This window comes from Streptomyces sp. CA-249302 (assembly GCF_050936785.1).
In the GTDB taxonomy this organism is placed as follows: domain Bacteria; phylum Actinomycetota; class Actinomycetes; order Streptomycetales; family Streptomycetaceae; genus Streptomyces.
Genome location: NZ_JBNJMG010000001.1, coordinates 3,585,948 through 3,699,729, shown reverse-complemented (window position 1 = coordinate 3,699,729; position 113,782 = coordinate 3,585,948). Strand labels below are relative to the sequence as shown.

The 113,782-nt window shown below is 70.8% G+C and carries 102 protein-coding genes, 1 tRNA gene and 3 pseudogenes (2 of these 106 only partly in view); 69 read left to right on the top strand and 37 right to left on the bottom strand.

Annotated elements, in window-relative coordinates; all coding sequences use genetic code 11:
- Positions 1-625 carry the 5' portion of a helix-turn-helix transcriptional regulator gene (locus ACQEWB_RS16595; RefSeq protein WP_432831609.1) on the bottom strand. Its footprint begins 218 nt before the window's first position, so only the first 625 of its 843 coding nucleotides appear in the window; its start codon is at positions 623-625; its stop codon lies beyond the left edge, outside the window.
- A gap of 244 nt (positions 626-869) precedes the next feature.
- Between ACQEWB_RS16595 and ACQEWB_RS16590 the strand changes: the two genes are divergently transcribed.
- The 4 genes from ACQEWB_RS16590 (at position 870) to ACQEWB_RS16575 (ending at position 2,974) form a co-directional block, all read left to right on the top strand.
- Positions 870-2,228, top strand: coding sequence for an MFS transporter (locus ACQEWB_RS16590; RefSeq protein ID WP_432843849.1), 1,359 nt, complete (start codon positions 870-872; stop codon positions 2,226-2,228).
- A gap of 70 nt (positions 2,229-2,298) precedes the next feature.
- A complete protein-coding gene (locus ACQEWB_RS16585; RefSeq protein ID WP_242759341.1) occupies positions 2,299-2,472 on the top strand; it encodes a hypothetical protein in 174 nt (57 codons plus the stop codon).
- Positions 2,473-2,475: 3 nt separating this feature from the next.
- Entirely contained in the window at positions 2,476-2,709 is a 234-nt protein-coding gene (locus ACQEWB_RS16580) for a hypothetical protein (protein WP_003976229.1), read from the top strand.
- A gap of 192 nt (positions 2,710-2,901) precedes the next feature.
- Positions 2,902-2,974: transfer RNA gene (locus ACQEWB_RS16575), tRNA-Ala, on the top strand.
- Between the two features lie 110 nt (positions 2,975-3,084).
- On the opposite strand, the gene ACQEWB_RS16570 is transcribed toward ACQEWB_RS16575, so the two are convergent.
- Entirely contained in the window at positions 3,085-4,701 is a 1,617-nt protein-coding gene (locus tag ACQEWB_RS16570) for an NADH-ubiquinone oxidoreductase-F iron-sulfur binding region domain-containing protein (protein WP_432831602.1), read from the bottom strand.
- Positions 4,698-5,978 (bottom strand): cytochrome b/b6 domain-containing protein, encoded by a 1,281-nt coding sequence (locus ACQEWB_RS16565; RefSeq protein WP_432831600.1) that lies wholly within the window; start codon positions 5,976-5,978, stop codon positions 4,698-4,700. Before ACQEWB_RS16565 ends, ACQEWB_RS16570 begins: the two co-directional genes overlap by 4 nt.
- A gap of 413 nt (positions 5,979-6,391) precedes the next feature.
- On the opposite strand from ACQEWB_RS16565, the gene leuS reads away from it, so the two are divergent.
- The 9 genes and pseudogenes from leuS (at position 6,392) to ACQEWB_RS16520 (ending at position 17,859) form a co-directional block, all read left to right on the top strand.
- Positions 6,392-9,268 (top strand): leucine--tRNA ligase, encoded by a 2,877-nt coding sequence (leuS, locus tag ACQEWB_RS16560; protein ID WP_432831598.1) that lies wholly within the window; start codon positions 6,392-6,394, stop codon positions 9,266-9,268.
- Positions 9,269-9,409: 141 nt separating this feature from the next.
- Entirely contained in the window at positions 9,410-10,141 is a 732-nt protein-coding gene (locus tag ACQEWB_RS16555) for a hypothetical protein (RefSeq protein WP_432831596.1), read from the top strand.
- A 72-nt stretch (positions 10,142-10,213) separates the two neighbouring features.
- Complete coding sequence (locus ACQEWB_RS16550) at positions 10,214-11,059, top strand: DegV family protein (RefSeq protein ID WP_432831594.1); 846 nt, start codon at positions 10,214-10,216, stop codon at positions 11,057-11,059.
- A 109-nt stretch (positions 11,060-11,168) separates the two neighbouring features.
- Positions 11,169-12,278 carry a helix-hairpin-helix domain-containing protein gene (locus ACQEWB_RS16545; protein WP_432831592.1) on the top strand — a complete coding sequence of 370 codons (1,110 nt, stop codon included), beginning with the start codon at positions 11,169-11,171 and terminating at the stop codon, positions 12,276-12,278.
- Positions 12,279-12,640: 362 nt separating this feature from the next.
- Complete coding sequence (locus tag ACQEWB_RS16540) at positions 12,641-15,199, top strand: ComEC/Rec2 family competence protein (protein ID WP_432831590.1); 2,559 nt, start codon at positions 12,641-12,643, stop codon at positions 15,197-15,199.
- Positions 15,200-15,203: 4 nt separating this feature from the next.
- A pseudogene (locus ACQEWB_RS16535) lies at positions 15,204-16,006 on the top strand (arylamine N-acetyltransferase family protein).
- Between the two features lie 101 nt (positions 16,007-16,107).
- The gene (locus ACQEWB_RS16530; RefSeq protein WP_432831588.1) at positions 16,108-16,353 is read left to right on the top strand and encodes a hypothetical protein; all 246 of its coding nucleotides are present in this window, start codon (positions 16,108-16,110) and stop codon (positions 16,351-16,353) included.
- A gap of 52 nt (positions 16,354-16,405) precedes the next feature.
- Positions 16,406-17,392, top strand: a complete 987-nt coding sequence (gene holA / locus ACQEWB_RS16525) for a DNA polymerase III subunit delta (RefSeq protein WP_432831586.1) — start codon at positions 16,406-16,408, stop codon at positions 17,390-17,392.
- Positions 17,393-17,460: 68 nt separating this feature from the next.
- On the top strand, positions 17,461-17,859 hold the full coding sequence (locus tag ACQEWB_RS16520) for a nuclear transport factor 2 family protein (protein WP_432831584.1): 399 nt from the start codon (positions 17,461-17,463) through the stop codon (positions 17,857-17,859).
- A gap of 218 nt (positions 17,860-18,077) precedes the next feature.
- Here ACQEWB_RS16520 and rpsT read toward each other — a convergent pair whose 3' ends face one another.
- Entirely contained in the window at positions 18,078-18,344 is a 267-nt protein-coding gene (rpsT, locus tag ACQEWB_RS16515; protein ID WP_432831582.1) for a 30S ribosomal protein S20, read from the bottom strand.
- A 220-nt stretch (positions 18,345-18,564) separates the two neighbouring features.
- On the opposite strand from rpsT, the gene lepA reads away from it, so the two are divergent.
- On the top strand, positions 18,565-20,433 hold the full coding sequence (lepA, locus tag ACQEWB_RS16510) for a translation elongation factor 4 (RefSeq protein WP_432831580.1): 1,869 nt from the start codon (positions 18,565-18,567) through the stop codon (positions 20,431-20,433).
- 249 nt (positions 20,434-20,682) lie between these two features.
- A complete protein-coding gene (locus tag ACQEWB_RS16505) occupies positions 20,683-22,557 on the top strand; it encodes an AMP-dependent synthetase/ligase (protein WP_432831578.1) in 1,875 nt (624 codons plus the stop codon).
- Positions 22,558-22,569: 12 nt separating this feature from the next.
- Here ACQEWB_RS16505 and ACQEWB_RS16500 read toward each other — a convergent pair whose 3' ends face one another.
- Positions 22,570-23,142, bottom strand: coding sequence for a response regulator (locus tag ACQEWB_RS16500; RefSeq protein WP_432831576.1), 573 nt, complete (start codon positions 23,140-23,142; stop codon positions 22,570-22,572).
- A gap of 12 nt (positions 23,143-23,154) precedes the next feature.
- Positions 23,155-27,327: a HAMP domain-containing protein gene (locus tag ACQEWB_RS16495; RefSeq protein WP_432831574.1), complete on the bottom strand. Its 4,173-nt coding sequence runs from the start codon at positions 27,325-27,327 to the stop codon at positions 23,155-23,157.
- Positions 27,328-27,429: 102 nt separating this feature from the next.
- Between ACQEWB_RS16495 and ACQEWB_RS16490 the strand changes: the two genes are divergently transcribed.
- Both ACQEWB_RS16490 and hemW read left to right on the top strand, forming a co-directional pair.
- Positions 27,430-29,415, top strand: coding sequence for a SpoIIE family protein phosphatase (locus tag ACQEWB_RS16490; RefSeq protein WP_432831572.1), 1,986 nt, complete (start codon positions 27,430-27,432; stop codon positions 29,413-29,415).
- A 31-nt stretch (positions 29,416-29,446) separates the two neighbouring features.
- On the top strand, positions 29,447-30,679 hold the full coding sequence (hemW, locus tag ACQEWB_RS16485) for a radical SAM family heme chaperone HemW (protein ID WP_432831570.1): 1,233 nt from the start codon (positions 29,447-29,449) through the stop codon (positions 30,677-30,679).
- Here the strand turns inward: hemW and ACQEWB_RS16480 are convergent, their stop codons facing one another.
- Complete coding sequence (locus ACQEWB_RS16480) at positions 30,680-31,489, bottom strand: DUF3097 domain-containing protein (protein WP_432831568.1); 810 nt, start codon at positions 31,487-31,489, stop codon at positions 30,680-30,682.
- Between the two features lie 31 nt (positions 31,490-31,520).
- Positions 31,521-32,252 carry an MBL fold metallo-hydrolase gene (locus tag ACQEWB_RS16475; protein WP_432831566.1) on the bottom strand — a complete coding sequence of 244 codons (732 nt, stop codon included), beginning with the start codon at positions 32,250-32,252 and terminating at the stop codon, positions 31,521-31,523.
- Between the two features lie 150 nt (positions 32,253-32,402).
- On the opposite strand from ACQEWB_RS16475, the gene hrcA reads away from it, so the two are divergent.
- The 5 genes from hrcA to ACQEWB_RS16450 all read left to right on the top strand — a co-directional run bounded on the left by hrcA (position 32,403) and on the right by ACQEWB_RS16450 (position 36,862).
- Positions 32,403-33,419 carry a heat-inducible transcriptional repressor HrcA gene (gene hrcA, locus ACQEWB_RS16470; protein WP_432831564.1) on the top strand — a complete coding sequence of 339 codons (1,017 nt, stop codon included), beginning with the start codon at positions 32,403-32,405 and terminating at the stop codon, positions 33,417-33,419.
- Positions 33,420-34,556, top strand: coding sequence for a molecular chaperone DnaJ (gene dnaJ, locus ACQEWB_RS16465; protein ID WP_432831562.1), 1,137 nt, complete (start codon positions 33,420-33,422; stop codon positions 34,554-34,556).
- 77 nt (positions 34,557-34,633) lie between these two features.
- The gene (locus ACQEWB_RS16460) at positions 34,634-35,710 is read left to right on the top strand and encodes a nitronate monooxygenase (RefSeq protein WP_432831560.1); all 1,077 of its coding nucleotides are present in this window, start codon (positions 34,634-34,636) and stop codon (positions 35,708-35,710) included.
- On the top strand, positions 35,707-36,453 hold the full coding sequence (locus ACQEWB_RS16455; RefSeq protein WP_432831558.1) for a 16S rRNA (uracil(1498)-N(3))-methyltransferase: 747 nt from the start codon (positions 35,707-35,709) through the stop codon (positions 36,451-36,453). Before ACQEWB_RS16460 ends, ACQEWB_RS16455 begins: the two co-directional genes overlap by 4 nt.
- Before the next feature lie 16 nt (positions 36,454-36,469).
- Complete coding sequence (locus ACQEWB_RS16450; protein ID WP_432831556.1) at positions 36,470-36,862, top strand: VOC family protein; 393 nt, start codon at positions 36,470-36,472, stop codon at positions 36,860-36,862.
- Here the strand turns inward: ACQEWB_RS16450 and ACQEWB_RS16445 are convergent.
- Entirely contained in the window at positions 36,804-38,075 is a 1,272-nt protein-coding gene (locus tag ACQEWB_RS16445) for a hypothetical protein (RefSeq protein ID WP_432831554.1), read from the bottom strand. The genes ACQEWB_RS16450 and ACQEWB_RS16445 overlap by 59 nt on opposite strands.
- 36 nt (positions 38,076-38,111) lie before the next feature.
- On the opposite strand from ACQEWB_RS16445, the gene ACQEWB_RS16440 reads away from it, so the two are divergent.
- The 6 genes and pseudogenes from ACQEWB_RS16440 (at position 38,112) to ACQEWB_RS16415 (ending at position 44,611) form a co-directional block, all read left to right on the top strand.
- Positions 38,112-38,363 carry a hypothetical protein gene (locus ACQEWB_RS16440; RefSeq protein WP_432831553.1) on the top strand — a complete coding sequence of 84 codons (252 nt, stop codon included), beginning with the start codon at positions 38,112-38,114 and terminating at the stop codon, positions 38,361-38,363.
- 105 nt (positions 38,364-38,468) lie between these two features.
- A complete protein-coding gene (locus tag ACQEWB_RS16435; protein ID WP_432831551.1) occupies positions 38,469-39,035 on the top strand; it encodes a hypothetical protein in 567 nt (188 codons plus the stop codon).
- Between the two features lie 45 nt (positions 39,036-39,080).
- Positions 39,081-42,278 (top strand): S41 family peptidase, encoded by a 3,198-nt coding sequence (locus ACQEWB_RS16430; RefSeq protein ID WP_432831549.1) that lies wholly within the window; start codon positions 39,081-39,083, stop codon positions 42,276-42,278.
- Between the two features lie 55 nt (positions 42,279-42,333).
- Positions 42,334-42,681: pseudogene (locus ACQEWB_RS16425) on the top strand (histidine triad nucleotide-binding protein); the annotation flags it as partial.
- 14 nt (positions 42,682-42,695) lie between these two features.
- Positions 42,696-43,601: a ribonuclease Z gene (locus tag ACQEWB_RS16420; RefSeq protein WP_432831547.1), complete on the top strand. Its 906-nt coding sequence runs from the start codon at positions 42,696-42,698 to the stop codon at positions 43,599-43,601.
- 20 nt (positions 43,602-43,621) lie between these two features.
- Positions 43,622-44,611 (top strand): adenosine deaminase, encoded by a 990-nt coding sequence (locus ACQEWB_RS16415; RefSeq protein WP_432831546.1) that lies wholly within the window; start codon positions 43,622-43,624, stop codon positions 44,609-44,611.
- Here ACQEWB_RS16415 and ACQEWB_RS16410 read toward each other — a convergent pair.
- A complete protein-coding gene (locus ACQEWB_RS16410; RefSeq protein ID WP_432831544.1) occupies positions 44,608-45,822 on the bottom strand; it encodes an MFS transporter in 1,215 nt (404 codons plus the stop codon). The genes ACQEWB_RS16415 and ACQEWB_RS16410 overlap by 4 nt on opposite strands.
- Positions 45,823-46,021: 199 nt before the next feature.
- Positions 46,022-46,807, bottom strand: a complete 786-nt coding sequence (locus ACQEWB_RS16405; RefSeq protein ID WP_432831542.1) for an IclR family transcriptional regulator — start codon at positions 46,805-46,807, stop codon at positions 46,022-46,024.
- A gap of 100 nt (positions 46,808-46,907) precedes the next feature.
- Between ACQEWB_RS16405 and ACQEWB_RS16400 the strand changes: the two genes are divergently transcribed.
- The 12 genes from ACQEWB_RS16400 to ACQEWB_RS16345 all read left to right on the top strand — a co-directional run bounded on the left by ACQEWB_RS16400 (position 46,908) and on the right by ACQEWB_RS16345 (position 58,587).
- Positions 46,908-47,849, top strand: a complete 942-nt coding sequence (locus ACQEWB_RS16400; protein ID WP_432831540.1) for a 5-dehydro-4-deoxyglucarate dehydratase — start codon at positions 46,908-46,910, stop codon at positions 47,847-47,849.
- Positions 47,846-49,135: a glucarate dehydratase family protein gene (locus ACQEWB_RS16395; RefSeq protein ID WP_432831538.1), complete on the top strand. Its 1,290-nt coding sequence runs from the start codon at positions 47,846-47,848 to the stop codon at positions 49,133-49,135. Before ACQEWB_RS16400 ends, ACQEWB_RS16395 begins: the two co-directional genes overlap by 4 nt.
- Before the next feature lie 92 nt (positions 49,136-49,227).
- The gene (locus tag ACQEWB_RS16390) at positions 49,228-50,370 is read left to right on the top strand and encodes a carbohydrate kinase family protein (RefSeq protein ID WP_432831536.1); all 1,143 of its coding nucleotides are present in this window, start codon (positions 49,228-49,230) and stop codon (positions 50,368-50,370) included.
- A gap of 168 nt (positions 50,371-50,538) precedes the next feature.
- A complete protein-coding gene (locus tag ACQEWB_RS16385; protein WP_432831534.1) occupies positions 50,539-52,665 on the top strand; it encodes a PhoH family protein in 2,127 nt (708 codons plus the stop codon).
- 13 nt (positions 52,666-52,678) lie between these two features.
- Positions 52,679-53,176, top strand: coding sequence for an rRNA maturation RNase YbeY (gene ybeY / locus ACQEWB_RS16380; protein ID WP_133041065.1), 498 nt, complete (start codon positions 52,679-52,681; stop codon positions 53,174-53,176).
- Between the two features lie 9 nt (positions 53,177-53,185).
- Complete coding sequence (locus ACQEWB_RS16375; RefSeq protein WP_432831531.1) at positions 53,186-54,493, top strand: hemolysin family protein; 1,308 nt, start codon at positions 53,186-53,188, stop codon at positions 54,491-54,493.
- Positions 54,490-54,621: a hypothetical protein gene (locus tag ACQEWB_RS16370; RefSeq protein WP_432831529.1), complete on the top strand. Its 132-nt coding sequence runs from the start codon at positions 54,490-54,492 to the stop codon at positions 54,619-54,621. Before ACQEWB_RS16375 ends, ACQEWB_RS16370 begins: the two co-directional genes overlap by 4 nt.
- Positions 54,618-54,977 (top strand): MmcQ/YjbR family DNA-binding protein, encoded by a 360-nt coding sequence (locus ACQEWB_RS16365; protein WP_432831527.1) that lies wholly within the window; start codon positions 54,618-54,620, stop codon positions 54,975-54,977. The genes ACQEWB_RS16370 and ACQEWB_RS16365 overlap by 4 nt, the downstream gene beginning before the upstream one ends.
- Positions 54,978-54,994: 17 nt before the next feature.
- Entirely contained in the window at positions 54,995-55,348 is a 354-nt protein-coding gene (locus ACQEWB_RS16360; RefSeq protein ID WP_432831525.1) for a cytidine deaminase, read from the top strand.
- A gap of 208 nt (positions 55,349-55,556) precedes the next feature.
- The gene (locus tag ACQEWB_RS16355) at positions 55,557-56,036 is read left to right on the top strand and encodes a hypothetical protein (protein WP_432831523.1); all 480 of its coding nucleotides are present in this window, start codon (positions 55,557-55,559) and stop codon (positions 56,034-56,036) included.
- A 156-nt stretch (positions 56,037-56,192) separates the two neighbouring features.
- A complete protein-coding gene (locus ACQEWB_RS16350; RefSeq protein ID WP_432831521.1) occupies positions 56,193-57,512 on the top strand; it encodes a beta-xylosidase in 1,320 nt (439 codons plus the stop codon).
- A 61-nt stretch (positions 57,513-57,573) separates the two neighbouring features.
- The gene (locus ACQEWB_RS16345) at positions 57,574-58,587 is read left to right on the top strand and encodes a WxL protein peptidoglycan domain-containing protein (protein WP_432831519.1); all 1,014 of its coding nucleotides are present in this window, start codon (positions 57,574-57,576) and stop codon (positions 58,585-58,587) included.
- Here ACQEWB_RS16345 and ACQEWB_RS16340 read toward each other — a convergent pair.
- Complete coding sequence (locus ACQEWB_RS16340; protein ID WP_356349612.1) at positions 58,481-58,819, bottom strand: P-II family nitrogen regulator; 339 nt, start codon at positions 58,817-58,819, stop codon at positions 58,481-58,483. The two genes, ACQEWB_RS16345 and ACQEWB_RS16340, sit on opposite strands and share 107 nt — an antisense overlap.
- Positions 58,816-60,138, bottom strand: a complete 1,323-nt coding sequence (locus ACQEWB_RS16335) for an ammonium transporter (RefSeq protein ID WP_432831517.1) — start codon at positions 60,136-60,138, stop codon at positions 58,816-58,818. Before ACQEWB_RS16335 ends, ACQEWB_RS16340 begins: the two co-directional genes overlap by 4 nt.
- A gap of 151 nt (positions 60,139-60,289) precedes the next feature.
- Here ACQEWB_RS16335 and era point away from each other — a divergent pair, with 151 nt between their 5' ends.
- A complete protein-coding gene (gene era, locus ACQEWB_RS16330) occupies positions 60,290-61,249 on the top strand; it encodes a GTPase Era (RefSeq protein ID WP_432831515.1) in 960 nt (319 codons plus the stop codon).
- Here era and ACQEWB_RS16325 read toward each other — a convergent pair.
- Positions 61,229-62,086 carry a helix-turn-helix transcriptional regulator gene (locus ACQEWB_RS16325; RefSeq protein WP_432831513.1) on the bottom strand — a complete coding sequence of 286 codons (858 nt, stop codon included), beginning with the start codon at positions 62,084-62,086 and terminating at the stop codon, positions 61,229-61,231. The genes era and ACQEWB_RS16325 overlap by 21 nt on opposite strands.
- A gap of 119 nt (positions 62,087-62,205) precedes the next feature.
- Here ACQEWB_RS16325 and ACQEWB_RS16320 point away from each other — a divergent pair, with 119 nt between their 5' ends.
- On the top strand, positions 62,206-63,060 hold the full coding sequence (locus tag ACQEWB_RS16320; RefSeq protein WP_432831511.1) for an NAD-dependent epimerase/dehydratase family protein: 855 nt from the start codon (positions 62,206-62,208) through the stop codon (positions 63,058-63,060).
- Here ACQEWB_RS16320 and ACQEWB_RS16315 read toward each other — a convergent pair.
- From ACQEWB_RS16315 to ACQEWB_RS16300, 4 genes are all read right to left on the bottom strand, one after another.
- The gene (locus tag ACQEWB_RS16315) at positions 63,057-64,307 is read right to left on the bottom strand and encodes an MFS transporter (protein WP_432831509.1); all 1,251 of its coding nucleotides are present in this window, start codon (positions 64,305-64,307) and stop codon (positions 63,057-63,059) included. The genes ACQEWB_RS16320 and ACQEWB_RS16315 overlap by 4 nt on opposite strands.
- Positions 64,304-65,605, bottom strand: coding sequence for a GH1 family beta-glucosidase (locus tag ACQEWB_RS16310; RefSeq protein ID WP_432831507.1), 1,302 nt, complete (start codon positions 65,603-65,605; stop codon positions 64,304-64,306). Before ACQEWB_RS16310 ends, ACQEWB_RS16315 begins: the two co-directional genes overlap by 4 nt.
- 66 nt (positions 65,606-65,671) lie before the next feature.
- Entirely contained in the window at positions 65,672-65,938 is a 267-nt protein-coding gene (locus ACQEWB_RS16305) for a protealysin inhibitor emfourin (protein WP_432831505.1), read from the bottom strand.
- A 21-nt stretch (positions 65,939-65,959) separates the two neighbouring features.
- Positions 65,960-67,033, bottom strand: a complete 1,074-nt coding sequence (locus tag ACQEWB_RS16300) for a M4 family metallopeptidase (protein WP_432831503.1) — start codon at positions 67,031-67,033, stop codon at positions 65,960-65,962.
- A gap of 319 nt (positions 67,034-67,352) precedes the next feature.
- Between ACQEWB_RS16300 and leuA the strand changes: the two genes are divergently transcribed.
- From leuA to ACQEWB_RS16270, 6 genes are all read left to right on the top strand, one after another.
- Entirely contained in the window at positions 67,353-69,074 is a 1,722-nt protein-coding gene (leuA, locus tag ACQEWB_RS16295; RefSeq protein WP_432831501.1) for a 2-isopropylmalate synthase, read from the top strand.
- A gap of 184 nt (positions 69,075-69,258) precedes the next feature.
- Complete coding sequence (locus ACQEWB_RS16290) at positions 69,259-69,957, top strand: TerB family tellurite resistance protein (protein ID WP_432831499.1); 699 nt, start codon at positions 69,259-69,261, stop codon at positions 69,955-69,957.
- A gap of 161 nt (positions 69,958-70,118) precedes the next feature.
- The gene (locus ACQEWB_RS16285; protein WP_432831497.1) at positions 70,119-72,200 is read left to right on the top strand and encodes an MMPL family transporter; all 2,082 of its coding nucleotides are present in this window, start codon (positions 70,119-70,121) and stop codon (positions 72,198-72,200) included.
- A 47-nt stretch (positions 72,201-72,247) separates the two neighbouring features.
- On the top strand, positions 72,248-73,501 hold the full coding sequence (locus ACQEWB_RS16280; protein ID WP_432831495.1) for a sensor histidine kinase: 1,254 nt from the start codon (positions 72,248-72,250) through the stop codon (positions 73,499-73,501).
- A complete protein-coding gene (locus ACQEWB_RS16275) occupies positions 73,498-74,166 on the top strand; it encodes a response regulator (RefSeq protein WP_432831493.1) in 669 nt (222 codons plus the stop codon). The genes ACQEWB_RS16280 and ACQEWB_RS16275 overlap by 4 nt, the downstream gene beginning before the upstream one ends.
- Positions 74,163-75,347: a sialidase family protein gene (locus ACQEWB_RS16270; protein ID WP_432831491.1), complete on the top strand. Its 1,185-nt coding sequence runs from the start codon at positions 74,163-74,165 to the stop codon at positions 75,345-75,347. The genes ACQEWB_RS16275 and ACQEWB_RS16270 overlap by 4 nt, the downstream gene beginning before the upstream one ends.
- Here the strand turns inward: ACQEWB_RS16270 and ACQEWB_RS16265 are convergent.
- The 5 genes from ACQEWB_RS16265 to ACQEWB_RS16245 form a co-directional block, all read right to left on the bottom strand.
- Positions 75,344-76,270, bottom strand: coding sequence for a dihydrodipicolinate synthase family protein (locus tag ACQEWB_RS16265; protein ID WP_432831489.1), 927 nt, complete (start codon positions 76,268-76,270; stop codon positions 75,344-75,346). The two genes, ACQEWB_RS16270 and ACQEWB_RS16265, sit on opposite strands and share 4 nt — an antisense overlap.
- A gap of 117 nt (positions 76,271-76,387) precedes the next feature.
- Entirely contained in the window at positions 76,388-77,389 is a 1,002-nt protein-coding gene (locus ACQEWB_RS16260) for an oligopeptide/dipeptide ABC transporter ATP-binding protein (RefSeq protein ID WP_432831487.1), read from the bottom strand.
- Positions 77,386-79,356, bottom strand: coding sequence for a dipeptide/oligopeptide/nickel ABC transporter permease/ATP-binding protein (locus tag ACQEWB_RS16255; RefSeq protein WP_432831485.1), 1,971 nt, complete (start codon positions 79,354-79,356; stop codon positions 77,386-77,388). The genes ACQEWB_RS16260 and ACQEWB_RS16255 overlap by 4 nt, the downstream gene beginning before the upstream one ends.
- Complete coding sequence (locus tag ACQEWB_RS16250; RefSeq protein ID WP_432831483.1) at positions 79,356-80,315, bottom strand: ABC transporter permease; 960 nt, start codon at positions 80,313-80,315, stop codon at positions 79,356-79,358. Before ACQEWB_RS16250 ends, ACQEWB_RS16255 begins: the two co-directional genes overlap by 1 nt.
- 10 nt (positions 80,316-80,325) lie before the next feature.
- Positions 80,326-81,924, bottom strand: a complete 1,599-nt coding sequence (locus ACQEWB_RS16245) for an ABC transporter substrate-binding protein (protein WP_432831481.1) — start codon at positions 81,922-81,924, stop codon at positions 80,326-80,328.
- Positions 81,925-82,122: 198 nt separating this feature from the next.
- On the opposite strand from ACQEWB_RS16245, the gene ACQEWB_RS16240 reads away from it, so the two are divergent.
- Positions 82,123-82,842 (top strand): FadR/GntR family transcriptional regulator, encoded by a 720-nt coding sequence (locus ACQEWB_RS16240; RefSeq protein WP_432843847.1) that lies wholly within the window; start codon positions 82,123-82,125, stop codon positions 82,840-82,842.
- Positions 82,843-82,931: 89 nt separating this feature from the next.
- Here the strand turns inward: ACQEWB_RS16240 and ACQEWB_RS16235 are convergent, their stop codons facing one another.
- On the bottom strand, positions 82,932-83,357 hold the full coding sequence (locus tag ACQEWB_RS16235) for an ester cyclase (RefSeq protein WP_432831479.1): 426 nt from the start codon (positions 83,355-83,357) through the stop codon (positions 82,932-82,934).
- A gap of 105 nt (positions 83,358-83,462) precedes the next feature.
- On the opposite strand from ACQEWB_RS16235, the gene ACQEWB_RS16230 reads away from it, so the two are divergent.
- Together ACQEWB_RS16230 and ACQEWB_RS16225 are read left to right on the top strand one after the other, a co-directional pair.
- Positions 83,463-84,116: a TetR/AcrR family transcriptional regulator gene (locus ACQEWB_RS16230; RefSeq protein ID WP_432831477.1), complete on the top strand. Its 654-nt coding sequence runs from the start codon at positions 83,463-83,465 to the stop codon at positions 84,114-84,116.
- Between the two features lie 35 nt (positions 84,117-84,151).
- The gene (locus ACQEWB_RS16225) at positions 84,152-84,592 is read left to right on the top strand and encodes a protein-tyrosine phosphatase family protein (protein ID WP_432831475.1); all 441 of its coding nucleotides are present in this window, start codon (positions 84,152-84,154) and stop codon (positions 84,590-84,592) included.
- Here ACQEWB_RS16225 and ACQEWB_RS16220 read toward each other — a convergent pair.
- A complete protein-coding gene (locus tag ACQEWB_RS16220; RefSeq protein WP_432831473.1) occupies positions 84,589-85,068 on the bottom strand; it encodes a GNAT family N-acetyltransferase in 480 nt (159 codons plus the stop codon). The two genes, ACQEWB_RS16225 and ACQEWB_RS16220, sit on opposite strands and share 4 nt — an antisense overlap.
- Before the next feature lie 151 nt (positions 85,069-85,219).
- Between ACQEWB_RS16220 and ACQEWB_RS16215 the strand changes: the two genes are divergently transcribed.
- The 6 genes from ACQEWB_RS16215 (at position 85,220) to ACQEWB_RS16190 (ending at position 91,859) form a co-directional block, all read left to right on the top strand.
- Positions 85,220-86,029 (top strand): SCO2525 family SAM-dependent methyltransferase, encoded by an 810-nt coding sequence (locus tag ACQEWB_RS16215; RefSeq protein WP_432831471.1) that lies wholly within the window; start codon positions 85,220-85,222, stop codon positions 86,027-86,029.
- A 67-nt stretch (positions 86,030-86,096) separates the two neighbouring features.
- Complete coding sequence (locus ACQEWB_RS16210) at positions 86,097-87,950, top strand: SCO2524 family protein (RefSeq protein WP_432831469.1); 1,854 nt, start codon at positions 86,097-86,099, stop codon at positions 87,948-87,950.
- Complete coding sequence (locus ACQEWB_RS16205) at positions 87,947-88,873, top strand: SCO2523 family variant P-loop protein (RefSeq protein ID WP_432831467.1); 927 nt, start codon at positions 87,947-87,949, stop codon at positions 88,871-88,873. Before ACQEWB_RS16210 ends, ACQEWB_RS16205 begins: the two co-directional genes overlap by 4 nt.
- Positions 88,870-89,829 (top strand): SCO2522 family protein, encoded by a 960-nt coding sequence (locus ACQEWB_RS16200; RefSeq protein ID WP_432831465.1) that lies wholly within the window; start codon positions 88,870-88,872, stop codon positions 89,827-89,829. Before ACQEWB_RS16205 ends, ACQEWB_RS16200 begins: the two co-directional genes overlap by 4 nt.
- A 1-nt stretch (position 89,830) precedes the next feature.
- Positions 89,831-90,781, top strand: a complete 951-nt coding sequence (locus ACQEWB_RS16195; protein ID WP_432831463.1) for an SCO2521 family protein — start codon at positions 89,831-89,833, stop codon at positions 90,779-90,781.
- Between the two features lie 13 nt (positions 90,782-90,794).
- The gene (locus tag ACQEWB_RS16190; RefSeq protein WP_432831461.1) at positions 90,795-91,859 is read left to right on the top strand and encodes a hypothetical protein; all 1,065 of its coding nucleotides are present in this window, start codon (positions 90,795-90,797) and stop codon (positions 91,857-91,859) included.
- 89 nt (positions 91,860-91,948) lie between these two features.
- On the opposite strand, the pseudogene ACQEWB_RS16185 reads toward ACQEWB_RS16190, so the two are convergent.
- Positions 91,949-92,430: pseudogene (locus ACQEWB_RS16185) on the bottom strand (serine hydrolase); the annotation flags it as partial.
- A gap of 128 nt (positions 92,431-92,558) precedes the next feature.
- Here ACQEWB_RS16185 and ACQEWB_RS16180 point away from each other — a divergent pair.
- Positions 92,559-93,674 (top strand): abortive phage infection protein, encoded by a 1,116-nt coding sequence (locus tag ACQEWB_RS16180; protein ID WP_432831459.1) that lies wholly within the window; start codon positions 92,559-92,561, stop codon positions 93,672-93,674.
- Here ACQEWB_RS16180 and ACQEWB_RS16175 read toward each other — a convergent pair.
- From ACQEWB_RS16175 to ACQEWB_RS16165, 3 genes are all read right to left on the bottom strand, one after another.
- Complete coding sequence (locus ACQEWB_RS16175; protein ID WP_432831457.1) at positions 93,662-95,137, bottom strand: alpha/beta hydrolase; 1,476 nt, start codon at positions 95,135-95,137, stop codon at positions 93,662-93,664. The genes ACQEWB_RS16180 and ACQEWB_RS16175 overlap by 13 nt on opposite strands.
- Positions 95,138-95,259: 122 nt before the next feature.
- Positions 95,260-96,948 carry an NAD(P)/FAD-dependent oxidoreductase gene (locus ACQEWB_RS16170; RefSeq protein ID WP_432831455.1) on the bottom strand — a complete coding sequence of 563 codons (1,689 nt, stop codon included), beginning with the start codon at positions 96,946-96,948 and terminating at the stop codon, positions 95,260-95,262.
- Positions 96,921-98,570 (bottom strand): NAD(P)/FAD-dependent oxidoreductase, encoded by a 1,650-nt coding sequence (locus tag ACQEWB_RS16165; RefSeq protein ID WP_432831453.1) that lies wholly within the window; start codon positions 98,568-98,570, stop codon positions 96,921-96,923. The genes ACQEWB_RS16170 and ACQEWB_RS16165 overlap by 28 nt, the downstream gene beginning before the upstream one ends.
- A 413-nt stretch (positions 98,571-98,983) precedes the next feature.
- On the opposite strand from ACQEWB_RS16165, the gene ACQEWB_RS16160 reads away from it, so the two are divergent.
- The 7 genes from ACQEWB_RS16160 to ACQEWB_RS16130 all read left to right on the top strand — a co-directional run bounded on the left by ACQEWB_RS16160 (position 98,984) and on the right by ACQEWB_RS16130 (position 103,595).
- Positions 98,984-99,199 carry a hypothetical protein gene (locus tag ACQEWB_RS16160; protein WP_432831451.1) on the top strand — a complete coding sequence of 72 codons (216 nt, stop codon included), beginning with the start codon at positions 98,984-98,986 and terminating at the stop codon, positions 99,197-99,199.
- An 18-nt stretch (positions 99,200-99,217) separates the two neighbouring features.
- Positions 99,218-99,841 (top strand): DUF1266 domain-containing protein, encoded by a 624-nt coding sequence (locus ACQEWB_RS16155; protein WP_432831449.1) that lies wholly within the window; start codon positions 99,218-99,220, stop codon positions 99,839-99,841.
- 26 nt (positions 99,842-99,867) lie between these two features.
- The gene (locus ACQEWB_RS16150) at positions 99,868-99,999 is read left to right on the top strand and encodes a hypothetical protein (RefSeq protein ID WP_432831447.1); all 132 of its coding nucleotides are present in this window, start codon (positions 99,868-99,870) and stop codon (positions 99,997-99,999) included.
- Positions 99,996-100,742, top strand: coding sequence for a DNA repair protein RecO (gene recO / locus ACQEWB_RS16145; protein WP_432831445.1), 747 nt, complete (start codon positions 99,996-99,998; stop codon positions 100,740-100,742). Before ACQEWB_RS16150 ends, recO begins: the two co-directional genes overlap by 4 nt.
- Before the next feature lie 36 nt (positions 100,743-100,778).
- Entirely contained in the window at positions 100,779-101,630 is an 852-nt protein-coding gene (locus ACQEWB_RS16140) for an isoprenyl transferase (protein ID WP_432831443.1), read from the top strand.
- Between the two features lie 63 nt (positions 101,631-101,693).
- The gene (locus tag ACQEWB_RS16135) at positions 101,694-103,034 is read left to right on the top strand and encodes a histidine-type phosphatase (RefSeq protein WP_432831441.1); all 1,341 of its coding nucleotides are present in this window, start codon (positions 101,694-101,696) and stop codon (positions 103,032-103,034) included.
- A gap of 3 nt (positions 103,035-103,037) precedes the next feature.
- Positions 103,038-103,595 (top strand): hypothetical protein, encoded by a 558-nt coding sequence (locus tag ACQEWB_RS16130; RefSeq protein WP_432831439.1) that lies wholly within the window; start codon positions 103,038-103,040, stop codon positions 103,593-103,595.
- A 6-nt stretch (positions 103,596-103,601) separates the two neighbouring features.
- Here the strand turns inward: ACQEWB_RS16130 and ACQEWB_RS16125 are convergent, their stop codons facing one another.
- The 4 genes from ACQEWB_RS16125 to ACQEWB_RS16110 are packed head-to-tail and all read right to left on the bottom strand — an operon-like array spanning position 103,602 to position 106,728.
- The gene (locus tag ACQEWB_RS16125) at positions 103,602-104,018 is read right to left on the bottom strand and encodes a Fur family transcriptional regulator (protein WP_432831437.1); all 417 of its coding nucleotides are present in this window, start codon (positions 104,016-104,018) and stop codon (positions 103,602-103,604) included.
- 58 nt (positions 104,019-104,076) lie between these two features.
- Positions 104,077-104,979: a metal ABC transporter permease gene (locus ACQEWB_RS16120; RefSeq protein ID WP_432831434.1), complete on the bottom strand. Its 903-nt coding sequence runs from the start codon at positions 104,977-104,979 to the stop codon at positions 104,077-104,079.
- Between the two features lie 10 nt (positions 104,980-104,989).
- On the bottom strand, positions 104,990-105,775 hold the full coding sequence (locus ACQEWB_RS16115) for a metal ABC transporter ATP-binding protein (protein WP_432831432.1): 786 nt from the start codon (positions 105,773-105,775) through the stop codon (positions 104,990-104,992).
- The gene (locus ACQEWB_RS16110; protein WP_432831430.1) at positions 105,772-106,728 is read right to left on the bottom strand and encodes a metal ABC transporter substrate-binding protein; all 957 of its coding nucleotides are present in this window, start codon (positions 106,726-106,728) and stop codon (positions 105,772-105,774) included. The genes ACQEWB_RS16115 and ACQEWB_RS16110 overlap by 4 nt, the downstream gene beginning before the upstream one ends.
- A gap of 142 nt (positions 106,729-106,870) precedes the next feature.
- Between ACQEWB_RS16110 and ACQEWB_RS16105 the strand changes: the two genes are divergently transcribed.
- Entirely contained in the window at positions 106,871-108,253 is a 1,383-nt protein-coding gene (locus tag ACQEWB_RS16105) for a glycine--tRNA ligase (protein ID WP_432831427.1), read from the top strand.
- A 51-nt stretch (positions 108,254-108,304) separates the two neighbouring features.
- On the opposite strand, the gene ACQEWB_RS16100 is transcribed toward ACQEWB_RS16105, so the two are convergent.
- Positions 108,305-109,417 (bottom strand): endonuclease/exonuclease/phosphatase family protein, encoded by a 1,113-nt coding sequence (locus tag ACQEWB_RS16100; RefSeq protein WP_432831425.1) that lies wholly within the window; start codon positions 109,415-109,417, stop codon positions 108,305-108,307.
- 190 nt (positions 109,418-109,607) lie between these two features.
- On the opposite strand from ACQEWB_RS16100, the gene ACQEWB_RS16095 reads away from it, so the two are divergent.
- Complete coding sequence (locus tag ACQEWB_RS16095) at positions 109,608-110,219, top strand: LysE family translocator (protein ID WP_432831423.1); 612 nt, start codon at positions 109,608-109,610, stop codon at positions 110,217-110,219.
- Here the strand turns inward: ACQEWB_RS16095 and ACQEWB_RS16090 are convergent.
- On the bottom strand, positions 110,216-111,262 hold the full coding sequence (locus tag ACQEWB_RS16090; protein WP_432831421.1) for a chitinase: 1,047 nt from the start codon (positions 111,260-111,262) through the stop codon (positions 110,216-110,218). The genes ACQEWB_RS16095 and ACQEWB_RS16090 overlap by 4 nt on opposite strands.
- Before the next feature lie 149 nt (positions 111,263-111,411).
- On the opposite strand from ACQEWB_RS16090, the gene ACQEWB_RS16085 reads away from it, so the two are divergent.
- On the top strand, positions 111,412-112,422 hold the full coding sequence (locus tag ACQEWB_RS16085; protein ID WP_432831419.1) for an aldo/keto reductase: 1,011 nt from the start codon (positions 111,412-111,414) through the stop codon (positions 112,420-112,422).
- Between the two features lie 25 nt (positions 112,423-112,447).
- Complete coding sequence (locus tag ACQEWB_RS16080; RefSeq protein ID WP_432831417.1) at positions 112,448-113,038, top strand: TetR family transcriptional regulator; 591 nt, start codon at positions 112,448-112,450, stop codon at positions 113,036-113,038.
- 7 nt (positions 113,039-113,045) lie between these two features.
- Here ACQEWB_RS16080 and ACQEWB_RS16075 read toward each other — a convergent pair whose 3' ends face one another.
- A complete protein-coding gene (locus ACQEWB_RS16075) occupies positions 113,046-113,252 on the bottom strand; it encodes a hypothetical protein (RefSeq protein ID WP_432831415.1) in 207 nt (68 codons plus the stop codon).
- Between the two features lie 117 nt (positions 113,253-113,369).
- A protein-coding gene (locus ACQEWB_RS16070) for an RNA-guided endonuclease InsQ/TnpB family protein (RefSeq protein ID WP_432831413.1) crosses the window boundary here: on the bottom strand, positions 113,370-113,782 show its 3' portion. It continues 820 nt past the right edge of the window; the window shows 413 of its 1,233 coding nt (coding positions 821-1,233); its start codon lies off the right edge, out of view — the gene reads right to left on this strand; the stop codon is at positions 113,370-113,372.

The window sequence follows — 113,782 nt, the reverse complement described above, 5'->3', positions numbered from 1 at the left end:
TGGCCGCCGAGAGCCCGCGTATGAAGTCCTCCCAGGCCGGCTCGCCCACATGTCTGCCGTACCAGGACCGCAGCGTCGCCACCATCAGCGGCAGCTCGCGCTCGCGGTACACCACCGGGCAGTCCTTCTCGCACAGCGTGAACAGCGTCCACAGCACGTTCGGGACCCCGATCCTCAGGGTCTCCCGCACCAGGAACAGGTCGCGGTAGGCGGTGTTGGTGGCGAGCACGTCGTACCGCGAGTTGTAGACCACCGCCAGGAGCGGGTCGAGGGCGTCGATGATGCCCTGCACCTCCGGCGCGACGGTCTGCGTCAGCCGCTCCCGGTCCGGTTCGAAGGGCACCTCCGCGAGCCGGTAGAGATGCTCCCGCTCCGGGGTGTCCAGCCGCAGTGTGCGCGCCACAGCGTCCAGGACCTGCGCGGACGCGTTGATCGGCCGGCCCTGCTCCAGCCACGTGTACCAGGTCACCCCGACCCCGGAGAGCTGGGCGACCTCCTCGCGGCGCAGCCCCGGCGTGCGGCGCCTGAAGCCCGGCGGCATGCCCACGTCGGCCGGGGTCACCCGGGCCCGCCTGCCGCGCAGGAACGCGGCCAGCTCGGGTCGCCTTCGGTGCGTCGTCGTCATCGTCACGTCCCCCACGTCACGTCTCTGTCGTACAACCATCCTCGGTGCCGTACCTGCCCCCTGCCAGGTGCTGTCAGTACCAGCATCGGCGGGCTCTCGGCACCCGTACCGGGGTCTCGCCAGGCTCGATGGCATGACGACGACATCCCGGACGGGGCCGGGCTCCGCCCCCGTGCCCCTTTCAAGCTCTGCCAGAAGTGAAGCACCCGCCACTGACAACCGGCGCCGGGCGCTGCTGGCGCTCGTGCTGGCCGCCCAGTTCATGGCCCTGCTCGACGTGTTCATCGTGAACGTCGCGGCCCCCACCATCGGTACCGAACTCCATGCCTCCGGCGCCGACCTCCAGCTGGTGATCGCCGGCTACGCCATCACGTACTCGGTGCTGCTGATCACCGGCGCCCGGCTCGGCGACCGGCTCGGCCACGGCCGGGTCCATCTCGCCGGGCTCGCGCTGTTCACCGCGGCCTCGCTGGCCTGCGGCCTGGCGCAGGGGTCCACCGAGCTCATCGTGTTCCGGCTGGTGCAGGGCGCCGGATCGGCGGTGATGATCCCGCAGGTCCTCAGTCTGATCCAGCGGAACTTCACCGGAGAGGCCCGGGCGAAGGCGCTCGGCGCGTACGCGGCGGTCATCGCGGTCGGCGCCGCGGCCGGGCAGGTGGTCGGCGGAGTCCTGGTCAGCGCCGACCTGTTCGGCACGAGCTGGCGGCCGGTGTTCCTGGTGAACGTGCCGGTGGGCCTCGTACTGCTGGTCATCGGCAGCCGGGTGCTGCCCGCGCGGGACGCGGCGGCGCGGGAGCGGGGGCGCGGCCTCGACCTTCCCGGTCTGCTGCTGCTCGGCGCGGCCGTGTCGCTGTTCACCGTGCCGCTGGTGCTCGGGCAGGAGCAGGACTGGCCGCTGTGGTCGTGGCTGTCCCTGGTCTCCGCCGCCGTCCTCTTCGCCCTCTTCTGCCTCTACGAGTCCCGGCTGGCCCGGCGCGGCGGCGCCCCGCTGATCGCGCCCCGCGTCCTGCGCCACCCCGGCATGGGTCTCGCGGTCTTCCGGATCCTCGCCGTGATGGCCGTCAACGGCGGCTTCCTGTTCGCGCTGACCCTGCACATCCAGGGCGGCCTCGGCTACAGCGCCCTGCGCGCGGGCCTCAGCTTCGCGCCGACCGCGATCGTGTTCGGCCTGGTCGGTCTGACCTGGCGCAACTGGCCGGCGTCCTGGCAGCGGCTGCTGATCCCGGCCGGTTTCGTGCTGACCGCCCTGTCCGTGCTCGGCGTGGGCCTGAAGGGCGGTGACGAGGGCGGGGTGCCGCTGTACTTCGCGTATGCCGGCGTCGGTGTTGGCATCGCGCTGGGATTCAGCCCGACCCTGACCCGGGCGCTGGCCACGGTCCGACCCGAGGACGCGGCGGACGCCAGCGGACTGCTCGCCACGGTCGCGCAGCTCGGACAGCTGACCGGAGTCGCCGCATTCGGCACACTGTTCTTGAACCGGCTTGAGTCACTTGGGGGCCCGGAGGCGTATACCTCTGCGGAGGCGCTTTTGGCGTGCATGTTCGCGCTGGCCGGGACGGCCGCGGCGGGTGCCGTGTCCGGACTGGTACTGAGGCGTCGCTGACCGTATCGGTCCGGCCGTGGCAGAATCAAACGGCCGGAAGGGGGCGCGGCCCGACGGGAGGGAGCTAGTGATGCCTGCGAGCATCCTCGAGGAGGACGGCCACCTCCTCGAAGCGGCGTCGACGCGGGACACGGTCACCCGCCTGAGCTGCCCTTCCTGCGGTTCCCTCCATGTCGCCCAGGTCCTTGGCGACAACGGTGGAATTTCCTACGTGTGCACGGCCTGCGGCCACAGCTGGAGCTGATCGATGGGTGCACACAGGCGAAAGTGCGACTGGTGCGGCAGCGGTACGCCGATCGTCCGCGACATGGAACCGGTCAATCCGGATTACCAGTACTGGTGCGAGGAATGCGCGCGGGCGCTGATCATAAAAGGCGACCCGATCGAGACGTACCGCGAACTGGAGGGCGAGCCGATCTACGGGCGCCTTCTGGAGGAGCACTGCACCCTCAAGCGGTTCTACTCCTTCGTGACCGCTTGACCTCGGCCGGGCCTCCGCAGTGAGGTCCCGGCCGGCACGAGGAAGAGACAGGCGGGCAGGACGGCCGGTGCCCAGGCACGAAGGGCGACATTAGTGGCCGTAACCGTCCGGAACGGAAACGATTTGGTGCTGGCCGGGGTCCACCGTGTAATGTTGGCGCCGCCGCCAGGGAAACCCGGCGGACCAGAGCACGGGGCTATAGCTCAGTTGGTAGAGCGCCTGCATGGCATGCAGGAGGTCAGGAGTTCAATTCTCCTTAGCTCCACAGCAGATCCCGCCGGATCGAGATGATCCGGCGGGATTTCTCGTTTCCGCAGGGGGAGTTGGGAACGCGGAAGGGCCGCCCGGATCGGGCGGCCCTTCGTGGTGCGGGGATCAGCGGCCGAGCGCGCGCCGGCCGCGGCCCTGGGAGAGGACCGGCAGGTTGCGGGCCGGGGCCCGGTCGCGCGGGGCCTCCTCCTCGATGCGCAGGGCCAGCGCGGGGCAGCGGCGCACCGCGCGCAGGGCCTTGGCCTCCGCGTAGCGCGGCACCTGGGCCTGGGCGACCGTCGGGAAGCCGTCGGCGCCGAGTTCGAAGACCTCCGGGAGGATGTCCGCGCACAGGCCGTGGCCGCGGCACAGCGTCCAGTCGACGTAGATCTTCTGGCGGCTGGCTCCGGTCTCCTGTGGCGCCTCTCCGCCGCCCGGGATGCCCGTGGGCATCTTGCCGTCCTCGAAGAGCGGCAGAACGCCCTCCACGGGCCGTCCGCAGCCGTTTCCGAGGACGTGGGCGGCGAGGTCGTCGGTGAACGCCTTGATGGTCGACTCCAGGAACATCGCGGAGCCGTCCGGGTGTGAGCACGCGCCGCGCCGCTTCACGTTCTTGGCGACCTGCTTGAGCGCCTCCAGGGCGGCCGGACCGCCGCCGTTGAGGATGTCCTCCATGCCGCGCGCGGCGGCCGGCAGACCGAGGTAGCAGGGGCCGCACTGGCCCGCGCTCTCCTCGGCCAGCCACTGCGCCACCCGCAGCGACTCGCCCAGGGGGCAGGTCTCCTGAGTGATCGGCAGGATCGCGCCGGCGCCGAGCGCACCGCCCACCGCGTCCAGGGAGTTGCGGGAGACGATCGCCTCGTTGACGGTCGCCGCGTCGATCCACTTGCCGTGGTAGCCACCGGTCAGCACACCCTGCGGGACCGGCGGGGCGCCGGCCAGCTGGAGGACGTAACGCAGCGGTACGCCCGTGGGGACCTCGATCACCATGGGGCGGGCGACGGCGCCGGAGACCGTCAGCATGACGGTGCCCGGCTCGTCGTACAGACCGGTGTTGCCGTAACGCTCGGGCCCGATGCGGGCGGCGATCGCCAGCTGGGCGAAGGTCTCGGCGTTCGACAGCAGGGTGGGCGCGCCGCCGACGCCGTTCTGGGAGGCGCTGACCTTGCGGCCGGGCGGGATCGCCGGGCCGCCGTCGATCGAGCGGATCAGCGACGCGGCCGCGCCGGTGACCATGCGGATGGGGTTGCGCTGCACGCTCGCGCGCAGCGCCGATCTACGGCTGTTGCTCAGGCCGCGTTCGGCGAGCGCGGCCTCCATGGAGCGCTGCGTCGACTCCCGGGTGACCCCCACCACGAGCGTGCGGGCACCCAGGGCTTCGGCGACCAGCAGCGCGCCGTCCAGGATGAGGTGCGGGGCACGGTTGATGAGCACCGTGTCCTTGCGGCAGGCCGGTTCGTCCTCACTGCCGTTGACGACCACGACGGGCCGTACACCGCGCTTGATCGCCGCTTCGGCCACCGAGCGCAGCTTCTTGTGGAAGGGGAAGCCCGCGCCGCCGCGGCCCTTCAGGTTGATGTTCTCGGCGAGCTTCGCGAGCTGCTCGCCGCCCAGGGGTTCGAGCGGTCCGTGCACCTTCAGGTGCATGGACAGATCGAGTCGTTCGACAAGGTCGAAGCCCGACGTGAGCTGCGGAAGGCCGACCACGCGGACTTCTGGTACGTCGGGCAGGGCCTCGTTCACCTATAGCCTCCGGAAGGCGTGTTCCAAGGTTCGCCCGACCCCGGCGCGTCGAAGGACTCACCGGACTGTGGTGCATTGGCGGGACCGCTGTTGTACGTGTCGTTGGGGTTGTACGTGCCGTACCCGGTGTTCATCTCACCGGTGTCGTACACGTCACTGTTGCGGTAGGCCGCGGTGCCCGTATTGCCATAGGTCGGGATGTTGTATCCGGTGTCCTGCATCGGGTCGTACGCCGACGGGGGCGCCTCGCCGACCGGCGGGGGCGACGGGACCGGCCAGCTGCCCGTGCCGTCCTGGCGCGGGATCGCCTCGGTGGACTGCATGTCGAACGGCAGGTCCATGCGGGCGGTCTGGTCGGCGCCGTACGGCTGTTGCTGCGGTGTCACGGCGCGGTAGGCCGCCGCGAAGCCGCCGGTGGACTCCGGGGACATGGTGCGCGAGGCGGAGGTGTCGTAGAACGCCGCCGCCGGCGTGCTGGTCGTCTCGGCGCGCGAGGGCCTCGGCGCACGCTCGTAGCCCGGCAGTGCGGAGGCGGTCTCGCCCACGCGCGCGCGGCTGGCTTCGAGCTCCTCGGCGCGCAACGAGCCCGGCTCGTTGCCCAGGAGTGCGGCGAGCCGGTCGGCGACCCTGCGCTTGAAGGGGCGCGGGGCCGCACGCAGGGCGAGCATCGCGGCGACGGCGACCAGGCAGAGCTCGTACGAGATCATGAAGAACGGCTTCGCCGCGCGACCCGCGAACAGGCCGTGGATCAGGGCCGAGCACCAGGCCGGGTAGGCCAGGGCGTGCATGGCGCGCCAGCGGGCGGCGACCGGCGCCGGGGAGGCGAACTGGTTGCGCAGGGCGCCGGTGACGCCCACGAAGATCATGAGCAGGCCGGCCAGGGAGCCGAGGCCGATGAGGCCCGCGCTGCCCGAGACGCCGAGGCTGAAGGGGATCAGCGCGGCGATCAGGACGGTGTGGTCCAGCGCCAGCTTGATGGTGATGTGGACCAGCAGGAAGGCGATGGAGCCGACGGCGGTCACCCGGTGGATGCCCTGCGCGACGATGCGCTGGCGCGTGTTGAGGATGAGCCGGTCCTGGGCGACCAGGCCCCAGATCACCGAGCACGTCAGACACACGAGAGACAGCACGCCGGCACCGAAGTTGAGGAAGTCCTGGAGCCAGCCACCTCCGAGGAGCACGACCACGGGTATGAGCAGCAGAACAACAGCGGACGCCACCCCGTAGGCCGACCGGCCTGTCTTGGGAAGCGAGCTGTTACTACGACGAGGGTTCATGGGGGCAACTCCGAGCGGTTCGGGAAAGCGGTCCCGGTGCCGCACTCTAAGCGGCGCCATACCGGTGGGTACGACGTTTGAGTTATTGCGTTGTTATCAAAGGACCACGCGACCGTTGCGATGTCCCGGTAGTAGGTGTTACGCGAAGTAACTTTTGACCTTCGTTCAGTTTTTGTCGGGTGTGATCCGATGCCAAGGACCCATACGGAAGCGCGTCGCAGTCCGCTCAAGCGCTGCGGTACCCTAACGCCATGCGTGCCGTACGCCTTCTGCTTAGCGAGCCGCGCTGATCAGTCCCGACCACCGGTCAAGACGTGGTCGGAATCGGCGCGGCGTCCCCTCCTGTGCGAGGGGATTTTTCGTTTCCGGACGACATAGCCGCTGGCAGAGACGATCGATGGAGCTTAAGGATCATGAGCGAGACGAACCCCGCTGCCGCCGAGGTGGCCGCGCCGCACCGCTACACGGCCGTCATGGCGGCCGAGATCGAGGCACGCTGGCAGGACTTCTGGGACGCCGAGGGCACCTACGCGGCGCCGAACCCCAAGGGCGACCTGGCGGGCGATCCGGAGGTCGTCGCGCGCCCCAAGAAGTTCATCATGGACATGTTCCCGTACCCCTCCGGTGCGGGCCTGCACGTCGGTCACCCCCTGGGCTACATCGCCACCGACGTCTACGCCCGCTTCCAGCGCATGACCGGGCACAACGTCCTGCACACCCTGGGCTTCGACGCCTTCGGCCTGCCCGCCGAGCAGTACGCCGTGCAGACCGGCACGCACCCGCGCGTGTCCACCGAGGCCAACATCGAGAACATGAAGGCCCAGCTGCGCCGGCTGGGCCTGGGCCACGACAAGCGCCGGTCGTTCGCCACGATCGACCCGGACTACTACAAGTGGACCCAGTGGATCTTCCTGCAGATCTTCAACTCCTGGTACGACGACGAGGCCGACAAGGCCCGTCCGATCGCCGAGCTGATCGCCCAGTTCGAGACCGGTGAGCGCGTCGTCCCGGGCCACACGCGCGCGTGGGGCGAGCTGACCGCCGCCGAGCGCGCCGACGTCCTGGGCGAGTTCCGGCTGGCCTACGCCTCCGACGCGCCGGTCAACTGGTGCCCCGGGCTGGGCACCGTGCTGGCCAACGAGGAGGTCACCGCCGACGGCCGTTCCGAGCGCGGCAACTTCCCGGTCTTCAAGGCCAAGCTGCGCCAGTGGAACATGCGGATCACGGCGTACGCCGACCGGCTGCTGGACGACCTGAACGAGCTGGACTGGCCCGAGGCCATCAAGCTGCAGCAGCGCAACTGGATCGGCCGCTCCGAGGGTGCCCGCGTCGACTTCCCGATCGACGGCGAGCGCATCACCGTGTTCACCACGCGCCCGGACACCCTGTTCGGCGCCTCCTACATGGTGCTGGCGCCCGAGCACCCCCTGGTCGAGAAGTTCACGCCGGCCGCCTGGCCGGAGGGCACGCACGACGTCTGGACCGGCGGTCACGCGACCCCGGGCGAGGCCGTCGCCGCCTACCGCGCGCAGGCCGCCTCCAAGTCCGACGTCGAGCGGCAGGCCGAGGCCAAGGACAAGACCGGCGTCTTCATCGGCGCGTACGCGACCAACCCGGTCAACGGCGAGCAGGTCCCGGTCTTCATCGCCGACTACGTCCTGATGGGCTACGGCACCGGCGCGATCATGGCCGTACCCTGCGGCGACCAGCGCGACTTCGAGTTCGCGCGCGCCTTCGAGCTGCCGATCCACTGCATCGTCGAGCCCACCGACGGCCGCGGCACCGACACCGCGACGTGGGAGGACGCCTTCTCCTCGTACGACGCGAAGATCATCAACTCCACGAACGACGACATCTCCCTGGACGGCCTGGGCGTCGCCGAGGCCAAGGCGCGCATCACCGAGTGGCTGGCGCGCAAGGGCATCGGCGAGGGCACCGTCAACTTCCGGCTGCGCGACTGGCTGTTCAGCCGTCAGCGCTACTGGGGCGAGCCCTTCCCGATCGTCTACGACGAGGACGGCATCGCCCACTCGCTGCCCGAGTCGATGCTGCCGCTGGAGCTGCCCGAGGTCGAGGACTACTCGCCGCGCACCTTCGACCCGGACGACGCGGACACCTCCCCGGAGACCCCGCTGTCCCGCAACGAGGACTGGGTCAACGTCACCCTGGACCTGGGCGACGGCCGCGGCCCGCGCGCATACCGCCGCGAGACCAACACCATGCCCAACTGGGCCGGTTCCTGCTGGTACGAGCTGCGCTACCTGGACCCGCACAACGATTCCGTACTGGTCGACCCGGAGATCGAGCAGTACTGGATGGGTCCCCGCGCGGATCAGCCGCACGGCGGTGTCGACCTGTACGTCGGTGGCGCCGAGCACGCCGTGCTGCACCTGCTGTACGCGCGCTTCTGGTCCAAGGTCCTGTTCGACCTGGGCCACGTCTCCTCCGCGGAGCCGTTCCACAAGCTGTTCAACCAGGGCATGATCCAGGCCTACGTCTACCGGGACAGCCGCGGTATCGCGGTGCCGGCCGCCGAGGTGGAGGAGCGCGACGGCGCCTACTTCTACGCGGGCGAGAAGGTCTCCCGGCTGCTGGGCAAGATGGGCAAGTCCCTGAAGAACGCGGTCACTCCGGACGAGATCTGCGCCGAGTACGGGGCGGACACGCTGCGCCTGTACGAGATGGCCATGGGCCCGCTGGACGTCTCCCGGCCGTGGGACACGCGGGCGGTGGTGGGCCAGTTCCGGCTGCTGCAACGGCTGTGGCGCAACATCGTCGACGAGGCGACCGGCGAGGTCACCGTCTCCGACGCCGAGCCCGACGACGAGACACTGCGCGCCCTGCACAAGGCGATCGACGGGGTGCGTCAGGACCTGGAGGGGCTGCGCTTCAACACCGCCATCGCCAAGGTCACGGAGCTGAACAACACCCTGACCAAGGCGGGCGGTGTGCTGCCGCGCTCGGTCGCCGAGCCGCTGGTGCTGCTGGTCGCGCCGCTGGCCCCGCACATCGCCGAGGAACTGTGGCGCAGGCTGGGCCACACCGACTCGGTGGTCCACCAGGACATCCCGGTCGCCGACCCGGCCTACGTCGTCGACGAGTCCGTGACCTGCGTCGTGCAGATCAAGGGCAAGGTCAAGGCGCGGCTGGAGGTCTCGCCGTCCATCTCCGAGGAGGAGCTGGAGAAGGTCGCCCTGGCCGACGAGAAGGTCGTCGCGGCGCTGGACGGCGCGGGCATCCGGAAGGTGATCGTGCGGGCACCGAAGCTGGTGAACATCGTTCCGGCGTAGTCGCCCACCGGCCGGTGTGAACGCCTCGGGGTAGTCCCCTACGGGCAGGTTCGGGGTTCTTCTGGAACTCCGGGCCTGCCTGTTGCGTTTACCGTGGAAGAGCGGCGCGACGCGTGCCGACGGGGTCGGAGGAGGAGCACGGTGGAAGCAGTGATCGCAGTTTTCGCCCTGCTCTTCGTGCTCTTCCTGGTGCTTGGTGCCTACGCCGCGGTGAAGGTGATCGGCGCCGCCAAGCGCGGCGTGGACCGCACCATCGACCAGGCCCGGCGCACGGTCGAGGAGCACACGCTGCGGGCCAAGACGTACGTCCCCGGCCCGGCGAGCGAGGTCGCCCAGCTGCGCCTGAGGCTGCGCACCTCCATGCGCGCCACCCAGGACGCGCTGCACGCGGGCGTGCAGGAGGACGAGTCGCTCAAGGAGTCCCTGGACCTCTTCCGGCGCCTCAGCGCGCACGGACACGAACTGGACGCCGAACTCAAGCGCCTGGAGTCCGACCCCGACCGCGTCACGCTCGCCCAGCGGCTGCCCGAGCTGCGCGCCCGCACCGAGCGCGTCACGGAGTCGGCGGACGCCCTGCGCTGGGCGGCCCGCGACCGGGCCCGCCGCTTCGCCGAGGACGACCTGGACTCGCTCAGCACCCAGATCGGCGTGGAGGCCGACGCCCTGCGGCACTGGACGAAGGCGCAGCCCGCGGAGACGCCGGAACCCTGGCCCGAGGCGCCGGTTCCGGACAGCGGGGCGGCGCAGCAGACCTGGCCGGAGACACCCCGCTCGCGCCCGGCCGAGGAGCCGACGCGGTCCGCCATCACCCCGCCGGGGCAGCGCCCGAGCTACCCCTGGCAGAAGAAACCCCGTCCCGAGAGCACTACTTGATCCGGTCAAGGGCAGACCAGGTGAGAGGGGCCGGGCTGCCGTCCGGGCGCTACGGCAGGTAACCTCCAGCTCATGTCCCGCCATGTCGCGATCGTCACCGATTCAACGGCCTACCTGCCGCCGCGGACGATGGAGCGCCACGGCATCACAGCGGTGCCGCTGACGGTGGTCCTCGGCAACCAGGCGCTGGACGAGGGCACCGAGATCTCCACCCGCTCGCTGGCCCAGGCGCTCCAGAAGCGGCGCCCCGTCACCACCTCCCGCCCCAGCCCGCAGCTTTTCGCCGAGACCTACCGCAAGGTCGCCGAGTCCGGCGCCACCGGCATCGTCTCCCTCCATCTCTCCGCCGAACTCTCGGGCACCTACGACGCGGCGGTCCTCGCGGCGCGCGAGGCGCCGGTGCCGGTGCGGGTGGTGGACACCGGGACGGTCGCCATGGCGCTCGGCTTCTGCGCGCTCGCCGCGGCCGAGGCGGCGGAGGCGGGCGGCACGGTGGACGAGGCGGTCACCGCCGCGGAGAAACGGGCCTCGGGCACCTCCGCCTACTTCTACGTCGACACCCTCGACTATCTCCGCCGCGGCGGCCGGATCGGCGCCGCGCAGGCCCTGCTGGGCTCCGCGCTCGCCGTGAAACCGCTGCTGCAACTGGACGGCGGCCGGATCGAACTCCTGGAGAAGGTCCGCACGGCGTCGAAGGCGATCGCCCGCCTGGAGGAGATCGCGGCCGACCGCGCCGGCAGCGCGCAGGTGGACATCGCCGTGCACCACCTCGCCGCGCCGGACCGGGCGTCGGCGCTCGCGGACCGGTTGCGGGCACGGGTGCCGGGGGTGGCGGACCTGCATGTGAGCGAGGTCGGGGCGGTGATCGGGGCGCATACCGGGCCCGGGTTGCTGGGGGTTGTGGTTTCGCCGCGGTGACGGTGGGGTGTCGCCCGTGAGGGTGGCGGAGTTATCCACAACTGGGCGGTAATCCCCGGGAATTGAGCAAGATCATCGCGGGATCGGTGCGGTGGCCGATCCTCGGCGCATGGCTCTTCGATCACGTTCACGTACAGCGACCGCCACGAGTGGGCCGGGGCGGGCACCTGCCTCCGACGGGCGGGCCGGTCACCGACGACCAGCGGCGGCTCGGAGCCGTGCCCGGCAGCGGCCACGGCAGCGGCATGCGTCGGCGGAGGAACTCCGGCGGCGGGCCGAGGTGTTGTTCCCCGAGCGGGCGGCGGAGCAGCAGGGGTCGAGGGCGGGGCTGCCGGGGCTGCCGGGGCTGCTTGTGGAGGAACGGGACGAGTTCGAGGCTCTCCCTCCTGACGGTGCCGGCGGTCCCGACGCCCTCCCTCACAACGCTCACGATGCTCCTCCAGCGAGTGATGTCGGGGAGAAGCCGGTTGCTCATCCGGCCGGGGATGCCTGGCGGGTGCGGCTGGGGCCGGCCGTGCGGGAGCGGATGCCGTTGTGGCTACAGGCTCGGTGCGGGCTGGAGCGGCGGAGTGTGATGGCGCTCGGGGTGCTGCTCGTCGTGGCCGCCGTCTTCGCGGTGCAGCACTTCTGGACGGGGCGGACGCAGTCCGTGCGGGCGCCGGAGGTGGTGCGGGCGGTGGCTCCGTTCGGGGACGGGGAGAAGGGGGAGACGAGCGGCGCGTCCAGGGCGGGTGGTTCGGCCGGTGTGCCGCAGGCGGCGGGCACGGCCGGGGCCGAGATCGTGGTGGACGTCAGCGGCAAGGTTCGTGAGCCGGGGATCCATCGGCTGCCGGCCGGTTCGCGGGTCGCCGACGCGCTGCGGGCGGCGGGTGGGGCGCGGCCCGGCACGAACCTGGAGAGCCTCAACCGGGCCCGCTTCCTGGTGGACGGGGAGCAGGTGGTCGTCGGCGGTCCTGCGGCGGCGCCTGGTCCGGCCGGTGCGGGCGCGGGAGCCGTTGGCGGCGCGGCGGTCGGTGCGGCTCCTGCGGCTCCCGTCGCCCTCAACACGGCCACGGTGGACCAACTCGACACGCTGCCGGGCGTCGGCCCGGTGCTGGCCCAGCACATCATCGACTACCGCACCCAGCACGGCGGTTTCCGTTCGGTGAACGAGCTGCGGGAGGTCAACGGGATCGGCGACCGCCGGTTCGCCGATCTGCGGAATCTGGTACGGCCATGAGTGGCATCCCGGGCCGCTCCGGGGGCGGCGACTCCGGGTTCTCGGCGGGCGGTAGCCCTGACCTTCCGGCGGTCGGCGTCCTGGGCCCCTCTGGGGGCGGCGACTCCGGGGTTTCGGCGGGCGGCACCCCTGACCTTCCGGCGGGCAGCATCCCGGGCCAGTCGGTAGGCGGCACCCCCGGCCTCTCGGCGGGCAGCGCCTCTGACTTCTCGGTGGGCGGTCCCCCCTGCCCCGCGTCCGGGCGAGCTGCGGTTCACGCTGCCTCCGAGGGACGGCTGGGAGCGGCTCATCCTCGGCAGGAGGGGCCGACGGATCTGCGGCTTGTGCCGCCGGCGCTGGCTGCCTGGGGGACGGCGGCGCTGATGCTGGATGCGACGGCGGGTTGGGTGACCGGGGTTGTCTCGGTGTGCCTGGTCGTGGCGGGGGCTTTGCTGCTGGCACGGAGATCTGGGGGTGGCGTCGGGCGAATGGGCGGGGCGTCGTCCAAGCAGCCGGCGAGCGTGCCGGTGCGGTCTGCGGGCGTTCCCGTGCGGTCGGCCGACAAGGCGGTGCCGGTCCCTGACCGCGATCGACCTACGCGGGCAGCCTGGCCGCGTGTTTCCGTGGCCGGTGTGCTGCTCTGTGTCGCCGCGGCTGCTGTCTCCGCGGGGCTGCACGGAGCCGACGTACGACGTGGTCCCGTGCCGGAGTTGGCGCGGCGGTACGCCACCGTGACCGCCGAGGTCGAGGTCTCCTCCGACCCACGGCTCACCCGGCCCCGGGTGAGAGGTGACCACGCGGCTCCTGCCTCCGTGCTGGTCGAGGGGGAGGTACGGAGGGTCGAGGAGGCGGACGGGACGGCCGTGGTGACGCGGGCGCCGGTGCTGATGATCGTGGACGTGGCCGCGCGCGGGGCGTCGTATCCCTTCTCCAGCGGTGAGAAACCCTCCGTCGAGAGCGCGACCCCTCTCACTGGCGACCGGAAGCACCCCGTCGCCCCTCAACCCCGTTCGTCCTGGCTCGACTTGCTGCCCTCCACGCGCGTGCGGGTCGCGGCGCGGGTCGTGCCTGCTCTGGCAGGGGGCGATCGGATCGCCGGGGTGTTGCGGGTTCGGGGGCAGGGCGTGCCGGAGGTTGTGGGCGGGCCGTCGGGGGCGCAGCGGTTCGCGGGGCGGTTGCGGGCGGGGTTGCGGGAGGCGACCGAGGGGCTGCCCGAGGACGCGCGGGCGCTGCTGCCGGGGTTGGTCGTCGGGGACACCTCGCGGATCACACCGGAGCTGGACGAGGCCTTCAAGGAGACCGACCTCGCGCACACGCTCGCCGTCTCCGGGAGCAACCTCACCATCATCCTGGCCCTGCTCATCGGACCGCCGGGCATGGCGCAGTTGGTGGAGCGGAGAGGACTCGCACCCCGGCTCGGCATCCCGTTGCGGACGACCGCGCTGCTCGGCGGAGCGCTCACCCTCGGTTTCGTGATCGTGTGCCGGCCGGACCCGAGCGTGCTGCGGGCCGCGGCCTGCGGGGCCGTCGTACTGCTGGCCCTGGCGACCGGACGCCGCCGGTCGCTGATCCCGGCGCTGGCGACGGCCGTACTGCTGCTGGTGCTCTACGACCCCTGGCTGGCCCGGAGTTACGGCTTCGTGCTGTCCGTGCTGGCGACCGGTGCCCTGCTGACGCTCGCGCCGCGCTGGAGCGAGGCGTTGCGGCGGCGCCGAGTTCCGCCGCGGCTGGCCGAGGGGCTGGCGGCGGCGGCCGCGGCGCAGGCCGTGTGCGCGCCGGTGGTCGCCGTGCTGTCGGCGCGGGTGAGCCTGGTGGCGGTGCCGTGCAATCTGCTCGCGGAGATCGCCGTCGCGCCGGCCACGGTGCTGGGGTTCGCCGCGCTGGCGACGGCGCCCGTGGTGATGCCGGTGGCCAAGGCGCTGGCGTGGTGCGCGAGTTGGCCGGCGGGGTGGATCGCGGGCATCGCCCGGACGGGGGCCGCGCTGCCCGGCGGGGGAGTGGACTGGCCGGGGAGCCGGCCCGGGGCGCTGCTGCTCGCCGGGGTCACGGTGGCCGTCGTGCTGGTCGGCCGGCGGCTGCTCGGGCATCCGTGGCTGTGCGCTGCCTGCGGGGTGCTGCTGGTGCTCGTCGTCGTGCAACCGGCGCCGTTGACCAGGGTGATCACGGGGTGGCCGCCGCCCGGTTGGCGGTTCGCGATGTGCGACGTGGGGCAGGGGGACGCGACGGTGCTCGCGGCGGGGGACGGCAGTGGTGTGGTCGTGGACGCCGGGCCCGATCCGACGCTCGTCGACCACTGTCTGCGGACCCTCGGCATCACACGGATTCCCCTGGTCGTGCTCACCCACTTCCACGCCGATCATGTGGCGGGTCTGCCCGGGGTGCTGCGGGGGCGTTCGGTGGGGGCGATCGAGACGACAGGGTTCGAAGAGCCGGAGGACCAGGTCGAGTTCGTGCGGAGGGAGGCTGCGGCGCGGCACATTCCGGTCACCCGTGCCGTCGCCGGGGAGCAGCGGCGCACCGGATCGCTGGCCTGGCAGGTGCTCTGGCCGCCGCCGCGTCCGGCGGCGGAGCCGGACGGGCCGAACGACGCCAGCGTGGCCATGCTGGTCCGCTCGGGCGGGCTGCGGCTCCTGCTGCTCGGGGACCTCGAACCCCCGGCCCAGCAGGAGCTGTTGAGATCGCCGCAGGGCGCGCTGCTGGGTGGCGTGGACGTGCTCAAGGTCGCCCATCACGGGTCCGCGTACCAGGATCCGGAGCTGATACGCAGGGTGGCGCCGCGGCTCGCGCTGATCAGTTGCGGGGAGGACAACCCGTACGGGCATCCGGCCCCCAGTACGGTCGCGGCGCTGCGGGCCGCGGGGGCGGTGGTGCTGCGGACGGATCTGGACGGGGCGCTGGCCGTCACGGGGGCGGGCGGAGAGCTGGCGGTGGCGCGAGACTGAGGGCATGGACATCACACAGGTCGACGCCTACCTCCGCCGCCTGGGAATCGAGCCCGGGGACCGGCCCGCCACCCCGACCGCCGACGTACTGCGGGAGCTGCACCTGCGCCAGCTGCACGCCGTGCCCTTCGAGAACCTGTCCGTCCATCTGGGAGAGGAGATCGTGCTGGAGGAGAAGCGGCTGCTGGACAAGGTGGTCGGGGCGCGGCGGGGCGGGTTCTGTTACGAACTCAACGGTGCGTTCGGGATGTTGCTCGGCGCGCTCGGGTTCGAGGTCACACCGCTCGCGGCACGGGTGCACGGCGACGGGGGACGGCTCGGGATTCCGTACGACCATCTCGCGCTGCGGGTGCGGACGGTGGACGGGGGCGAGTGGCTGGCCGACGTCGGGTTCGGGGCGAACAGCCACTATCCGCTGGCGTTCGGGGAGCGGGGGAGCAGGAGGATCCCGTGGGGACGTTCCGGATCGTGGAGGCGGGGCCGGATCTGGACGTTCTGCTGGACGGCAGGCCGCAGTACCGGCTGGAGCTGCGGCCGCGGGTGCTCGGTGACTTCATGGCCGGGGCGTGGTGGCACAGCACCTCGCCCGCCTCGCACTTCACGCAGTCACTGGTGTGCTCCAAGGTGACGCACGACGGAGGGAGGATCACGCTCAGCGGGCGGACGTTCAAGGAGACGGGTGCCGACGGGGCGCGCACGGAGCGGGAGTTGGGGACGGACGAGGAGGTGCTCGGGGTCTATCGGGAGCGGTTCGGGATCGAGCTCGACCGGGTGCCGACCGTGCGCAACCGCACCAGGGGCGACTGATCGGGACCAGCAAGGACGGCCGCCGGCCGGGAAACCGCGGTCGGCCGGTCCGCAAGGGCTGACCTGCGGGAGCCCTCCGGCGGTGGCGGACAATGGCTGCCGTGAGCGATGTGAGACATGTGCTGGTGCTGCCCGACCGCGATGCCGCCCAGGAGGTGGCCGAGGCGCTTCGGGAGCGGTTCGGACTGGCGGAGGAGCCGCGGCTCGTCCGGGACGCGCTGGCCGGCGAGGACGACGCGGAGGACGCGCAGTGGCTGGTCGTCCTGCGGGACGAGGACGAACGGCTGGACCCGGCGGAGCTGGACGAGTTCGCCGGGGAGTGGGACGGCTGGCGCGAGGAGCCGTAGCACCGGAGGCGGGCGGAGCCCGTTGTCAGTGGCCCGTGCCATGCTTTACGCAATGGCCAGGAAGACTGCGAATGACGACCCTCTCGCCCCGGTGACGCTTGCCGTGGGCCAGGAGGACCTGCTGCTCGATCGTGCCGTGCAGGAGGTGGTGGCCGCCGCCAGGGCCGCCGACGCCGACACGGACGTACGTGACCTGAACCCGGACCAGTTGCAGCCCGGCACCCTCGCCGAGCTGACCAGTCCCTCGCTCTTCGCGGAGCGCAAGGTCGTGGTCGTACGCAATGCTCAGGATCTTTCGGCCGACACCGTGAAAGACGTGAAGGCGTATCTGTCGGCGCCCGCCGAGGAGATCACGCTGGTGCTGCTGCACGCGGGCGGAGTGAAGGGCAAGGCGCTGCTCGACGCCGCGCGGAAGGCGGGGGCCCGGGAGGTCGCCTGTCCGAAGATGACCAAGCCGGCGGACCGGCTGGCGTTCGTGCGGGGCGAGTTCAGGGCGACCGGGAGGTCGGCGACGCCCGAGGCCTGTCAGTCGCTGGTCGACGCCATCGGGAGCGATCTGCGGGAGCTGGCCTCGGCCGTGTCCCAGCTGGTCGCCGACGTCGAGGGGACGATCGACGAGGCCGTCGTCGGGCGGTACTACACCGGGCGGGCCGAGGCGTCGAGCTTCGAGGTGGCCGACCGGGCGGTGGAGGGGCGGGCGGCCGAGGCGCTGGAGGCGCTGCGCTGGGCGCTGTCGACCGGCGTCGCGCCCGTGCTGATCACCAGCGCGCTCGCCCAGGGCGTACGGGCGATCGGCAAGCTGTCGTCCGCGCGCGGCGGGCGGCCGGCGGATCTCGCACGGGAGCTCGGGATGCCGCCGTGGAAGATCGACCGGGTCCGGCAGCAGATGAGGGGATGGACGCCGGACGGGGTCTCGGTGGCGCTGCGCGCGGTCGCCGAGGCGGACGCGGGCGTGAAGGGCGGCGGCGACGATCCCGACTACGCGCTGGAGAAGGCGGTCGTGACCATCGCGCGCGCGGCCCGTTCCAGAGGACGTTAGGCGGCCGGGGGAGGAGAATCGGGCGTATCAGCCGCATATCGCCTGACAAGGGAAGGCGGCGATTCACCATGGCCGAACACCCGCACGCAGCGCTCGTCCGCAAGGGCTACGAGGCTTTCCAGCGCGGAGACATGGACACCCTGCGCGGGCTGATGACCGGGGACTGCACCCACCACGTGCCCGGCTCCCACCCGCTCTCGGGGGACTACAAGGGCCTCGACAACATCTTCGAGGGGTACTACGGCAAGCTCTACTCGGAGACCGGCGGGTCCTTCCGCGTCGAGCTGCTCAACCTGTTTGTCGACGGCCGCGGGCACGTCATCTCCGCGCACCGCTTCACCGCCGACCGGGGCGACAAGCACATCGACGAGAACGGCGGAATCTTCTTCCGGATCGTCGGAGACAAGATCACCGACCTCGACGAGTGCGTCGAGGACATGGACAAGGACAACGCGTTCTGGTCGTGACCAGGGGCACACCAGCGGCACACCAGGGGCACAACGGCGGCACGCATGCCGAAGGCCCCGGTGTCCGCCCTTGGGGAAGGGCTGGGCACCGGGGCCTTCGGTTCAAGACGTCGAGCCCGTTCCCGCGTGGCGAACGCAGGCCGCGAACAGGCTCTTGGGGCCGGTCGGGGGCGGATGAGAGAGGGCCCGCCCGGGTCCTTCCGGCGTCAAATCAAGTGTCAGCCCTTGATGGACGCGACCTTGGAAGCAAGCGCCGACTTCTTGTTGGCGGCCTGGTTCTTGTGGATGACGCCCTTCGAGACGGCCTTGTCGAGCAGACGCGCCGCAGCGCGCTCGTGCTCGGTGGCCTTCTCGACGTCACCCGCGGCAGCGGCCTCACGGGCCTTGCGGATCGCGGTCTTGAGGGAGGACTTGACGGCCTTGTTGCGCTGCCGGGCCTTCTCGTTGGTCTTGATCCGCTTGATCTGGGACTTGATGTTCGCCACTGATGAGCCTTTTCAGGTTCTGGCACGGGACCGCGAAGGACCCGTACCGGTGATTTTCTGGAGAGTGCCTCGCGCTGAGAGGGCATGAGACACAGCCACCCAGGGTACCAGCGGCCCGGCCGACGGCCCAAAACGGTTCCCGGTCGCCGCCCGTGGGACCATGGAGCCTACGTATCGATCCGACCCGAGGCACAAGGCGCCTCAAGAGACAGGACCCTGCGTGCCCGCGACCCCTAACAATGTGCCCGAGCCGAGCCGTACCGCCCCGGCTCTGATCCGCAATTTCTGCATCATCGCGCACATCGACCACGGCAAGTCCACTCTCGCCGACCGGATGCTCCAGCTGACCGGCGTCGTCGAGCAGCGGCAGATGCGTGCTCAGTACCTCGACCGGATGGACATCGAGCGAGAGCGCGGCATCACGATCAAGTCCCAGGCGGTGCGTTTGCCGTGGGCTCCGACCCATGACAAGAGCAATACGCACATCCTGAACATGATCGACACCCCCGGGCACGTCGACTTCACGTACGAGGTCTCGCGGTCGCTCGCCGCCTGCGAGGGGACCGTCCTCCTCGTCGACGCCGCCCAGGGCATCGAGGCCCAGACCCTCGCCAACCTGTACCTGGCGATGGAGAACGACCTCACGATCATCCCCGTACTCAACAAGATCGACCTGCCGGCCGCGCAGCCCGAGAAGTTCGCCGAGGAGCTCGCGAACCTCGTCGGCTGTGACCCGGACGACGTGCTGCGGGTGTCCGCCAAGACCGGTCTCGGCGTCGACGCGCTGCTCGACAAGGTGGTCAGGGAGATCCCGGCACCGGTCGGCGTCGCGGACGCCCCCGCCCGCGCGATGATCTTCGACTCGGTCTACGACTCCTACCGCGGCGTCGTGACGTACGTACGGGTCGTCGACGGGCAGCTCAACAAGCGCGAGCGGATCCGGATGATGTCCACCGGCGCCACGCACGAGCTGCTGGAGATCGGCACGAACTCGCCGGAGATGCTCGGCGCCGACGGTCTCGGTGTCGGTGAGGTGGGCTATCTCATCACCGGGGTGAAGGACGTCCGCCAGTCCAAGGTCGGTGACACCATCACCAGCCTGCACAAGGGTGCGACCGAGGCGCTCGGGGGATACAAGGACCCCAAGCCCATGGTCTTCTCCGGGCTGTATCCGCTGGACGGCTCGGACTACCCCGAGCTGCGCGACGCCCTGGACAAGCTCCAGCTCAACGACGCCGCGCTGGTCTACGAGCCGGAGACCTCCGCCGCCCTCGGCTTCGGCTTCCGCGTCGGCTTCCTCGGCCTGCTGCACCTGGACGTGATCCGTGAGCGGCTGGAGCGCGAGTTCGGGCTCGACCTGATCGCGACCGCGCCGAACGTGGTCTACCGCGTACTCATGGAGGACGGGTCCGAGCACACGGTCACCAACCCTAGCGAGTTCCCCGAGGGCAAGATCAACGACGTGTACGAGCCCGTCGTACGCGCCACGATCCTCGCCCCGAGCGAGTTCATCGGCTCGATCATGGAGCTGTGCCAGACCCGGCGCGGCACCCTGCTCGGCATGGACTACCTCTCCGAGGACCGCGTCGAGATCCGCTACACGCTCCCCCTCGCGGAGATCGTCTTCGACTTCTTCGACCAGCTGAAGTCCAAGACGCGCGGTTACGCCTCCCTGGACTACGAGCCCACCGGCGAGCAGACCTCCAGCCTGGTCAAGGTCGACATCCTGCTGCACGGCGACAAGGTCGACGCCTTCTCCGCGATCACGCACAAGGACGCGGCCTACGCCTACGGTGTGCGGCTCGTCGCCAAGCTGCGCGAGCTCATCCCGCGGCAGGCCTTCGAGGTGCCCATCCAGGCCGCCATCGGCTCCCGGGTGATCGCCCGCGAGACCATCCGCGCCATCCGCAAGGACGTCCTCGCCAAGTGCTATGGCGGTGACATCTCCCGTAAGCGGAAGCTGCTGGAGAAGCAGAAGGAGGGCAAGAAGCGGATGAAGATGGTGGGTTCCGTGGAGGTTCCGCAGGAGGCCTTCATCGCGGTGCTCTCCAGCGATGACAGCGCGGGGTCGGCCAAGGGCAAGAAGTAACCGCGGGTTACACCCGGTTGAGGTCCAAACCGGGCAGAACAGGGGTCCGTCGTGCGAAAGCGCGACGGGCCCCTACGCGTGCGTAGCGTCGCTCTCTGTACGAAGTGACAGGCCGAGAGCCCTTACGAACCGGCCGGTCGGGCTCTAGTCTGATCTCTGCTCGATAGTTACTCGCGAGTTAAACAAACGCTACTGCGTGAAGCCAGCCGCAATTGAGCCAGCCGCACTGCCGCGGGCCCGGAGGATGTCGTGAGCGACACACAGACCCTGATCGAGAACCGTCCGCCGAGCGTGGCGAACCTCTTCCTGGAGCGCGTTTCGGCCACGCCGGACGCCGAGGCGTACCGCTACCCGGTGCCGTCGGCCTCCGGTGAGGGCCCGGACGCCTGGAAGTCGCTGAACTGGGGGCAGGCCGCCGAGCGGGTCTTCGCGATCGCGGCCGGTCTCATCGAGCTCGGCGTGCAGCCCGAGCAGCGTGTCGCCCTGGCCGCCTCGACGCGGCTCGAGTGGATCCTCGCCGACCTCGGCATCATGTGCGCCGGTGCGGCGACCACCACGGTCTACCCGCAGACCAACGCCGACGAGTCGGCGTTCATCCTCTCCGACTCCGAGAGCCGGGTGCTGATCGCCGAGGACGCGGCCCAGCTGGCCAAGGCGGTCGAGAAGCGCGGCGAGCTGCCCGCGCTCACCCACGTCGTGGTGATCGACCCGGCCGGCGTCGAGACCAGCGACTGGGTGCTCACCCTCACCGAGCTGGAGGCCCGGGGCGCCGCGCGTCTGGAGAAGGACCCCGAGCTGGTCAGGGAACGGGTCGGCGCGATCACCAAGGACCAGCTCGCGACCCTGATCTACACCTCCGGCACCACGGGCCGGCCCAAGGGTGTCCGGCTCGCGCACGACAGCTGGTCGTACATGGCGAAGTCGATCGCCGCGACCGGCCTGATCAGCGCCGAGGACGTGCAGTACCTGTGGCTGCCGCTCGCGCATGTCTTCGGCAAGGTGCTCACCTCGGGTCAGATCGAGGTCGGGCACGTCACCGCCGTCGACGGCCGCGTCGACAAGATCATCGAGAATCTGCCGGTCGTGCAGCCGACGTACATGGCGGCCGTTCCGCGCATCTTCGAGAAGGTCTACAACGGGGTCGCCGCCAAGGCCCGGGCGGGCGGCGGCGCCAAGTACAAGATCTTCCAGTGGGCCGCGGGGGTCGCGCGCGAGTACGCGAAGGTCTCGCAGGACAACTTCCGCCGGACCGGGACGGCCTCGGTGCCGTTCGCGCTGGGCGCCAAGCACAAGACGGCCGACGCGCTGGTGTACGCCAAGATCCGCGAGGCGTTCGGCGGCAACCTGCGCGCCTGCGTCTCCGGCTCGGCGGCGCTCGCGCCCGAGATCGGCTACTTCTTCTCCGGCGCCGGCATCCACGTCCTGGAGGGTTACGGCCTCACGGAGTCCTCGGCGGCCTCCTTCGTGAACCCCGGCGAGGCGTACCGCACGGGTACGGTCGGCAAGCCGCTGCCCGGCACCGAGGTGCGGATCGCCGACGACGGGGAGATCCTGCTGCGCAGCCCCGGCATCATGCAGGGGTACCACGGGCTGCCGGAGAAGACCGCCGAGGTGCTGGAGGCCGACGGCTGGTTCCACACCGGCGACATCGGCGAGCTCTCGCCCGACGGCTACCTGCGGATCACCGACCGCAAGAAGGACCTCATCAAGACCTCCGGCGGCAAGTACATCGCGCCCGCCGAGGTCGAGGGTCAGTTCAAGGCGGTGTGCCCGTACGTCTCCAACATCCTGGTGCACGGCGCCGACCGGAACTTCTGCACGGCCCTGATCGCGCTGGACGAGCCGTCCATCCTGGAATGGGCCAAGGAGAACGGCCTGGAGGGCAAGTCGTACGCGGAGATCGTCGCCGCGCCCGCCACCGTCTCCATGGTCGAGGCCTACGTCAAGGAACTCAACGCCGGCCTCCAGAAGTGGCAGACCATCAAGAAGTTCCGCCTCCTGCCCCGCGACCTCGACGTCGAACACGGCGAGATCACCCCGAGCCTCAAGCTGAAGCGCCCGGTGGTGGAGCGGGAGTACAAGCACCTCATCGACGAGATGTACGCGGGCGCCCGGGAGGCGTAAGGCGTAGAGCCCTTAGGGGCGGCCCCTGTCGAGGAGTTGGCGTAGTTCCCGGATCCGGTTCCGCAAGGTGTCCAGGTCCGGGGGCTCGTCGCCGTCCAGTTGTTCCTCCAGTTCGGCGAGTCTCGCGTTCACCTCTTCGTAGTCCGACTGCTCCTGGGCCAGCAGGCGTTCCAGCTGCAGGTTCTTGCGGTGCAGGTCCAGGAACACGGTCACCTTCGCTCGTAGTACCCAAGGGTCGAAGGGCTTGGTCAGATAGTCGGCGGCTCCGGTGGCGTAGCCGCGGAAGGCGTAGCCGGAGTCGTCCTCCGCGCCGGTCAGGAAGATGATCGGGACGTCCTTGGTCTGGTCGAGCCGCTTGATGTTGGCGGCGGTCTCGAAGCCGTCCATGCCCGGCATGCGCACGTCCAGGAGGATCAGGGCGAACTGCTGCCGCAGCAGTGCCTTCATCGCCTCCTCGCCCGAACGTGCGCGTACGAGCGGCTCGTTGAGGGACCCCAGGACGGCCTCCAGCGCGATCAGGTTGTCCTCCATGTCGTCGACGAGGAGGATGCTGGCCCGCTCGATGGTCGTTGCCTCAGCGCTCATGGTGACTGTGCCTCATTCAGTTTCGGGCGTCGGCGTCGCCGCCGCCTCCTCGACGTCCGCCTGGTCCTCGTGAACCGCGCTCTCCGGATCGAGCAGCGCGCACACGACGGTCAGCAGCTGGTCGACGTCCACCGGCTTCGGTACGTAGTCGTTGGCACCCCGCGCGATGGATTTCTCCCGGTCGCCGGGCATCGCCTTCGCGGTGAGCGCGACGATCGGCAGGCCGGTCCAGCGGGGGGTGCGGCGGATGGCGGCGATGGTCTCGTAACCGTCCATCTCCGGCATCATGATGTCCATCAGGACCAGTTCCACGTCCGGGTTGCGCTCCAGGGTCTCGATGCCCTCGCGGCCGTTCTCCGCGTAGAGGACCGGCATGCCGACGCGGCCGAGGACATGGGTGAGGGCGAAGACGTTGCGGATGTCGTCGTCGACGATCAACACCCGCCGCCCGGGCAGCACCTGACCGGCCCGCCCGGACTTCCACGCCTCCAGCTTGGTCGGGGCCGGCCAGGAGTCGTCCACGTCGTGCGTGGCGGTGTACGGCTCGCTCGACAACTGCTCCGGCACCGGCAGCGGACGATCCTCGGGCACCGGACCGGTCGCCGAGTGGCCGGGGCTGACGACGGGCACGTACAGCGTGAAGGTGGAGCCCTTGCCGGGCTCGCTCTCCGCGACGATACGGCCGCCGAGCAGGCCGGCGATCTCGCGGCTGATGGAGAGGCCCAGGCCGGTGCCGCCGTACTTGCGGTTGGTGGTGCCGTCGGCCTGCTGGAACGCCTCGAAGATCACCGGGAGTTTCTCGGCCGCGATGCCGATGCCCGTGTCGGTGACGGAGAAGGCGATGACCTCCTCGCTGTCGCGGACGCCCCCACTCTCGACTTCGCTCGAGCGGGGGGACCGCCAGCGGCCCTCGGTGTCGGTGAGCCGGTTGACGCGCAGCTCCACCCGGCCCGACGCGGTGAACTTGATCGCGTTGGACAGCAGGTTGCGCAGGATCTGCTGGAGGCGCTGCTCGTCGGAGTACATCTCGCGCGGCACGTCCTCGCCGACCGACACGTCGAAGGCGAGCCCCCGGTCGAGGGTGAGCGGGCGGAAGGTGGCGTGCACGTAGTCGAGCAGCTTGATCAGCGGCAGCCGCTTCGGGCGTACGTCCATCCGGCCGGCCTCGATCTTCGACAGGTCGAGGATGTCGTTGATCAGTTGCAGGAGGTCGGAGCCGGAGCGGTGGATCGTCGTCGCGAACTGGACTTCCTGGTCGGAGAGATGGCCGTCCGGGTTGTCGGAGAGGAGCCGGGCCAGGATCAGCAGCGAGTTGAGCGGCGTGCGCAGTTCGTGCGACATGTTCGCCAGGAACTCCGACTTGTACTGGGAGCTGGTGGCCAACAGGGCCGCCTTCTCCTCCAGTTCGGCGTTGGAGCGCTGCAACTCCGTCTGCTGCATCTGGAGTTCGTCGGAACGTTCCTGGAGCTGCATGGCCAGGCGCTGGGACTCGCCGAGCAGCGACTCCGTCCGGGAGTTGGCGATGATCGTGTTGATCGCGACGGCGATGGTGTTCACGAACTGGTCGAAGAAGGCCAGGTGGACGTCGGAGAAGCGGGAGAAGGAGGCCAGCTCGATCACGCCGAGGAGCTTGTCCTCGAAGAGGATCGGGATGATCACGACGCTGGTGGGTGCCGCTTCCCCCAGCCCGCTGTTGATCTTGATGTAGTCCGGCGGGGTCTCCTCGACCAGGATCCGCTTCTTCTCGCGGGCCGCCTGGCGGACCAGGCCGTGCACCGGGAGGCCGCCGGTCTCGACGGTCGCGCCCTGGGCCGAGCCGTATCCGGCGATGAACGCGAGGCCCTTCGCAGGAACGGTTGTGCGCAGGGCCGCGCCGTCCTCCTCCGGGTCGGCCAGGAAGAACGCCCCGTACTGGGCGTTCACCAGTGGGGTCAGCTCGCGCAGCAGCAGGTCGGCGACCTCCATCAGGTCGCGGTGGCCCTGCATCAGCGCGGCCAGCCGGGCCAGATTGGACTCCAGCCAGTCCTTGGCGCGGGTGGTCTCGCGGAGGTTGGACACCATCAGGTTGATGTTGTCCTTGAGGTCGGCGACCTCGCCCTGGGTCTCCACCGTGATCGAGCGGGACATGTCGCCCTGGGCCACCGCGGAGGCCACCTCGGCGATCGCGCGGACCTGTGTGGTCAGGTTCGAGGCGAGTTCGTTGACGTTCGTCGTCAGGCGCTTCCAGGTGCCGTAGACGCCCTCGACCCTTGCCTGGCCGCCGAGTTGGCCCTCGGAGCCCACCTCGCGGGCGACGCGCGTCACCTCCGAGGAGAAGGAGGACAGCGTGTCGACCATCGTGTTGATGGCGGTCTTCAGCTCCAGGATCTCGCCGCGCGCGTCCACGTCGATCTTCTTCGACAGGTCGCCGTTGGCGACGGCGGTGGTCACCTGGGCGATGTTCCGCACCTGTGAAGTCAGGTTGTCGGCCATGTAGTTGACGTTGTCGGTGAGGTCCCGCCAGACACCGGAGACGCCCAGCACCTGGGCCCGGCCGCCGAGCCGGCCGTCGGTGCCGACCTCGCGGGCGACGCGGGTCACCTCGTCGGCGAAGGCGCGCAGCTGCTCCACCATCGTGTTGACGGTGTCCTTGAGCTCCAGGATCTCGCCGCGCGCGTCGACGGTGATCTTCTTCGACAGGTCGCCGTTGGCGACGGCGGTGGTCACCTGGGCGATGTTCCGCACCTGCGAAGTCAGGTTCAGCGCCATGAAGTTGACGTTGTCGGTGAGGTCCTTCCAGACGCCCGAGACGCCTCTCACCTGCGCCTGGCCGCCGAGGTTGCCCTCGGTGCCGACCTCGCGGGCGACGCGGGTGACCTCGTCGGCGAAGGCGGAGAGCTGGTCCACCATCGTGTTGATCGTGGACTTCAGCTCCAGGATCTCGCCCTTCGCCTCGACCGTGATCTTCTTGCCGAGGTCGCCCTGGGCGACGGCCGTGGAGACGAGGGCGATGTTGCGGACCTGCGAAGTCAGGTTGTCCGCCATGAAGTTGACGTTGTCGGTGAGGTCCTTCCAGACACCGGACACGCCCCGCACCTGGGCCCGGCCGCCGAGGTTGCCCTCGGTGCCGACCTCGCGGGCGACGCGGGTGACCTCGTCGGCGAAGGCGGACAGCTGGTCCACCATCGTGTTGATGGTCGACTTCAGCTCCAGGATCTCGCCCTGGGCGTCGACGGTGATCTTCTGACTCAGGTCCCCGTTCGCCACCGCCGTCGTCACCTGGGCGATGTTCCGCACCTGTGAAGTCAGGTTCGAGGCCATGAAGTTGACGTTGTCGGTCAGGTCCTTCCAGACACCGGACACGCCCCGCACCTGGGCCCGCCCGCCCAGCTGCCCCTCGGTGCCGACCTCACGGGCCACCCGTGTGACCTCGTCGGCGAAGGCGGACAGCTGGTCCACCATCGTGTTCACGGTGAGCTTCAGTTCGAGCAGCTCACCGGTCGCCTCGACCGTCACCGTCCGGGTCAGGTCGCCGCGCGCCACCGCCGTCGTCACCAGCGCGATGTCCCGCACCTGGGCGGTCAGCCGGGACGCCATGGTGTTGACCGCCTCGGTCACATCCCGCCAACTCCCGGACAGCCCGGTCACCTTGGCCCGTCCGCCGAGCCGCCCCTCGGTACCCACCTCGCGCGCGACCCGGGTCACCTCGCCGGTGAACAGCGACAGCTGGTCGACCATCTTGTTCACGGCCCGGCCGAGCCGCCGCAGATCACCGCGCAGCTGCCGGTTGCCGTCGTGCAGGTCGACCCGCTGGGTGAGATCGCCGCCGGCCACCGCGTCCAGCACCCGCGTCGCGTTCGCCGCCGGGGCCACCAGGGCGTCGAGCAGCTGGTTCACGTCGTTCACCCGCGCGGTCCAGGCGCCCTGCCCCGGGCTCGCCGAGACCCGCTCGTCGAGCCGTCCGTGCCGCACCAGCTCCCGTTTCACGCGCTGCACTTCGCCGTCGAAGTGGGAGTTGCGGTCCATGATCTGGTTGAAGACGGCCGTCAGCTCGGCCACCATCCCATGGCCGGTTTCCGGCACCTTCGAGAAGTCGCCGTCCCGTGCGGCGGTCATCGCGGCGAGCAGCGGGCGCAGCTCCGATGCTCGGACTTGTTCCGGTTTCTGTCCGTCTTCGAGCACACGCGTAGCACTGTTCTCACTCATGGTGGCCCACTTCGGTAACTCGGCGCTTATGGGCGTGGCCAGTCTGTCACTCTGTCGGCATCACTTGAGGCGTATTCGTCCGAACCGTTCGGGGAGCTGTCGATGGGGGCCATTCCGACGCAACGGGAGACCGCACCGTGCGCCTCCGATGCGCCTGCGCACCTGCACGCGCTCCCTTACGGCTCCACGCACCCGCGTGCGCGGGCGCACGCGACCCTGCCCGGCAGCCCCGTCGCGCCCGGATCCGCCCGCGCACTGCTGCGCACCGAACTCACCGACTGGACCCGCCTCGGCCTGCCCGGCGCCGAACACCTCACCGAGGACCTCACCGAGAACGCCCTGCTAATCGTCAGCGAACTCGTCACCAACGCCGTCGTGCACGCGGGCACCGACGTCGAGGTGGCGTGCCGTCTGGAGGAGCCGACCGGCGCACTCGTCCTGGAGGTCTGCGACCGCCATCCCTCCCGCGCGCCCCGCGGCTCGGACACCGAATCGCCGTCCGAGACACCGGAGTACGGCCGCGGACTGCGCCTGGTCTCCACGCTCGCCGACTCCTGGGGCGTCACCTACCGCAAGGGCGCCAAGACGGTGTGGGCGCGGCTGTCCCCGGAGCGGGACGCCGGGGACGAGGAGGAGGGGGAGCGCACCGGCGGCGGGACAACCGGGTACGACGACCGGCAGGCACTCGAACGCGGCCTCGGCGTCGCCGAGTTCCTCGCCCCGGAACCCCGGCGCCCCGAGCGGGACCGTGACTGGCTCAACCGGGGCGCCCTCTCCTTCCTCGCCGAGGCCTCCGACCTGCTGGCCGGACAGCTCGACGAGAACCTGGTCGCCGCGCTCGCCGGCCAGCTGATCGTGCCCCGGCTCGCCGACTGGTGCGCGGTCTGGCTGGAGGACGAGGTCATGGGCCGCTGGGGCTCGGGCGGCAGCGACAGCGCGGGCGGCTGGGCGGCCGACGGTACGGGTGGTACGGGCGGTACGGGGCCGCGCTTGGCCCGCGTCTGGCACGGCAGCGAGAACCGCATCGAGCAGCTGCGCCGCACCCTGGAGAAGGACCCGCCCAACCCGCCCGGCGACTTACGGAGCGGACCGGTCGCGTACCCCTGGCCGGGGCAGGCGCTCGACCTGCGCGACGCGCACGGCACGGCGCTCGCCTACCGCCTGATCGCGGGCGGGCGTCCGCTCGGCACCCTCGTCATCGGCCGCTCCGGCGTGCTGCGCTTCCCCGACGAGATCACCGGCCTGGTCGAGGACCTCAGCCGCCGGGTGGCCCTCGCGATCGGCGCGGCCCGCCAGTACGCCCGCCAGGCCACCATCAGCCGGGTCCTGCAACGCGGACTGCTGCCCACCGCCGTCGCCGAGATCCCCGGGGTGCACAGCGCGCTCGTCTACGAACCCTGCGACAAGGGCGGCCCCAGCGGCGACTTCTACGACCTCTTCCCGGCCGGCGACGGCCGCTGGTGCTTCGCCGTCGGCGACGTCCAGGGCAAGGGCCCCGAGGCCGCCGTCGTCATCGGCCTCGCCCGCCCCTGGCTGCGGCTGCTGGCCCGCGAGGGCTACCGCGTCGCCGACGTCCTCGACCGCCTCAACCGGCTCCTCCTCGACGACGCGACGGAGGCCGCGGACGCGGCGGCCCGGGCCCTGGTCCAGCCGCCCGGCCCCGGTGACGGCCCGCAGACCCGCTTCCTCTCCCTCCTCTACGGCGAGCTGGCCCCCTTCGAGGGCGGCGTCCGCGTCACCCTCGCCTCGGCCGGCCACCCGCTCCCGCTGCTCCTCGGCCCCGAGGGCGACGTCCGCACCGCCGCCCGCCCGCAGACCCTCCTGGGCGTCATCGAGGACGAGACCTACACCAGCGAGACCTTCGAACTGCTCCCCGGCGAGACCCTCCTCTGCGTCACCGACGGAGTGACCGAGCGCCGCTCCGGCTCCCGCCAGTTCGACGACTCGGACGGCCTCGCGACCGCCCTCGCGGGCTGCGCCGGCCTGAGCGCCCAGCTGATCGCGGAGCGCATCAAGAGACTGGTGCACGAGTTCGGCGGCAAGCCCCCGGAGGACGACCTGGCGCTGCTGGTGCTCCAGGCGGAGTGAGCAGTCGCGAGGGTGCTGGACAATGGAAGGCATGCCTTCCGCACTCCCCGACGGCGAGCCGGTCCCCGCCGACGGCGCACTGCCCGCGTCCGCGCTCACCGGGTCGGCCACCCGCCCCCTCGGCTTCTATCTGCACGTCCCGTACTGCGCGACCCGCTGCGGCTACTGCGACTTCAACACCTACACCGCCACCGAGCTGCGCGGCACGGGCGGTGTCCTGGCCTCCCGCGACAACTACGCGGACACCCTGATCGACGAGATCCGCCTGGCCCGCAAGGTCCTGGGCGACGACCCGCGTGAGGTGCGGACCGTGTTCGTCGGGGGCGGTACGCCGACGCTGCTGGCCGCCGGTGATCTCGTACGGATGCTGGGCGCGATCCGCGACGAGTTCGGCCTCGCGCCGGACGCCGAGGTCACGACGGAGGCGAACCCGGAGTCGGTGGATCCGGCCTACCTGTCCGTACTGCGGCAGGGCGGCTTCAACCGGATCTCCTTCGGCATGCAGAGCGCGAAACAGCACGTACTGAAGGTCCTGGACCGCACCCACACCCCCGGCCGCCCGGAGGCCTGCGTCTCGGAGGCCCGTGCGGCCGGCTTCGAACACGTCAACCTCGACCTGATCTACGGCACCCCGGGCGAATCGGACGACGACTGGCGGGCGTCCCTGGAGGCGGCGATCGGCGCGGGCCCGGACCACGTCTCGGCGTACGCCCTGATCGTCGAGGAGGGCACCCAGCTGGCCCGGCGGATCCGCCGGGGCGAGGTCCCGATGACGGATGACGACGTCCACGCCGACCGCTATCTGATCGCGGAGGAAGTGTTGTCGGGGGCGGGCTACGACTGGTACGAGGTGTCCAACTGGGCCACCTCCGAGGCGGGCCGCTGCCTCCACAACGAGCTGTACTGGCGGGGCGCCGACTGGTGGGGCGCGGGCCCCGGGGCGCACTCGCACGTCGGCGGGGTGCGCTGGTGGAACGTCAAGCATCCGGGCGCGTACGCGGCCGCGCTGGCGGCCGGGAAGTCACCGGGAGCGGGCCGGGAACTCCTCTCCGACGAGGACCGGCGGGTGGAGCGGATCCTGCTGGAGCTGCGGCTGCGGGAGGGCGTACCCCTGGACCTCCTGAAACCGGCGGGCCTCACCGCCGCCCGCCGGGCACTGGCCGACGGACTGCTGCAGCAGAGCCCGTACGACGAAGGCCGGGCGGTGCTGACGCTGCGGGGGCGGCTGCTGGCGGACGCGGTGGTCAGGGACCTGGTGGACTGATCACTCCTGCGCGGTGACGAAGTCGATCAGCTCCTCCACCCGCCCCAGCAGCTCCGGCTCCAGGTCCTTGTAAGACCCCACCCGCTTCAGGATCGCCTGCCACACCGCGCCCGTGTTGTCCGACGGCCAGCCCAGCGCCCGGCAGACGCCCGTCTTCCAGTCCTGCCCGTGCGGGACGCGCGGCCACGCCTCGATGCCCAGGGACGACGGCTTCACTGCCTCCCAGATGTCGATGTACGGGTGGCCGACGACCAGGGCGTGTTCGCTGATCACCGACTCGGCGATGCGCCATTCCTTGGTGCCGGGGATCAGGTGGTCCACCAGGACGCCGAGGCGGGCGTCGGGACCCGGCGCGAACTCCTCGACGATCGACGGGAGGTCGTCCACGCCCTCCAGGTACTCCACCACCACGCCCTCGATGCGCAGGTCGTCGCCCCAGACCTTCTCGACCAGCTCGGCGTCGTGCCGGCCCTCGACGTAGATGCGCCCGGCGCGGGCCACGCGCGCGCGTGCGCCGGGGACGGCCACCGAACCGGACGCGGTACGGGACGGTCGTACCGGAGCCGACGAAGACGGGCGGACCAGCGTCACCACCCGGCCCTCCAGGAGGAAACCCCGCGGCTCCAGCGGGAACACGCGGTGCTTGCCGAAGCGGTCCTCCAGGGTCACCGTGCCCGCCTCGCAGCGGATCACCGCCCCGCAGAAACCGGTGCCGGGCTCCTCCACCACCAGGCCGGGCTCCGCCTCGACCTCGGGGACGGGCTTGGGCTTCTTCCAGGGAGGGGTCAGGTCGGCGGAGTACTGGCGCATTCGGATGACGATAGGAGAAGCGCGCGGGTGATCAGGGCGACACGCCGAAGCGCGCGGCGAGCGCGTCGCGCTGGACCCGCACGAACGCCGCGTCCACCACCGCTCCGTGACCGGGCACGTACAGCGCGTCCTCGCCGCCCAGGTCAAGGAGCCGGTCGAGGGCGGCAGGCCACTGGGACGGTACGGCGTCCGGGCCCGCCTGCGGTTCGCCGGACTCCTCGACCAGGTCGCCGCAGAAGACCACCTCGGGGGAGCCGGGGACCAGCACGGCGAGGTCGTGGGCGGTGTGACCCGGGCCCACGTTCGCGAGCAGCACCTGCCGGCCGCCGCCCAGGTCGAGCGTCCACTCGCCGGAGACATGATGCCGGGGTGGGACCAGGGCGGCCGTCGCCTCGTCCGCCGCGTGCGCGTCCAGCCCCTGGGACACCGCGTCCGCCCGCAGCTCCTCGCGCGCCTGCCGGGTGCCGAGGACCGTCTCGATGCCCACCGCGCCGTACACCTCCGCGCCCTCGAACGCGGCCGTCCCGAGGACATGGTCGAAGTGGGGGTGGGTGAGCGCGAGATGGGTCACAGCGTGACCGGCGAGCGCCGACGCCTGGGAGCGCAGCAGCGCGCCCTCCGTCAGGCTCGAACCCGAGTCGATCACCAGCGCGGTGCCGTCCCCGACGACCAGCCCCGTCGTGCAGTCCCAGCCGGGCAGTCGGCACCGGCCGACCCCGGCCGCCACCCGCTCCCACCCAAACTCTTCCCAAGTCACCGTCATACGGCGACGCTAGCGGTACGAGCCGTTCAACAGGGGTCGACCTTGCCCCGGGTGTACCCCACCGCCGTACACTGGCCGGTAACGGCTGGCACTCGGACGGACAGAGTGCCAGGCGAAACGCCCAGGGGACGACATCTGGAGGTGTGCGCGATGCTGAGTGAACGACGGCTCCAGGTGCTGCGCGCCATCGTCCAGGACTATGTCGGCACCGAGGAGCCGGTCGGGTCCAAGGCCCTGACCGAGCGGCACAGCCTCGGCGTCTCCCCGGCGACGGTGCGCAACGACATGGCCGCCCTGGAGGACGAGGGGTACATCGCCCAGCCGCACACCAGTGCCGGGCGCATCCCCACCGACAAGGGCTACCGGCTGTTCGTCGACAAGCTCGCCGGCGTCAAGCCGATGACCGCGCCCGAGCGGCGCGCGATCCAGAACTTCCTCGAGGGCGCCGTCGACCTCGACGACGTGGTGGCCCGCACCGTGCGGCTGCTCGCGCAGCTCACGCGTCAGGTCGCCGTCGTGCAGTACCCCTCGCTCACCCGCTCGACCGTGCGGCACGTGGAACTGCTCTCGCTCGCCCCCGCGCGCGTGATGCTCGTGCTGATCACGGACACCGGGCGGGTCGAGCAGCGCATGGTCGACTGCCCGGCGCCGTTCGGGGAGGGCTCGCTCGCGGATCTGCGGGCGCGGCTGAACAGCAGGGTCGCGGGACGCCGTTTCACGGACGTGCCGCGACTGGTCGAGGACCTCCCGGAGGGTTTCGACGTCGAGGACCGGGGCACGGTCTCGACGGTGCTCTCCACACTCCTGGAGACCCTCGTCGAGGAGAACGAGGAGCGGCTGATGATCGGCGGCACCGCCAATCTGACCCGCTTCCCGCATGACTTTCCCCTCACGATCCGACCCGTCCTGGAGGCACTGGAGGAGCAGGTCGTGCTCCTCAAGTTGCTTGGTGAGGCCGGTGATTCGGGCATGACCGTACGTATTGGTCATGAGAACGCGTATGAGGGACTCAACTCCACTTCCGTGGTGTCGGTCGGCTACGGTTCGGGCGGCGAGGCAGTCGCCAAGCTCGGCGTGGTCGGACCGACCCGCATGGATTACCCGGGAACGATGGGAGCGGTACGCGCAGTGGCACGGTACGTCGGACAGATCCTGGCGGAGTCGTAAGTGGCCACGGACTATTACGCCGTTCTCGGCGTGCGCCGCGACGCGTCGCAGGAAGAGATCAAGAAGGCCTTCCGTCGGCTCGCACGCGAGCTGCACCCGGACGTCAACCCGGATCCGAAGACCCAGGAGCGGTTCAAGGAGATCAACGCCGCTTACGAGGTGCTCTCGGACCCGCAGAAGAAGCAGGTCTACGACCTCGGCGGCGACCCCCTCTCGCAGGCGGGCGGCGGAGGCGCGGGCGGCTTCGGCGCCGGTGGCTTCGGGAACTTCTCGGACATCATGGACGCCTTCTTCGGTACGGCGTCGCAGCGGGGCCCGCGATCGCGTACGCGGCGCGGCCAGGACGCGATGATCCGGCTGGAGATCGAGCTCGACGAGGCGGCCTTCGGCACGACCAAGGACATCCAGGTCGACACCGCCATCGTCTGCAACACCTGCAACGGTGAAGGGGCGGCGCCGGGGACCTCCGCGCAGACCTGTGACATGTGCCGCGGCCGCGGTGAGGTGTCGCAGGTGACGCGGTCCTTCCTGGGCCAGGTCATGACCTCGCGGCCGTGCCCGCAGTGCCAGGGCTTCGGCACGGTGGTTCCGACGCCGTGTCCCGAGTGCGCCGGTGACGGGCGGATCCGCTCGCGTCGCACGCTGACGGTGAAGATCCCGGCGGGTGTGGACAACGGCACGCGGATCCAGCTGGCCGGTGAGGGCGAGGTCGGGCCCGGTGGCGGTCCCGCGGGTGACCTGTACGTGGAGATCCACGAGCTGCCGCACTCGACCTTCCAGCGGCGGGGCGACGACCTGCACTGCACGGTGACGATCCCGATGACGGCGGCCTCGCTCGGGACGAAGGTGCCGCTGGAGACGCTGGACGGGATGGAGGAGGTCGACATCCGGCCCGGTACCCAGTCCGGCCAGTCGATCCCGCTGCACGGCCGGGGCGTCACGCATCTGCGGGGCGGCGGCCGTGGTGACCTCATCGTGCACGTCGAGGTCCAGACCCCGAACAAGCTGGACCCGGACCAGGAGAGGCTCCTGCGGGAACTGGCGAAGCTGCGCGGCGAGGAGCGGCCGCAGGGGCAGTTCCAGCCGGGGCAGCAGGGCTTGTTCTCACGGCTGAAGGACGCGTTCAACGGTCGCTGAATCGCACTCGTCCCTGTGGTTCCGGCCACAGGGACACCCGATTCGGACTTGTTCGGAGGACGTGACAACATGCGGTCATGTCCTCCGCGCTGACCGATCTCTTTCCGCATCCGATCGTGCAGGCCCCGATGGCCGGCGGCGTCTCCGTGCCGCATCTCGCCGCCGCCGTGTCCGAGGCCGGCGGGCTGGGGTTCCTGGCCGCCGGGTACAAGACCGCCGACGGCATGTACCAGGAGATCAAGCAGCTCCGGGGGATCACCAGCAGGCCCTTCGGCGTGAACCTCTTCATGCCGCAGCCGGAGTATGCGGACCAGGGTGCGATCGAGATCTACACGCACCAGCTGGCCGGCGAGGCCGCCTGGTACGAGACCGAGCTCGGCGACCCGGACAGCGGCCGCGACGACGGTTACGACGCCAAGCTCGCCGTACTCCTCGACAACCCGGTGCCGATCGTCTCCTTCCACTTCGGCGTCCCGACCGGCGAGGTGCTGGAGTCCCTGCGCCGCGTCGGCACCTTCACCCTGGTCTCCGCGACCACCCCCGAGGAGGCCCTCGCCGTGCAGCGGGCCGGCGCCGACGCGGTGATCGCGCAGGGCGTGGAGGCCGGCGGTCACCAGGGCACCCACCGGGACGTCCCGGAGCACGACGGCTCCGGCATCGGGCTCCTTTCACTCATCGCGCAGGTCCGCGAGACCGTCGAGCTGCCGATCGTCGCCGCCGGCGGCATCATGCGCGGCTCGCAGATCGCCGCCGCCCTCGCCGCCGGCGCCACCGCGGCCCAGCTGGGCACCGCGTTCCTCGCGACGCCCGAGTCCGGCGCCAACGCGGTCCACAAGCAGGCGCTGACCAACCCCCTGTTCACGCGTACGGAGTTGACCCGAGCCTTCTCCGGCCGCCCGGCCCGCGGCCTGGTCAACCGCTTCATGCGCGAGCACGGCCCGTACGCCCCCGCCGCCTACCCCGAGGTCCACCACATCACCTCGCCGCTGCGCAAGAAGGCCGCCGCGGCGGGCGACGCGCAGGGCATGGCGCTGTGGGCCGGGCAGGGACACCGCATGGCCCGCGAGCTGCCCGCCGGCGAACTGGTCGAGGTCCTTGCCGCCGAACTCGAGGCCGCCAGGACAGCGTTGTCCGGCAAGGGGGACCTGCGATGACCGCGCCGGTGTTCGTCGTCGACCAACTGGGCGGCACCGGCGGGGAGTTCGTGCTCGACGGGCCCGAGGGGCGGCACGCGGTCTCCGTGAAGCGGCTCCAGCCGGGGGAGACGGTCGTGCTCACGGACGGTGCCGGGCGCTGGGCGGAATGCGCGGTGGTCGCGGCCGAGGGCAAGGACCGGCTGGTCGTCCGGCCGGGTGCGGTGACCGAGGAGCCGGAGCCCGCGCCCCGGATCACCGTCGTGCAGGCGCTGCCCAAGGGCGACCGCGGCGAACTCGCCGTGGAGACCATGACCGAGGTCGGCGTCGACGGCATCGTGCCCTGGCAGGCGGCCCGTTGCATCACCCAGTGGAAGGGCGAGCGGGGACTGAAGGCGCTCGGCAAGTGGCGGGCCACCGCGCGCGAGGCCGGCAAGCAGTCCCGCCGGGTGCGCTTCCCGGAGATCGCGGACGCGGCGACGACCAAGCAGGTTGCCGCACTTCTCGCCAAAGCCGACTTCGCCGCCGTACTCCACTCGGACTTCGAACACGCCGGCGCGCCCCTCGCCACCGCCGAACTCCCCTCCCGGGGCGAGATCGTGCTGGTCGTGGGGCCCGAAGGGGGCGTCGCCAAGGACGAGTTGGCGCTCTTCGAGGAGGCGGGGGCGAAGGCGTACTTCATGGGGCCTACCGTGATGCGTACATCGACCGCCGGGACAGCGGCCGCGGCCCTGCTCCTGGGCCGTACCGGCCGCTGGTCCTGACGACAGGGGGAACACCGTGGAACTCGCCCAGGTCCGGCTCCTCGTCGGCGACTTCGCCGCCTGCTACCGCTTCTACGCCGAGGTCCTCGGCCTCAAGCCGCAGTCGGGCGCGACCGAGGGCCCGTACGAGAAGTTCAGCCCGACCACCGGCTCGGCGGGCATCGCCCTCCAGGACCGCTCAATGATGGCGGCGGTGCTCGGAGAACTGGGCGACGCGGCCACCGGCCACCGCTCGCTGGTGGTGCTGCGGGTCGACGACCTGGACACCTACTGCGAGCAGATCACCGACCGCGGCGCGGTCCTGCTACAGGGACCCGCACCTATGACGGACCGCATGCGGGTGGCCCATCTCAAGGATCCTGAGGGCAACTTGGTGGAGTTGCAGGAGTGGTTGCTGCTCCGAGGGTGAGCTTCGGGGCCAGGATCCGGACATCCTCACGTCGGACGGCGAAGCCGCGGTAGCCGTTCGGGTCCCAGAGGTGGATCCAGTCCGCGGAGGAACCGAAGGACAGCACGGGCGTGGTCGGGACGGGGCCGTTGTCCACGGGGATCTCCTTGCCGGGGTCGACGAGGAGGACACAGACGAGAGTGCCCTGAAGCCCGTGGAACTCGGCGGGCGTACGGCTGTGCAGAGCGACGGCCTGCTGGGCGTCCACGGCGGCCGACCCGGCGTCGTCCAGGCCCGTGAGGACGGTGTACGTGACCGCGAGCGCCGATGCCACGCAAATGATCGACAGGATCGCGGCGCGGGTGGCCCGGTACACCAGATGCAGGTGGCGCGCCCAGCCGAGCAGGCCGAGGACCACCAGGAGATCGACGGCCACCTTCCACAGAATGGGCAGGGCGGCGCCGTACGTGGACAGGGCGGACACGGGCACTTCCTCTGCGGGAATGCCGAACTGGCGAAGATAGGCCTCGTGGGCCTGGCCGCCGAGCCAGGCCGCGACGGGCCACAGGGCCGGGACGGCCAGGGGAACGATCCACGCCGCGTGCCGGGTGAGCACGGTGTCGCGCACGGCGAGCCAGACGCCGAACACCGCGCTCACGGTGACCAGGAGCCATGCGATGGGTGCGAGGACGAGTGCGCTTCCCACGCCCACCACGGTCAGACCGGCGGTGAGGATCACACCCACGATCTTGAATTCCAGCGGTGTGTGGCGTTCGCCGGTGCACAGGGTGCGTCCCATTCGTGTCGTGAACCGGGAGCGGAAGACGAAAGGCGTGGTGCACATGAGCACGAGCACCAGCCAGAAGAGCCCGGATCCGGGAAACAGCCAGGTCGCCGCCCGTGCCGCTGGACCCGGGCAGAGAGCCAGCGCACATCCGTAGAGCAGCAGGCGGGTCTCCTCGACCGAGCTCGCGGGCGGTGGTTGCTCCTCTGACGACCAGTCGACCCGCAGGGTGTGGTGGGCCGCGTCGAAGTGGTGGCCGGCGAAGTCGGCCTGCGAGAGCTCCTGCCGTACCGTCGCGTGGTCCGTGCCGACGGGGACGCTGATGAGTCGGTGATCGGCAGTCCGGCCGGTCATCGTGCGTAACGCCGCCGAGATCGGGCCGTCCCCGCCCTCGTGCGATTCGGAGCGGTACACGTGGTAGATCACGCGCGTCGGCAACTCCGGGTCCACGAGCGCGGCTTCCCGTACCCACGCTCCCAACCCCGCATGCCGCGTCAGGAAGTCGGCATCCCGGACGGCATGCCCCACCGCCCCTCGGCGGGCACCCTGGACCCGTGCCTCGACGAGCAGATCCCCGGCAGGTTCGCGCTCGACGGACCAGTTCTGTCCCTCCAACAGCGCGACGACCGCATCGACTTCACCCGGACCACCGGCAACAGCGACCCGCATGAGCACGCGACGATCGCGCGGACGTACGACCGATACCCCCGATTGGGACAAGATCCCTCCCCCCGATGACAGTTGACGGAGTGCGCAGGTGAGCGCACCCCGTCGGACGCACCGCGCACATCCTGACCGCTTGTGGTCTACCGCGCCACGCCCTCAAGTGGGAGGCTGCCCTCCATGGGGGCATCGGGGTCTATTTGGGTTCGCCCACGTGGAGCGCGAGTGGCAGCTGTGGCGGCGCTCGCGGTCGTCGCCGTGGGCGGGGTCGTCGCGTGTGATCCCGGGGCGTTGAGCTCCGCGTCCATCGCGTACACGACCGACCAGACCGCGACCAAGGAGCTGGAGAACCAGCACGTCGACGTCGAGTGGCTGAGCTGCACCGCCAACTACGGGAACAACAACAAGGCCTACACGCCGGGCAAGTCGACGCCCTCGGCCAGTGAGACCACCGTCGCCAACGTGGACTGCCAGGGGCAGACCAAGGACGGGAAGGACATCACGGTCACCGGGAAGGTGACGCGAGCTGTCGACGGGGCGTGTGTGCGGGGGGATCTCACCGCCAAGGTCGGCGGGAAGACCTGGTTCCACGTGACCGGGCTCGGCAACTGCAACGCGACCCCCTCGCCGATCGTCAACCCCAGCAACGGCAACGGACAGCAGCCCGGGCCCACCGTCACGGTGACCGTCACCAAGACCATCTGGTGCAAGGGCGACCCCAAGTGCTGGCCCGTCGAGGGCAAGTGATCAAAACCCCCGACCTGCGACGCCACCGCTGCATAGGGTGATCGCGTGACGCAGCCCCCCGCCCCGGCGTATCTCCGGTTCCCGCATGTGCACGGCGAGTTGGTGGCCTTCACCGCCGAGGACGACGTGTGGCTCGCCCCGCTCGACGGCGGCTGGGCCCGGCGCGTCAGCGCGGACCACGTACCGGTGAACCAGCCCCGCATCTCGCCCGACGGCACCACCGTCGCCTGGAGCTCCACCCGCGACGGCGCCGCCGAGGTGCACGTGGCGCCGGTGGACGGCGGACCGAGCAGACGGCTGACGTACTGGGGCGGCTGGGGCGCCCGGGTGCGCGGCTGGACCCCCGACGGACAGGTTCTCGTGACCAGCGCGCACGGCAGGGCCAGCTCCCGCCGGACCTGGGCGTACGCCGTCCCCCTCGACGGCGGACCCGCCACCACCCTCCCGTACGGCCCCGTCGGCGGCATCGCCCACGGCCCGCACACCGTCCTCGCCACCGCGCCCATGCAGTCCGAGGCCGCCTGGTGGAAGCGCTACAAGGGCGGTACGGCGGGCAAGTTGTGGATCGACCGGGAGGGGGACGGGGAGTTCGTACGCCTGCATGAGGAGTTGGACGGGAACATCGAGCACCCTGTGTGGGCGGGGGACCGGATCGCGTTCCTGTCCGACCACGAGGGCACCGGCGCGCTCTACTCCTCCCTCGCGGACGCGTCGGATCTACGCCGGCACACGCCCCTCGACGGCTTCTACGCCCGCCAGGCCGCAGGCGACGGCACGCGGGTCGTGTACTCGGCCGCCGGTGAGCTGTGGCTCCTGGACGACCTCGACGGCGCCGAGCCGCACAGGCTGGACATCCGGCTCGGCGGGCCGCGCGCGGGCCTCCAGCCCTTCCCGGTGAACGGCGTCCGCCGGCTCGAGTCGGCCGTGCCCGACCGCACCGCGCGCGGCAGCGCGATCGAGGTGCGCGGTGCCGTCCACTGGATCACCCACCGCTCGGGACCGGCCCGCGCGCTCGCCGCCGAGCCCGGCGTACGGGCCCGCCTCCCGCGCACCTTCCGCGTCGAGGGCGAGGAGTGGGTGGTGTGGGTGACGGACGCCGAGGGCGACGACGCCCTGGAGTTCGCCCCCGCCACCGGGCTCGCGCCGGGATCCCGGCCGCGCCGGATCGCCGCCGGCCGGCTCGGCCGCGTGCTGGAGCTCCAGACGGCCCCCGACGGCAGCCGTACCGCCGTCGCCTCGCACGACGGACGGCTGCTGCTCGTCGAGCGCGAGTCCGGCGAGGTCCGGGAGGTCGACCGCAGCGAGGACGGCGAGGTGTCCGGCCTCGCCTTCTCGCCCGACTCGGCCTGGCTCGCCTGGTCCCACCCTGGCCCGCGCCCCCTCTGCCAGCTCCGTCTCGCCAACACCACCGACCTCTCGGTCACCGAGGCCACCCCGCTCCGCTTCCGGGACTACGACCCCGCCTTCACCCTCGACGGCAAGCACCTCGCCTTCCTCTCCAGCCGCTCCTTCGACCCGGTCTACGACGAGCACGTCTTCGACCTGGCCTTCGTGACCGGCGACCGACCGCACCTCATCACCCTCGCGGCGACCACCCCGTCACCCTTCGGACCGCAGCGGCACGGACGCCCCTTCGACGCCCCCGACAAGGACGAGACGCCCGACAGCGAGGGCACCCCCGCCACCCGTATCGACCTCGAAGGACTCGCCGACCGGATCGTGCCCTTCCCGGTCGAGGCCGCCCGCTACACCGGCCTGCGCGCCGCCAAGGACGGCGTGCTGTGGCTGCGCCACCCGGTGCACGGCGTCCTCGGCTCCTCCCGGGCCACCCCGGACGCCCCCGAGCCCAAGACCGAGCTGGAGCGTTACGACCTCGTCCAGCAGCGCGTCGAGTACCTCGCCTCGGACGCCGACGACTTCGAGGTCAGCGGCGACGGCAAGCGGGTGCTGCTGAGCACCGACGGCCGGCTCAAGGTCGTGCCCAGCGACCGGCGCGCCTCCGGTGACGACGACAGCGACACCAACATCACCGTCGACCTCACCCGGGTCCGCCAGACCGTCGAACCGGCCGCCGAGTGGCGGCAGATGTACGAGGAGACGGGCCGCATCATGCGGGACCACTTCTGGCGTACGGACATGGGCGGCGTCGACTGGGACGGTGTCCTGGAGCGCTACCGCCCCGTCCTCGACCGCATCGCCACCCACGGCGACCTAGTCGACCTGCTCTGGGAGGTCCAGGGCGAGCTCGGCACCTCGCACGCGTACGTCGTCGCGCACGGCGGCCACGGCAACGGCGCCCGGCAGGGCCTGCTCGGCGCGGACATCTCCCGCCACGAGGACGGCAGTTGGCAGGTCGACCGCATCCTCCCCGCCGAGACCTCCGACCCGGACGCCCGCTCCCCGCTCGCCGCGCCCGGCGTCGCGGTCCGCCCCGGCGACGCGATCGTCGCGGTGGCCGGCCACCCGGTCGACCCGGTCACCGGCCCCGGCCCGCTCCTCGTCGGCACGGCGGGCAAGCCGGTCGAGCTGACCATCTCCCCCTCCGGCGGCGGCGACGTTCGCCACGCAGTCGTGGTCCCGCTCGCCGACGAAACCCCCCTCCGCTACCACGCCTGGGTCGCCGACCGCCGCGCCTACGTCCACGAACGCTCCGGCGGCCGCCTCGGCTACCTCCACGTCCCCGACATGCAGGCCCCCGGCTGGGCCCAGATCCACCGCGACCTGCGCGTCGAGGTGACCCGCGAGGGCCTGGTCGTCGACGTCCGCGAGAACGCGGGCGGCCACACCAGCCAACTGGTCGTGGAGAAACTGGCCCGCCGCATCGTCGGCTGGGGCGTCCCCCGAGGCATGCGCCCGTACAGCTACCCCGAGGACGCCCCACGCGGCCCCGTGGTCGCCGTCGCCGACGAGTGGTCGGGCTCGGACGGCGACATCGTCAACGCGGCGATCAAGGCGCTGGGCATCGGCCCGGTGGTCGGCACCCGCACCTGGGGCGGCGTGATCGGCATCGACAGCCGCTATCACCTGGTCGACGGCACGCTGATCACCCAGCCCAAGTACGCGATCTGGCTGGAGGGTTACGGGTGGGGTGTGGAGAACCGGGGGGTGGAGCCGGACGTGGAGGTGGTGCAGACTCCGCAGGACTACGCGGCGGGGCGGGACGTACAGCTGGACGAGGCGGTACGGATCGCGCTGGAGGCGTTGGAGGAAACCCCTGCCAAGGCACCGCCGGGCCTTGACTGAGGTCCCTCGATACGATGTGCCCCCATACGTCGATCAACCGGCTTGAGGAGAGCGAATGTCAGGGGAGCCGCAGGACGACTGCCTGTTCTGCAAGATCGTCGAGGGCCACGTCCCGGCGACCATCGTCCGCGAGACCGAGACCACCGTCGCCTTCCGGGACATCAACCCGCAGGCCCCCACCCACGTCCTGGTGATCCCCAAGGTCCACTACCCGAACGCCGTCACCCTCGCCACCGCCGAACCGGCGATCGCCGCCGATGTCCTCCGTGAAGCGGAGTTCGTCGCCGAGGAGGACAAGCTCGACAGCTACCGCATCGTCTTCAACACCGGCGCCGGCGCAGGCCAGACCGTCTTCCACGCCCACGCCCACATCATCGGAGGCCGCGGCCTCCAGTGGCCCCCGGTTAGCAACCTGCCATGTCCGTACGCGAGTTGGTGGTCCTGGGCACAGCCAGCCAGGTCCCCACCCGGCACCGCAACCACAACGGCTACCTCCTGCGCTGGGACGGCGAGGGCATCCTCTTCGACCCCGGCGAGGGCACCCAGCGCCAGATGCTCCGCGCCGGTGTCGCCGCGCACGACCTGAACCGGATCTGCGTCACCCACTTCCACGGCGACCACTCCCTCGGCCTCGCCGGCGTGATCCAGCGCATCAACCTCGACCGGGTCCCGCACGAGGTCACCGCCCACTACCCGAAGTCCGGGCAGCGCTTCTTCGACCGCCTGCGCCACGCGACGGCGTACCGCGAGACGGTCGCCCTCACCGAGGCCCCCGTCGACGAGGACGGCGAGCTCGCGGTCACCCCCGCCTACACCCTCGACGCCCACCGCCTCTCGCACCCCGTCGAGTCGTACGGCTACCGCGTCACCGAACCCGACGGCCGCCGCATGCTCCCCGACCGCCTCGCCGCGCACGGCATCAAGGGCCCGGACGTCGGCCGCCTCCAGCGCGAGGGCGTGCTGAACGGCGTAACCCTCGACGACGTCAGCGAGATCCGGCGAGGCCAACGGTTCGCGTTCGTCATGGACACCCGGCTGTGCGACGGCGTGTACGCCCTCGCCGACGGCTGCGACATGCTCGTCATCGAGTCGACCTTCCTCGACGAGGACACCGACCTCGCGGTGGAGCACGGCCACCTCACCGCCGGGCAGGCGGCGACGGTCGCGCGCGAGGCGGGCGTAAGGCATCTGGTGCTCACGCACTTCAGCCAGCGGTACACCGAACCCGACGACTTCGAACGGCAGGCGAGGGCCGCCGGCTTCGAGGGCGAGCTGACGGTCGCGCACGATCTTCTCCGGGTGCCGGTTCCGAAACGGCGATAAAACACCCGTACGATGCTGCGATGCCCCTCCCCAAAGCAGAACTGCACCTCCACATCGAAGGCACCCTGGAGCCCGAGCTCGCCTTCGAGCTCGCCGCCCGCAACGGCGTCGAGCTGCCGTACGCCGACACGGACGAGCTCCGCAAGGCGTACGACTTCCAGGACCTCCAGTCCTTCCTGAACCTGTACTACGAGCTCATGGCCGTCCTGCGCACCGAGCGGGACTTCGAGGACCTCGCGAACGCCTACCTCGCCCGCGCCGCCGCGCAGGGCGTCCGGCACGCGGAGATCTTCTTCGACCCGCAGGCACACCTCGCCCGGGGCGTCGGGATGGGCACGGTGGTGGAGGGGCTGTGGCGCGCGCTGGGGAGCAGCGAGACGAACCACGGCGTGTCGACCCGGCTGATCATGTGCTTCCTGCGCGACGAGTCCGCCGAGTCGGCCCTTGCCACCCTGGAGGCCGCGAAGCCGTACCTCGACCGGATCACCGGCATCGGCCTCGACTCCGCCGAGGTCGGGCACCCGCCGGTGAAGTTCCGCGAGGTGTACGAGGCCGCGGCGGCCCTGGGTCTACGACGGGTCGCGCACGCCGGTGAGGAGGGGCCGCCGGAGTACATCACCGAGGCGCTGGACATCCTCGGCGTGGAGCGGGTCGACCACGGGCTGCGGTGCATGGAGGACGCGGAGTTGGTACGACGGCTCGTCCGCGACCGCGTCCCGCTGACCCTGTGCCCGCTGTCCAACGTCCGCCTGCGGACCGTGGACACCCTCGCCGACCACCCGCTCCCGGCGATGCTCGACGCGGGCCTGATGTGCACGGTCAACTCCGACGACCCGGCGTACTTCGGCGGTTACGCGGGCGAGAACTTCGACGCGGTGCGCTCGGCGCTGGGCCTGACCGAGGACCGCCTCCGGGAACTGGCCCGCAACTCCTTCCTCGCGTCCTTCCTGGAGGACGACGAGGAGCGGCGGGCGAGGTATCTGGCCGAGGTGGAGGCTTACGAGTTCTAGGCGGCCTTGGCAACGTCCGGTGCGGTCTCGCGCCCCGACAGGGGCGCGGGGCCGTGTTCATATGCGGCTCCGCCGCGAGGCGCGACAAGCTCCCACCGACCCGCACCCAGTGCAACAACCGTCATCGGCACGGCGATCACGACCAACCCCACCGCCAAAACGACTCCCATCACCGGGAACCCGGTCCGCGCGGCCAGCAGACTCCCCGTCACCGGCCCCGCCGCCGTCCCCAGCGACGACGCCGAACCCACCAGCACCGCCCAACGCCCGCGCGGGTCGAGGGACGCGGCCAGGCCGATGACGTACGACAGGACTACCGGGTAGAGCAGGTTCCAGGCGACCTCGCCGGCCGCGAAAGTGGTGAGGCTGGTCGCCGACGCGCTCAGCACGATGCACGCGGCGATGACCGCCGTCCCCGCCCCCACCGGCACCGCCCGCCCGAACCGCGGCCCCACCGCGCCCGCGACCGTCACGCCCAGCAGCCCCGCGCCGAGCGCCACCGCGAAGACCACGCCGACCGTCGCCTCCGTCAGATGCGCCTGGTCGAGGCCGATACGGCCGCTGACGCCCCAGAGGGAGTTCTGGGCGAGGGACCAGCAGAGCATCGCGGCGGCGAGGGTCAGGCCGGAGCGGAGGTGGGGGAGGCGGGTGCCGTCGAGAGGTGTGTGTGCGACCGCCGTGCGGAGGGGGAGCCGGCCGGTGAGCGGCCAGACGGCGAGCGCGGTGAGGGCGATCGCGGCGAGCGGCCGGCCGTGTCCCGCGCCCAGGTGGGGGACCGTCAGATAGACCGCGCCGGCGAGTGCGGAGACGCCGAGCAGGCCGAGGGTCGTCGTGCGGTGCGGGTCGGGCTGGGCGGCGATTCCGGTGGCGGCGACCGTCGTCGCCGTACCGGATCCGAATCCGCCGACGAGGGTGCCCATGACGACGGCCGGGACGCTGTCGGTGAGGGCGGCGGTGCCGTAGCCGAGGACGGCCAGGGCGAGGCCGATGCGGGCGAGGGTGCGGGGGCCGATCCGGTCGACGCGGGAGGCCAGGGCGAACCCGGCGGCCGCCGAACTCAGCAGCAGCGCACTGCCGATGGCGCCGGCCTGGGTGGCGGAGAGCGGAAGTCCCGAGTCCAAGCGGCCGACGGTGGTCGGGAGGAGGTACGGGGCGAGGTACCCGGCCGTGAAAAGGGCGACGAGGGGCCAGGGGGTGGTGCGGGCGAACACGGGCGTTCCCAGGGCATGCGAAAGAGACGGTTCAGGAAAGGGGGTTGGGCGACGACCGTCGACGGACAGGAACGCGCGAGCAAGTTGTATCAAGCAGGCGGTTGTGGAGAAAGGGGAGGGGGTGTGATGTGGCGCACGTTGTGTTTGGGGTGGGGGAGGTCGGGTAGACGAGGGTGCCGGTTCGGGGATTTCGGGTCGGCTAGCGCCAGTGAACGGCGCCGCCGGCACCCCGTGCCGTCGCCTCGATCTTCGTCCGGATCTCCCGCATGACCGCCACGATCCGCTCCTCGTGTTCCGGAGTCAGCCGGGCCAGCGGTACCGAGCAGCTGATCGCGTCCTGGGCCGGGGTCTCGTAGCGGAGCGCGAAGCCGAAGCCGACGATGCCGAGGACGCCCTCCTCGCGGTCGATCGAGTAGCCGCGGGTGCGGGTCGTCGCGAGGTCGGCGGTCAGGGCGGCGCGGGTCGTGCGGGTGTTGGGGGTGAGGGACTCGTACGGGTCCTCGGGGAGGTCGGTGTCGGGGCGTTCGGCCAGCAGGGCCTTGCCCAGCGCGCCCACGTGGGCCGGCAGACGGCGGCCGACGCGGCTGATCGTGCGCAGGTACTCGTGCGATTCGCGGGTCGCCAGGTACGCGACGTTCCGTCCGTCGAGGCGGCCCAGGTGGATCGTCTCGCCGAGCGCCTCCGAGGCCTCGTCGAGGTAGGGGCGTACGGCCCGGACCCGCGGGTCGGAGTCCAGATAGCTGGTGCCGGTCAGCAGGGCGTGGATGCCGATGCCGTAGAGGGAGCCGGTGATGTCCGTGCGCACCCAGCCCCGGCCGATCAGCGTCTGCAGCAGCGCGTACATCGAGCTGCGCGGCACGCCCAGCGCGTCCGCCAGCTCCTGAAGCCGGGCCGGCCGGTCGCCGCGCTCGGCGAGCAGTTCCAGCAGTTCGACCGTCCGCGCCGCCGACTTCACCTCGCGGACCCCGCCGCCTGTCTCCGACATGGGGCGATGGTAGTCGGCCGGTGCCGGGCTGTTGACTGCCCCCGTTCGCATATCTAGGCTTTGTCTCCATACGTAGATGTCATCTATATGGGGAGACCTCATGGCTGGGGAAGCCGGGACGACTGTGCGGAGGCTGCGGGACGGGATGGGGAACGGCGTGCTCTCCTTCCCGCTGACCTCCTTCCACGAGGACGGCTCCCTGGACCCCGACGGCTTCCGCGCCCATGTCGCGGCACAACTCGCCACCGGACCCGGCGCGGTCTTCCCGGCCTGCGGCACCGGCGAGTTCTTCTCGCTGGACGAGGACGAGTACCGGCAGGTCGTGAGCATCTCGGTGCGGGAGGCGGGCGGACGCGTGCCCGTCGTCGCCGGGATCGGGTACGGCTGGGCGCAGGCCGTCCGTTTCGCGCGCATCGCCGAGGAGTCCGGCGCCGACGCGCTGCTCGTGCTGCCGCACTACCTGGTCGCCGCCCCGCAGGACGGCCTGGTCGCCCAGCTGGAGCAGATCGCCGCCCGCACCCGGCTCCCGCTCATCGCCTACCAGCGCGGCCAAGTCGCCTTCACCCCGGCCTCGTTGAGGCGGATCGCGGACATCCCGAACGTCATCGGCCTCAAGGACGGCCACAGCGACCTCGACCGCCTCCAGCGCCTCACCCTGGCCGCCCCCGAGGGCTTCCTCTTCTTCAACGGCGCCGCCACCGCCGAGATCCAGGCCCGCGCCTACGCCACCGTCGGCGTCCCCGCCTACTCCTCCGCCGTGCACGCCTTCGCACCCGAGATCGCCGACGCGTTCTTCGCCGCGCTGCGGGGCGGTGACGACAAGACCGTGGACCGGTTCCTGCGCGAGTTCTACGTCCCCCTCGTCGAACTCCGCGACCGGGTACCGGGATACGCCGTGTCGCTGGTCAAGGCGGCGGCCCGGCTCCGCGGCCGCCCCGTCGGCCCGGTCCGCGCCCCGCTCACCGACCCCTCCCCCGCCGACCTGGCCGAGCTCAGGACCCTGCTCGCCACCGGCCTCGACCTCGTAGGAGCCTCGCTGTGAACCTCACGATCACCGACGTGCGGCTGACCCCGATCCTGGTCGCCGACCCGCCGCTGCTCAACACGCAGGGCGTGCACCAGCCGTACACGCCCCGGCTGATCGTGGAGGTCGTGACGGCCGACGGGATCACCGGGGTCGGGGAGACGTACGGGGACACCAAGTACCTGGAGCTGGCCCGGCCCTTTGCGAAGAAGCTGAAGGGTCGTCAAGTCAGTGACCTCAACGGTCTGTTCACGGTCGCCGACGAGGTCGCCGTCGACGACGCACGGGTCTCCGGACAGGTCGACGTCGGCGGACTGCGCGGTGTCCAGACCGCCGACAAGCTGCGCCTGTCCGTCGTCTCCGGCTTCGAGGTCGCCTGTCTCGACGCCCTCGGCAAGGCGCTCGGGCTGCCCGTGCACGCGCTGCTCGGCGGCAAGGTGCGGGACGCGGTCGAGTACAGCGCGTACCTGTTCTACAAGTGGGCCGGCCATCCCGAGGGCGTGGCCTGCGAGAAGGACGACTGGGGGGCGGCGCTGGATCCGGCCGGGGTCGTCGAGCAGGCGCGGCTGTTCAAGCAGCGGTACGGGTTCACGTCCTTCAAGCTCAAGGGCGGAGTGTTCCCGCCGGACGAGGAGATCGCGGCGGTGCGGGCGCTGGCCGAGGCCTTCCCCGGGCATCCGCTGCGGCTCGACCCCAACGGGGCCTGGTCCGTGGCGACTTCGCTGAAGGTGGCGGCGGAGGTCGGGGACGTCCTGGAGTACCTGGAGGATCCGGCGCTGGGCACCCCGGCGATGGCCGAGGTCGCCGCGGCGACGGGAGTGCCGCTCGCCACCAACATGTGCGTGACGACCTTCGCCGAGATCAAGGAGGCGTTCGTCAAGGACGCCGTGCAGGTGGTGCTCTCCGACCACCACTACTGGGGCGGGCTGCGGAACACGCAGCAACTCGCCGCGATCTGCCGGACGTTCGGCGTCGGGGTGTCCATGCACTCCAACACCCACCTGGGGATCAGCCTGGCGGCGATGACCCACGTGGCGTCGACCGTCCCCAACCTCCACCACGCCTGCGACTCGCATTACCCCTGGCAGTCGGAGGACGTCCTCACGCAGCGGCTGACCTTCGAGAACGGCAAGGTGGCCGTGTCGGACCTGCCCGGCCTGGGCGTCGAACTCGATCACGACAAGCTCGCGTTCCTGCATCAGCGGTGGCTCGACGACGACGGGTCGCTGCGCGAGCGGGACGACGCGGCGGCGATGCGGATCGCCGACGCCGGGTGGGTGACGCCGACGGTGCCTCGCTGGTAGGCGTCTCCTGCGCTGCTGCGGCGTGAGCGGCGGCTGGTTGTCAGTGGTGTGGTGCACACTGGCCTGAACCGCACCATTTCAGGGAGTGCACCGTGATCCCGTCCAGCGCGTCCAACGGGAAGGGACCGTCGTCCGTCGCGAAGGCAGCGGCCTGTCTGCCCCAGGTCGACCCGCTCGTCGCCCTGCGTACACCGGACGATCCGCCCTGGGACGTGTATCTGACCGGCACGGTCTTCCTGGACATCATCTTCACCGGGCTCGACTCCGCCCCGGTGCGCGGGACCGAGTCCTGGGCGCGCGGGATGGGGTCCAGCCCCGGCGGTGTCGCCAACATGGCCACGGCCCTGGCCCGGCTGGGGCTGCGGACCTCCCTCGCGGCGGCCTTCGGCGACGACCACTACGGCGAGTACTGCTGGGACGCCCTGGAGACCGGCGAGGGCATCGATCTGGCCACCTCGCGCACCGTGCCCGGCTGGCACTCCCCGGTCACCGTCTCGATGGCGTACGAGGGGGAGCGCACGATGGTCTCCCACGGCCACGAGCCGCCCCCGGAAGAGCCCGCGCCCGACTGCCCGCCCCGCGCGCGTGCCGCCATCGCCTCGCTCACGCCCGGCAAGCGCGCCCCCTGGATCGCCCAGGCCGCGAGCAAGGGCGCCCGCGTCTTCGCCGACGTCGGCTGGGACGACACGGGCGCCTGGGACCTGGCGGGGCTGGCCGACCTGGAGCACTGCGAGGCGTTCCTGCCGAACGCGGAGGAAGCCATGCGGTACACGGGCGCCACCTGCCCGCGCGCCGCGGCCCACGCCCTCACCGAGCACGTACCGCTCGCCGTCGTCACCCTCGGTGCCGAGGGCGCGTACGCCGTGGACCGGCGGACCGGGGAGAGCGCCGAGGTGCCCGCGATCGCGGTGGAGGCCCTCGACCCGACCGGCGCCGGCGACGTCTTCGTGGCGGGCTTCGTCACCGGCACGCTGGCCGACTGGCCGCTCGCCGACCGGCTGGCCTTCGCGGGGCTGACGGCGGCGCTGTCGGTGCAGGAGTTCGGCGGCTCACTGTCGGCGCCCGGCTGGTCGGAGATCGGGGCCTGGTGGCGGAAGGTGCAGTCGGTGGAGGGGCAGGAGCCGGCGGCACTGCGGCGGTACTCGTTCCTGGATGAGCTGGTCCCGGAGGAGACGGCGGCGAGACCGTGGCCGTTGCGGCGGGCGGTGCCGACGATCGGCTTCAAGTCGGCGTAGGCCGGAAGATCGGCGTGGGCCGGAAAGTCCGCGTGGGCCGGAGTTCCCGGGGCTCCGAAAAGCCCTACGGCGTTGTCAGTCCCCCGGCGTACCCTTGAAACCGCCAGGCGGCCCACCGGGGCAGCGTGCCGTTTTCAGGAGGACGAGCAAGGCCTACAGAGCCGGCCCATGACTCAGACACCCACAGCTCACACCCCCGCGCAGGGGCAGGCGAGAGCACAGTTCACGGTCCCCGCCCAGCACCCGATGGTCAGCCTGCTGGGTTCCGGCGACTCCCTCCTGCGCGTGATCGAGAAGGCCTTCCCGGCGGCCGACATCCACGTCCGGGGCAATGAGATCAGCGCGGTCGGCGACGCCGCTGAAGTCGCCCTCATCCAGCGCCTGTTCGACGAGATGATGCTGGTGCTCCGCACCGGACAGCCGATGACGGAGGACGCAGTGGAACGCTCGATCGCGATGCTCAGAGCGAGTGAGAACGGCGACGGCCCGGAGGAGACCCCCGCCGAGGTCCTCACCCAGAACATCCTCTCCTCGCGCGGCCGCACCATCCGCCCCAAGACCCTCAACCAGAAGCGGTACGTCGACGCGATCGACAAGCACACGATCGTCTTCGGCATCGGCCCCGCCGGCACCGGCAAGACCTACCTCGCCATGGCCAAGGCGGTGCAGGCCCTCCAGTCCAAGCAGGTCAACCGCATCATCCTGACCCGCCCGGCGGTCGAGGCGGGGGAGCGGCTGGGCTTCCTGCCGGGCACGCTGTACGAGAAGATCGACCCGTATCTGCGGCCGCTGTACGACGCGCTGCACGACATGCTGGACCCGGACTCGATTCCTCGGCTGATGGCGGCGGGGACTATTGAGGTGGCGCCGCTGGCGTATATGCGGGGACGCTCGCAGCCGCTTTTTACGAACGTCCTCACACCGGATGGCTGGCGCCCCATCGGTGACCTCCAGGTCGGTGACCTGGTCATTGGTTCGAACGGCGAACCGACTCCGGTCCTTGGCGTCTATCCGCAGGGTGAGAGGGACATCTACCGTGTCACGGCCCAGGACGGCTCCTGGACCCTGTGCTGCGGCGAGCACCTGTGGACTGTCCGCACGGCCTCGGACAAACGTCGGGACAAGCCGTGGCGGGTCCTGGAGACCCAGGAGATGATCGGCAACCTGCGCGCGGCCCAAGCTCGCCGCTACGAGCTGCCGATGCTCACGGCGCCGGTCAGCTTCCCCGAGCGCGAGGTCCCCATGGACCCGTACGCGCTGGGACTGCTGCTGGGTGATGGCTGCCTCACGGGCTCCACCACTCCGTCCTTCTCCACGGAGGACCGTGAGCTGGCGGAGGCACTGGAGGCCGCGCTGCCCGGTGTCGCGGTGCGGCACAAGAGCGGACCCGACTATGTTCTCAACCGGGTCAAGTCCCCCGGCGACGTGGTCACCCTGGAGAATCCCGTTACGCGAGTCATGCGTGAACTGGACCTGTTGCGAACGCGCTCGCACACCAAGTTCGTCCCGGACGACTACCTGCAGAACTCCGCAGAGGTGCGACTGGCAGTTCTCCAAGGTCTGCTCGATTCCGACGGTGGCCCGGTCGTGCAGAAGGACCGCACCTGCCGGATCCAGTTCTCGACGGCGTCGATCCTGCTGCGTGACGACGTCATCTCCTTGGTCCAGTCACTCGGTGGCGTCGCGTACACACGCCGTCGCCTCGCCGAAGACCGTAAGCAGGGCACAGCACTCGCGGCGCACCGCCACGACACTCTCGTCGTCGACATCCGCCTCCCCGAAGGCATCGAACCCTTCCGTCTCGCCCGCAAGCGCGACAAGTACCACGCGGCCGGAGGCGGCGGACGTCCGATGCGGTTCATCGACAGCATCGAACCGGCGGGCCGCGAGGAGACCGTCTGCATCCAGGTGGCCGCCGAGGACTCCCTCTACATCACCACGGACTACCTGCTGACCCACAACACCCTGAATGACGCCTTCATCATCCTCGACGAGGCCCAGAACACCTCGCCCGAGCAGATGAAGATGTTCCTCACCCGGCTCGGCTTCGAGTCGAAGATCGTGATCACCGGTGACGTGACGCAGGTCGACCTGCCGAACGGCACGAAGTCGGGGCTGCGGCAGGTGCAGGACATCCTGGAGGGCGTCGAGGACGTCCACTTCTCCCGCCTGTCGTCCCAGGACGTCGTACGACACAAGCTCGTCGGCCGTATCGTCGACGCGTACGAGAAGTACGACAGCCACCACGGTACGGAGAACGGCACCCACAAGGGCGGCCGGAACAAGCGGAAGTAGACAAGCCAGCACCATGTCGATCGACGTCAACAACGAGTCCGGAACCGAGGTCGACGAGCAGGCGATCCTCGACATCGCCCGCTACGCGCTCGCACGGATGCGCATCCACCCGCTCTCCGAACTCTCGGTGATCGTCGTGGACGCCGACGCCATGGAGCAGCTGCACATCCAGTGGATGGACCTGCCGGGGCCGACGGACGTCATGTCCTTCCCGATGGACGAGCTCCGGCCGCCCAGCAAGGACGACGACGAGCCCCCGCAGGGCCTCCTGGGCGACATCGTGCTGTGCCCGGAGGTCGCCAAGAAGCAGGGCGAGGAGGCGGAGACGCAGCACTCCATGGACGAGGAGCTCCAACTGCTCACCGTCCACGGCGTGCTGCACCTGCTCGGGTACGACCACGAGGAGCCCGACGAGAAGGCCGAGATGTTCGGTCTGCAGGCGGCCATCGTGGACGGCTGGCGGGCCGAGAAGGGCCTGACCGGCCCGTCCCCGGCTCCCACCGTCTCGTAGAGCCGCCCCATGAGTCCTCAGATCGTCGCGGGCGCCATCGCGCTGGTCGTCGTGGCCTGGCTCGCCGCCTGTGCGGAGGCGGGTCTCGCGCGCATCTCCAGCTTCCGCGCGGAGGAGGCGGTCCGCTCCGGCCGTCGCGGCAGCGCCAAGCTCGCGCAGGTCGCCGCCGACCCGACCCGCTATCTCAACGTCGCCCTGCTGGTCCGCGTCGCCTGCGAGATGGCGGCCGCGGCGCTGGTGACGTACGCCTGTCTCCAGGAGTTCTCCGGCACCACCCGCGCGCTGCTCGCCGCGATCGGCGTGATGGTGCTGGTGTCGTACGTCGCCGTCGGGGTCTCCCCGCGCACCATCGGCCGCCAGCACCCGCTGAACACGGCGACCGCGGCGGCCTACGTGCTGCTGCCGCTGGCCAGGATCATGGGCCCGATCCCCAACCTCCTGATCCTGATCGGTAACGCGCTGACCCCCGGCAAGGGCTTCCGCCGCGGCCCGTTCGCCTCCGAGGCGGAGCTGCGTGCGCTGGTCGACCTCGCCGAGAAGGAGTCGCTGATCGAGGACGACGAGCGCCGTATGGTGCACTCCGTCTTCGAGCTGAGCGACACCCTCGTGCGGGAGGTCATGGTGCCGCGGACCGACCTGATCGTCATCGAGCGCTACAAGACCATCCGCCAGGCCCTGACGCTGGCGCTCAGGAGCGGCTTCTCGCGCATTCCGGTCACGGGGGAGAGCGAGGACGACATCGTCGGGATCGTGTACCTCAAGGACCTGGCCCGCAAGACGCACATCAGCCGCGACGCCGAGTCCGAGCTGGTCTCGACGGCCATGCGGCCCGCCGCCTTCGTGCCCGACACCAAGAACGCCGGCGATCTGCTGCGCGAGATGCAGCAGGACCGCAACCACGTCGCCGTCGTCATCGACGAGTACGGCGGCACGGCCGGCATCGTCACCATCGAGGACATCCTCGAGGAGATCGTCGGCGAGATCACCGACGAGTACGACCGCGAACTCCCGCCGGTGCAGGACCTCGGCGACGACCGCTACCGCGTCACGGCCCGCCTCGACATCACGGATCTGGGCGAGCTGTACGGCCTCGACGAGTACGACGACGAGGACGTGGAGACCGTCGGCGGGCTGCTGGCCAAGGCCCTGGGCCGGGTCCCGATCGCCGAGGCGTCGAGCGTCGTGGAACTCCCGGACGGCCGCGAACTCCGCCTGACCGCGGAGGCCGGTTCCGGCCGCCGGAACAAGATCGTGACGGTCCTGGTGGAGCCCCTGGGCCCGGCGGACCCGCCCGCGGAGGAGGCGAAGGAGGAGTGACGGAGACCGACGGGGGACCGGAGGCCCGGATGCGGGTGAGCAACCGGGGCACGGACATGCTGGAACTGATCCTGGAGCCGTACGGCAGCGACCACTGGCTGCGGCCCGGCGAGGAGACCCCCGTATGACCCCGAAGGAACTGCGTGACTTCTGTCTGTCCTTCAACGCGACCGTGGAGGACTTCCCGTTCAACCCGGAGACCTCCGTCTTCAAGGTCCTGGGCAAGCTCTTCGCGTTGGTGAACCTGGACGGTCGTCCCCTGACGGTCAACCTCAAGTGCGAGCCCGAGGACGCGATCCGGCTGCGCGCCGAGCATGAGGGGTTGATCATCCCCGGGTATCACATGAACAAGCGGCACTGGAACACCGTTACGGTGGACGGCGGCCTGCCCGACCGGCTGGTGCGGGAGCTGATCGAGGACTCGTACGACCTAGTGGTGGCCGGTCTGCCGCGGGCCGAGCGGCTGCGCCTCGACCGTTCCTGAGTACGTATGCTCGGCTCATGACCGACAGCAGCGCGCTTGATCCCGAGGACCGCAAGATCGTCACCCTGGCCCGTTCCGCGCGGGCCCGCAACGGTGTGCCCGAGGGGGCTGCCGTCAGGGACGAGACCGGTCGTACGTACGCCGCCGGGACCGTCGACCTCCCGTCGCTGAAGCTGAGCGCGCTGCGGACCGCGGTGGCCATGGCGGTGGCGTCCGGGGCGAAGTCGCTGGAGGCGGCGGCCGTGGTGACCGAGGCGGAATCGGCCGCCGAGGAGGACCTGGCGGCGGTCCGGGATCTGGGCGGCGCGGGGACTCCGGTGCTGGTCGCGGGCGCCGACGGCACCGTGCGTACCACCGTGACCGCAGGCTGATACCCCCGGTAACACTTGGCCGGAATTCCGGCTTGCAGTTCCTCTTCCCTCGCGTATCAATGGGAACGTTGGTTCCGACGGACCGTCAGATTCCGAGCCGCGCAGCGCGCCGCACCCGCCTGCCGTGGACGTTCCGTCGGGGCGCACATACAGCCACCCCCCAATTCCCCCCAGAAGTTCCCGTACGCGGGAAGGGAGCTGAACCCCCATGAGACGCAAGCGCATTGGTATGGGTGCGGCACTGGCGGTCGGGACCCTCGCGGTCACCGGACTCGCCTTCGCGCCGACGGCCGCGGCCGTCACCCCCGACACCGCCACGATCACCGCCGACTGCGGAGCCTTCGGCGGCGGCGAGGCCACGCTCACCGCCACCCAGGACGGCACGGCGGCCACCGTCACCCTCACCTCGTCCGCGATCACCGCCCCGATCGCCCTGTCGGCGGACTCCATCACCTCCGACCTCACCTTCGTGAACAACACCACCGGCGGAACCACCTCCTTCACCGGCACGGAGAACCCGGCGATGGCCGCCGGCGACCCCGTCACCGTCGGCCCGCTCAGCGGCACCGTCGCCTCCGGCGACAGCCTGGAGGCCTACGGCGGTTCGCTCACGATGACCGTCTTCGGCATCACCATCACCTGCACGGCGACCGCCGCGCAGTCCCCGGGCCCGTTCGTCTTCGACTGAGCCCTCCCGGTTCGTTCACAGCAAACGGACCGTCAGTTCCTGGGCGACGAACAGGAACTGACGGTCCATCAGTTCATTTCGCGCTCTCCATTGACTTCTCACGCGATCCACACATCAATGCCCCCAGTGAGCGCAGAAGAGAGGGGGCACACACCCATGGGAACGCAGAACCGAAGACGCCGCTGGGCGTCTCTGCTCGGGGCGACCGCGCTCGCGGTCACCGCGGGCGGCGCACTGGCCTGTCCGGCCGGCGCCGCCACGGACGTGGACTTCGCCACGCACTGCATCCCGCCCGCGGTCGCCGGCATCCCGCCGATCGACGGCACCACCACCGCCAACATCGCGGTGAGCGACACCACCCCGGACGTCGGTGACACCGTCACCGTGACCTACACGGTGGTCAAGCCCGCCGCCAGCAACCCCACCGCGATCGCCCTGCCGGCCGACATCATGACGCCCACCGGCAAGGTCACCCTCGGCGGGGCGCAGACCGGTGACATCACGGTCGCGGGACCGAAGAAGAACGACCCGGTGCCGGGCAACGGCGCCTTCCCGTCGTTCTCCATGACCGGCACCTTCAAGGTCACCGCCGCCGGGTCGATCACTCTCTCGCCCGGCGACTACAACATCCACACCAGCTACATCCTGGAGCTGGACACCCCGTGCACGGTGACCAACCCGCCCGCGCCGGTCTCCGAGACCCTCACGGCGACGGACACCAGCACGCCGGTCAACAACCGTGCCATCGGCCTCGACAAGGCCACCGGCAACCCCGGTGACAGCGTCACCGTCACCGGCACCGGGTTCACGGCGGGCGCGACGGTGACCCTGGCCGGGCGGTCCGGGGACACCCAGACCGGGGACACGGCGACCACCACCGCGGGTTCCGACGGCAAGATCAGCGCTCCCCTCGTCGTCAACGACAAGACGACGACCGGGATCGTGGCGTACGAGGGCAGCGCGTGGACCGAGGCTCTCGGCTCACCGGCGGCCGCGTACACCGTCGTCGACAACACGCCGATTCCGCCCGGGAGTCAGAAGATCACGACGACCGTGAACGCGGGCACGCTGTCGATGTCCCAGGACGGGGACTCCGTGGCGCTGTCGGCGGTCAAGTTCGGCACGGGCGGGGCCTCCACCGGCGCGCTGCGGACGGTCACCGTGCAGGACTTCCGTGGCGGGCCGGCCGGCTGGTCGCTCACCGGTAAGGTAACCGACTTCACCGGGCCCGGCGCCAAGATCGATGCGAGCAAGCTGAGTTGGACCCCCGCCTGCGCCACCAAGGCGGGCAGTCCGAGCACCTGCCAGGCGGGTTCGGCCGGTGTGGTGGGCAGTTCGGGCGCGACGCTGGCGTCGACCCCCAACGGCACGGTCACCGGCGGTGAGTTCACGGCGGACGCGGGGCTCTCCCTCGACGTACCGGCGTTCACGCCTCCCGGTTCGTACTCCGGGGTCCTGACCCTCACGCTCAGCTGATCGACCGTACGGGCGTCCGCACCCGCCCGTCCAAATCTTCCACACGTGGGGGTCCGCACCCATGCGCAAGCTGTACGTCCTCCTCCTGGGCCTGGTCCTGGCCGCGCTGTCGGCCGCGCCCGCGCATGCCGCCGACAACGGCAGCTGGTCCGTCTACCCGGCCGCGTCGAAGCTCGGCGCACGGCCGTACTTCTATCTCTCCGCCGATCCCGGGACGACCATCTCGGACAAGGTGGTCGTCGCCAACAAGACCGGGAAGCCGCTGACCTTCCGGATGTACGCCGCCGACGCCTACAACACGGCGCGGGACGGCGGGTTCGCCGTGAAGACGGTGAAGGAGAAGCAGCGGGGGGTGGGTGCCTGGGCCCGGCCGGCCAAGTCCCGGATCACCGTCCCGGCGCACGGCAAGGTCACCGTACCCTTCACGCTCACTGTCCCCGAGGGCGCCGAACCCGGCGACCACCCGGGCGCGTTGGTCGCCCTCGACGAACGGATCGACCAGGGTTCCGGATCGCTCGCGCTGGGCGTCCAGAGGGCGGTCGCCGCCCGGGTCTACCTGCGTGTCGGCGGCCCGACCCTCTCCGCGATCTCGGTCGAGAACGTCCACGTCGTCCACCACCAGCCCCTCGTCCCCGGCCTCGGTGACAGCACGGCGACGATCTCCTACACCCTGCACAACACCGGCAACGTCACCCTCGACCCGAAGGTGGAGCTGCGCGCGAAAGGCCTGTTCGGCCGCACACTCCTGTCCCGCGACCTGACCCGCATCCCCGCCGAACTCCTCCCCGGCCAACGCGTCCACCTCACCGAACCCTGGCACGGCGCACCCCAACTCGACTGGGGCGACGTCACGTTGACGGCCAGCGCCAAGGACACCAGGGAATCGGCGAGCGCGTCCTTCTTCGCCCTGCCCTGGCTGGTCGCGGTGCTCCTGCTGGTGATCGCGGTACTGGGAACGGTCCTGCTGCTCAGAGCGCGTCGGGCCCGCGTTCTCCCGTCCGGACCCGTACGACCGTCTCGACCGGCAGTGCCCACACCTTCCCGTCCCCGATCTTCCCCGTCTGTGCGGCCTTGACGATCGCGTCGATGACGGCGTCGGAGTCGGCGTCGTCGACGACGACCTCGATGCGGACCTTGGGTACGAGGTCGACCTGGTACTCGGCGCCGCGGTACACCTCGGTGTGGCCGCGCTGACGGCCGTAACCGCTGGCCTCGGTCACGGTCAGGCCGTGGACGCCGATCTCCTGGAGGGCGGTCTTCACCTCGTCGAGGCGGTAGGGCTTCACGATCGCGGTGATGAGCTTCATGCCTGGGACTTGACCTTCTGGGCGGAGGGGACGACGGAGGAGCTGACCGGGGCGCCGTGGCCCAGGACGCCGTGATCGTATGCCGTCTCGGCGTGCACCGTAAGGTCCAGGCCGGTGTGCTCGTGCTCCTCGCTCGCGCGGAAGCCCATCGCCTTGTCGATCACCTTGGCGATCGCGTACGTGAGGACGAAGGCGTATGCCGCCACGACGACCACGGCCACCGCCTGCTTGCCGAGCTGGGCGAGCCCGCCGCCGTAGAGGAGGCCCTCGGTGCCACCGGTCATCGCCTTCTCCGCGAAGACGCCGATCAGCAGGGTGCCGATGACACCGCCGACCAGGTGGACGCCGACGACGTCGAGCGAGTCGTCGTAATTCAGCCTGAACTTCCAGCTCACGGCGTACGAGCAGACGACACCGGCGCCCAGGCCGACGACCAGGGCGCCGAGGAGCGAGACCGAGCCGCAGGACGGGGTGATGGCGACCAGGCCCGCGACCGCGCCGGACGCGGCGCCCAGGGTGGTCGGGTGGCCGTCGCGCTTCTGCTCGACGAAGAGCCAGCCGAGCAGGCCGGTGCAGCCGGCGGCGAGGGTGTTGAGGAAGACGGCGGCGGCGAGGCCGTTCGCGCCGAGCGCGGAGCCGGCGTTGAAGCCGAACCAGCCGAACCAGAGGAGACCGGCGCCGAGCATGACCATGGGGAGGTTGTGCGGGCGCATGGCGTCTTTCCTGAAGCCGAGCCGCGGGCCGAGGACCAGGCAGAGGGCGAGGCCCGAGGCGCCCGAGGTGATCTCGACCGGCAGACCGCCCGCGAAGTCGAGGGCGCCGAGGTGCTCCAGGATCCAGCCGCCCGGACCCCAGACCCAGTGGGCGACGGGAACGTATACGAGCAGTGCCCAGACCGGCACGAACACCAGCCACGCCCCGAACTTCACGCGGTCCGCGACCGCGCCGCTGACGAGGGCCGCCGTGATGATCGCGAAGGTGAGCTGGAAGGTGGCGAAGAGGAGGGTGGGGACCGTGCCCTGCACGCTGTCCGGGCCGAGACCGGCCATCCCGGCGTGCTGCAGACCGCCGATCAGCCCGCCGCCGAGGTCGTCGCCGAAGGCGAGCGAGTAGCCGGCGGCCAGCCACACCACGGTGACCAGCGCGATCGACACGAAGCTCATCATCAGCATGTTGAGGACGCTCTTCGTGCGGACCATGCCGCCGTAGAAGAGGGCGAGGCCCGGGGTCATCAGCAGCACGAGGGCGGTGGCGGCGAGCAGCCAGGCGGTGTCACCGGTGTCGATGCGCTCTGCTGCCAAGGACGCGGCGAGGGGCATGGGGGTCTCCAACGGGGTGGGGGCTCGTCAGAGGGTCACCGGCGTGCGTTTCCGGATGCGTACGACCGTGTTTCCGTGACGTTTCGTTGCCTGCGGGTTACCGAAACCTCACGGTGCGGCGGAGCTCTGTGGATCAGGGAGAATGGGCCGCATGAGCGTTCGCAGTCAGTCATCCGAGCCGTCGGCCGCGCCGGAGGCACCCCACCGCGCCGGCTTCGCCTGCTTCGTGGGCCGCCCCAACGCGGGCAAGTCCACCCTCACGAACGCTCTGGTCGGGCAGAAGGTGGCGATCACCGCGGACCAGCCGCAGACCACGCGGCACACCGTGCGGGGCATCGTGCACCGGGAGGACGCCCAGCTGATCCTGGTCGACACCCCCGGGCTGCACAAGCCGCGGACGCTGCTGGGGGAGCGGCTGAACGACGTGGTCCGCACCACCTGGGCCGAGGTCGACGTGATCGGTTTCTGCCTCCCCGCGAACGAGAAGATCGGCCCCGGCGACCGTTTCATCGCCAAGGAACTGGCGGGGATCCGCAAGACCCCCAAGATCGCCGTCGTCACCAAGACGGACCTCGTCGACTCCAAGGCCCTCGCCGAGCAGCTCATCGCCATCGACCAGCTGGGCAAGGAGCTCGGCTTCGAGTGGGCCGAGATCGTGCCGGTGTCGGCGGTCGGCGACAAGCAGGTGAGCCTGCTGGCCGACCTGCTCGTCCCGCTCCTCCCGGAGGGCCCCGCGCTCTATCCCGAGGGCGACCTCACCGACGAGCCCGAGCAGGTCATGATCGCCGAGCTGATCCGCGAGGCGGCCCTGGAGGGCGTCCGCGACGAGCTCCCGCACTCCATCGCGGTGGTGGTCGAGGAGATGCTCCCCCGCGAGGACCGCCCCGCCGACAAGCCCCTCCTGGACATCCACGCCAACCTCTACATCGAACGCCCCAGCCAGAAGGGCATCATCATCGGCCCGAAGGGCGAGCGCCTGAAGAAGGTCGGGATCAAGTCGCGTAAGCAGATCGAGGCGTTGCTCGGAACTCCCGTGTTCCTGGACCTGCACGTGAAGGTCGCCAAGGACTGGCAGCGGGATCCCAAGCAGCTACGTCGACTGGGGTTCTGACGGGGTCAGGTCCTGGAGGCCTACGACGCGCAGGAGTTGGAGGCGTTCGTAGGACTCCGTGCCCGGGCGGGCCGTGTGGATGACCAGCATGTGGTGGGCGTCCTGGGTGGCGAGGATCTCGCAGTCCAGTTCCAGGAGGCCGACCAGCGGGTGCCGGAAGCGCTTCGTGGACTGACGGCGTACGGCGACCTCGTGCTCGTCCCAGAGCGCCGCGAACTCCGCACTCCCCGCCCGTAGTTCGGCCACAAGACCGGCCGGTTCCGGGTCGTCGGGGCGGGCCGCCGCCACCGCCCGCAGGTTGGCCACATGGGCGCGCGCGTGGTCGGGCACGTCCTCCGGCGGGAAGAGCTCGCGGGAGGCCGGGTCCAGGAAGAAGCGGCGGAGCATGTTGCGTTCGCGGGGCGGGCGGGCGAAGGCGTCCCCCGACAGCGCCCGGGACATCGCGTTCTGGGCGAGCATCTCGCCGCAGTCGCTCGTCACCAGCGCCGGGGTGTCGTACAGCCGGTCCAGGACCAGCAGCAGCCCGGGGCCGACGTGTCCGGACGCGCCGCCCCGGCGCGGCGGCTCCTCGCCCGCCAGGTGGAACAGATGGTCCCGCTCGTCGTCCGTCAGACGCAGCGCACGCGCCAGCGCCGTCAGCATCTGGCGGGACGGGCGCGGGCCCCGGGACTGCTCCAACCGCGTGTAGTAGTCGACCGACATGCCGGCCAGCTGAGCCACCTCCTCCCGGCGCAGACCCGGCGTACGGCGGCGGGCGCCGGCCGTGAGGCCCACGTCGGACGGGTCCAGGCGGGCGCGGCCGCGGCGCAGGAAGTCGGCGAGTTCGGCTCGGTTCACCTCTCCAGCGTGCGGGAAGCCGGCCGGCTTATCCAGGGACTGCCGATCCCCTGATCGGGAGGTCTCTCCCGGTACCGGGATCCCCGTTGAAGGCTGGTCCGTGACGAGAGGAGCAGGACATGCTGACTTTGGTGACCGGTGTGACGGGACAGGTCGGACGGCGCTTCGTGCCGAGGCTGCTGGCGCAGGCCCGGCCGGGGGAGAGGGTACGGGTGCTGGTGCGGGACGCGGCCCGTGGGGAGCGGTTCGCGGAGCTGGGCGCGGAGGTCGTCGTCGGCGATCTGCGGGACACGGAGGCGCTCGGCAAGGCGGTGGCGGGCGTGGATGCCGTCGTGAACGTCGCGGCGGCGTTCCGTGGCGTGCCGGACGAGGAGGCGCGGTCCGTCAACCGGGACGCGGCGGTGGAGCTCGGCCGTGCGGCGCAGGCCGCGGGGGTTGCGCGGTTCGTGCAGGTCAGTACCGGGCTGGTGTACGGCACCGGGCGGGGGCGGCCGGTGACGGAGGAGGACGAGAGCCGGCCGGGCGGCGCGATGTGGGGTGCGTATCCCGAGTCGAAGGCGCAGGCGGAACGGGAGCTGCTGGCGATGGAGGGCCTGGACGTTCGGGTCGGCCGGCTGCCGTTCGTGTACGGGGAGGGGGATCCGCATCTCGCGCAGACGCTGATGTGGGCGGGGAACTGGGCGGCGACGCAGCGGCTGCACATGGGGCACCATGCGGATGTGGCCCAGGGGTTGCTGCGGATCCTGCACGCGCCGGGTATAGCGGGCCGGATCTACAACATCGCCGACGACACGCCCGTCACGGCGGTGGAGCTGCACCAGTTGAACGGCGCGGAGGTCCCGCCGGAGGTGCAGGACCGCACCGACCCCGACCCGTGGCTGGTGATCATGTCCACGGAGCGGATTCGGCGGGAGCTGGGGTATCGGCCGATCTATCCGTCGGTCTATGCGGCCAGGGACGCCGGGGCGCTCTAGTCGACGCCCCTTATACGGTCCACGAACACCACCCCCGCCACCCCGATCACCGCCGCCACCGCGTACAGCACCCGGTAGCCGCCGAGATACGTCACGAGCGGGGCGGCGAGGGCGGGGGCCGCCACCTGGGGGAGGGCGTTGGCGACGTTGATGACGCCCAGGTCCTTGCCGCGGTCCGCCGCCTTCGGGAGTACGTCCGTCATCAGGGCGAAGTCGACCGACATGAACACCCCCAGGGCCACGCCCAGCAGCGCCGCCACCACGATCGCGCCCGGCCAGGTCTGCCACGCGGCCAGCAACGCCGTGGCCGCCGCCATCAGCGCCCCGGACCACTTCACGAACGGTTTCCGGCGCCCCACCCGGTCCGACCAGATGCCGCCCACCACGACCGTGGCCAGCAGCGCCACGCTGTCCACCGCGGTCAGGATCAGCACGCCCTGCTCCGGGTCGGAGTAGTGCAGCCGGTCGCGCAGGTAGTACAGCAGGTACAGCAGCACCAGCGCGTTGCTGAGGTTGATCAGGAAGCGGGTCAGCCAGGCCCAGCCGAAGTCCGGGTAGCGGCGCGGGCTCAGCCAGAAGCCGCGTGCGAACGAACGCCAGGACCAGGCCGGCCGGTCCGTGGCCGCCAGCCGGAGGTCCGGGTGCCGGAGCACGTACGGCAGCACACCCGCCAGCGCGAACACCGCGCAGGCCACATAGCCCGCCGAGATCCCGCCGGCGACCGTCGCCAGGCCCGTCCCGGCGACCGCCCCGAGGATCTGCGCCGCCCCCAACCAGCCGCCCACCACGCCCCGTTGGAGCCGGGGTACCCGGTCCGGGACGGCGGCCGTGACCGCCGCGAACGCCGCGTTCAGGGTCAGTTGGACCAGGCACCAGCCGAGCGTCATCAGCCACAGCCCGCCCGCCCCGGCGAGCACCAGCAGCGACAGCGCACCGCCCGCCGCCCCGGCCACGATCCACGGCGAACGGCGGCCCCAGCGGGCCGTGGTGCGGTCCGACAGCGCCCCGAAGAACGGGTTCGCCGCCAGCGACACCACCGCGCCCACGCCGGTCACCCAGGCCAGCAGCGTCTCCTTCGACATGCCGGTGCCGGGCGCGAAGTCCTCGGCCTGCCGGGCCAGCAGGATCTGCAGCGGGCCGTACCAGCCCACCCAGATCGCCACGTTGGCGAGCGACAGGGACGCCGTCCAGCCGCGGCCGACCCGCTCGACCGGCTCGGCCAGGGCGCCCGGCGGGGCTGCGGTCACCTCTGTGCCCGCAACAGCTCCCGGAACCAGTCGTACGAGGCCTTCGGCGTCCGCTTCTGCGTCTCGTAGTCGACGTGCACGAGACCGAACCGCCGCTCGTACCCCTCCGCCCACTCGAAGTTGTCCAGCAGCGACCACACGAAGTACCCGCGCACGTCCACGCCCGCCGCCACCGCGTCGTGCAGGGCGCGCAGGTGGCCGTCCAGGTAGGCGATGCGGTCCTGGTCGTCGAGCCCCTCGTAAGAGCAGCCGTTCTCGGTGATGACGACGGGCGGGAGCCGGTCGCCGTAGCGCTCGCGGAAGCCGGTGAGCAGCTCGGTCAGGCCCGCCGGGACCACCGGCCAGCCGAAGTCGGTGACCGGGACGCCCTCGATCTGCCGTACCGAGAAGGGAAGTTCGGCCGGGATGGTGAGGCCGCCGAACTCGATGTCCTCGCCCTGCGGGGCGCCCACCCGGGTCGGCGCGTAGTAGTTGACGCCGTACCAGTCGATCGGCTCGGAGATGACCTTGAGGTCCGCCTCGACGTCCCCCGGCATCAACTCGCCGAGACCGTCCGGGTACTGGCCGAGCAGCAGCGGGTCGGCGAACAGGCGGTTCAGCAGCAGGTCGTAGAAGCCCGCCGCCTCCAGGTCCGCCGGCTCCTCGGACGCCGGCCAGGTCGGGCCGTGCGAGTTGGCGATCCCGATGTCGTTCGCGCCGGCCGCGCGCAGCGCCCGTACCGCCAGACCGTGCGCGAGGAGCTGGTGGTGGGCCACCGGCAGCGCGTCGAACAGGAGTTGCTTCCCGGGGGCGTGGGCGCCGAGCGCGTGTCCCAACAGGGTGTGTTCCGCGGGCTCGTTGAGGGTGATCCACTTCTTCACCCGGTCGCCCAGGCGCTCGGCGACGACCGACACGTACTCCGCGAACCGGGCGGCGGTGTCCCGGTCCAGCCAGTCCAGCGTGACCGGCAGGTCCCAGTGGAAGAGGGTCGGGACCGGCCGTACCCCCGCCGTGAGCAGCTCGTCCACGAGGCGGTCGTAGAAGTCGAGGCCCTTGGGGGAGTTCACCCTCGGCCAGGAGATCGAGAAGCGGTACACGTCCACGCCCAGGCCGGCCAGGAGGGCGACGTCCTCGCGGTAGCGGTGGAAGTGGTCGCAGGCCACCGCCGCCGTCGAGCCGTCCTTGACCCGGCCCGGCTCGGCCGTGAAGGCATCCCAGACGGACTGCTCGCGCTCGTCCGCCGCGCCCTCGATCTGGTGGGCCGAGGTGGAGACGCCCCACAGGAAGCCGGCCGGGAACTGGGGAATCGGGTTCGTCATGCGCGGATCATCCTTACCCGTCGGTAAGGAAGTCAACGCCTGTGCGTGAACGACCTGTTACGGGCCCTACGCGCCTTCCTTCAGCACCCTCGTGATCAGCTTCCGCTGCTCCTCGGTGAGCCGGGGATCGGCCGCGTAGACCGTCCTTCCGTCCACCGTGATCTCGTAGTTGAACCCGTCGGGCACCCCGACGGAGGGACCGCCCCGGCCGCCGGCGACCGCCCGCTCGGCCAGGGCCTGCCACTCGCTCGCGTCGGGCCGCCCCGAGGTGTCCACCTCGGCGCTGCGCTCGATGCCCGCGAACCCACCCGTGCGCCTCACTCGAATACGCATGGGTCCGTGTCTAGTACGGATTCACGCGGTACGCACGCCGACCTGCTCCCAGGCCTTCAGGACCGCCTGCAACTCCTCGCCGTCGTTGTAGCGGGCCTTGGCCGCCGCGACCGTGAGCTTCGCGAAGTCCGCGAACAGGGCGTCCTTCTTGAGCTCGCCGCCGGTCAGGACGTCGTACCAGACCTGCCCGGCCTTCTCCCAGGCGTTGCCGCCGAGCGCCGTGGCGACCAGGTAGAAGGCGTGGTTGGGGATGCCGGAGTTGATGTGCACGCCGCCGTTGTCGCGGCCGGTGCGGACGAAGTCGTCCATGGTCGCGGGCTGCGGGTCCTTGCCGAGGACGTCGTCGTCGTACGCCGTGCCCGGTTCCTTCATGGAGCGCAGCGCCTTGCCGGTGACGCGCGGGGCGAGCAGGCCGGCGCCGATCAGCCAGTCGGCCTCGGCGGCGGTCTGGCCCAGCGTGTACTGCTTGATCAGCGAGCCGAAGACGTCCGACAGGGACTCGTTGAGGGCGCCCGGCTGGCCGAAGTACGTCAGGTTCGCCGTGTACTGCGTGACGCCGTGGGTGAGTTCGTGGCCGATGACGTCGATCGGGATGGTGAAGTCGAGGAAGATCTCGCCGTCGCCGTCGCCGAACACCATCTGCTCGCCGTTCCAGAAGGCGTTGTTGTAGTCGTTGTCGTAGTGCACGGTCGCGTCGAGCGGGAGGCCGTTGCCGTCGATCGAGTAGCGCTCGTAGGCCTTCAGGTAGAGCTCGAAGGTGGCGCCGAGGCCCGCGTAGGCGCGGTTGACGGTGGCGTCCTTGCCCGGGTCCGAACCCTCGGCGCGGACCTTCTTGCCGGGGAGGTCGGTGTGGTGGCGGGCGTCGTAGATCGTGCGGTGCGGCTTGCCTTCGGCGGCGCCGGGCGGCGCGGCCACGCTCGGGGCGCCGATCACCGTGGTCAGGCGGCGATGGGTGCGCTCGAAGGCGTCGCGCTCCAGGGTCTTGCGGGCGGGATTCGCCAGCGCGGGGTCCTCGTTCTGTGCGAGCTTGTCGAGGACGTGAGGCGGCACGACGGTGCAGAAGACGGGCTCGAAGCCCCCGTTGGTCTTCGTCATGCCGGGAACCCTTGCACTGAGTTATTCAGGTGTCACTAGTAGCGACCATGATTGGTGAAATATCGGGACAGCGGGGCGCACGCTCCGTGACGAAGTGGTATGGCGCACTTTTTGTCCCGTTCGTCCCTCGGGTCCCGCATACTGATACGGCGCCCCGCACCCGGACCGGCTCGGCTAGCATGCTTCGCATCATGCGTTTCGGGCTGCTTCTTCTTAGCTGCCGCGGCGAGGGCCTGTAGTCCAGGTCGACTCCCTCCCCGCGGAGCTTCGCGTTGCGTCGTCGGCCGTCCTGCCGGACATCCTGAGGAGCCCCGCAAACATGGCGAACCGCCAGCAGCCCAGCACTATGCCGATCCACAAGTACGGCCGGTACGAGCAGGTCGACATCGCCGACCGCACCTGGCCCGAGCAGCGGATCACCTCCGCCCCCCGCTGGCTCTCCACCGACCTGCGTGACGGCAACCAGGCCCTGATCGACCCGATGTCGCCCGAGCGCAAGCGCCGGATGTTCGACCAGCTGGTCAAGATGGGCTACAAGGAGATCGAGGTCGGCTTCCCGGCCTCCGGCCAGACGGACTTCGACTTCGTACGCTCCATCATCGAGGAGCCGGGCGCGATCCCCGACGACGTCACCATCTCCGTACTGACCCAGGCCCGCGAGGACCTGATCGAGCGGACCGTCGAGTCGCTGAAGGGCGCCAAGCGCGCCACGCTGCACCTCTACAACGCCACGGCCCCCGTCTTCCGCCGGGTCGTCTTCCGCGGCTCCAAGGACGACATCAAGCAGATCGCCGTCGACGGCACGCGCCTGGTCATCGAGTACGCCGAGAAGCTGCTGGGCCCCGAGACCGAGTTCGGCTACCAGTACAGCCCGGAGATCTTCACCGACACCGAGCTGGACTTCGCGCTGGAGGTCTGCGAGGCGGTCATGGACGTCTGGCAGCCCGGCCCGGGCCGCGAGATCATCCTCAACCTGCCCGCCACCGTCGAGCGTTCGACCCCCTCCACGCACGCCGACCGCTTCGAGTGGATGGGCCGCAACCTGACCCGCCGCGAGCACGTCGTCCTCTCCATCCACCCGCACAACGACCGCGGCACCGCCGTCGCCGCCGCCGAGCTGGCGCTGATGGCCGGCGCCGACCGCGTCGAGGGCTGCCTGTTCGGCCAGGGCGAGCGCACCGGCAACGTCGACCTGGTCACCCTGGGCATGAACCTGTTCTCCCAGGGCGTCGACCCGCAGATCGACTTCTCCGACATCGACGAGATCCGTCGTACGTGGGAGTACTGCAACCAGATGGAGGTCCACCCGCGCCACCCGTACGTGGGCGACCTGGTCTACACGTCCTTCTCCGGCTCCCACCAGGACGCCATCAAGAAGGGCTTCGACGCGATGGAGGCCGACGCGGCCGCCAAGGGCGTCACCGTCGACGACATCGAGTGGGCGGTCCCGTACCTGCCGATCGACCCGAAGGACGTCGGCCGCTCCTACGAGGCCGTCATCCGCGTCAACTCGCAGTCCGGCAAGGGTGGCATCGCGTACGTCCTGAAGAACGACCACAAGCTGGACCTGCCCCGCCGGATGCAGATCGAGTTCTCCAGGCTGATCCAGGCCAAGACGGACGCCGAGGGCGGCGAGGTCACCGGCGGCGACATCTGGGCGGTCTTCCAGGACGAGTACCTGCCGAACCCCGAGAACCCGTGGGGCCGTATCCAGGTCCGCAACGGCCAGTCGACCACCGACACCGACGGCGTGGACACCCTCCGCGTCGAGGCGGTCGTCGACGGCGAGGACACCGTCCTGACCGGCTCGGGCAACGGCCCGATCTCCGCCTTCTTCGACGCCCTGGCGAAGGTCGGCATCGACGCCCGCCTCCTGGACTACCAGGAGCACACGATGAGCGAGGGTGCCTCCGCGCAGGCCGCCTCCTACATCGAATGCGCGATCGACGACAAGGTTCTGTGGGGAATCGGCATCGACGCGAACACGACGCGTGCGTCGCTGAAGGCGGTCGTCTCGGCCGTCAACCGGGCCGCCCGCTAACCCCTCTGACCGGCGGTTTCGGGGTCCTGATCTTCGTATACGGCGATCAGGGCCCCGTTCCTTTTCGGCCATCCGTCCGTGGAGGTCACGGAAAGGTCTCGTCCAGGGTGCTGACTAGGCCCTCTCCATGTGGCTAACATCACGCCAGCGCGACGATGTTGCCGCGCGGTTACGGAGGTGCGACGTGCTGCCAGTACGGGGACGAAACGGCCGAGCGGCCAGGCCTGCGCGCCTTCTGGGCACCCGCACCGCGTGGACACCCGTCGGAGACGGCGAGTTCTTCTGCCCGGGATGCGGGGGCGACCGCAACTACCAGCGCCTGACCGGCCGTCGCCGCTTCACTCTGCTCGGCGTCCCGGTGCTGCCGCGCGGCGAGACCGGGCCGGTCGTCGAATGCGCCGCCTGCCGCCGCCACTTCGGCACCGACGCCCTCGACCACCCGACCACCACCCGCTTCTCGGCGATGCTCCGCGACGCCGTGCACACCGTCGCCCTGGCGGTCCTCGCGGCGGGCGGCACCTGTTCGCGCACGGCCCTGGAGGCCGCCGCGGCCACCGTGCGCTCGGCCGGCTTCGACGACTGCACGGAGGAGCAGCTGGCCGCCCTCGTCGAGGCGCTGGCCGCCGACGCGGGCCGCGTGTACGGCGAGTCCTGCGGCGCGGGTCTCGCCATCGAGCTGCACGAGGCCCTCGACCCGCTCGCCCCGCACCTCGCTCCCGTGGGCCGCGAGTCGATCCTGCTCCAGGGCGCCCGCATCGCCCTGGCGGACGGCCCGTACACCCCGGCCGAACGCGACGCGCTGGCGACGGTCGGCGCGGCCCTCACCATCTGCACGGACGACGTGAAACGGCTGCTGGAGGCGGCGCGTACACCGTCGTCGTGACCGAGCGGCCGTACACCTCCCCGGTACTCCCGCGGGAGTAGTCCGGCACGCAGGCCACCCCCGGCAGTAGCCCCCGACTCGCCCCCAAGCCCGACGATCCCGCCCCCTCCCGCCGGGAGTCTGGAACCGATCCAGACATCCGACCGGAGGGAGGCCCGTCCATGGGGGCCGCAAGGACATCCGTACGGCGGCGGCGAGCCGTGCCCTGGGCGGTGCTCGGGCTGTGGCTGGCCGCGCTCGTGCTCGCCGGGCCGCTGGCCGGGAAGTTCGCCGACATCCAGCAGAACCGCTCCGTCGACTACCTCCCCGACAGCGCCGACTCCACCCAAGTGGCCCGTATACAGGACCGGTTGCCCGGCGGTGAGGCCACCGACCTGGTCCTCGTCTACCACCGCGACGGCGGGCTCACGGCCGCGGACAGGAGCAAGGCCGCCGAGCAGGTCGCCGGCATCGGGACGGCGTACCGGCTCACCGGGAAGCCGCGCGCGGTTCCCTCCCGGGACGGCAGCACCCTCATGTACCCCGTCTCCAGCACGCAGCCCGGTCAGGACGACAAGGCCCGCGACGCCTTCGTCGACGGCGTGCGGGACATCGCGGACGGCGGCGCGGGGCTCAGTGTCGAGGTCGGCGGGCCCGGCGGCCTCCAGACCGACATGAGCAAGGTGTTCGGCTCCATCGACGGCACCCTGCTCTACGCCACCCTCGGCGTCGTCACCGCCCTGCTGATCCTGATCTACCGCAGCCCCTTCCTGTGGCTGGTCCCGCTCGCCACGGCCGGGGCCGCCGCGGGCATGGCGATGGCCGCCGGATACGGCCTCCACGAGGCCTTCGGCGTCACCGTCACCGGCCAGAGCGGCGGCGTGATGACGGTCCTCGTCCTCGGCGCGGGCACCGACTACGCGCTGCTCCTCATCTCCCGCTACCGCGAGGAGCTACGGCGCCACGAGCGCCCGTACGAGGCCATGCGCGCCGCGCTCAAGGGCTGCGGCCCGGCGATCCTCGCCTCCTCCGGGACCGTGGCGGCCGGACTGCTGTGCCTGCTGGCCGCCGACCTCAACAGCAGCCGCGGAATGGGCCCGGTCGGGATGGTGGGCGTACTGGCGGCGCTGGTCGCGATGACGACCCTGCTTCCGGCGCTCCTGGTGCTGCTCGGGCGACGGGTCTTCTGGCCGCTGATCCCGGCCTTCGGGAGCGAGCCGAAGGTGCGGCGGTCGCTCTTCGCCGCGATGGGTACGTCCGCCACGCGCCGGCCGGTCGTCGTGCTGGCCGGCGGGGCGGTGCTCCTGAGCGCGCTGGCGCTCGGCGCGCTCAACCTCCCCGGCGGACTCAAGCAGGAGGACTCCTTCACCCAGCGGCCCGAGTCGATCTCCGCGAGCCGGACCCTCGCCCGCGCCTACCCCGAACGCGGCAGCCAGCCCATCACCGTCATCGCCCCGGCGGCCAAGGCCGACGCCGTCCTCGCCAAGGCCCGCACGACCGCCGGTGTCGCGCAGGCGACCACCGGGCGCAGCGGCTCCGGCTGGACCGAGATCTCCGTGTACGCCACCGCCGCCCCGGAGTCGAAGGGGGAGACCCGCACCATCGAGGCCCTGCGCGCCGGGCTCGACGACACCTACGGCACCTATGTCGGCGGCCCCAGCGCCCAGCAGCTCGACCTGGCCGACAGCCAGGCCCGGGACCGCGAGGTCGTCGTGCCGCTGGTGCTCGCCGCCGTGTTCGTGATCCTCGTAGGACTGCTGCGCAGCCTGGTCGCGCCGCTGATGCTGCTGGTCGCCGTGGTCGCGGTGTGGGGCGCGGCGCTCGGGATCGGCGGGCTGGTCTTCGGCCCGGTGCTCGGCTTCGACGGCACGGACTCGGGCCTTGGGCTGCTGTCCTTCGTCTTCCTCGTCGCCCTCGGCGTCGACTACGGCATCTTCCTCATGCACCGCATGCGGGAGGAGTCCCTCGCCGGCGCCGAGCCGCGCGCCGCGGCGCTCACCGCCCTGCGCACCACGGGCGGGGTCATCGCCTCCGCCGGTGTCGTGCTGGCCGCCACCTTCGCCGTACTCACCACACTCCCGCTGGTGGGGCTGGTCCAGCTCGGCTTCGTGATCGCGGTCGGCGTGCTCCTCGACACCTTCCTCGTGCGGACCTACCTGGTCACGACCGCGAGTGTCCTGCTGGAGCGGCGTGTGTGGTGGCCGGGGCGGCTGTCCAGGGCGCCCGAACCGGTCGCCGACGAACGGCAGCCGGAACCCGTATGACCGGCCGGGCGCTCCGCCCTGCCGGAGGAGTGCCCGCCTGACGGAAGATGAACCCCGTGCAGCAGAAGACGACGACGCCGTGGTCCCGGCGCGGTGAGCGGATCATGGCGGTGATCAACCGTGATCCGCGCACCGCCCCGCACGGCACCCGCAACGACGCGATCCTCGCCGTGGTGCTGGCCGCGGCGGGCGTGTGCCTGGCGCTGACCACCGACCAGAGCCGCCGCCCGGACGCGCTCGGCTGGGCGCTGCTGCTCGCCGCGTACGTGCCGATCGTCTGGCGCCGCCGCCATCCGCTGCCGGTGATGGCCGTGATGGTGGTGCTGGTCGCCCCGTACCACCTTCTGGACAACAACCACGGCGCGGTCGTCCCCGCCAGCTGCGTCGCGCTGTACACGGTCGCCGTCACCGGCCGCCCGCTGCGGACCATCGCCACCGCCGTCGTCGTCCTCGGCATCATCGTGACCGCCATGACCGCGATCGACCCCCACCAGGCACTCTCGCTCCTGCGCGTCTCCGGCTGGGTGATCGCCACCCTCTTCTTCGGCGTCGACGTCCGCTACTACCGCCAGTACGTCGCCGCCATCGTCGAGCGCGCCGAGCGCGCCGAACGCACCCGGGAGGAGGAGGCCCGCCGCCGGGTCGCCGAGGAGCGCCTGCGCATCGCCCGCGACCTGCACGACCTGCTCGCCCACACCATCACCCTCATCGGCGTCCAGACCTCGGTCGCCGCCCATGTCCTGGCCGCCGACCCCGAGCGCCTCGACCGGGAGACGGTCGCCAAGTCGCTGGACGACATCGCGGAGACCTGCCGGGCCGCGCGCGGCGAGCTGCGCACCACCCTGGAGGTGCTCCGCGAGAACGACTCCGCCGACGGCCGCGGCCCCCTCCCCGGCCTCGACGGCCTGCCCGACCTCGCGGAGGCGGCCCGCCTCGCCGGCGCGCGCGTGGCGCAGTCGGTAAGCGTGCAGCAGGCCCCGCCCGCCGTCGGCGCCGCCGCCTACCGCATCGTCCAGGAGGCGCTGACCAACGCGGTACGGCACGCGGGCCCCGAACCCGCCGTACGGGTCGAGTTGTACGAGGAGCAGGGCGCCCTGCTCCTGTCCGTCACCGACGACGGCAACGGCCCGGCCCCCGGTGGCACCCCCGGTTTCGGGCTGGTCGGCATGCGGGAGAGGGCCCGCAGCGTGGGTGGCACACTCGACGCCGGGCCACGGGCGGCGGGCGGCTTCGAGGTGACCGCCGTACTGCCGCTGAACGCCACAGGGGAGCCGACCGCAATGGGGGAAGGGACAGGATGACCATCCGCGTACTGCTCGCCGACGACCAGACCCTGGTCCGGGCCGCGTTCGCCATGCTCGTCGAGTCCGCGCGGGACATGGCGGTCGTCGGACAGGCGGGCACCGGCCGGGAGGCGGTCGAGCTGACCCGCGGCGAGCGGCCCGACCTGGTGGTGATGGACATCCGGATGCCGGACCTCGACGGCATCGAGGCGACCCGGCTGATCGCCGCCGACGAGACCCTCTCCGGCGTCAAGGTGCTCGTCCTCACCACCTACGACACCGACGAGAACATCGTCGAGGCGCTGCGCGCGGGCGCCTCCGGATTCCTGGTCAAGGACACCCGTCCGGCCGAACTCCTCGACGCGATCCGCACGGTGGCGGCGGGCGAGTCGCTGCTCTCGCCGGGACCGACGGCGCGGCTGATCGAGCGGTTCCTGCGCACTCCGTCGGCGCCCACGGCGGGCGGGCCGGAGTGCCTCTCCGACCGCGAGCGCGAGGTGCTGACCCTGCTGGCGCGAGGGTTCAACAACGCGGAGATCGGCGGCGCGTTGGGGCTGAGTCCGCTGACCGCGAAGACCCACGTGAGCCGGATCATGGGGAAGCTGGGGGCGCGCGACCGGGCGCAGTTGGTCATCGTGGCCTACGAGTCGGGACTGGTGTCTCCGGGAACCATGGGAACGTGACCATCCTGAGCCGCACACTCCTCGTCACTCTCACCGCCCTCGCACCCCTCACCTGGACAGCGCACGCCACCGCCGACACCGGCTGCACGTCCTCCGTGCCGTACGTCTCGGGGGAGGGCGGCTACGACACCTACCGCATCCCGGCGACCGTCACCACCCGGCGCGGCACCGTCCTCGCCTTCGCCGAGGGGCGGCTGGGCAGCGCCGCCGACTCCGGCCACATCGACGTCGTCCTCCGGCGCTCCCGCGACGGCGGCTGCACCTGGGGCCCGATGGAGGTGGTCGCCGCCGGGAACGGGAACACCCGGGGCAACCCGGCGCCGGTCGTCGACCCGCGCACCGGCGCGATCGTGCTCGTCACCTCCTACAACAGCGGGGCCGTGACCGAGGGTCAGATCATGCGCGGCGAGGTCACCCCGGAGCAGAGCCGCCGGGTGTTCGTGCAGGAGAGCCGGAACGACGGGCTGAGCTTCTCGGCGCCGCGGGACATCACGGCCGAGGTGAAGCCGGCGAACTGGCGCTGGTACGCCACGGGACCGGGCCATGCGGTCGCGCTCACCCACGGCCCGCATGCCGGCCGCCTGGTCGTCCCCGCCAACCACTCCGTCGCCCCGCCGGCCGGCTCCACCGACACCGGCCAGGAGGCCAGGTACTACGGCGCCCACGCCATCTACAGCGACGACGGCGGCGGCACCTGGCACATCGGCTTCGTCGACGGCGCCCACGACGGGTACGCCAACCCCAACGAGTCGACGGCCGCCGAACTCCCCGACGGCCGCCTCTACTTCAGCTCCCGCGACCAGAGCGGCACCAGCGCCGGCAACCGCCTCGACGCCTACTCCAGCGACGGAGCCGAGTCCCTCGACCGCCCCTACGCCATCCAGCCCACCCTGAACGACGTCCCGGTGGTGGAGGGCAGCGTCCTCCGACTCCGTGCCCCGGACGCCCCGTTGCTCTTCTCCGGCCCGTCCGTGCCGACGGTCCGCCAGTCGATGGCGATCTGGAGCAGCGCGGACGAGGGGGCCACTTTCACCAAGGTCCTGACGCTTAGTCAGCAGCGGGCGGCCTACTCGGACTTGGTGCAGGTGGGGTGGAACACGGTCGGGATCCTGTACGAGACGGGGGCGTCGGGCCCGTACGACACGATCGAGTTCCGGCGCCTGAACGCGAACGCGTTCTAGAGAAGTCCCGCCGCCGCGAGGAACTTGCCGACCCGCTCCACCTCCTCCGGCGACAGCGGCACCTGGGGCTCCGCCGTCGCCGGACAGTCGATGACCCCGCGCAGATGCAGCGCCGCCTTGAACGCGCCCAGCGCCGACGAGCTGCCGCCCATCCGCGCCGGATTCCCCACGCCCACGAGCCCGAACAGCCCGCACAGCCGCTCCTGTTCGGCCCGCGCCCGCTCCCAGTCCCCGCCCCGGCACAGCCGGTCGAGGCGGACGTACCCGTGCGGGTCGACGTTGGCGAGACCGGGCACCGCCCCGTCCGCGCCGAGCGCGAGCGCGGAGTCCACGACCAGCTCCGACCCCGTCAGCACACTGAACCGGGACAGCCCACGGGCACCCGTGACGACCTCCCGGAACCCGGCCAGGTCCCCACTGGAGTCCTTGAGCCCGGCGAGCGTTCCGTCGGCCGCCAGCTCCAGCACCAGGTCGGCGGGGAGTTTCGTGTGCACGGCGACCGGGATGTCGTAGGCGATGACGGGGACCGGGGAGGCGGCGGCGATCAGCCGGAAGTGGCAGGCGATCTCGGCGGGGTGCGTGCGCGTGTAGAAGGGCGCGGTGACGACAACGGCGTCCGCGCCCGCCGCCGTCACGGACTCGACGTGGTCCAGGACCCGCGGGGTCGTCATGTCGATCGCCCCGGCGAGGACTGGCAGTTGTCCGCCCACATGTCCGACCACCGACTCGACGACCGCCCTGCGCTGACCGTCCCGCAGATAGGCCGCCTCCGACGAGGAGCCGAGCACGAACAGCGCGTGCACCCCGCCCGCCACCAGGTGGTCGACGAGCCTGAGCAGGGAGGGGACGTCCACCTCGCGGTCCGGTGTCAGGGGCGTGCAGACGGGTGGTACGACACCGGTGAGCCGGGCGGGGAAGGTCATCAAGTCTCCCTGTTGTGTGGTGTTATGCGCCAACTTTCTTGTATGGTCCCAGTGTCGCGGCGGGACACGCCGGAGGGGTGACATCACACGAGTGATCGAGCGCCCGTGAACCTCAGCTCATCCGGGCTGGAATCCGTCCTCTTCGGAGGCGGAGGATGTCAAAGGATGGTGGCAGCGGAAGCTGTGGCCGGGCGTCGACGCAGTCGCGAGGCCCGGCATCACCTCCGCACACAGGGCGTCCGCCTTCCAGCAGCGCGTACGGAACGGGCAGCCGCTCGGCGGCCGCGTCGCCGACGGGACAGGCCCCTTCAGCGCGATCGGCTCGATCGGGTTCAACAGACTCGGCGTGGCCGAGAAGAGGGCGCGGGTGTACGGGTGCCGGGCCCGGTCGGTGACATCGGCGGCCGGGCACTCCTCGACGATCCGGCCGAGGTACATGGTGATCACCCGGTCGCTCATCCGCCGTACCGTCTGGATGTCGTGCGAGACGAACACCAGGGCCAGGCCCAGGCGTTCCTTGAGGTCGAGCAGGAGATTGAGGATCTGCGCCCGCACCGACACGTCCAGCGCGCTGGTCGGCTCGTCGGCCACCACCAGGCCGGGGTCGAGCGCCAACGCCCGTGCGATGGCGACGCGTTGGCGCTGACCGCCGGAGAGCTGACCGGGCAGCGCGTCCGCGAGGGCTCGGGGGAGACCGACGAGCGCCATCAACTCCCTTACCCGGTCGCCCCGTTGCTCCTTGGTGCCGTGGCCGTGCACGTCGAGCGGGTCGCGCAGGATCTGCCGGACCGGCAGCCGGCGGTTCAGGGCGGTGGACGGGTCCTGGAAGATCATGCCGGTGCCGGCTCCGACGGTGGTCCGGCGTTCGGCGGGCGGCATCGACCACAGGTCGCGGCCCCGGAAGGAGACCGTGCCCGCGGTCGGGCGCTGGATGCCGATCAGCACCTTGGCCAGCGTCGACTTGCCGCAGCCGGACTCGCCGACCACGCCGACCGTCTCGCCGGGCGCGACGGCGAGGTCGGCGCCGGTCAGCGCGTACACCCGGTCCCGTGTGAACAGGCCGCCGCTGCGCGCCTTGTGCACCACATGGGTGCCGGTCAGCTCGACGATCGCGTTCACTGGACGGCCTCCGAGGTCACGAGCTCGACCGCCGGGTGGTGACAGGCCGCGGTGTGGGTGGGCGTGCCGAGGAGGTCGGGAGGGGTGGTCCGGCAGAGCTCGGTGGCGAGCGGACACCGGTCGGCGAAACGGCAGCCGGCCGGGAAGTCCGCGGGGGAGGGCACGACACCCTTGATCTGGGTCATCCGCTCCTCGGCCGACTCCAGCGAGAGCACGCTGCCGAGCAGCCCGCGCGTGTAGTGATGGGCCGGTGCCTCCACCAGGTCGGCGGTCACGCCTGTCTCCACGATCTGCCCGCCGTACATCACCACCACCCGGTCCGTGACGTCCGCGACCAGCGCGAGGTCGTGCGAGACCAGGATCAGCGCGAACCCCAGCTCCTCGCGCAGCCGCAGCAGCAGCTCCATCACCTGCGCCTGCACGGTCACGTCCAGCGCGGTGGTCGGCTCGTCGGCGACGATCAGCTTCGGGTCCCGGGACAGCGCCATGGCGATCAGCACGCGCTGCCGCTGCCCGCCGGAGAGCTCGTGCGGATAGCTGCGCAGGGTCCGGTCGGGGTCGAGGCCGACCAGGGCGAGCAGTTCGGCGGGGGTACGGAGCCCACCGCGCCGTACGACCTGCTTGAGCTGGGCGCGGATGGTCATCGCCGGGTTCAGGGAGGAGAGGGCGTCCTGATAGACCATCGCCATCTCGTGCCCGAGGAGGCGACGCCGGACGCGCATGGGCTCGGCGAGCAGGTCCCGCTGGTTGAAACGGACTTGGCCACGGACTCGGGCGCCGCGGGGTTGCAGCCCCATGATTGTCAGCGCGGTCAGGGACTTCCCGCATCCCGACTCCCCGACCAGGCCGAGGACTTCACCGGCCTGCACCTCGAAGCTGATGCCGTCCACGATGTCGACACCGCCGTGGCGGTCCTCGAAGCCGATGGCGAGGTTCTCGACGGCGAGTAGCGGCAGCTGTCCCTCGGGGAGGACGCGGGCCCGGGCACGGAGTCGTCGGGCCGCGGCCGTGAGGCCGGGCAGCCGGAGCACCTCGCCGCTCCCTGCCTCCGCTGCCTCCAAGTGGTCGTCCTCGCGCCGGACTTCGACCTCCCGGGCCGCCGGTGCGGCCCACGCGTCCGACACCCCCTCGGACAGGATGTTCAGCGCCAGGACCGTCACCAGGATCAGCAGCCCCGGGAACACGGTCGCCCACCAACCTCCGGTGAACACCATGTTCTTGCCGTCCGAGATGACGCTGCCCCAGGACGGATCCGGCGGCCGCACCCCCGCCCCGATGAAGGACAGCGAGGCCTCGAAGACGATCGCCTCGGCGACCTGGACCGTGCAGAAGACCAGGATGGGGGCAAGGCAGTTGACGGCCACGTGCCGTACGACGATGTGCGGGGTCCGCGCCCCGATCACCCGTTCCGCCGTCACGTAGTCCTCGCCGTACTGGTCGAGGACGTTCGCCCGTACGACCCGTGCCACCGGCGGCGTGAACAGGAACGCGATCGCGCAGATCAGGACCGTGATCCCGCCCCCGAACACGGCCACAAGCACCGCCGCCAGGGCGATGCCCGGGAACGCCATCACCACGTCCAGACAGCGCATCAGCGTCTCGTCGACGCCCTTGCGGGAGGTCGCCGCGACCGCGCCGATGACCGCCCCCACCACCAGCGCGAGCGCCGTCGCGCCGAGGCCGATCGCGAGCGACCAGCGGGCCCCGTACATCAGCCGGCTCAGGATGTCCCGGCCGAGACTGTCCTGGCCCATCCAGTGCTCGGCGGACGGATGCCCCGTGCCGTCGACCGGCGCCTGCTGGTCGAGCGGGTCGTCCGGCGCGAGCAGCGGGGCGAGGACGGCCACCAGGACCACGACCGCCAGGAAGCAGACGGCGAACTTCGACAGCGGCGGCAGCCGGCGCCGGCCGCGCAGCCGGATGCCGGGCCGCGAGAGGGACTCGGCGAGGCTCTTGCGCGTGAACATCAGGACGCTTCCCTCAGTCGCGGGTTGACCAGCAGATACAGGACGTCGATGACGAGGTTGACGACGACGAAGCCGGTCGCGGTCGTCAGGACGACGCCCTGCACCACCGCCGGGTCGCCGTTCTTCACGGCGTCGATCATCAGCTTGCCCATGCCGGGGAGGGAGAAGATCGTCTCGATGACGACCGCGCCGCCGAGCAGGTAGCCGACGCGCAGGCCGAGGACCGTGAGGGGGTTCATCAGCGCGTTGCGCAGCACGTTGCGGCCCACCACCACCCGCGGTGGCAGCCCGCTGCCGATCGCCGTACGGACGTAGTCCTTGTCGAGCTCCTCGACCACCGACGTCCGTACGATCCGGGTCAGTTGGGCCGCGACCGGCAGGGAGAGCGCGAGGGCGGGCAGGGCCATCGTCTTCAGCCAGCCGGTGAGGGAGTCGGCCGGGTTGATGTAGCCGCCGGTCGGGAACCAGCCGAGGTCGACCGCCAGGTACTGGATCATCAGCAGCGCCAGCCAGAAGCCGGGCGCGGCGACGCCCGTGAGGGAGACGACGCGGATGATCTGGTCGGGGAGGCGGTCGCGGTGGATGGCCGCCGTGACGCCGCCCACGAGGGACAGGACGACCGCGATCGCCAGGCCCAGGAAGGTGAGTTGGAGGGTGAGCGGCAGCGCGGTGGCGACCTGGTCGAGGACCGGGGCGCGGGTCAGGGCACTGGTGCCCATGTTCCCCTGGAGCAGGTCGCCCACGAAGTGGACGTAACGGACCGGCAGCGGGTCCAGAAGGCCGTTCCGCTCGCGGAAGTCGTGCAGTTGCCGCGGGGTGGGGTTGGCGCCCTGGAAGAACGCGGACGCCGGGTCGACGTCCGAGAACCGCATCACCAGGAACACGAACAGCACGATGCCGAGCATCAGCGGCACCAGCAGGACGACGCGGCGGAGCAGGATCCGGACGACGGCGATCACGGGCGCGCCCCTAGACCCATTTGGCCTGGAGGAGATTGATGCCCGGGTACGGCTGTGCCCTTATGCCGGTGAGCCGGCGCGGATCCCAGGCGGTCATCAGCTCGTTGTGGACGACCGGGTAGAGCACGGCCTGTTCGGCGACGACGTCGATGTAGTCCTGGACCATCGCCTTCTTCCTGTCCGCGTCGGGCTCCTGGGTGGCCCGGTCCATGTCCTTGAAGAGCGCTTTGGCGACCGGGTTGTCGGCCCAACGGGTGTAGCCCATCCAGAGGTTGGTGGGGCCGTAGTTGTAGTGCATGATCAGGTCGGCGTCGAGGCCGAACTGGTTGGGGTTCGAGGCGGCGGCGACCACCTGGTAGTCCTGTTTCTGGTCCAGCTTGGTGAAGACGGCGGTCGTCTCCTGCGGGGAGAGGGTCGTCCTCACGCCGATCGCGTCCCAGGACGACTTGATGGTCGGCAGACAGTCGACGATCCAACTCACGTTCACCGCAAGGATGTCGATCCTCAGGTTCTTCACCCCGGCGGCCTTCAGCAGCGCCCTCGCCTTGTCGGGGTCGTAGTCGTAGACCGTCTTCGCGCGCCGGTAGCCGGGGTTCCCCTCGTTGAGGAACGAGGACGACGGCTTCCCGTGCCCCTTGAGCGCGACCTCGACCATTTTCCCGGTGTCGATGGCGTAGTGCAGCGCCTGCCGCACCCTGACGTCGTCGAAGGGCTTGTGCCTGGTGTTGAACATCAGGAACAGGTTGTTCATCCCGGCGCCGCCCGCGACCGACAGCCCACCGCTCCTGAGCTGCGCGATGTTGGCGTACGGGATGTTGTCGGAGATCTGCGCGCCCGCGCTGGACCCCGAGATCCGGGCGACGCGCGGGGCCGCGTCCACGATCGTCAGCCAGTTCATCTTCGCGAAGGCCGCCTTGCGCGGGCCGTTGTAGTCCGCGAAGGCGGCGAAGGTGGTGTTCGACTTCGGGTGGTGCGCGGTCTGCCGGTACGGCCCCGAGCCGACCGCGAGACCCGCGACGGCCTTGTCCCAGGCGCCGGGCGCGGAGAAGACGTGCTTCGGCATGATCTTGGCGAGGGTGAGCCGCGAAACCCCTTCCGGGAAGGGGAACTTGAGGACCAGCTCGACGGTCGACGCGTCGACCTTCCGGACCTCCTTCAGCCAGCTCGCGAAGAAGCCCTTGGCGAGGGTCTGGGTCTTCGGGTCGAGGATCCGGTCGAAGACGAACACGACGTCGTCGGCGGTGACGGGCTTCCCGTCGTGGAACCTGGCGCCGGCCCGCAGTGTGAACCTCCACGTCGTGGCGTTCAGGTCCTTCGGCACCTCGGTCGCCAGCGCGGCGTACGGCTGCCGGGAGATCGGGTCGGTGTCGAGGAGCCCCTCGTAGACGTGGTTGTTGGCAGCCATGCAGAACGCGGACGCGGTCTGGGTGGGATCCCAGCTGCCGTCGTTGCCGTAGCCGATCACCGCGGTCAGCGTGCGGCCCTTGCCGCCGCCGCTGCCGGTGTCGTTCGTGGACTGGGGCCCGGCGGAGCAGGCCGACAGCGACGCGGAGACGGCGGCGGCCGCGCTCAGGGCGCCGGTGTGCTTCAGGAAGGTCCGGCGGTGCACGGTTCCTCCAACGGTGAGGAGATACGACGTCCTACGTCCTGTCGTCAGGCGCGACCATAGGAGGGGTGCGGGGGGTGGTCAAGGCAGCGCACACGAATGGCGTAGCCGCCAGAGGTCGCACCAATGGCGCTTTCGAATGGCGGGAGTTGGCCCACGTCAGCGCCGGACATGGGACGTGGGATGTCCGGTGCGCGTACGATGCGGCCCATGCCCGCGGAGCCGAGGAACACGGAGACCCGGAACAGCCGGATCCGGCGCGAGGTCATGCAGATCATCCTCGACCGACGGCTCGCCCCGGGCGCCGCGCTGCCCACGGAGACCGAGCTGATGGAGGAGCTCGGCGTCAGCCGCAACTCGGTGCGCGAGGCCCTCAAGGCGCTCCAGGCCCTCGACATCGTGGAGATCAGACACGGTTACGGCACCTATGTCGGCCAGGCCTCGCTCACCCCGCTGGCCGACGGGCTGACCTTCCGCACGCTTGCCCGGCACGAGGACGACACGGGGGCGCTGGCCGAGATCCTTCAGGTCCGGGAGGTGTTGGAGGAGGGGCTGCTGAGGCGGGTGGCGGTGCTGCTCACGGACGCGGAGCTGGATCGGCTGGAGGGGGTGGTCGATCGTATGGAGGCGGCGGGGCGGGCGGGGCGGCCGTTTCCCGAACTCGACCGGGAATTCCATGAGTTGCTCTACGCGCCGCTGGGCAATGCGCTGGTGCCGCAACTGCTGGGTGCGTTCTGGGCGGTGTTCCGACGGGTTGCGGGGGTGCGGGGGCGGTGTGACGGGCCGGCTGCTGATGTCACGGTGGGGCGGCATCGGGACATCGTGACGGCGCTGCGCGCCCGGGACGTCGAGGGCGCGCAGCGGGCGATGGCTGTGCATTTCCGGGGGATCGAGGCACGTGCCTCAGGTGGGGTGGGGTAGCGGTTCGGTGGCGGCTGCGGGCCGGTGGGGGCCGGTCGCGCCCACACGACGGAGCCGCAGATTGATACAGCCCCGCGCCCCTTTACCCTTTACGGCGTTGCAGTCAGCTGGGTTGCGATGGAGGCTCCGTCCAGCCAGACGTTCTCCCTCGAGATCCTGCCGTTCTTGAACTCGAAGACGTGCAGCATCCTGAACGTGATCCTGCGGTCGTTGCCCGGGATGCCCATGAAGTCGCCCGTCACCACCGCGGTGATCAGGTCCTCGACCGTCGCCGCGTCGTCGGAGTAGTACGTGTGCGTGCGCTCCGACCTCTCGACGCGCAGATCCTTGACCAGCTGCTCGTAGCGCTCCAGCGCGGCCGGGATGCCGCGGATCGGGTCGCCCGGGAAGCCGACCACGTCGTGCTCGACGTCCTCGGTGTAGGAGGCGACCGCCTCCCCGGGGTCGCCGTGCTCCTCGGCCAGCATGTGGGACCCGATCAGGACTTCCATTTCGGCGGGTGTGATGGTGCCCATGGGGCACCCCCTCTCGCTCGTGCCGCACCCCGCAGGGCACGGCCCCCGTTTGTGAGACAGTGCTACCGTAATGAGAAGAGTCTCTCACGACAAGGGGAATTTCTCATGAGCGAAGGGCGTGCCGGAAGCACTACCGGCGCGCGGGGGGCGGACGCCGGGCCGGTCGGTGACGGCCGGCGCAACCAGAAGCTGCGCACCCGGCGCGCACTGGTCGAGGCCGCGGTCTCCCTGGTCCGCGAGGGCAGACCGGTCACGATCGCCGACGCCGCCCAGGTGGCCCAGGTGTCGGTGGCCACCGCCTACCGCTACTTCTCCAACCCGCAGGAACTGCTCCGCGAGACCAAGACCGTCGCCCGCGGCTTCGAGGCGGTCGCCGACCTCCCCGACGACCCGGCCGAGCGGCTGGACCTCGTGGTCTCGCGCATCGCGGACATGCAGCTCGGCGACGAGGCGGTGTGGCGGGCGGTGCTGATCGCCTCGCTGTCCCGCTGGACCGAGCCGTCCGAGGGCGACGACACCCCCATCCGCAACCGCCGCCGCCTCGACGTCACCCGCACCGCCCTCGAACCCCTCGCGGCGGACCTCCCACCCGACCTCCACCGCCGCCTGACCAACGCGGTCAACCTGGTCTACGGCGTGGAAGCCCTGGTGACCACCCGCGACGTCTGCGAACTCGACCCCGAGGAGGCCAAGGACGTGATGCGATGGGCTGCGGGGGCGCTGCTGGAGAAGGCGCTGCGGGAAGCGGGCCGGGAGTGAATCCCCTTGGCTGTTGCGGTGGTTGAGGAGGTCCGGTGGCGGGCGAGCAGTGGGACGAGCGCGGCGCCGGTGTGCTCCGGCTCCCGTCCGGACGTCTGATCCGCGGCCGCGGCCTGCGCCACCCTCTCGATCCGACGGCACCCACCCCCTCGTACGCCCTCTATCTCCTCGGCAGGCAACCCCCGCCCGTCCCCTGGCAGTTCACCTGGATCCGCTGGCCCGACTTCCGGCTCCCCACCGACCGGCCGGCCGCCCGCGCCGCGCTGACCGAGGCCTGGGAGCGGGCTCCGGGTGAGCGCGTCGAGGTCGCCTGCGGTGGCGGGCGCGGGCGGACCGGGACGGCGCTGGCCTGTCTCGCGGTGCTGGACGGCGTACCGCCGGACGAGGCGGTGGAGTTCGTACGGCGCCACTACCACCCGAGGGCCGTGGAGACGCCGTGGCAGCGGGCGTATGTGCGGCGGTTCGGCCGGTCCTAGAGGCGCAGGCGCATCACCAGGCGGTCCGCGCCCGGGCCGAAGTAGTCCTGGCGGGTGGTCTGTTCGGCGGTGAAGCCGAGGGTCTCGTAGAGGAGGATCGCGGCCGTGTTCGTCGGGACGACGGTCAGGAGCACCTCCGCCACCCCGATCCCGCGCAGCCGCCGCAGCGCCTCGTCCATCAGCCGCCGGCCGTACCCCTGTCCGCGCTCGTCCCGGGTGATGCCCAGCCCCAGGATCCAGCTGCGGCTCTTGTCGGGCGCGGTGCCGACCAGTACGTATCCCTTGAGTTCGGTGCCGTCGTCCAGGACGAGCAGGTGGTCCGGGTACACGTCGTACATCTGACGCAGTACGAAGTAGGGGTACGGCTCCTCCGGGAAGGTCTCCCGGTCGAGGAGGGCCAGCGCGTCGAGGTCCGCCTCCGTGACGCCTCTCAGCCGAAGTTGCCGTGCGGTGCGACGCGCGGGCAGAGCACCCATGCCACCTCCCGGGGGTCCCGCTCAGGATGACGGCGCGTCTTACGTGCAACAAGCACGCTTTCGGCTATGTCATTTTATCGACCCGGTTACTCGATCGCACATAGTAAAGTGGTAGCTTTCTTGGCGGTCACGCCGGGGTGTATGGTCGAGCATGACCTCCCGAGCTCCGGTCGACACGTGCGTCCTCAATAGCGACGCACCGTGGGACGAATTCGACCCCAGCGCATACCTCGCCCAGAATTACCGCGATCTTCTCGATGTGGATGCGGAGATCCTCTCGCTGATGAGGGATCACTTCAGCAGGCATTTCGCCGACCAGGCGGAACGGCCGATTCTGGGTATTGACATCGGGGCGGGGGCCAATCTCTATCCGGCGCTTGCGATGCTGCCGTGGTGCGAGGAGATCACCCTCTTCGAGCGGGCGCCGAAGAACGTCGGCTATCTCCAGGAGCAGTGCGACGGCCTCGACCCGGACTGGGACGCCTTCTGGAAGGTGCTGTGCGAGAGCAAGCCCTACGCCGACATCGACGGGGAACGGACGGAAAGATTTCACCAAACGGTCCGCGTCGAGGAGGGGAATCTGTTCGAGCTCGGCCGCCGCGGACTGTTCGGTGGGCCCGCCACCCGCGGCAAGTGGCAGATGGGGACCATGTTCTTCGTGGCCGAATCCATCTCCACCTCGCACAAAGAGTTCCGACAGGCGGTCCGGTGCTTCATGCGCAGCCTGGCGCCCGGCGCTCCTTTCGCCGCCGCGTTCATGGAGGGCTCCCGTGGGTATGACGTCGGCAACCGGCATTTTCCGGCGTGCGATGTCGACGAGGCACAGGTGAAGCAAAGCCTCCGGAAGTTCGCCGGGGAAATCGAGACAAAACGCCTGGGTGAGGTGAGCCATATGGTGCGTCCAGGGCATACCGGAATCATCCTGGCCTACGGAAAGAGGAATCAGGGCCGCCGGTCCTGAATTTCCCGTTCCGGAATCTGGTCTCGGGGCCGGGGCAGCGGTCACGACCTGTGTGAGGGGCATGGGGATGGAGATCAAGCCGAGGGCTCATCTGCTTCAGATCTGGGAAGCGATCGCCCGACACTCCTTCGACGACGGACGCTGGGTCTGGGGGGACTGGGGAGGGCACAGCAGCGTCGCCGACGCCGAGCGGCTGCTGTGCCTCATGTACCCGGCCACCGAGATCCCCGAGTTCCGGCTCGACGAGCCGGACACCACCCAGAAGGACGTCCAGCGCACGCTCAGACAGGTCGGCGGACGCACCGAGATCCCGACGGCCCTCGTCGCCGCGCTCACCGAGTTCATGCACCGGCACACCGCGGCCGACGGCAGCCCCAGCTTCGCCGGCGGCTACTACTTCGGCACCGAGGACCCGGACACCGAAGTCACCCAGGAGCAACGGGACTTGGGGGTGGTCGACTCCTTCTCCATGTCCGTCACGCTGTGCCTGGCCACCCTCGGCTTCCTCGACAAGTACAAGGACACCACCGTCCGTTCCGAGGTACGGCAGGCCGTCGACGAACTCAAACAGGCCACCAGCGAGCGGCTCACCGCCGCCATGGTGGGCCTGCTGCGCTCCTTCACCGTCAACGTCTTCGACGCCGACGACAGCACCCAGGGCCGGCGCCTCGCCCGCACCCTCGGCCAGCGCCGGCTGTCCGAACGGGCCGTGCTCCAGCAGTTCCAGGAGACCTTCGCGGGCCTGCGCGCCACCATCGCCGACCGCATCACGCTCGGCATCGACGTCGCGGACGGACTGGGCGACCCGAGCATGATGTTCGAGTGCGGCTGGGCCTGGGGCGTGGCGAGCGACGCGCCGCCGGTCCTCGGCGGCGGGCAGCCCATCGGCATCCAGTCCGACGGCGTCGCCGACCCCGTGCCCCACCTCTACTTCACCGTCGTCGCCCTGGACGGCATCCAGGACCTGTCCTCCGACCGCACCCTCGCCCTCGGTCTGCTCAACGAGGAACAGCAGACCCTTGCAGAGGCGCTGCGGCTGCGCTGGACCGTCACCCGCGAGTACTGGTCGGGCATCGCGCGCTTCGGCGCCGACCGCTGGCCGCTGGAGGACATCCCCTGGCGGGTCACCAACCAGAAACTCGAATCCGAGTACTTCTCGCTCTCCGTGGCCTCCCTCGTCGTCCACGACCTGGTGCGCAGCCGGGCCGGCGACGAGGAACTCGCCCGCACCGCCGAGGTGTTGTGGCGCCTCGCCGAACGCGGCCGCATCAACAGCCCCGTCACCCGCAACGACTCCGCGCTGGAACTGCACAGCCCCGGCGTGATCCTGCCCCTGGAAGGCAGCGAGAAGCTCGGACCCCTCCTCCAGTGGACCGTCACCGACTTCTCCGCGCACCTCCTCAAGCGCACCGTCCAGCTGGCCGCGTTCTCCCGCAACGTCGGCACCCAGAACCGGCTCCTGGAGCTGGCCGAGGCCACCTTCGAGCACCTGTGGCAGCGGCGCATCGAGGACGGCGACGGGGCCGACCTCTGGGACGACGTCCAGGCGGTCTTCCCGGTCGCGCCCAAGCGCGAGGAGCCGCTGTCCTGGAGCATGACCGAGCGCCTCACCGAGTGCATGGTCGCCGCGTACAACTTCTACGCGCGTGAGCCGGTGCGCAGCCCCCAACTCGGCACCTACGCCACCTCGTTGCTCAGCGAGGCCACCCACCGCTTCGGCAAGGAACAGATGCAGTCCGTCGTCGCCACCGACAGCGACCTGGCCAAGTCCCTGCGGATGATCGAGATCCGGCTGCGGCGCGCCCGCGAACTCGTCCGCAGGCAGCCCGGCACCGCGAGCGCACTGGCCATGTCCGTGCTCGTGGAGCTCGACACCCTCGCCCAGGCCCGGGGCGCCGCCGCCGGGGAGGTGCGCCGGTGATCGTCTTCGCCGCCTCCGACAAGGGAGGCACCGGCCGCTCCGTGACCAGCGCCAACCTCGCCTACCAGCGGGCGCTGGCCGGGGACGACGTGGCCTACGTCGACTTCGACTTCGGCTCGCCCACCGCGCCCGCCGTCTTCGACGTGCCCGACATGCAGCGCGGCATCGCGATCGAGGACGGCGGCGGCCTGCACTCGTATCTGGAGGGAACGGCCGCCGAGGCGGCCCGCGTCGACATCTGGCGGCGCACCGAGCACACCGTGCTGCGCCGGACGCCGATCGGGGCGGGCCGGCTCGTGCTGCTGCCCGGGGACGTCAGCGGCGGCGAGTTCGTCACCGACGGGGACTCCGTGGACCGCTGCGTGGACCTCCTGCTGCGCCTCGACCGCGAGTTCGACCTGATCCTGGTCGACCTCAGCGCCGGCCGCAGCTACGCGATGGACATGGTCCTGGAGGCCACCGCCCGCCGAGAGTTGCGGAACGTCGTCTCGCGCTGGGTGGTCTTCCACCGCTGGACCCGGCAGCACGTCATCGCCGCGGCCGGGCTGGTCTTCGAGGCCCGCGGCCTGCTCGACGGCGGCGCGGAACGCGGCCACGACAAGGACGCGCTCAGGTCCGTGATCCGCTTCGTGCGCGCCGCCGTACCCGACCCCGACTCCTCGCTGTGGTCGCACCTGTCGCCCGCTCAGTCCGCCTGGATGCAGATGTACGACGAACGACTGCGCCGGCTCGCGGCCGAACTCGGCGTGGGGGACAGCGTGTTGCTGGGCACCGTACCGCTGGAGCCGATCCTCCAGTGGCGTGAGCAGCTGATCACCGAGGAGGAGGTCGTGGCCACCCGGATCGCCAACAAGGAGACCCTGGAAGCGCTGGAGGAGATCGCCCGCCGCCTCACCGACGACATCCACTGGGGGCAGCCGTGACGGACGTCTTCCGGGAGACCGCGGCGCAGCCCCGCACCGAGTCGGTGCCGCTCGCCCATCTCTCCCTGGAACTCGGCCACTTGTACATGGAGGACCTGGAGGGCGGCCCGGACCGGCTGCGCGAGCACTTCGCCCGGGTACGGCCCTGGGCGGACGCGGCGCGCGCCGACATCGTGGCCCGGACCGAGGGCGGGCGGCCCCGGATCAGCACCTGCTTCCTCATCGACGACTACTTCAGCCGCTTCTCCACGCCCGCCGACCTCGTGCCGCTCGTCCTGGAGACGGCCGCGGAGGCCGGGCTCGTCATCGACTACCTGGCCCGCGAGTCGGCCTGTGCCGTCGCCGACAAGGTCCCGCTCGCGCAGGCCGTGGCGGGCCGCCTGGTCGAGTCGCCGCCGCCCGGCAGCTACGGCGCCCGGCCGCCCGTCAGCGAGTCCGGCTGGCTCGCCAACGGCCAGCGCACCCCCGCCGCGCGCTCGCAGGCCATGAGCAGGGGGGCACCCTGGCGGCCGCCGAGCGAGACCGCCGCCCGCCGGCACTCGATCTTCGTGGACGTCGAGCTGTGGGACGAGGACAAGGACGGCGACCGCACCTGGTCCTGCCCCTTCCTCGCCACCGTCTGGCAGCTCGCCCGCCTGGGTCTGCTGCGCAACGAGGGCGAGGCCGTGCTGACCCCGCGCGAGGCGAGCCCCGGTGAACTCCCGCGCGAATGGGACGAGTTACCCCCGCTGGTCCGGCTCAACCCGGCCGCGGCCCCGTTCAGCGCCTACCGCACCTGCTCCGTGCTGCCCGCCCGCTTCCTGCCCGTGGAGCACGCGGTGCGGGTGATCCTCGACCAGACCGACGTCGACAGCGGAGCGGTCGGCCAGATCACCGAACGCACCGGCAGGGAGCGGCATCCGACGCCCGACTCCGTCGTCGAGCGCGTCTCCTACGTCTTCTACCCGGACCTCTGACATGACGGCCCCGCCGGACACCGCACCCGCGGTCCTGGCCTGCGGAGAGGTGCGCACCTGCGTCCTGCCGTCCGGCCGGCCCCTCGACGCCCGCGCCGCCGCCCAGCTGCTGCGGCTGCGCGCCGACGAACGCGTCCTCGTCTCCGTGCGCCCCAACCTCTACGCGCTCTCCCCGCAGACCCTCACCGGCGTCGACTGCCGTCTGCCCACCGCCAACGGCGCGAAGGTCCGCGTGGTCGGCACGGTGGCCGCCCGCGCGGCACTCACCGAGGGCCGGATCCTGCAGACCAGCGCCTACTTCCGGACCCCGGCCCAGGGCCCCGACCGGCGCCGCCCCTGGGGTCATTACCTGATACGGCCCGGAGTCGTCGAACCCCTGGGCAGGCTCCCCGAGTCGGCCGCGCAGGGCCTCCTGAGCGGCGGCCGGCCCGGCGAACTCGACCTCGGCCTGATCGCCGACGGCGTGCTCACCTCCCTGGTCCGGCACCCGCTGCTCGACCAGCGGGCGCCCCTGAAGTCCCGCCCCACCCGCCTGCGCTGGGCGGCGCTGCCCACCGAGACCGGCCAGGGGCCCGCCATCGAGGAGTTCACCCTCGCCGAGGACGACCTGCGCACCGTACGACTGCGGGTTCCGGCCGGCACCGAACCGGCCGCGATCACCGCGCTCTGCGAGGACTTCGCGCTCCACGACTGGCTGCTCACCACGGTCGCCCGGCTGCTCGCGGGCGGACTCGGCCCGGTCGAGGGCCCCGACGCGCTCAAGGCCCTGCGGCCCGCCGCGGAGCACCTGATGCACCTGTGGATGCCCCGGGCACGCGGCGACCGCACACTCCGCGCCCTGTGGGACGTACTGGAACAGGACCCCGGATTCACCCGCCAGTGGGACAACCTCGTCCAGCGGGTCCGGGACCGACTGGCTCTGCTCAACGCCCTTCCGAAGCAGTCGACATGACGGGGGAGAAGACATGAACGGAGCACCGACGACCACTGCCACCACGACGACGACCACCGGACAGTCGCCGCCCGCCGCGCCGGGGCCGCGCCGCCCCGAACCCAGGGGGCTGCGGGTACCGCCGGTGCTGATGAAGATCCTGGTGACCTCCCTGGTCTTCGTCATCGCCCTGCTGGTCACCAACGCCCTCGACCAGAAACAGGGCGCCGGGGACGTGTGGAACCTGACCGCCTCCGTCGTCATCGGCGGCGCCGCGCTGATCGTGCAGTACCTGGTCGACTTCGAGAAACGGCTGGAGGAGATCGAGACCGGCCAGTCCGACCTGATCCGGGACGTGAAGGACAACCTGGTCAACCACCATGTCGCGCTCACCGAACTGGTCGACGACCGGTTCCGGCAGATCAACGCGGCGACCGAGCTGTTCAGCAACGTGGACCGCTCGGTGCTGCGCTCGGACGCCGTGATCAAGCTGGCCCGCCGGGCCACGGAGTGCGGCCAGCTGAACAACGAGACCGTGAAGACCTTCGCCAGCCTGGAGATAGAGCGGCTCGCGGGACTCCTGGAGAACCTCAGCAGCCGCAGCGCCGACTGCCTCGGCGAGAACCAGGACTGGCTGATCGGCCTCACCCAGTGCATCTCGCACAGCCTGGACGCGACCAGCACCTCCGTCGACCGGGACTTCTGGGACAGCGAGCCCGCCGCCCGCTATCTGGAGGCGCAGACCGACGCGGTGTCCAAGGGCGTGACGATACGGCGGCTGTTCCTCGTCGACATCCCCGAGGAGATCGACGACGAGGTACGGGCCCTGTGCAGCAACCAGCGAGCCCTGAACATCGACGCCCGCCTGGTCGCCCTCTCCGAACTCCCGCCCTGGGCACGGCACGGCACGAAGTCCGACTTCATCGTCTTCGACCGGGAGCTGTCCTACGAGATCGACCAGGACACCAACGACGTCAACGCCAAGACCACCCTCAACGCCCGCTCCGCCCACGTGGAACACCGCATGAGGCAGTTCACCCGCCTGTGGGACGCCACGCTGGGCCTGCCGGACGAGGGCATTCCACAACCCGCGCACTGACCGGCTACGGGCCCAGCACCTCGGCTAGCAGGGCCGCCGCCCGGCCATGCGACGGCCACGTCGTTGGTGGTGCCGTAGGAGCCGGAGCCCGTCTTGTCGCCGACCGTCCACGTCCCGGGCACGCCGGCGCGGATGCGCCCGCCACCGGTCGTGTTGCCCAGCAGCCAGCGGGTGAGGAACTCGCCGTCCGGGCGGTTCAGGGCGTCGCCCACGACCAGGCGGCCGTAGGTCCGGCCGATCGCGCGGGGGCTCGTGGTGTCCGTGACGCGGCCCGGTTCGGCCGTGTTGAGCTCCGGCTCCCAGCGGTCCGGACGGGTCACCGGATCGCCGCGTCACAGAGCTCGGCGACGGTCATGCCGTTCGCCAGGCGCTCCTCCGTCCCCGTGACGGGGGCGCCGTCCACCAGGTCGTCGCGGGTGCAGCGGACACGGCGGGCGAGCACCTCGCCGTGCCGGTCCAGGTCGCGCAGGACAGCCGCGGCGGCGAGGGTCTTGAAGGTCGAGCACATGGGGAAGCGTTCGTCGGCGCGATGCGCGACGGAGCGGCCGGTGCGGACGTTGTGCGCGAACACGCCCAGGCGGGCGCCGTGCTGCCGCCGACGATCTCTTCAGTGACCGACGCCGTGACTCACTCCTTCGTTGCCGGGCCGTAGACCATCGGCGGACGGCGGGGCGGGCCCGGGAACGCCACAGTGAGGGCATGGATGAGACGAAGGGGATCAGTCGGGCACGTTTTCTGGCGGGGGCCGCGGCCCTCGGGGTCACGGCGGCGGCGCTGGGGTCCGGGACGGCCGAGGCCACCGGCAGGGGGTTGCGGCACCGAGGTGTCGTCTACACCGTCGGCGAGGGTGAGACCCCCGGTACCGCCTGGAGCGCCGCCCGGATGCGTGCGGATGTCCGGGCGATTCGGGACCGGCTGCACGCCGACACCGTCGACGTCACCGGCGACGGTGTCGAGCGGCTCACCGCCACCGCCGCCGAGGCCGCCGAGCGGGGGCTGCACGTGTGGCTCCAGCCGACCCTCGCCGATGCGCCGGAGCGGGAGACCCTGGAGCACATGGCCGAGTGCGGGCGGTTCGCGGAGCGGCTGCGGCGGCAGGGCGCGAGCGTCGACTTCAGCGTGGGCTGCGAGTTCTGGCTGTTCGTGCCCGGGATCGTGCCGGGCGAGACGGTCCTGGAGCGGGTGAAGAACCTCCAGACCGGCAACTTCGACCCCGTGAAGATGCAGCGGCGCCTCGACCGCTTCACCGCGAAGGCGGCGAAGGCCGGCCGCTCCGTCTTCCACGGCAGGCTGAGTTACGCCGCCGCCCAGGACGACCGGGTCGACTGGCGGCTCTTCGACGTCGTCGGCATCGACTACTACTCGTACTTCCGCCACCACACCGACTACGTACGGGAGTTGAGGAAGTACCTGCGCTGGGGCAAGCCCCTCGCCATCACCGAGTTCGGCACCTGCACGTACAGGGGCGCACCCCGGGCGGGCGGCATGGGCTGGGACGTCGTCGACTACGAGAAGGGCGAGATCAAGGGCGATCTGGTGCGGAGCGAGCACACCCAGGCCGCCTATCTGGCCGACCTGTTGGCGGTCTTCGAGTCGATGGGGCTGTACGGCGCGATGGCCTTCGAGTTCGTCACCCCCGACGCCCCGCACCGCGCCGACGACCCGCGCAAGGACCTCGACCTGGCGAGCTACAGCATCACCAAGACCATCAAGGACCGCCCCGACGACCCCCGTTCGGGCTGGCACTGGGAGCCGAAGGAGGCGTTCCACGTGTTGGCCGGGCAGTACGGCCGTCGCTGCGATCACTTGCAGTAGAGGTCCGCGTCGGGCCGCTCACCGGTCGCCAGGAAGCGGGAGACGGTGGCGTCGCCGCACGCGTTGCCGTTCGCGAGATAGGCCTCGTGGCCGGTGGAGTCGACGGTCACCATGACCGCGCGGCGGCCGAAGGCCTCGCGCATCTTCCGGGCACTGCTCAGCGGGGTCGCCACATCGCGCTCGTCCTGCACGAGCAGGACGTCGGCCGGTCCCCGGTCGGTGATCCGCACCGGCGCCCGCTTCGGCTGCCACGGCCAGGCGGCGCACACCATCGCGTTACGGGGCATGCCGGCCGTCAGCGGGTACTTGGCCCGGCTCTCCTCGACCGCCTTCCGGTACACGGCAGTCGACTTCGGCCAGGCGACGTCGTTGCAGATCGTGGCGACGCCGACCGCGGTGACGTTCTGCAGCGCCGAGTCCGGCGGGGACTGCGGGGCCGGGAGCACCGTGCCCTTCCGCGCGGCCAGGATCAGCTGGGCCAGGCCGGCGTAGTCGTCGGGGTCGTAGAAGCTGTTCAGCATGGTCTGGCGCAGGACGTTGCCGTTCAGCTCCTCCGGGTTGGCGCCGGGCCAGGGGATCGGCTCGCGGTCCAGGCGGGCGGCGAGACGCAGGAAGAGCGGGCGGACCTCGGCAGCCGTGTCGGCCAGGCGGTACGGATTGCCGGGCGCGGACGCCCACTTGGCGAACTCGGGGAAGTTGTCCTCGACGCCCACCTCGTACGCCTGCAGCCAGGCGCGTTCCGCCCGGACCGGGTCGGGGTTGCCGTTGCTGTCCAGCACGATGCGGTCGGTGCGCTGCGGGAACAGCTGGGCGTAGGCCGCGCCGACGTAGGTGCCGTAGGAGACGCCCCACGCGGAGATCTTCCGCTCGCCGAGCGCCGCCCGGATCCGGTCGATGTCGCGGGCGTTGTCGACCGTGCTGATGTGCCTTATCAGCTCGCCGCCGTTGCGGGCGCAGGTGTCGGCCACGCGCCGGGCGTTGCTCATGTTCTCGGCGACGGATCCGTCCGGGGCGGGCCAGGGCCGCAGCTTCGTCAGGGCGAGGTCGGCGTGGTCGAGCCCACAACTGAGCGCCGTGGAGGGCGCGTTGCCGCGTGGGGCGAACCCGATCAGGTCGTAGGCGTTCCGCACGTCTTTCGGGAGCTTCTGTCCCTTGCCGGAGGGGTCGTCGAGGCTGCTGCCGCCCGGCCCGCCGGGGATCAGCAGCAGGGCGCCCCGGCGCGCGGACGGCTTCTCGGCGGGGATGCGGGAGAGGGCGAGGTCGATCTTCGGGCCGCCGGGACGGGCGTAGTCCAGGGGGACCTTGAGGGTCGCGCACTGCTGGCGTGGGTCCAGTCCGGAGCCCGTGCACCTGCCCCATTCCAGCGGCGCGTCGGCGGCGGACGCGGTGAGGGGGGTGAGGACACCGAAGACGATGCCGGAGGCGGCTGCGATCAGGGCGGCGCTTTTCGTGATCTCCTTCATGGACACGAGCCTCCCGGATCCGGCCCGCCCCTCCCATCCGGCCAACTGCCTTGTCGGAAGGGGGTTTACCCCCTCTGGACCGGCGGGTTTCTCATACGTCCCGCCGGTCCGGGACTCATGCCTCAGAGCAGCCGCTTGCCGCGCAGCCGTGCCTTCACCGCTTCCCGTCCGTTGCCGAGGACCAGCCTGCGCACGACCGGATCCGCCTCGGTGGCGGCCCAACGGACCATCTTCAGCAGTGTCTTGGGCCGCGGGTTGAGGAACCGCACGTCCCGTTCGGCGAAGCCGAAGTGTTTCGGGACGAAGTCGGCGGACAGCAGCCGGTCGTAGAGGAAGTCGGCCGCGTCCTCCGAGCTCACCGCACCGGCCTCGACCGCCTCGCACTGCCGGACCATCGCGTGGTACAGCTCGGCGAAGCCCTCGTGGTCCGGCCAGTACAGGCCCGGGTACGGCACCTCCTCCAGGTCGGTGAAGTGGCTGTCGCGGCCGTCCTTGCGGAACTCGGTGAGGGCGCTCTGCATGCGGTAGACGCCCGCGTTGGCGCCCCACGCCCAGATCCGGAAGACGGCACTCCACAGGTCGTAGTCGCGCCAGGAGATGAAGGCCGAGTTGACCAGGGTGTCGTTGTAGTCGAAGAGCCCCTGCTGGAGCCGGTCCACGGGGGCCATGCGCTCGCCGGAGAAGTCGTCGTCCTTGACCGCGCGCAGCAGGCGCCAGGCGAGCAGGTTGAGGGCCTCGGTGGTGTTGGACAGGCCGCGGGAGAAGAGCGGGTCGATGAAGCCGGCCGCGTGCGAGAGCAGGAACCAGCGGTCGCCCGCGGTCTGCCGGGAGGAGTACTGGAGGCGTCCCGTCGCCGTCCACTCACGCACCGGCTTCATGCCCTCGAACTGCCGGACGACGTCCGGGTACGGCGCCGCCAGCTGCGCGAAGTCCTCCTCGGGAGTGAGGTTCTCCGGCTTGGGATAGCGGCGCGGGTCGACCGTCATACCGATGCTGCACAGCGGGTTCTTCGACCACTTGTTGTTGTCGAAGCCGATCACCCAGGCCCAGCCCCGCTCGAACATGTGGTGCACGGTGCCCTCGTACCAGGGCACGGGCGGGCGCTGCTCGACCGGGACGTGGTCGAAGATGCGGTCGGTGGGGGTGAGGTCGACCACGTGGTTCCACACCGACCGGGAGTGGTGCTTGAACCGGCACGGATCCTCGCGCAGCCCGAACTTGTCCGCCACGGGCGACCGGAAGCCGCTCGCGTCGACCAGATACCGGGCCCGGTACTCGCCACCCCGCCCGGCCAGCGTCACCCCCGACCCGTCGAAGTCGATGTCGGTGACGAAGAAGTTCTGGCGGATGCTGCAGCCGTAGCGCACGGCCACCTGGAACAGGTAGGAGTCGGTGTCCTGCCGGAACAAGTGCGCCGCCTCGTGCAGGAGTTGGGGCGGCGTGTTGAACTCGTTGACCTCGCGCGGGTTCTGCGCGGCGCCCGGGTGGTGCAGCAGGAACCCGAAGTGCCGCTTGACGCCGAACCGGGGTCCGATGGCGCGCGTGGTGTCCGTGAACGAGGCGAGATGGGCGATCTCCGGGACGTCGTACCGCTCGGCCAGGGTGCGCATCGACACCAGCGTGAACGGGATGGTGGACTCGCCGATCGCGAACCGCGGATGCGAACCGGCGTCCAGCAGAAGGGTCCTGACGCCCTGTCGGGCAAGGATCGCGCCCAGGATGGAGCCGGCGACCCCCGATCCGAGGATCGCGACGTCGTACGTCTCCTTCTCCTTGGCGGGCTCTAACGTGCTGCTTGCCTGTGGCTCCATGATGTGCTGTCTCCTTGTCGTCGTCGGCGGCTCCTGAGCCGTTCCCTGACCAGCCCGGCCATGGCTCCCTTCAGCAGCGCGGCGGTCTCCTCGGGCGCCTCGGTACGCACCCAGCGGGCGGCCCGCACCATGCGTGCCGGGGTGTTGTGGAAGAAGCGGTCGGCGGGGTCGGCGAGCCCCAGTGGGGGCGGCACGTAGTCGGCGGCACCCAGCGCGGCGAAGATCCGCTCCGCCGCGTCCTTCGGGGTACGGCTGCCGCTCTCGACCTCCTCGCAGAGGGCGCGGGCGAGCGGCGCCAGGGAGGCGAAGTGCGCGCCACCGGGCAGGGCGGCCGCGAAGACGCCCTCGTCGCCGCTCTTCGCGTACGCGGCACAGGCGTTCTCCACCGCGAGCGCGCCGAGCACGGTGCCGAGCGTCCACACCCGGACGACGGCGTTGAACAGGTCGTAGTCCCGGAAGGCCACGAAGGAGGCGTACGCGAGGTCGTCGTGCGCGGCCAGCAGCCCCCGCTGGAGCTCCTCGACGGGCCGGAACCGCGCGGCCGACCAGTCGCCGTCCCGGGCGGCGTCGATCAACGGCCGGGCGAGCGCCCCGACGACTTCGAGACTGTGTGCCAGGCCGCGCGAGTAGAGCGGGTCGACGAATCCGGCGGCGTGCGCGAGCAGACAGTAGCGGTCGCCGACGGAGGCCCGGGAGGAGTACTGAAGGCGCGGGGCGGAGGTCCACGGCTGGACGGGAGCGGCGTGCTCGAACTGCGCAGCGAGGTCCGGGTGTCGGGCGAGCAGCGCCCCGAACTCCTCCTCCGGCGGCCGGACTTCACCGCCCGTCTCCCGCAGCACGACCCCCACACTGCACACCGAACCCGCCGACGGCTGCCGCTGGTTGCCGAACGGGATCACCCACATCCAGCCGCCGTCGAACACGTGGTGCAGGGTGCCCTCGTGCCACGGACTCGGCTGGCCGTTCAGCCGTCCGGCCGGGGTCCGGTCGTACGGCAGGACCCCGGCCATGTGGGTGAAGAAGGCGCGCGAGCGGTGCCGTAACGTGGGCGGCTCCTCCCGCAGCCTCAACTCCCGTGCCAGCGGGGACCGGTGACCGGCCGCGTCGACGACGTACCGCACGGCGAAGTCGTCCCCGTCGGCGGTGCGCAGCCGTACACCGCTGTCCGGATCGATCCGGACGTCCGTGACGTCGGTGCCGGTGCGCACGTCGGCGCCGTGGTGCCGGGCGACGTCGAGCAGATAGGCGTCGGTGTCCTCGCGGAAGAGGTGCGGCGGATCGGGTACGACCTTCGGGTTGACGACCTGGTACACCTCGCCGGGGTGCTGGCGCAGGCCCTCCCGGTGCAGCACGAACCCCATGTTCCGCATGACCCCGCAGCGCGCCGAGACGTCCCGCTCGACCGACCTGAGCGTGCCGAGCGCCTCCACCTCGGGCACGTCGTAGCGCCGGGCCACCGCGCGCAGCAGCGATGAGGCGTACGGCACGAGGGTCTCGCCGACGCGGAAGCCGGGGGAGGGGCGGGCTTCGAGCAGCAGCGTGCTCACGCCGTTCCGTGCGAGCGCGGCCGCGAGGACGGACCCCGCGAAGCCGCCTCCGACCACACCGACGTCGTATGTCATCGCAGGCCTCACCGTCACTGGACACGCCTATGAATGCACCCGGCGTTGAATTCTACACAGCGTGACTTCCTGCGCCAGGGGCCACCGTGGCGTGCACCGGTGGATCTTGAGGGTCTGCCGGCCCTCCCGGCCGCACAACTAATCGCCATATCGCCTGCCGTTGACGACCGTCAGTGAAAAGCGCTCGAAAATGCGGCCGTTCCGTGGGCGTCCGGAAATCCGTAGTGCGATATACGGGCGAGATTTTCGAATGGCCTGCGCAAAGTGTTGGCCATGGGCAACGCCCCTGACCTGCGCGGCACTTACAGTGCACAGACTCCTGCCGAGTGTAGGCGGAGCGGTCCGCGACGGAGATGCGAAGCGTGAAACTCAAAAAGAAAGGGGAACACCGTGGGGGTCGTAAAGGAGAAGAAATGAAACCCCCCGTCGGCACTCATGTAGTGGACACCCGCACCGGAAAGGTCGGCATCGTCATGGGCCATGAAGGGCCGTACGTCCAACTCAGACCGTACGGCGGCGGCCGGGAGTGGGACGCCGAGCCCGGCGTCGTACGGGGTGCCTCGCCGGCCGAGCGGCTGAGCGCGGCGACCGCGTACGCCAACGCGCGCAGCCGGGGCGAGGTGCCTTGACGTATAGGGTGCGGCCGCATGGGTCTGTGGAACATACGGAGCCGGCTGCGGCCGAGGGCCACCAAGCGGTATCCCGTCCCGCTCAGCACGCACCAGTTGTGGATGGTGTCGCTGAGCGCGCCGGTGAGCCGGGACCGCACGGCCTCGCGGACCACGCTGTACCCGTTCACCCGCATCGACGACGAGACCGCCCGCGGCTGGCTGGCCGAGCAGTGGGAGATCACCTCGCGCAAGGAACTGGTGGACCGGCTCGACGACCTCTCCCGCAGCGGCTACCGGGCCCGCGCCCAGCAGCTCTTCGGTGTCGCGCCGCTCGCCTGGGACGCCGCGCTGTACGTGGACATCGCCCGGCGCGGCTTCGGCTGCGGGCTGATCGGCGAGGCCGACGCCTGGACCGCGCTGAAGAACATCGTGCCGTCGGTCGTGCGGACGTACGCCTCCTGGCGGGAGTACGCCGACCACTACCTGCTCGGCCGGCAGGTCTGGCGCGACGGCCTCCAGGGCGCCGGGGACCCCGACCTCCCCGCCCCGCAGGCCATCGCCGACGCCCACCTGCGCGCCCTGCTCGACCCGGCGAACGCCGCCAGCCCCTGGAACCTGGCCCCCTGGGACACCATCAGCCACCCCGACCGCCCCCGCTGACCCCACCGGTACGCGAGAATGGCCCCATGAGCCTGTTCCGCGACGACGGCATCGTGCTGCGCACCCAGAAGCCGGGTGAGGCGGACCGCATCATGCTGTGCTGCCCCGGGGGGCACTCCCCGGCCCCCCGGCCGAAAGCCCGCGGGGGTACGCGATGAGTCTCTTCCGGGATGACGGCATCGTCCTGCGGACCCAGAAGCTCGGGGAAGCCGACCGCATCATCACGCTGCTCACTCGCGGCCATGGGCGGGTACGGGCCGTGGCCCGTGGGGTGCGTCGCACCAAGTCCAAGTTCGGGGCGCGGCTCGAACCCTTCTCCCATGTCGACGTGCAGTTCTTCGCGCGGGGGAGCGAGCTGATCGGGCGGGGGCTGCCGCTCTGTACGCAGAGCGAGACCATCGCGCCGTACGGCGGCGGAATCGTCAGCGACTACGCGCGCTACACCGCCGGCACCGCCATGCTGGAGACCGCCGAGCGGTTCACCGACCACGAGGGCGAGCCGGCCGTGCAGCAGTACCTGCTGCTGGTCGGGGCGCTGCGGACGCTGGCCCGTGGGGAGCACGCCCCGCACCTCGTCCTCGACGCCTTCCTGCTGCGGTCGCTCGCCGTCAACGGCTATGCCCCCAGCTTCAGCGACTGCGCCAAGTGCGGAATGCCCGGTCCGAACCGGTTCTTCTCGGTCGCCGCCGGGGGCTCCGTCTGCGTCGACTGCCGGGTCGCCGGCAGCGTCGTACCCTCGCCGCAGACCCTGGAACTCCTCGGCGCGCTGCTTACGGGAGACTGGGAGACCGCGGACGCGTGCGAGCCGCGGCATGTCCGGGAGGGGAGCGGGCTGGTCTCCGCGTACCTGCACTGGCATCTGGAACGCGGGCTGCGTTCGCTTCGTTACGTAGAGAAGTAATCGCTTCAAGAGGCTGGAAGAGGAGACGAGAAGCACATGGTCGTACGCGGGATCCTGGGGCGTCAGCGCCGCGAGTACAAGACGCCGGAGCCGCACCCGTCCGGCGCCCGCGCGCCGAAGCTCCCGGGTGAGCTCGTCCCGAACCACGTGGCGATCGTCATGGACGGGAACGGCCGGTGGGCGAAGGAGCGCGGCCTGCCGCGCACGGAGGGCCACAAGGTCGGCGCCGAGCGCGTGGTCGACGTCCTCCAGGGCTCCATCGAGATGGGCGTCCGCAACATCTCCCTCTACGCCTTCTCCACCGAGAACTGGAAGCGCTCGCCCGACGAGGTCCGCTTCCTCATGAACTTCAACCGCGACTTCATCCGCAAGAGCCGTGACACCCTCGACGAACTCGGCATCCGGGTGCGCTGGGTGGGCCGCATGCCCAAGCTGTGGAAGTCGGTCGCCAAGGAGCTCCAGGTCGCCCAGGAGCAGACCAAGGACAACGACCTCCTCACCCTGTACTTCTGCATGAACTACGGCGGCCGGGCCGAGATCGCGGACGCCGCGCAGGCCCTCGCCGAGGACGTGAAGGCGGGCCGGCTCGACCCCTCGAAGGTCACCGAGAAGACCCTCGCGAAGTACCTGTACTACCCGGACATGCCGGACGTGGACCTCTTCCTGCGGCCCAGCGGCGAGCAGCGCACCTCCAACTACCTGCTCTGGCAGAGCGCTTACGCCGAGATGGTCTTCCAGGACGTCCTGTGGCCGGATTTCGACCGCCGTGACCTGTGGCGGGCCTGCGTCGAGTTCGCCTCCCGCGACCGTCGCTTCGGCGGCGCGGTGCCGAACGAGGAGCTGATCGCCATGGAGGCGGCGATGCGGGGCAGGCCGGAAGGCTCGTAGCGGGGCTCCGAGCGGCCATCTGGCGGCTACCGGGGATTCATGGAGATCGTTGACGATCCGGCCATGAAGCGAGTCACCCCCGTCACCTCCGCCCTGGCCCTGTGCACCCTGCTGGCCGCGGCCGTGCCCTCCCAGGCCGCGGACCAGCTCGCGCACCGCGACAGCTACGGCACGAAAGCCACGTACGAAGCCGAGCAGAGCGCCCGCACCTACCAGAAGGCGCCCGCCGGCTTCACCCCCGTCTTCACGGAGAACGTCTCCCGCCACGGCTCGCGCTCGGCGACCGACAGCGAGGACGGCGACCTGGTCCTCGCCCTGTGGAACAAGGCACGGACGGCGGACCAACTCACCCGCAAGGGCGCCGAGTTCGGCCCCAAGGTGCAGGCGCTGCTCGACGCGATGGCCGAGGTCGGGTACGGCGACCTCAGCGCCCGCGGCAAGCAGGAGATCCAGGACACGGCGACCCGCATGGCCGACCGTCTCCCCACCCTCTTCAAGTCCATCGCCGCGGGCGGTGAGAAGATCGACGTCGTCAGCTCCGGCCAGGGGCGCGCGGTCGACAGCGCCAACCTGTACGCGGGCGCCCTCGCGAAGGCCGACCCGGACCTCACCTCCCTGATCGGCGCGACCCGCACCGACAAGGACCTCCTGTACTTCCACAAGGCCGCGGGCGGCGCGGCCTACCGCGACTACATCGCGAACGACCAGCGCCTCACGGCGACCCTGAAGTCGATCACCGACCAGCCGAAGACGCACAAGGCCGCGTACAGCGTCCTGCGCAGGCTGTTCACCGCCGACTTCGTCGACCAGCTCAGCAGCGACGACCAGGTGGCCGCCGCGACCGCGGTCTACAACCTGTACGCCATCGCCCCGGCGATGAGCGAGGAGAGCCCGAGCGGCAAGGGCTGGGGCATGGAGCGCTACATCTCCCACTCCGACGCCGACTGGTTCGGGTATCTGTCCGACGCCGAGGACTTCTACGAGAAGGGCCCCGGCTTCTCGGACAGCGACATCACGTACAAGATGGCGGACGTCCTGCTCGACGACTTCTTCAAGCAGGTCGAGGCCAAGAAGGCCGGCACCAGCACCCTCGGCGCCGAACTCCGCTTCACCCACGCCGAGGAGATCATCCCGCTGGCCGCGCTGATGGGCCTGCCGGGCAGCACGAAGGCGGCGACGGCGGGCGTCCCGTACACCTACGCCAACAATTCGTGGCGCGGCGCGGACGTTGCCCCGCTGGGCTCCAACATCCAGTGGGACGTGTTCAAGAAGGGCGACCAGTACCTGGTCCGCATGCTCTACAACGAGAAGGAGACGGCCTTCAAGGCGGGCTGCACGCCGGTCTCGAAGGGCAGCAAGTTCTACGCGCTGGACGAGCTGGAGAAGTGCTTCGGCCGGAGCTGACGTGTGGCTGTACGATCCCGCCTCATGGTCATGGACATGGGGCGGGACGCCGGGCAGGGCGTGGTCGAGATGACGTATGACCCGGTCATGGGCGACTTCACGGGGGTACTGCGGGAGCGCAACCGGCTGATACACCGAGGGCGGGGGCGGAAGTGGGCCGCCGGTGGCGCGGCGATCGGCTTCGTGCTGAACGCCTCCCTGTCGGTGGTGGGGCGGGCGGATCCCGTGTGGCCTCTGCTGATCGGCGTTCCCGTGGCCGCGTCGCTGCTGCTTCTCGCACCCTGGCTCCAGGCCCGCGCGTTCCTCAAACTCGCCGCCCGCAACGGCACCTTCCGCGTGACCGTGACGGATGCCGGGTTCACGATGGCCACCGACAACAGCACCACGACGCTCAACTGGGCCCCACAGCCCCGCTATCGGGAGACCCAGGACGCGTTCTACACCTACAGCGACGACAGGTACGCCCGCAGCTTCACCGTGCTCCCCAAGCGCGGCCTCGCCGACCCCGCAGACGCCGACCGCCTGCGCGAGATCCTCGACCGCAACCTCACCCGCGTCTGAGCGGCGTCAGCTCCCGGCCGCCGCGCAGTCCGCGCACGTACCGAAGATCTCCACCGTGTGCGCCACGTTGACGTACCCGTGCTCCGCGGCGATCGCCTCCGCCCACTTCTCCACGGCCGGACCCTCCACCTCCACCGCCTTGCCGCACACGCGGCAGACCAGGTGGTGGTGGTGATCGCCGGTGGAGCAGCGGCGGTACACCGACTCGCCGTCGGAGGTGCGCAGCACGTCGACCTCGCCCGCGTCGGCGAGGTTCTGGAGGGTGCGGTAGACCGTGGTCAGGCCGACCGAGTCGCCCTTGTGCTTGAGCATGTCGTGCAGTTCCTGCGCGCTGCGGAACTCGTCGACCTCGTCGAGCGCCGCCGCCACGGCGGCACGCTGCCGGGTGGCACGGCCCTTCACGGGCGGTCCAGCGGTCGTCACCGTTGTCTCCTCACGTCTGCGCCTGCCCGGACATTGTGCCAGCCCGGACTGTGGGCGGTCAGACGCCGACCTTCCCGTCGGCCTCCCTACTGGCCGGAATCGCGCACTCGGCGGGATCCCCGGCGGGCCGCGCGGCGGCCGCGGCCCGGGCCCGGCGGCGGGCCAGCGGGGTCGCGAGGGCCGTCAGCACGATGAACGCCCCGATGGTCAGCAGCACGATCGTCGCGCCGGGCGGGACGTCCTGGTAGTACGAGGTGACGGTGCCGCCGATGGTGACGGTGACGCCGATGGCGACCGCGATCGCGAAGGTGGCCGCGAAGCTCCGGCTCAGCGCCTGCGCCGCCGCCACCGGTACGACCATGAGCGCGCTCACCAGCAGCAGGCCCACCACCCGCATCGCGACCGTCACCGTCACCGCGGCGGTGACGGCGGTCAACAGGTTCAGGGCGCGCACCGGCAGACCCGTCACCCGCGCGAACTCCTCGTCCTGGCTCACCGCGAACAGCTGCCGCCGCAGCCCGAGGGTGACCAGCACCACGAAGCCCGCCAGCAGACAGATCGCCGTGACGTCCGACTCGGAGACCGTCGACAACGAGCCGAAGAGGTACGAGGTCAGGTTGGCGTTGGAGCCGCCGGGCGCGAGGTTGACGAACATCACGCCGCCGGCCATACCGCCGTAGAAGAGCATCGCGAGGGCGATGTCGCCGCGGGTCCTGCCGTACCAGCGGATCAGCTCCATGAGGACAGCGCCGAGGACCGAGACGGCCGTCGCCATCCAGACCGGGGAGGTGGAGAGCAGGAAGCCGAGGCCGACGCCCGTCATCGCGACATGGCCGATGCCGTCGCCCATCAGGGCCTGGCGGCGCTGGACGAGGTAGATGCCGATCGCCGGGGCCGTGATGCCGACGAGGACGGCGGCGAGCAGGGCCCGCTGCATGAAGGCGTAGTCGAGGAAATCCATGACGGGTCCTTCAGCTCAGCAGTCCGGTGCGCACGGGCGTGGGCTCGTGGGGATGTACGTGGTCATGACCCGGCAGGGCGTGCTGGCCGAGCGCCCGCGGGGGCGGACCGTCGTGCAGGACGCAGCCGTCGCGGAGCACCACCGCGCGGTCGATCAGGGGCTCCAGCGGCCCGAGTTCGTGCAGGACGAGCAGGACCGTCGCGCCCTGTGCCACCTGTTCCCTGAGCGTGCGCGCGAGCACCTCCTGGCTGGCCAGGTCCACGCCCGCCATCGGCTCGTCCATGATCAGGAGTTCGGGTTCGGCGGCGAGCGCGCGGGCGATCAGCACCCGCTGGTGCTGGCCGCCGGAGAGGGCGTTCACCGAGTCCTTCGCGCGGTCGGCCATGCCGACCTGCTCCAGGGCCCGGCGCACGGCCGCGTGGTCCGCCCTGCGCAGGACGCCGAAGCGGGCGCGCGACAGCCGGCCCGACGACACGATCTCGGTCACCGTCGCCGGCACCCCGCCCGCGGCCGTCGTGCGCTGCGGGACGTACCCGACCCTTCGCCAGTCCCGGAACTGTCGCCGCGCCGTCCCGAACAGCTCGATCTCCCCGCCGCTCACCGGGACCTGCCCGATGATCGTCCGGATCGCCGTGGACTTGCCGGAGCCGTTGGCGCCGAGCAGCGCGACGACCTCACCGCGGGACACGGTGAGGTCGATTCCGCGCAGGACGGGGCGCGAGCCCAGCTCGGCGGTCACGCCGCGCAGGGATATGACGGGCTCGCCCAAGGCACTCATGCCGTCCTCCGAAGTCATTTCTCTCCCAGTGCCGTCTGCAGCGCCTTGAGGTTGGCCTCCTGGACCGAGAAGTAGTCCTTGCCGCGGGACTTGGCGGTGATGCCCTCGATCGGGTCGAGGACGTCCGTCTTCAGTCCGGAGTCGGCGGCGATGGTCTTCGCGGTCTTGTCGCTGACGAGCGTCTCGTAGAACACGGTGGTGACGCCGTCGGCCTTGGCCATGCTCTCAAGTGCCTTGACCCGGGCGGCACTCGGCTCCGACTCGGGGTCGAGGCCGTTGATGGCCTCCTCGGTCAGGCCGTAGCGCTCGGCGAGGTAGCCGAAGGCGGCGTGCGTGGTGATGAAGACCTTGGTCCTGGTGTTCGCGAGCCCGTCCTTGAACCGGGTGTTGAGCGCGTCCAGCTTCTTCACCAGGGCGGCGGTGTTCGTCTTGTAGTCGGCCGCGTTCTTCGGGTCGGCCTTCTCGAAGGCCTTGCCGACGCCCTCGGCGACCTGGGCGTAGCGCACCGGGTCGAGCCAGATGTGGGGGTCGAGGCCGGCCAGTTCCTCGTTCTCGGAGTGGTCGCTCTCGCTCGCGTGGCCGCCGACCTCGTTGCCGTGCTTCTCCAGCGAGGTGAGGGAGGCGGCGTCGATCTTCGTCTTGACCTCGGACTGGGCCACCGCGTCGTCGACGGAGGGCTGGAGGTTCTTGAGGTAGAGGACCGCGTCTGACTCCTGGAGCTGCGCGGTCTGCTTGGCGCTGATCTCCAGGTCGTGCGGCTCCTGGCCGGGCTGGGTGAGGCTGGTGACGTGGACGTGCGAGCCGCCGATCTGCTCGGCGAGGTAGGCCATCGGGTAGAACGACGCGACGACGTCGAACTTTCCGGTGTCGGCCGCGGCGCTGTCGGTGGAGCAGGCGGAGAGCGTGCCGAGGCCGAGGGCGGTGACGGCTGCCACGGCCACCCCGGATATGTGCTGTCGTCGTACGTTCATGACAGTCATTTTCATCAAACATGGAAACCGTTGTCAATAAACCCTCTGCAAAGGGTCGGTCGCGAACCGATTTGATTGAGGGGGAGGCCCCGCCGGTACCCTGAAGCATTCGCTCGCCCACCGTCGTAATGAAGAGAGCACCGTGGCCGCCGACAAGATCGACACCATCGTCAGCCTGAGCAAGCGCCGTGGCTTCGTATTCCCTTGTAGTGAGATCTACGGCGGTCAGCGGGCCGCCTGGGACTACGGGCCGCTGGGTGTCGAGCTCAAGGAGAACCTGAAGCGCCAGTGGTGGCGCTACATGGTGACGTCGCGCGAGGACGTGGTCGGTATCGACTCGTCCGTCATCCTGGCCCCGGAGGTCTGGGTGGCCTCCGGTCACGTCGCCACGTTCACGGACCCGCTGACCGAGTGCACCTCCTGCCACAAGCGGTTCCGCGCGGACCACCTGGAGGAGGCCTACGAGGCCAAGCACAAGCGGCTCCCGGAGAACGGCCTGGCGGACGTCAACTGCCCCAACTGCGGCAACAAGGGCCAGTTCACCGAGCCCAAGCAGTTCTCGGGCCTGCTCTCCACCCACCTCGGCCCGACCCAGGACAGCGGCTCGATCGCGTACCTGCGCCCGGAGACCGCGCAGGGCATCTTCACCAACTTCGCCCAGGTGCAGACCACTTCGCGCCGCAAGCCGCCGTTCGGCATCGCGCAGATGGGCAAGTCCTTCCGCAACGAGATCACGCCCGGCAACTTCATCTTCCGCACCCGCGAGTTCGAGCAGATGGAGATGGAGTTCTTCGTCAAGCCGGGCGAGGACGAGAAGTGGCAGGAGTACTGGATGGAGCAGCGCTGGAACTGGTACACCGGCCTGGGCCTGCGTGAAGAGAACATGCGGTGGTACGACCACCCCAAGGAGAAGCTCTCCCACTACTCCAAGCGCACCGCCGACATCGAGTACCGCTTCCAGTTCGGCGGCAACGAGTGGGGCGAGCTGGAGGGTGTCGCCAACCGCACCGACTACGACCTCAGCGCGCACTCCAAGGCCTCCGGCCAGGACCTCTCCTACTTCGACCAGGAGGCCGGCGAGCGCTGGACGCCGTACGTCATCGAGCCGGCGGCCGGTGTCGGCCGCGCGATGCTCGCCTTCCTCCTCGACGCCTACATCGAGGACGAGGCCCCCAACGCCAAGGGCAAGATGGAGAAGCGCACGGTGCTGCGCCTCGACCACCGCCTGGCGCCGGTGAAGGTCGCGGTGCTCCCGCTGTCCCGCAACCCGGAGCTGTCCCCGAAGGCCAAGGGTCTCGCCCAGGCGCTGCGGCAGAACTGGAACATCGACTTCGACGACGCGGGCGCCATCGGCCGCCGCTACCGCCGCCAGGACGAGATCGGTACGCCGTTCTGCGTGACCGTCGACTTCGACACCCTGGACGACAACGCGGTGACGGTCCGCGAGCGCGACTCGATGAAGCAGGAGCGCGTGTCGCTGGATCAGATCGAGGGCTACCTCGCGGGCCGCCTGATCGGCGCCTGACCTTCCTCGCCACCGGTGCCGGGTCCCTCCGGGGGCCCGGCACCGTCGTGTCTACAGGTCCAGGTCCACGTAGAGGGCCGCGTGGTCGGACGCCGCGTTGGTCTTCGACGTCACGGTGTCGAAGGACTTGATGCCGTCCGCGAAGATCCCGCGGGTCTCCAGGCCGACGTGCTGCACCTCCTGCCACAGCGGCGGCGGGAGCAGCAGGTAGTCGAGCTTGTCGCGCTCGCTCCTGCACTCACCGTGGGTGCCGGGCACGCCACGGTAGGAGTGGTGACTCATCACGTCGCGCAGACCGGTGTCCCGCAGCACCGCGGCCGCCTCGCTGTCGGGGTCGTCGTTGAGGTCCCCGGCGACCATGACGTGCGGGGAGCGCTCCAGCGCGGCCCGGTAGATCTCCGCGACCCGCTTCGCCTGGGCCAGCCGCAACTCCGGATCGTCGTGGAACTTGCTCTTCAGGTGGTTGCCGAGGATCACCAGGGGCGTGCCGTCGAGCCTGATCTCGAACTCGGGGCAGTCCCGGCTGAAGAGGCGGTCCTCGGGGCGCTCCGGGTCGGTGTCGAAGATATGGGACCGCACGGAGGTGATCGGGTGCCGGCTGAGGATCCCGATGTCGATGCCCCGGGGGTCGTTGCCGTCGATCAGCAGGTTGTAAGGGTACGGCCGCCTGCCGAGCGCCCCGGCCAGGACCTGTGTGTTGAAGCGTTCCAGGGTGAGCCGGTCCTCGACTTCCGCGGTGAGCAGGATGTCGGCGTCGACCTCCGAGACCACGCGGCCGGTGTTGCGCACCACGTCCAGATCGAGGTCGTCCTGCCCCAGTTCGGCCCAACCGGACCATGCGGCACGGCCCTTGGCGGTGACCTCGACGCGGGTGTTCTTCCCGGTGCCGGTCGTCTTGAACAGCCCGGAGTCCTTGCCGGGGCGGGACTGGTTGACGTAGATCGGCGGAGGGTTCTTCGGGTCGATGTCGTACGCCCGGTGCTTCTCGACGATCCGCGCGATCTCCTGCTTGTCCTGGTCCGTGTACACCGCGTGGTCGAGGAGGCCGACCAACTGGGCGAAGTCGCCGAGGACTTCCTCGCGCTTCGCCGGGTCGGCCAGGCGGAACGCCGTGGGCCGGCGGAACAGGTTCTCCGTGTTGAAGGTGCCGATGCGGACGGTCATGGCGCGCCTCCTCGGGCGGCGCGGAGTACCGCGAGGCCGACGGCAGGCGCCGCCGGGGAGGCTGCTCGCCGACACTTCCAATTCTCCGAGCGAGGGTCGGCGCTGTCCAACGGAGTGGCGCCCATTGGTCCCCGAGTTCGGCGGGCGATTGGCCCTGTATCCCGCGGCGCGGCCACGAAAGGCTGGCCGCATGAGCCTCGCCTTCCTCCTCACCACCCTCGTCGTCGTCGCCACCCCGGGCACCGGCGTCGTCTACACCCTCGCCGCCGGACTCTCCCGGGGCCGGCGCGCGAGCGTGGTCGCCGCCTTCGCCTGCACGCTCGGGATCGTGCCGCACATCCTGGCCACCGTCACCGGGATGGCCGCGCTGCTGAACGCGAGCGCCACCGCGTTCCGGATCGTCAAGTACGCCGGTGTCGCCTACCTGCTCTACATGGCGTGGGCGACCGCGCGGGACCGGACGGTGATCGACGTCGAACGGGAGTCCGCGCCCGTCTCCGCGCGCCGCGTGATCGTGCGGGGCGTGCTGGTGAACCTCCTCAACCCCAAGCTGACGATCTTCTTCTTCGCGTTCCTGCCGCAGTTCGTCGACCCGGCCCAACCGCACGCCCTGCCAAGGATGTTGGGCCTCAGCGGCGTCTTCATGCTGGCGACCTTCGTGGTCTTCGCCGGGTACGGCGTCCTCGCGGCCTCGGTCCGCAGCCACGTCACCTCACGGCCGCGCGTGATGACGTGGCTGCGGCGCGGCTTCGCCGGGTCGTTCGTGGCGCTGGGCGCGAAGCTCGCCCTGACGGCCCGTTAACGTCCCTGCAGGGACTTCACGTTGTCGCCGAAGGTCCAGTTCTTCGAGCCGTCCCAGTTGATCGACCAGGTCATCAGGCCCTTGAGGGAGGTGCCGTAGTGCTTCCAGGCCTGGGAGACCAGGGACGGTGACATGTAGCCGCCGCCCGCGCCCGATTGCGCGGGCAGGCCCGGTACCTGCTTGTCGTACGGCACCCTGACCGTCGTACCCTGCACGACCAGGCCCTTGTTGAGGCAGTCGGTCTGGGCGGTGAAGCCGGCGACGGTGCCGGCCGAGTAGGAGTCGCCGGAGCAGCCGTACATGCTGCCGTTGTAGTACTGCATGTTCAGCCACCACAGGCGGCCGTTGTCGGCGTACTTCTTGACGATCGGCAGGTACGCGCCCCAGATCGAGCCGTAGGTGATGCCGCCGCCGGTGACGTACGCCGTCTCCGGGGCCATCGTGAGACCGAAGCCGGACGGCATCCGCGCCAGGATCCCGTCGATGATGCGGATCAAGTTGGCCTGGGACGTGGAGAGTTGGCCGATGCTGCCGCTGCCGACCAGGCCCGTCTCGATGTCTATGTCGATGCCGTCGAAGTTGTACTTCTTCAGGATCGGCACGATCGTCGCGACGAACCTGTCCGCCACGGCGGTGGAGTTGAGGTCGATGCCCGCCGCCGCGCCGCCGATCGACAGCAGGACCGTCTGGCCGGCCGCCTTGGCCGCGCACATCTCCGCGGGGGTGGCCACCTTCACCCCGCTGTCCATGCCGTCCTCCCACAGGGCCGTCCCGTCCGAGCGGATGACCGGGAAGGCCGCGTTGATCACGTTGTAACCGTGCGCGGCGATACGGGAGTCGGTGATGGGGGTCCAGCCGAAGGGCGGGTGGACGCCGTTGGCGGAGCCGTCCCAGTTCTCCCAGTAGCCCTGGAGGACCTTGCCGGCGGGCTTCGACTTCACGGCGCAGGTGTCGGCGGCGGACGCGGGGGCGGCGGCGGGGAGTTGGGTGAGACAGGCGGTCGCGAGCGTGGCCGCGAGCAGGCTCAGGGTGCGACGGATCATGCGAGGCCTCCCGGTGGGGGTGCGGTGAGGTGTCGTAGGCATGACAGTGCTCGTGGTCCAGACCTCTCGTCAATAGGTCTGGACCATGATGAGGAAAGTTGGAATGACAGATATTGAAATCTGTCAGCTGTCATGGCAGGGTGAACGTCATGACGATCCAGACGCGAAACCTCGGAACCACCGGCCCCCGGGTCGCCGCCCTCGGCCTCGGCTGCATGGGCATGTCCGGTATGTACGGCGACTCGGACCGTGCCGAGTCCATCGCCACCATCCACGCCGCCCTGGAAGCCGGCGTGACCCTGCTCGACACCGGCGACTTCTACGGCATGGGCCACAACGAACTGCTGATCGCCGAGGCCCTGCGCACCGCCCCGGCCGCCCTCCGGGAGAACGCGCTGACCAGCGTGAAGTTCGGCGCCCACCGCGGCCCGGACGGCGCCTGGCTCGGCTACGACACCCGCCCGTCCGCCGTGAAGACCTGGGCCGCCTACTCCCTCCAGCGCCTCGGCGTCGACCACATCGACGTCTACCGCCCCGCCCGGCTAGACCCGAACGTGCCGATCGAGGAGACCGTCGGCGCCATCTCGGAACTCGTCGAGCAGGGGTACGTCCGCCACATCGGCCTGAGCGAGGTCGGCGCCGAGACCATCCGCCGGGCAGCCGCCACCGCCCCGATCGCCGACCTCCAGATCGAGTACGCGCTCATCTCCCGCGGCCCCGAGCGGGAGATCCTGCCCACCCTGCGCGAACTGGGTATCGCCGTCACCGCGTACGGCGTGCTCTCCCGCGGGCTGATCTCCGGCCATGTCACCGCCGACCAGGGGTTCGGCGCGAACGACTTCCGGGCGCACACCCCCCGCTTCCAGGGCGACAACCTCCGGCACAACCTCACCCTGGTCGAGTCCCTGCGCAAGGTCGCCGAGCAGAAGGGCGTCTCCGTCGCCCAGATCGCCATCGCCTGGGTGCTGTCGAGGGGCGAGGACATCGTGCCGCTGGTCGGCGCCCGCACCCGCGAGCGGCTCGGCGAGGCCCTCGGCGCCCTGGACGTGACCCTGGACGCGGCCGACCTCGCCGCCATCGAGGCCGCCGTACCCGCGGACGCGGCGGCCGGTGAGCGGTACGCCCCCGCGCAGATGGCCATGCTCGACAGCGAACGCTGATCGTGGTGCCGGGTACCGTCTAGACATGCCTGCCACCAGCGAAGCCCTGACCGCCGAGCGCATCCTCGCCGCCACCGAGGAAGTGCTGCGCCGCCACGGCCCCGCGAAGGCCACCGTGGTCGACGTGGCGCGTGCGCTCGGCGTCAGTCACGGCAGCGTCTACCGGCACTTCCGGACGAAGGCCGCGCTGCGGGAGGCGGTGACCAAGCGCTGGCTGGACCTGACGACGGAGCTGCTGGCCGAGATCGCCGGTGCCACCGAACGCGACCCGGAGGCGCGGCTGCGCGAGTGGCTCGCGGCGCTCTTCGCCGCCAAGCGCCGCAAGGCGGGCGGCGATCCCGAACTCTTCGCGACCTACTCGGTGCTGGCCGAGGACGCCGGCGAGGTGGTGTCCGGCCACCTCGCCGAGCTGACCGGCCAGCTGACCGAGATCCTGCGGGCCGGCGTGCGGGCGGGCACCTTCGCGGTCGAGGACCCGGAGACCGCCGCCCGCGCCCTCTTCCAGGCCACCGCCTGCTTCCACGACCCGGGCTACGCCAAGGAGTGGGAACGACCGGGCGTGCTGGGGGAGTTCGAGGCCCTGGTGGATCTACTGATGCGCGGCCTGCGGGCCTAGGGGTGTCCTAGGCGTCCGACGGGTACACCGTCGCCTGGTGGGCCTCGGCGAGATGCTCCTCCGCTTTCAGCCAGGGCAGAAACTGCGCCCCCTTGCGCCAGCCGCACGTGTTGCATCTGATCGTGCGCTGCGGGCCTCTGCGCAGCACCTGGACGACGTGTTCGCGGCCGTGTTGGTCCCAGCGGCTCACCTTGCTCGTGTTGATCTGCAGCATGAAACCTCGCCTCCGGCTTGGAGTGTGCAGCAAGAACAACATCAACAGGAGAATCTGCACGGCGAGTTATCCAATCCTTGAATGCTCCCCTCCCTTGAGGGGGAGGGGATTCCTGGCTCAGGCTGCCGGGCGGAACCGCGTTCCGTCCGGTCTTGTGCCCTCGGCACCAGCAGGGCTCAAACCCGCCCTGACGAGCATCACGCGCGCGGAGTTCTTGTCTCTGGGCGAGACGTGTCCGCACGCGGTGCAGGTGTAGGTGCGCACGCCCAGCGGGAGTTGGTGCTTGGTTCTCGCACCGCACTCTGCGCAGTCCATCGTGGTACATGTGGGATGGACCAGATGCACGATCCTGCCGTGCTTGCGGGCCATGTGGAGCAGGGCCTGCTTGGTGACGCCGATGGCGGCGTCCGTGGCCTTCTTCGACATGGTCGACTTGGCCAGAAACTTGGGCTTGAAGTCCTCCACCGCGAGCACGTCGTGATCCCGGGTGACTTGCTTGGCCCACTTGCGGGCGGTGTCCTCGCGCTGCC

Coding starts and splice junctions, on each gene's coding strand:
- ACQEWB_RS16175 (WP_432831457.1), bottom strand. CDS start 95,137: ATGAAGGAGATCACGAAAAGCGCCGCCCTGATCGCAGCCGCCTCCGGC.
- ACQEWB_RS16285 (WP_432831497.1), top strand. CDS start 70,119: ATGGGGGCCGCAAGGACATCCGTACGGCGGCGGCGAGCCGTGCCCTGG.
- ACQEWB_RS16375 (WP_432831531.1), top strand. CDS start 53,186: ATGAGTCCTCAGATCGTCGCGGGCGCCATCGCGCTGGTCGTCGTGGCC.
- ACQEWB_RS16500 (WP_432831576.1), bottom strand. CDS start 23,142: ATGAGCGCTGAGGCAACGACCATCGAGCGGGCCAGCATCCTCCTCGTC.
- ACQEWB_RS16405 (WP_432831542.1), bottom strand. CDS start 46,807: ATGTCGGAGACAGGCGGCGGGGTCCGCGAGGTGAAGTCGGCGGCGCGG.
- ACQEWB_RS16150 (WP_432831447.1), top strand. CDS start 99,868: ATGAGCCTGTTCCGCGACGACGGCATCGTGCTGCGCACCCAGAAGCCG.
- ACQEWB_RS16420 (WP_432831547.1), top strand. CDS start 42,696: ATGTCCGTACGCGAGTTGGTGGTCCTGGGCACAGCCAGCCAGGTCCCC.
- ACQEWB_RS16180 (WP_432831459.1), top strand. CDS start 92,559: ATGGATGAGACGAAGGGGATCAGTCGGGCACGTTTTCTGGCGGGGGCC.
- ACQEWB_RS16355 (WP_432831523.1), top strand. CDS start 55,557: ATGAGACGCAAGCGCATTGGTATGGGTGCGGCACTGGCGGTCGGGACC.
- ACQEWB_RS16365 (WP_432831527.1), top strand. CDS start 54,618: ATGACCCCGAAGGAACTGCGTGACTTCTGTCTGTCCTTCAACGCGACC.
- ACQEWB_RS16100 (WP_432831425.1), bottom strand. CDS start 109,417: ATGACCGTCCGCATCGGCACCTTCAACACGGAGAACCTGTTCCGCCGG.
- ACQEWB_RS16495 (WP_432831574.1), bottom strand. CDS start 27,327: ATGAGTGAGAACAGTGCTACGCGTGTGCTCGAAGACGGACAGAAACCG.
- ACQEWB_RS16160 (WP_432831451.1), top strand. CDS start 98,984: ATGAAACCCCCCGTCGGCACTCATGTAGTGGACACCCGCACCGGAAAG.
- ACQEWB_RS16480 (WP_432831568.1), bottom strand. CDS start 31,489: ATGCGCCAGTACTCCGCCGACCTGACCCCTCCCTGGAAGAAGCCCAAG.
- ACQEWB_RS16075 (WP_432831415.1), bottom strand. CDS start 113,252: ATGCTGCAGATCAACACGAGCAAGGTGAGCCGCTGGGACCAACACGGC.
- ACQEWB_RS16350 (WP_432831521.1), top strand. CDS start 56,193: ATGGGAACGCAGAACCGAAGACGCCGCTGGGCGTCTCTGCTCGGGGCG.
- ACQEWB_RS16165 (WP_432831453.1), bottom strand. CDS start 98,570: ATGACATACGACGTCGGTGTGGTCGGAGGCGGCTTCGCGGGGTCCGTC.
- ACQEWB_RS16110 (WP_432831430.1), bottom strand. CDS start 106,728: ATGAACGTACGACGACAGCACATATCCGGGGTGGCCGTGGCAGCCGTC.
- ACQEWB_RS16190 (WP_432831461.1), top strand. CDS start 90,795: ATGAACGGAGCACCGACGACCACTGCCACCACGACGACGACCACCGGA.
- ACQEWB_RS16140 (WP_432831443.1), top strand. CDS start 100,779: ATGGTCGTACGCGGGATCCTGGGGCGTCAGCGCCGCGAGTACAAGACG.
- leuA (WP_432831501.1), top strand. CDS start 67,353: ATGGCGAACCGCCAGCAGCCCAGCACTATGCCGATCCACAAGTACGGC.
- ACQEWB_RS16170 (WP_432831455.1), bottom strand. CDS start 96,948: ATGGAGCCACAGGCAAGCAGCACGTTAGAGCCCGCCAAGGAGAAGGAG.
- holA (WP_432831586.1), top strand. CDS start 16,406: ATGGCCAGGAAGACTGCGAATGACGACCCTCTCGCCCCGGTGACGCTT.
- hrcA (WP_432831564.1), top strand. CDS start 32,403: ATGCTGAGTGAACGACGGCTCCAGGTGCTGCGCGCCATCGTCCAGGAC.
- ACQEWB_RS16565 (WP_432831600.1), bottom strand. CDS start 5,978: ATGAACCCTCGTCGTAGTAACAGCTCGCTTCCCAAGACAGGCCGGTCG.
- ACQEWB_RS16300 (WP_432831503.1), bottom strand. CDS start 67,033: ATGACGAAGACCAACGGGGGCTTCGAGCCCGTCTTCTGCACCGTCGTG.
- recO (WP_432831445.1), top strand. CDS start 99,996: ATGAGTCTCTTCCGGGATGACGGCATCGTCCTGCGGACCCAGAAGCTC.
- ACQEWB_RS16305 (WP_432831505.1), bottom strand. CDS start 65,938: ATGCGTATTCGAGTGAGGCGCACGGGTGGGTTCGCGGGCATCGAGCGC.
- ACQEWB_RS16095 (WP_432831423.1), top strand. CDS start 109,608: ATGAGCCTCGCCTTCCTCCTCACCACCCTCGTCGTCGTCGCCACCCCG.
- ACQEWB_RS16475 (WP_432831566.1), bottom strand. CDS start 32,252: ATGACGGTGACTTGGGAAGAGTTTGGGTGGGAGCGGGTGGCGGCCGGG.
- ACQEWB_RS16335 (WP_432831517.1), bottom strand. CDS start 60,138: ATGCCCCTCGCCGCGTCCTTGGCAGCAGAGCGCATCGACACCGGTGAC.
- ACQEWB_RS16490 (WP_432831572.1), top strand. CDS start 27,430: ATGGGGGCCATTCCGACGCAACGGGAGACCGCACCGTGCGCCTCCGAT.
- ACQEWB_RS16320 (WP_432831511.1), top strand. CDS start 62,206: ATGCTGACTTTGGTGACCGGTGTGACGGGACAGGTCGGACGGCGCTTC.
- ACQEWB_RS16400 (WP_432831540.1), top strand. CDS start 46,908: ATGGCTGGGGAAGCCGGGACGACTGTGCGGAGGCTGCGGGACGGGATG.
- ACQEWB_RS16080 (WP_432831417.1), top strand. CDS start 112,448: ATGCCTGCCACCAGCGAAGCCCTGACCGCCGAGCGCATCCTCGCCGCC.
- ACQEWB_RS16520 (WP_432831584.1), top strand. CDS start 17,461: ATGGCCGAACACCCGCACGCAGCGCTCGTCCGCAAGGGCTACGAGGCT.
- ACQEWB_RS16195 (WP_432831463.1), top strand. CDS start 89,831: ATGACGGCCCCGCCGGACACCGCACCCGCGGTCCTGGCCTGCGGAGAG.
- ACQEWB_RS16455 (WP_432831558.1), top strand. CDS start 35,707: ATGACCGCGCCGGTGTTCGTCGTCGACCAACTGGGCGGCACCGGCGGG.
- ACQEWB_RS16155 (WP_432831449.1), top strand. CDS start 99,218: ATGGGTCTGTGGAACATACGGAGCCGGCTGCGGCCGAGGGCCACCAAG.
- ACQEWB_RS16215 (WP_432831471.1), top strand. CDS start 85,220: ATGACCTCCCGAGCTCCGGTCGACACGTGCGTCCTCAATAGCGACGCA.
- ACQEWB_RS16415 (WP_432831546.1), top strand. CDS start 43,622: ATGCCCCTCCCCAAAGCAGAACTGCACCTCCACATCGAAGGCACCCTG.
- era (WP_432831515.1), top strand. CDS start 60,290: ATGAGCGTTCGCAGTCAGTCATCCGAGCCGTCGGCCGCGCCGGAGGCA.
- ACQEWB_RS16545 (WP_432831592.1), top strand. CDS start 11,169: ATGGCTCTTCGATCACGTTCACGTACAGCGACCGCCACGAGTGGGCCG.
- ACQEWB_RS16460 (WP_432831560.1), top strand. CDS start 34,634: ATGTCCTCCGCGCTGACCGATCTCTTTCCGCATCCGATCGTGCAGGCC.
- ACQEWB_RS16090 (WP_432831421.1), bottom strand. CDS start 111,262: ATGATCCGTCGCACCCTGAGCCTGCTCGCGGCCACGCTCGCGACCGCC.
- ACQEWB_RS16345 (WP_432831519.1), top strand. CDS start 57,574: ATGCGCAAGCTGTACGTCCTCCTCCTGGGCCTGGTCCTGGCCGCGCTG.
- ACQEWB_RS16310 (WP_432831507.1), bottom strand. CDS start 65,605: ATGACGAACCCGATTCCCCAGTTCCCGGCCGGCTTCCTGTGGGGCGTC.
- ACQEWB_RS16220 (WP_432831473.1), bottom strand. CDS start 85,068: ATGGGTGCTCTGCCCGCGCGTCGCACCGCACGGCAACTTCGGCTGAGA.
- ACQEWB_RS16240 (WP_432843847.1), top strand. CDS start 82,123: ATGCGGCCCATGCCCGCGGAGCCGAGGAACACGGAGACCCGGAACAGC.
- ACQEWB_RS16230 (WP_432831477.1), top strand. CDS start 83,463: ATGAGCGAAGGGCGTGCCGGAAGCACTACCGGCGCGCGGGGGGCGGAC.
- ACQEWB_RS16135 (WP_432831441.1), top strand. CDS start 101,694: ATGAAGCGAGTCACCCCCGTCACCTCCGCCCTGGCCCTGTGCACCCTG.
- ACQEWB_RS16435 (WP_432831551.1), top strand. CDS start 38,469: ATGGGGGCATCGGGGTCTATTTGGGTTCGCCCACGTGGAGCGCGAGTG.
- ACQEWB_RS16210 (WP_432831469.1), top strand. CDS start 86,097: ATGGAGATCAAGCCGAGGGCTCATCTGCTTCAGATCTGGGAAGCGATC.
- ACQEWB_RS16115 (WP_432831432.1), bottom strand. CDS start 105,775: ATGACTTCGGAGGACGGCATGAGTGCCTTGGGCGAGCCCGTCATATCC.
- ACQEWB_RS16385 (WP_432831534.1), top strand. CDS start 50,539: ATGACTCAGACACCCACAGCTCACACCCCCGCGCAGGGGCAGGCGAGA.
- ACQEWB_RS16550 (WP_432831594.1), top strand. CDS start 10,214: ATGTCCCGCCATGTCGCGATCGTCACCGATTCAACGGCCTACCTGCCG.
- ACQEWB_RS16580 (WP_003976229.1), top strand. CDS start 2,476: ATGGGTGCACACAGGCGAAAGTGCGACTGGTGCGGCAGCGGTACGCCG.
- ACQEWB_RS16265 (WP_432831489.1), bottom strand. CDS start 76,270: ATGACCTTCCCCGCCCGGCTCACCGGTGTCGTACCACCCGTCTGCACG.
- ACQEWB_RS16275 (WP_432831493.1), top strand. CDS start 73,498: ATGACCATCCGCGTACTGCTCGCCGACGACCAGACCCTGGTCCGGGCC.
- ACQEWB_RS16440 (WP_432831553.1), top strand. CDS start 38,112: ATGCCGCGTCAGGAAGTCGGCATCCCGGACGGCATGCCCCACCGCCCC.
- hemW (WP_432831570.1), top strand. CDS start 29,447: ATGCCTTCCGCACTCCCCGACGGCGAGCCGGTCCCCGCCGACGGCGCA.
- ACQEWB_RS16360 (WP_432831525.1), top strand. CDS start 54,995: ATGACCGACAGCAGCGCGCTTGATCCCGAGGACCGCAAGATCGTCACC.
- ACQEWB_RS16585 (WP_242759341.1), top strand. CDS start 2,299: ATGCCTGCGAGCATCCTCGAGGAGGACGGCCACCTCCTCGAAGCGGCG.
- leuS (WP_432831598.1), top strand. CDS start 6,392: ATGAGCGAGACGAACCCCGCTGCCGCCGAGGTGGCCGCGCCGCACCGC.
- ACQEWB_RS16255 (WP_432831485.1), bottom strand. CDS start 79,356: ATGTTCACGCGCAAGAGCCTCGCCGAGTCCCTCTCGCGGCCCGGCATC.
- ybeY (WP_133041065.1), top strand. CDS start 52,679: ATGTCGATCGACGTCAACAACGAGTCCGGAACCGAGGTCGACGAGCAG.
- ACQEWB_RS16085 (WP_432831419.1), top strand. CDS start 111,412: ATGACGATCCAGACGCGAAACCTCGGAACCACCGGCCCCCGGGTCGCC.
- ACQEWB_RS16235 (WP_432831479.1), bottom strand. CDS start 83,357: ATGGGCACCATCACACCCGCCGAAATGGAAGTCCTGATCGGGTCCCAC.
- ACQEWB_RS16340 (WP_356349612.1), bottom strand. CDS start 58,819: ATGAAGCTCATCACCGCGATCGTGAAGCCCTACCGCCTCGACGAGGTG.
- ACQEWB_RS16540 (WP_432831590.1), top strand. CDS start 12,641: ATGCTGGATGCGACGGCGGGTTGGGTGACCGGGGTTGTCTCGGTGTGC.
- ACQEWB_RS16280 (WP_432831495.1), top strand. CDS start 72,248: ATGAACCCCGTGCAGCAGAAGACGACGACGCCGTGGTCCCGGCGCGGT.
- ACQEWB_RS16120 (WP_432831434.1), bottom strand. CDS start 104,979: ATGGATTTCCTCGACTACGCCTTCATGCAGCGGGCCCTGCTCGCCGCC.